This is a genomic window from Bacillus aerolatus (genome assembly GCF_009183655.1).
Taxonomy (GTDB): domain Bacteria; phylum Bacillota; class Bacilli; order Bacillales; family Domibacillaceae; genus Pseudobacillus; species Pseudobacillus aerolatus.
The window spans coordinates 1-115343 of the sequence record NZ_WEIO01000002.1; the positions used below are offsets into that span (position 1 = coordinate 1).

Consider the following 115343-nt stretch of genomic DNA (forward strand, 5'->3'; position numbering starts at 1 on the left):
GTGAAAGAACTTGTGAACGCACTGCATACAGAAGCGAAAGTGATTTAACAAACAAGACAGGAGGGGACGAACATGGCAAAAAAAGTATTGGTGTTAGGGGAAGTACGTGACGGGGCGCTTAGAAACGTGTCCTTTGAAGCAATCGCGGCCGGGAAAAAAGTGGCAGAAGGCGGCGAAGTGATCGGGGTGCTGATCGGTGATTCGGTGAGTGGACTGGCCGATCAGCTGATTCATTACGGTGCGGACCGCGTCGTGACAGTGGAAGATGAAAAATTAGCGCAGTATACATCGGACGGCTATTCGCAGGCACTGCTTGCGGTCGTCGATCAAGAAAAACCGGAAGGCATTGTCTTCGGGCACACGGCATTAGGAAAAGACTTATCGCCGAAAATTGCTTCCCGTCTTGGCGCCGGTCTCATTTCCGATGTGACAACGGTGGAAGAAGAAGGCGGCGAAGTCGTATTCACACGCCCGATTTATTCCGGAAAAGCGTTTGAAAAGAAGAAAGTAAGTGACGGTCTTGTGCTTGCGACAGTCCGTCCGAATAATATCGCGCCGCTTGCAAAAGACCAATCCCGTTCAGGCGGCGTGTCTTCTATACAAGTGGACATTAAAGACATCCGCACGATCATCCAGGAAGTCGTCCGCAAAACAGCGGAAGGCGTAGATTTATCCGAAGCGAAAGTCATTATCGCCGGCGGCCGCGGCGTGAAAAGCGAAGAAGGCTTTAAGCCGCTGCAAGAGCTGGCTAGTGTGCTTGGCGGTGCGGTCGGTGCGTCCCGCGGGGCGTGTGATGCCGACTACTGCGATTACTCGCTGCAAATTGGGCAGACAGGAAAAGTGGTGACGCCAGATCTTTATATCGCTTGTGGCATTTCCGGTGCGATCCAGCATTTAGCGGGCATGTCGAACTCAAAAGTGATTGTCGCGATCAATAAAGATCCAGAAGCGAGCATTTTCAGCATGGCGGACTACGGCATCGTCGGCGACTTGTTTGAAGTCGTGCCGCTGCTTGCGGAGGAATTTGAAAAACTGAAAGCAACAGTTTAATCGAGAAAGCAGATAAAATTCCGGTCCGTCTTGAAAAGCAAAGGACCGGAAAAACATAAAACAGCTGGAGGGGGCTCCGTCATGAATTTTGAATTGGACGAAGATATTCAGTTTTTAAAGCGCAACGTACGGGATTTTATTCAAAATGAAGTGGAAAAAGTGGCCATGCAAATAGAAGAGGAAAACGAAATCCCAGGCCGCATCGTGGAAATGTCTAAAGAGCTCGGCTTGTTTGGATTGAGCATTCCAGAAGAATATGGCGGGCTCGGCATCGGCATGGTTGGAAAATGCGCCTTGTATGAAGAAATCGGTGCGACACATAACGGATACACGACGTTAATTGGGGCTCACACCGGTATTGGAACAATTGGCATTGTTGACATGGGAAATGAACAACAAAAGAAAAAATATTTACCGGATATGGCGGCGGGCCATCGCATTGGCGCATTCGCCTTAACGGAACCGGCCGCCGGTTCAAATGCAACGAATTTAAAAACGACGGCTGTCAAAAAAGGCAACAAATATATTTTAAACGGAACGAAGCATTATATAACAAACGCAACTGAAGCAGATATTTTTACCGTAATGGCTGTCACTGACCCGTCTAAAGGAGCAAAAGGAATTACATCATTTATTGTAGAAAAAGACTTTCCCGGCTTTCACGTCGGAGCATTTGAACCGAAAATGGGGCTGCGCGGTTCCCACTCGGCGGAAATTATTCTTGAAGACTGCGAAGTACCAACGGAAAACGTGCTGAGCGAAGAAGGACAAGGCTACGTGAATGCGCTGAAGATATTGGCGAACGGCCGTGCCGGTCTTGCAGCGAGAAATCTTGGTTCCAGCCAAAAGCTGCTTGATTTGTCCGTCAATTACGCAAAGGAACGCATTCAATTTAATGTGCCGATCATTGAACATCAGGCAGTTGCACATATGCTGTCCGAAATGGCGGTGGATATCGAAGCACTGCGCTCATTTACATATCGTGTTGCCTGGATGGTCGATGAACGGAAAAAAATCATTAAAGAAGCAGCCATGCTGAAATTATTCGGTTCAGAAGTGTATAACCGGGTCGCGGATAAAGCGGTGCAAGTTCATGGCGGCATCGGTTATATTTCTGATTACCCGATTGAACGTTTTTACCGGGATGCCCGCATTACGCGTATTTATGAAGGAACGTCGGAAATCCAAAAAAATATTATTGCTGGGCAGTTGAACAAAGAATATAGCTGATTGGGGGATGAACATGGGGAATGAAAGAGTAGTCATTGTAGAAGGTGTCCGCACACCGATCGGCCGTTACGGCGGCGCATTGAAAGACGTTAATTCAGGGTTTTTGGGCGCTCATGTTATTCAGAAAGTGCTTGAGAAAGCAGGGGTTTCTGCAAATCAAGTAAATGAAGTCATTATGGGTGAGGTAAGGCAGTCCACTGAATCATCCAATGTGGCACGTGTCGCCGCACTGCGGGCAGGTGTTCCAGCAGAAGCTCCTGCTTTTACGATCAACCGTTTATGCGCATCTGGCATGCAGGCAATTGCTTCCGGAGTGCAGCAAATCCAATCAGGGCAAGCGGAAATCGTTGTCGCCGGCGGAACAGAAAGCATGAGCTGCTCACCTGTATACTTGCGTGGATCGAGATTTGGCGGGGACAAAGCTCATCTCGTTGACTCTAACCTTGAAGCCGGGCAGCAGCCGAAAGAAATATATGGAGATCGAATGGGAATGGGCAACACGGCCGAAAACGTCGCTGAGAAATACAGGATTTCCAGAGACGACCAGGATCAGTTTGCGATCGAAAGCCAGCAGAAAGCAGCAGCGGCAATTGAAAAAGGAGTATTTAAAGAAGAAATTGTCCCATATGAAGTTTCAGCAAAAAAGAAGACTTTACTCGTAGATACAGACGAACATCCGCGGCCGGAAACGACGATTGAAAAGCTGGCAGCATTGAAGCCTGCATTCAAAAAAGACGGGTCCGTAACGGCTGGAAATGCGTGCGGAAGAAATGACGGAGCGGCGGCAGTTCTTTTGATGACAGAGGAAGAAGCGAATAGCCGGCAGCTGCAGACGAAAGCTGTGATTGTCGACTGGGCTGCTGTCGGAGTTTCTCCGGAAATTATGGGGATCGGTCCTGTTCCGGCGATTAACAAATTGTTGGAGCGCACCGGCATAGCGATGGATGAAATTGATTTATTTGAAGTCAATGAAGCATTTGCTTCACAGGCACTCGCTGTTCAGCGGGAGCTTGGTATTGATTCAAATAAATTAAATGTAAATGGAGGAGCCATCGCGCTTGGTCATCCTGTCGGCGCGACCGGCACACGAATCGTTGTGTCCCTGATGTATGAACTGGTTAGACGCGGAGGACGTTACGGCATTGCTTCTTTATGTGTCGGCGGCGGTCAAGGCATGGCAATCATGATTGAAAATACAAGCTGGTCAGGGAACTAACATGAAAGCAACAGGAAAGGTCGGTCAATCTTACTTTTTTGATTATTTAGGTTTGGAGCGGCAAGAAAATGATGGGGAAGCAGTTGTTCTAAGTGTCGGGCTCGCTGATAGCCACCTATCGGAAACAGACAAAGTTGCCAGCGGTCTCTTTTATACGATGCTTGATGCTGTAATTGGAACGGCTGTGTCAGAAGCAGGCGGAGGATTTGTCGTCACGACAGATTTGCATGTGCAGATTTTGTGCAATGATGTGAGCCGCCTGTTTATTTGCAAAGGCTATTCATCACAGGCAGAAGGAAAAAGCGGAAGCGGCCGAGGTGAGGTTTTTAATAGTGAAGGCCGCCTCGTCGCTGCCGGTATGGCTGCATTTAAACTATTAAAGTGAAAGCACGAGAATAATAACGTACAATGGGGTGAAGAAATGATGAACTTTCATACGATTTTAGTAGAAAGAGAAGGAAGCGCCGCTTTTATAGTTATTAACCGTCCAGAGCAAAGAAACGCATTAAGCAAAGACGTGCTGGATGAAATAACGGCCGCTCTGGAAGAATTAAAGCACGATGAATCGATCGGTTGTGTCATCTTTACGGGTCAAGGAGAAAAGTCATTTGCGGCTGGTGCGGATATCGGCCAGCTAAAGTCACGTACCGCACTCGATGTGTTCAAGCCGGGAGGTATGCAGGAAGTGTATGACTGTATCGAAGCGTATGACAAGCCGACGATTGCAATGGTCAATGGTTACGCACTCGGCGGCGGATGTGAACTCGCCATGGCATGTGATATCCGGATCGCTTCAGAAAACGCCAAATTTGGTTTGCCTGAATTGAACCTCGCTATCATTCCGAGCGCCGGAGGGACGCAACGTCTTGCCCGTCTCGTCGGAAAAGGGAAAGCGATCGAAATGATTTTAACGGGAAAAATGATCAGCGCGGCGGAAGCGCAACAAATCGGTTTAATTTCTGAAGCGGTTCCAGCAAGTGAACTAAAGGAAAAGGTAATTGAAACAGCCGGCCAGATTTTATCAAAAGGCCCGCTTGCTGTAAAAATGGCGAAACTTGCAATCCACCTAGGCTTTGATGCGGACATGAAGACCGGATTAATGATCGAGAGACTAGCCCAGGCGGTTCTGTTTGCGACGGAAGATAAAAATGAAGGCACGAGCGCTTTCCTTGAAAAAAGAAAACCACAATTTACATCGAACTAAGGAGGGATGCGGCTTGCTGCTAGAAGACATTGTAAAAGAATTTGAGGAATGCCCTTTTCTTCAGCACCTCGGACTGGAGATTCTCCAGTTTGAAGAAGGAGACGTCAAAATTAAATTGGCGATGAAGGATTATTTATTGAACACGAACAACACGCTGCACGGCGGAGTGTATGCGTCAGTCCTCGATTTTATTCAAAGCATGCATTTAAGGTCAGTGACGAAAACTAGATGCGTGACGACAAATTTAACGGTTCATTATACTGCACCAGTAACTGGCGGTGAAATTTTTGCAGAAGCTGAGATTATTTCTAAAGGGTATAAGACGGCTTTTGTAGAAGGAACGATTAAAGATGAAACGGGAAAACTATTATCAAAAGGAACCGGTACATTTAAGTTAATCCGTCCGGACCAATAATAGGATTCATTAATAAATAATAAATCAGGGGATTCATAGGCTTCAAAAAAACGTAATAAATTTACCTCTGTTCTTCCGGCAAGAGTGTTGCAATACGGAAAGGTACAGAGGTTTTTGGTTGTTTCTAAAACAGGAGAAAAAACAATGTTTGTCGAAGAAGCAGGGGACTGGAGCTGTTCATTAAAGGCTCGTAAATCATGAAAGGCTATTCGAATATGTCTGAAGAAGCAAACGATACGGAATAGCTGACTGCAAGGTATGTATAAAATAATTTTTTCTTAGGCTTTTCACATAGTATGGGAACTAGGAGGAATCAATTATGGCAGGTAATTTTGAGGGGCGAACTGCTTTTGTAACGGGAGGAAGCCGGGGAATCGGAAAAGAAATTGTTCGGCGATTTGCGGAAGAAGGCGCCAAATTGGCCATTATCGATGTGAATCAAGAAGCGCTCAGTGAAACAGCGGCCGAATTAAAAGAAAAAGGTGTTTCCGTTTATGCCAAATTGGCCAGTGTTACAGAACGTGATCAAGTAGAGCAGGCGATGAAAGAGGTGTACGAAGAGTTCGGTTCCATTGATATTCTTGTCAATAATGCCGGTGTCATTAGAGATAATCTTTTATTTAAAATGACGGATGACGATTGGCTGACAGTGATGGATGTTCATTTAAAAGGAGCTTTTCATGCTTCGCGCGCTGTTCAGCAATATATGGTGAACAATCAATACGGACGAATCATTAATCTTTCCTCTACTTCTGCACTCGGCAATCGGGGACAAGCGAATTACGCAACAGCAAAAGCCGGTTTGCAGGGGCTGACAAAAACGCTGGCGATTGAACTGGGGAAATTCGGCATTACAGCAAATGCTGTGGCGCCAGGCTTCATCGAAACAGATATGACGAAAGCGACAGCCGAAAGAATCGGTATCCCGTTTGAAGACTTAATTAAAACAAGCGTCAGCAACATACCAGTCGGCAGAAGCGGAAAGCCGGAAGACATTGCGAATGCGGTTGCTTTTTTTGCAGATGAACGATCTTCATTTGTCAGCGGTCAAATACTTTATGTAGCAGGTGGTCCAAAAAATTAACGGGGGTGAAGAGTGTGCTGCATCACAGCATTGGAAAGCGCTCAGAGAAAGTAAAAAATATAGTGGAAAGAGGAGCTGTTAAAAAATTCGCTGAAGCAATTGGCGACTTTCATCCGATTTATACGGATGAAGAAACCGGAAAACAGTCGAGACATAAAGAAAACCTGGCTCCTCCCACTTTTCCTATTACGTTCGACTATGGAATAATTGCAGATTTGCATTTGCCGAATAAAGGACTGATCCACGGTGAACAAACATTTCATTATGAGCGGCCGCTGCTCGCCGGGGAGGAAGTATATTGTTGGACAGAAGTAAAAAACTACGTTGAAAAAAGCGGAAGCCATGGAGAAATGGGCTTCTTAATGTTAACGAAATACGGTGAAGATTCTAAAGGACAGCTTGTTTTTTCGGCTAAACAGACCGTAATCATTAACGAAGTGGTCAGGAAGGTGATGTTAGCTTGACTAGTATAGCAGACTATTCAATCGGCTCGTCGCTTACTGACGTGCAGCTCGACCCGGTTAACAGGCTGGATCTCATTAAATACGCAGGAGCTTCAGGTGATTTCAATCCGATCCATACGATTGATGAAGAAGCGGAAAAAACGGGTTTGCCCGGTATCATTGCCCATGGCATGTGGACGATGGGGAATGTATCGAAGCTATTCACTCCTTATTATGGAGAAGGGTTCATTCAAGATTACTCGATCCGGTTCAAAGGCATGGTGTTATTAAATGATGTCCTTACGTTAAAAGCGAAATTAACAAAAATTGATTGTAATAAAATACATTTTAATGTAGCGGCTGTTAATCAAGAACAAAAAGAAGTCATTAAAGGCCAGGTTGTATTTTGCCTATATGAGTAAAGTTGTCAAGCTTCCAAGTGGAAGAGAAGGAGAGGGTGGAAAAGTGAAGAGAGATGCTGTTATTGTATCTGCTGTGCGGACAGCGATTGGAAAGCAGGGAGGGGCGCTTGCGACAGTGCCCGCCCACGTATTTGGAGCAGAGGTCATTAAAGAAGCATTAAAGCGGGCAAATGTCGGTCCTGAGATGGTTGAAGACGTAATTTTCGGAAATGTGTTAAGCGGAGGCGGCAATATAGCAAGGCTCACTGCCTTACAGACAGGATTATCCCTCGAGCTTCCGGGACTGACGATAGACCGACAATGCGGATCTGGCATAAATGCAGTGAATCTAGCTGCGCAGGCCATCCGTGCGGGAGATGGCGATGTGTATGTGGCTGGCGGAGTGGAATGCATGAGTCGTGCTCCTTACTTGATGGACCGGCCGGAAAAACCGTACAGCCCAGTGCCGCCAAAATTTAGAAAGTCGCAGCTGTCCCCGAAAGAAATAGGCGATCTGCCAATGGGCATCACCGCTGAAAACTTAGTTGAAAAATATGAGATCAGCAGAGAGGAACAAGATGAATTCGCTTATCTTAGCCAGCAAAAAATGGCGAGAGCAATGGAGGAAGGCCGATTTGATGAACAAATCGTTCCAATTCACATTCCTGTTCGAAAAGGAAAACCAATCGAATTCAAAAAAGATGAACATCCCCGTCCACAAACGACGAAAGAAGCACTTGCGAAGCTCGCTCCTGCATTTCTCGAAGGCGGCAGTGTCACCGCTGGCAGCAGTTCCGGCTTAAACGATGCAGCCGCTGCTCTTGTGATTATGTCGAGAGAAAAAGCAGAAGAACTCGGCATCACACCGCTCGCGGTGATTCGCTCTCATGCGGTAGCGGGCGTCGATCCAAATATTATGGGAATCGGACCGGTTCCAGCCGTGAAAAAGGTAATGGAGAAATCGGGTCTTTCCTTAAAAGACATGGACATCATTGAAATTAATGAAGCATTTGCGGCACAAGTCATTGCTTGTGACCGAGAACTTGAAATGGATTTGGAGAAAGTAAATGTCAATGGCGGAGCGATTGCTCATGGACATCCGCTTGGGGCGACAGGAGCCATTCTCGTCACGAAAGCCGCTTATGAATTGAAGCGGTCCGGAGGCAAGTACGCTCTTATCACTGCTTGTATTGGCGGAGGGCAGGGGATTGCCACGATCATTGAATGCGAGGGGTGATTTTGCCGCCCCTTCTTTAGAAAAGGAGTGAAAACAAAGATGCACACTCTGCATGAAATCGATGTGTACGTCCGCTTCTGTGAGCAGCACTTAAAAATTAAGCCGCTGTTTCTTTTTAGAAGCAGCGGCTTAATTTAATAGTTAAAATACTTTTCTTTAGACTCCTGAATATTTTGCCCGTAAAAGATTTCATCCATTTCGATTTTCAGTTTTTCTGTTATTTCTTTAATTTCACTCGGATGGAGTTCGTCTGTTGTATGTCCGAATAAGTAGTTGTTCAAGTCAAATTCCCGCAATTTACATTTTGTATGAAAAATGTTTTGCTGGTAGACATTGACATCGATCATGTCATAATCTTTTTTTACTTCATCCGGTATATAGTTTTGAATCGAGTTAATGTCGTGGTCAATAAACAGTTTATGGCCGCTCTTGTCTCTCGTAAAGCCTCGCACCCGGTAATCAATCGTCATAATGTCTGTATCAAACGAATGAATTAAATAATTTAATGCTTTGAGTGGAGAGATTTCTCCGCAAGTAGATACGTCAATATCGGCTCTAAATGTACTAATGCCTTCATGCGGATGGTATTCAGGGTACGTATGAACGGTAATATGACTTTTATCGAGATGCATCACGACAGAGTCGGGCAGCGGCCCTGGAGACTCATCCAGTGATTCTGCAGGTACTTCTACGATTGGACCTTCTGACACGAGCAGCGTGACGCTCGCTCCTTGCGGGATATAATCCTGCTTCGCGACGTTTAATACGTGCGCGCCAATCATATCGGACACCGTTTTTAAAATGTTTGTCAGCCGCTCTGCATTATATTGTTCATCGATGTATTCGATATAGGCATCGCGTTCTTCCGGTGTGGTTGTATAGCATATATCGTACATATTAAAGCTCACTGTTTTCGTTAAGTTATTAAATCCGTGAAGTTCAATTCGCTGCTCAGGTGTGAGTGACATAAGTTCAAACTCCTTACTCGTTAATAGTTGCCGATCATTTTTAAATTTTTTTATAAAAAATACGATAGACACTCTTAATTTACCCATATTCCCCAAAAGAAAACGGAAGCACGGCAGCGGAATGGTCCCGGATGAATATGAAGAACAATGTCCTGCTTTGTTTGCATATTTTACCTCCTCATTTCCTATGCTTATAATTAGGATGATAGCCCATATTTCTCTTTTGGTAAACGAATACAGAAAATTTAGAAAAAACTTTCGACAGAAAAAACTTGCTATATATTTGAGGCGGCGCTTCAAATTGCAGATTTTCGTCATTTTTTGTAGAACGAATTTTGTTTAATTTTTGCCGGAAAACGGTAATGATAGAGTAAGAGGATGAACAGCCAGAAGCAGACAATCATTTATGGACGGATAAAATATTAACATTTCATATAAAGGTGGGGTTCATCATGAAAATCAAAGTGAAAAGCTGGAGAATGTTAACGGTACAAGATAAAATGTCGATATTAAGAGCGATCAGTCAGCGTCCGAAAATAAAAAAAGGGGCGTAAGCCAGAAAAGAAGAACTGAGAGGCAGGGAGCCTCATTTTTTTTGTCTTTTTTTACGAAAAAGCAATTAAGGGTTGTTTTTTTCTGATATTTCTCGTATATTTTGATTAACGATTCGTTAATCATTAATAAAATAACGGCCGTATTTGAGGTGAAAATGGGTGTTGGATAAATTTATTACCCACAAAGAAGCATTAAAGGAGTATGATAATAAACAGTATCGTACTCCTGATGGTTACACAAGTGATATTGTTATTTTTACGATCAGGAAAGAAGAAGAGGCGGAGTTTCAGCGTTCCTTACATATTCTTCTTATTAAAAGAGCTTTAATAAACAGTGAAGGCCAGCCGAATATCGAAGGCGGCAAGTGGGCGCTGCCTGGAGGTTTTGTAGCGCCGGATGAAACAGCATTTGAAGCCGCAGCGAGAGAACTGAAAGAAGAAACGGGCCTTTGTGGCATACATTTAAAGCATTACGCTGTTTATGATCAAGAAGGCCGGGATCCGAGAGGCTGGATTATTTCGAATGCCCATTACGCAGCGGTTCCGGAGCATCTTTTAACCGGGAGAAAAGCAGGTGATGATGCGATGGATGTACGGTTGGTTAACATCCACGAAGCGCTCGAACGGCCGCTTGCATTTGACCATGAAACGATTATTAAAGATGCGCTCAGGAAAATCCAATTGGAAATGCTGCAAACGACACTTGCCAAAGAGTTTCTTCCTCAGGAGTTTACATTATCGGAACTTCGCCACATTGTTTTATGTGTAGCAGGTGATCTCGTTGAAGAAGTAGTAAAATCTGAACCGTTTTTTTGGCGGAAAGCACCGAAGTTGCCCTTTATAGAAAAAGTGCTGAATGAAGATGGCAGCCAAAAAACGACCCAAAGACATTCCAAATTTAAAACGAAGCTTTATCGTTTTAATGAATATAGTCCAATCAAGAGCATTTATAAGTGAAGAAAATCACATAAAAGGAGTGGGAGGAAATGAGCAAAAAAGCGTTAATTAACGTGGATTATACGATTGATTTCGTTAACGGGGCTCTTCCAGTCGGTCAGCCTGCTGTGGAAATTGAAGATAACATTACTTCGCTGACTGAAGAATTTTTAAATGAAGGAGAGTTCGTTGTACTGGCCATTGATATACATAAAGAAAATGATCCGTATCATCCCGAAACGAAGCTGTTCCCGCCTCATAATATTGCAGGAACGGAAGGGAGAAGACTTTACGGACGGCTGGAGACGGTTTATCAGGAAAACAAACATTCCGAACAGCTTTATTATATGGACAAAACCCGTTATTCCGCTTTTGCGGGAACAGACTTGGACAGCAGACTGCGGGAGCGGGGTATTACTGAACTTCATTTAGTTGGTGTATGTACAGATATTTGCGTGCTGCATACAGCGGTCGATGCGTACAACAAAGGGTACTCGATTGTCATTCACCGAGATGCGACCGCGAGCTTCAATCAGACCGGCCATGAATGGGCATTGCGTCATTTTCAAGATTGTTTAGCAGCGAAAGTTATTTAATTGTGGAGGGAAAGAACATGAACAAGCATTTTGAAGATGACGGGCTGGCTTTGCATACAGATTTATATCAAATCAATATGGCTGAAACGTATTGGAACGATGGCATTCATGAGAAAAAAGCTGTGTTTGAACTTTATTTCCGAAAACTCCCTTTTGGCAACGGCTATGCCATTTTTGCCGGATTGGAAAGAATCATAGAGTACTTGCAAAACTTTAAATTTTCGGCAAGTGATATGGAGTATTTGCGCGATGATTTAGGCTATGAGGAAGACTTTCTCGCTTATTTGGAAGGACTGACTTTTACCGGCACGATCAAGTCCATGCGCGAAGGCGAAATGGTTTTCGGCAATGAGCCGATTATGAGAATAGAAGCACCGCTTGCAGAAGCGCAAATTATTGAAACGGCCTTATTGAACATTGTGAATTACCAGACGTTGATCGCCACGAAAGCTTCCCGGATCAAACAAGTCGTTGGAGAAGAAGCGGCGATGGAGTTTGGCAGCCGCCGTGCTCACGAACTGGATGCCGCTATCTGGGGAACGAGAGCCGCTTACATCGGCGGGTTTGAGGGCACGAGCAATGTCAGAGCGGGCAAGCTGTTCGGCATTCCGGTTTCGGGCACTCATGCTCATTCGCTGGTTCAAACTTATAAAGATGAATACACCGCTTTCCATAAATATGCTGAGCGCCACAAAGACTGTGTCTTTTTAGTCGATACGTATGATACATTAAAGTCAGGCGTGCCTACAGCCATTAAAGTAGCGAAAGAGCTTGGAAATCGCATTAATTTTGCGGGTATCCGTCTAGATAGCGGCGACTTAGCTTATTTATCAAAAGAAGCGAGAAGAATGCTCGATGACGCCGGTTTTTACGATACAAAAATTATTGCGTCCAATGACTTGGATGAATATACGATTATGAGCTTAAAAGCAGAAGGCGCCAAAATTGACAGCTGGGGAATCGGTACGAAGCTGATTACCGCTTTTGACCAAGCCGCTCTCGGTGCCGTGTATAAGCTCGTTTCTATTGAAAATGAAGAAGGTTTGATGGAAGACACGATTAAAATATCCGGCAATCCTGAAAAAGTGACAACTCCTGGCCTAAAAAGGTTATACCGGATTATTAATAAAGAAAACGGTAAAGCGGAAGGCGATTATTTAGCGATGGAACACGAAAACCCGGCCGAAGAAAAACGGTTGAAAATGTTCCACCCCGTGCATACATTTATCAGCAAATTTATCACTAATTTTGAAGCGAGAGAATTGCATGAAATGATTTTTCAAGAAGGGCATTTAGTGTATGTGCAGCCCGGAATTAAAGAGGTTCAAGCATTCGCTAAGGAAAATCTTGAGCTATTGTGGAAAGAAAATAAACGCTCGCTTAATCCAGAAGAATACCCGGTTGATTTAAGCCAAGCTTGCTGGGACAACAAAATGAGAAATATAGAAGAAGTGCGGGAAAAAGTGAAGATCATGAATGCAATGAATAATTAAAAAGAAGAATGAGAAGCTTCCCGTAAAAATTAAACACTGCTGGGTCGTGCCGGATACTGTAAAAAAGTATCCGGTTTTTATGGTGAATAAGACTTTTCCTATTTTATTCGGGCTTCCTTCATTCAATAAATTGAAAGCGCTGTCAAAACCTTGATTTTAGATATAATATAAAGAAGAGAAAGACGGATATATATGATTAAGGTAAGGGAGTGGAAGAAAATGAAAGAAAAGTTTAAAAGTATGGAAACAGCGGTGGTTCATGCAGGCTATGACGCAAAAGACCATTTAGGCAGTCTCACTACTCCTATTTTTCAAACATCAACATTTACATTTGACAGCGCTGAACAAGGGGAAAAGCGTTTCGCAGGTGAGGAAGAAGGCTATATATATTCCCGGCTCGGCAATCCGACGGTGCGGGCGTTAGAAGAAAGAATCGCCGAGCTTGAAGAAGCGGAAGCAGGGCTCGCTTTCGGTTCGGGGATGGCTGCTGTTTCAGCTATATTGATGTCAATTACAAAGAGCGGCGATCATATTTTATGTTCACAAGGCATTTATGGATGTACGTTTGGACTATTGCAATTAATGAAAGAAAAATATTACATCACCCACGATTTTAATGCTCTAGAAACAGAGGAAGAGATTGAAAAGCAGATTCGGCCAGAAACGGCTTGTATTTATGTGGAAACACCCATTAATCCTACAATGAAGCTGATTGACTTGGAGTTAGTGGCGAAAGTGGCAAAGAAGCACGGGATACTAGTGGTGGTGGATAATACGTTTTCTTCTCCATACTTGCAGCAGCCTTTAAAAGCAGGCTGCGACATCGTGCTGCACAGCGCAACAAAATACATTGGCGGCCATGGAGATGTAATTGCCGGTCTTGCGGCAGGAAAAAAGGAACGAATCCATTCGATCGCTATGACGACGTTAAAAGACGTAGGAGGAGTGATTTCGCCGTTTGATGCGTGGCTGTTGCTGAGAGGAATGAAAACATTGCCCGTCCGCATGGATCGTCATTGCGAGAATGCGGTTTATATTGTGGAACAGTTGGAGAAACATCCCGCTGTGAAAAGTGTGTTTTATCCCGGTGACGAAGCAGGCGGCGATTATGCCATCATGCAAAAACAAATGAGAAAAGGCGGCGGATTGATTTCCTTTGAAATCAACGGCAGCAAACAGCAGGCGCAAAAGCTGCTGAACGACTTGTCACTAATCAAAATTGCCGTCAGTCTCGGCGATGCAGAAACCCTCATTCAACATCCGGCTACAATGACACACTCAGGAATCCCCGAACAAACAAGAAACAAAATGGGCATCTCCGACAAGCTCATCCGTCTTTCCGTCGGTCTTGAAGCCAAAGAAGACATCTGGGAAGACCTTAAGCAAGCCTTGGATCAAGTTTGACTGTAAGAAACGAATGGGGTCTGATCCCCAAGCGATGGAGGTCAGCCTCCTCTTTTTTTAGTTCAATTTGTGCTGTAGCTAAGCCTTCACGCTTTTCTTTGTCTCACTTGTCCGTTATGATAGACACTGAAAACTTTTATATAAAAAGGAGAGATTTGTATGGCAAAAAAAGGACAGATTTTAATGGGAAATGGAGAAACAATTGAATTTGAATTATATCCTGATGCTGCGCCGAACACAGTGGCTAACTTTGAAAAATTAGCTAACGAAGGATTTTATAATGGCGTCACTTTTCATCGTGTCATTCCAGGTTTTGTGAGCCAAGGCGGGGACCCGACTGGAACAGGAGCAGGTGGGAGTGGCACGACAATCAAATGTGAAACAGAAGGCAATCCGTATAAGCATGAAGCAGGCAGCTTATCAATGGCACATGCCGGCAAAGATACAGGAAGCAGCCAGTTCTTTATCGTTCATGAGCCGCAGCCGCATTTGAACGGCGTCCACACAGTATTCGGAAAAGTAACATCCGGCCTTGAAACAGCGCGTGCGATGAAAAATGGCGATGTAATGGAGAGAGTTACTGTAGTAGATGAATAAACTTAAACTAGGGGGAGGCAGTATGCTTCTCCCTTTTTTCTGAAAAAGAGGTGTAAACGTGAAAATTAATGTATGGTCTGATTTTGTGTGTCCGTTTTGTTATATCGGGAAACGCCGATTAGAAGCGGCATTAGATAAGTTTCCGCATAAAGATCAAGTGACGATTCAATTTAAAAGCTTTGAGCTTGACCCGAACGCTGCAAAAGAGGCAGGAAAAAACATTCATGAAGTACTTGCGGCAAAATACGGAATGAGTATCGAGCAGGCAAAGGCAGCTAATGCGAATGTCGGCGAACAGGCGGCATCAGCCGGCCTGACATTTAACTTTGATAAAATGAAGCCAACGAATACGCTCGATGCCCATCGCCTCGCAAAATTCGCAGGGGAAAAAGGGAAAGAAGCGGAATTAACCGAGCGGCTGTTAAAAGCATATTTTACTGACTCGCTATTTATAAGTGATCACAATGTGCTGGCTGAGATCGCCGGGGAAGTGGGATTAAACAAGGAAGAAGTGCTCGCGTTTTTAGCTTCTGACCGTTTTACCGAAGAAGTGCGGACCGACGAAGAGGAAGCCCGCCAGCTTGGTGTGCAAGGCGTTCCGTTTTTTGTCTTTAATGACAAATATGCCGTCTCCGGGGCACAGCCCGTTGAAGCTTTTACTTCTGCTTTGCAAAAAGTATGGGAAGAAGAAACCGGGAAGCCGGTTCTGCAAAACTTATCCGTTGATTCTGTATCTGGAGCGTTTTGTACAGATGAAGGCTGCGACGTGCCGGACGAACGTTTTCATAAGAAATAAGCATGGAGAGCCACTCATGTCATGCAGTCACCGAAAAGCACGATTACTTCTTGGCAGTATTGCTCAGGCTGACGCCTGCCGAACATTCATCCCTCCACCTACTCATCGGGCTAAGCCCTGCATATTCCTTGAGGTGGGGGACTTCTGTTCGGAAAATCTGTTAAAAGAATAGCTAACTTAGCATATGAAATAGCATTGCAAATGAAGTTTAAATAGTACGCAAACACGCTTGGATAAACATACTTTCCAAGCGTTTTTTATTGTTATCTTACACAACGAACGCCACCCGTCAGTTCCAGAATGGGTGAAATCAAATAGACAAGAGAAGAAATATAAAAATAGAACGTCCTCTTAAAATATGAATAAAACTAGTCAGTTGTCAGGCTGCAGCCACTGATGGAGCTGGCTTCTTTGCCTATTTAAAGCGTTAGATTAACTAAACTTAAGTGCAATACTCCAAATTGTGAAAAATTACAAAATATTATAAAATTTTATAATTTTTAGAGGGGATGCATGAAAAAGCACGTATACTATATTAAATGACCGGGAAAATGGCTCTTGGCAAACAAGGAGGAGAAACATGGAAAACAGCATCGTTTCATTAGTGCCGCCGATCTTAGTGATGGTAATGGTAGCAGCTACGCGAAGGGTGTTGCTGTCGTTAGGGGCAGGGATTGTCTCAACTGCAATCATCTTAGAGGGATTTAAGCCAAGAGAGACGGGGATTCATTTATGGAATGCTGTGAAAGGAGTCGTGTAGACGGAGGAGAATTAAATACATGGAACGTGTACATTGTTTTATTCTTGCTTATTTCAGGAATTGTAATCGCTTTCACAAACTTGATTGGCGGTGGATTGGGCGATGAAACGGGTGAAAACTCGAGCCGGCGCTCAAATAATGACCGCCATGTTCGGAATTGCCATCTTTATTGATGATTATTTTAACAGTTTGGCCGATATTTGCTCTTGCTGCTGCGACTGTTATTGCGATGCTGTGGACCGGCTATCAGTCAACTGAAGGAAAAATTACACTATTTTGAAAAAGAGAAGAGCGAACACGATTGAGGCAGACGGTGGATTAGTGAATTCGGATATGGCCGAATGATTACACTTTTAAATACGATGTGAATCAAGAAAATTAATTTAACATCATATACTGTTATGTACAAAGAAATTCAAATAAACAGGGGAGGAAGAGAACATGCGCGTATTAATATTAGGATCAGGGTTAATGGGAAAAGAAGCAGCGAGAGACCTAGTGCAATGTGAAGGGGTGGCGAAAGTCACGCTCGCCGATTACGATATTGAAAAAGCAAAACAAACTTGCCAAGTGCTTCGCTCTCCAAAACTTAACGCGGCTTTCGTTGATGCGTCTAAATCGGATCAGTTAGTACATTTAATGGGCGCACACGATGTTGTGATCAATGCATTATTCTACTCGTTTAATATAGCGGTTGCGAAAGCAGCGATTACAGCAGGTGTACACTCAGTCGATCTTGGAGGGCACATCGGCCATGCAACGGACCAGGTATTGGAAATGATGAAAGAAGCGAAATCGGCCAATGTGACACTTATTCCTGATCTCGGCGTGGCGCCGGGCATGATTAATATTTTAGCTGGCTACGGTGCCAGCAAGCTTGATAAAGTAGAATCGATTAAATTGTACGTAGGGGGTATCCCTCTCCGTCCAGAACCGCCGTTTGAATACAACCATGTGTTTTCAATGGAAGGTGTGTTTGACCATTATACGGATCCTTCTTTCATCATTAGAGAAGGGGAAAAACAAGAAATTCCATCTTTGTCGGAAGTAGAACCGATTCATTTTGAAAAATTCGGCCCGCTGGAAGCATTCCATACGGCAGGCGGAACTTCAACGCTCTCGTATTCTTATCCGGAGCTTGACTGTCTGGAATATAAAACGATCCGCTATCCGGGGCACGCCAAAAAGTTTGAATTACTCGTTGATTTAAATTTAACCCGCTCCGACTATTTTGTAGAAGTAAGCGGTATACAAGTGAGACCGCGCGATGTTTTGTTAAAAGTACTTGATCCGATTGTCGATTTGAAAGATAAAGAAGATGTCGTGCTTTTAAGAGTAGAAACGAAAGGGATAAAAGGCGGGCAGCAGGCCGGCTTCACATATGAAATGACAACGTATAAAGACACAGTTAATAACGTGACCGCTATGGCCAGAGCAACTGCGAACACTATTTCCGTTGTCGCCCAAATGATTGCCGGCGGAACAATTAACAAAGCAGGGGTTTATCCGCCGGAGCAAATCGTTCCAGGTGGTAAATACATTGAAGAAATGGCGAAACGCGGAGTGATTATTAAAGAAAAGGTCCAAGAGAAAAATTCACACGCTCAAGCATAACTAAGAAAGGCCTCCCGAATTTTCTTCGGGCGGCCTTTTAAACGAAGACGGGTAGCGTGGTGAGAGCGAATAGTGGCGCTTATTGATTAATTCTCTAAATGGAATCGGACTTTTGGATGTGAACCATCTACAGCGTCTTTTTAGATGTAAGTATTGCCATGCACGTTTTTTAAAACGTAAAAACGCTCTGCACAGTTCTAAAACAGAACAAAGTGCAGAGCGTTTGAGTTTAGTGCGATTTATTATAATGTTTATCAATCAATATGAGAAACGGAATCTTTTTTCGGAAACACATTTTTAGCAAGGTACATATGGAAAAACCATTCACCAATTGCAATGCCGATCGAAGAAAGTACAATGGCGGTAGCCAGTGGAATGCTGTGCTCTGTCAAAATAGCCCCCATTACATACACCATGATAGCAGCCAAGACAAAATCACAAGTTGTGGCAAGAGCATTGGATGTACTTCGGAAAATCAGCAAGTCTCCAATTAAATAAGTGGTTCCGGTGACGACTAAGCTTGTCAGCAAAACTTCAGTCATCGACATATTAAAAATTAGGCCAAGGACGATAAACAAAATTGCCGTAACCATAACGATTTTAATTAGTAGTGCTTTGACATGCCCCATACTTATCCCTCCTTGCTTTTTAATTAACAGTCTTTTACCTCTGTTATTAAAAAATATGCTTAACTTGGATTTTCATTCCTTTAAATCCGCCGCCTGGATGTTGAATTTTTTACACAATCGAACTAGCAAATCCGTTTAGAGAACAAATTATAACGATGTGCATATGTTACGAATATATGATGAAAGGGTGAGACGGATGGAGAAGTACCAGCAATACTTACAAGAAGCGAAAAAATGGTGCGATGACATGTTAATTTTGCAGGAAGAAGCAAATGATTTTTTACTTATAGAAGAATGGAAAAGAAAAGTAGAAGAGTTAGAAGAGAGGCTATTAAACACACAGAATGCGGAAGAAGCTGTTTTAGTTGACGGAGAAATCCACACTTTGCATAAAGAGTGGCGCCAATTTTACGATAGATTCTATGCGGAAGAAGTGAATCTATTTTCTGCGGAAGAACAGCAGGAAGAAAAGGAAAGAGAAGACCGGGTTCCTATTGGCGGCCACAAGCTTCCCCCCTTGCCATATCCTTGCAACGCACTTGAACCTTATATTGATGAAGAAACCATGAGGCTTCATCATGATAAGCATCATCAAAGTTATGTTGATGGATTAAATAAAGCTGAAAAAGAGCTGGCGAAAGCCCGCCGGTCTAATGACTTTAGCCTCGTCAAGCATTGGGAGAGAGAGCTGGCTTTTAACGGAGCAGGGCATTATTTGCATTCGATTTTTTGGAAAGTGATGTGCCCGCGCGGAGGAGGAAAACCATCCGGAAATTTAGAACGGGAAATCATTCAGTCATTTGGCAGCTTTGCTGCATTTAAAAACCAGTTTTCAAAAGCGGCCGAGCATGTAGAAGGCGGAGGCTGGGCGATTCTCGTATGGGTCCCGCCAACGCAGCGTCTGGAAATACTGCAAGCGGAAAAACACCAAAATTTAAGTCAATGGGATGTCGTTCCTTTGCTTGTACTTGATGTGTGGGAGCATGCCTATTACTTAAAGTACAAAAACAAACGCGCAGATTATATCGAGAATTGGTGGAAGATTGTTTGCTGGGAAGAAGTAAGCAGACGGCTGAAAGAAGCGAGAAGAAAATAAAAATCCAATTGCTTATTCAAGGGCGCTGTATTAAACTTGTAACCAATGAAAACTTTATACGAAAAACCGGGTGCCTTTGCATGAGCAAAGGGTAACAGGGAATCGGGTGCAAGTCCCGAGCGGTCCCGCCACTGTAATCGGAAAGTTCTTTTTTCACATATGTCACTTGAGAAATCAGGGAAGGCGAAAAAAGCGCGCTGATCCGTAAGCCAGGAGACCTACCCGGGTTTTATTCACCAACTATGCCTTCGCGGAAAGGACAGGTGTCTGAGGATTGAACAGCCTTATATAGTTTTTTGCTGTTATTTTTTCAATACGCCCGAGCTCTATTCTTAGCGATAAGAATAGGGCTTTTTTTCCGTCGATTATTACTATTTAACGGCTGAGAGAGTTAATTTACAAGTTGTTTTGAACCGTATAATTTTTTATTTTAGTTAAAAATACTTGTAAATAGTAATCATTACGATTTATGATAGTTACGTACTTTTAAGAACTGAAACAAAAGAATGAGGAAGAAACTGGGAATAGAGGCAAACCTATAACTTTTTTTATATTCAACATTTTTGAATAGGTAAAATTCTATATTGAAGGTGAGAAAACATGGTTTTAAAACGGTCTAAATTAGTCACTTCTCTTGTCGGGCTGCTAGTGCTTCTAACAATATTTGTTACTGGTTGCAGCAACACAACAAAAGATCAAGAAAACGCATCAGCTAAAGATCAAACAAAAGTTCTTACTTTTTCCTGGGCTGGGGATATTGGTGACTTAAATCCACATACGTACTTTCCGAATCAATGGTTTTCGCAGGCTATGGTATATGAACCTCTTGTTTACTACGGTGAGGGCGGAGAACTGAAGCCTTGGCTGGCCGAGAGCTGGGATGTATCGAAAGATGGAAAAGAATATGTATTCCATCTGAGGGAAGACGTTACATTTTCTGATGGTTCTCCATTTAATGCTGCCATTGTTAAGAAAAACTTTGATACCGTTTTAGCCAATGCTCCGCAACATGAATGGATGGAATTAATTAACCAAATTAAAAGCACAGAAGTAGTGGATGAATCGACGTTTAAACTGACTTTGCACAAGCCGTATTATCCAACTCTTCAAGAACTCACTTACATCAGACCATTAAGATTTATAGGAGAAGCGGCTTTTCCTGACAGTCAAAACACATTTAAGGAAGGACTCAAGTCCCCAATTGGCACAGGTCCGTGGATATTGAGCAAATATAAGAAAAATGAAGAGGCTGTATTTATAAGAAACGAAAAGTATTGGGGAACGAAACCGGAAATAGATAAGGTGGTTGTGAAAGTTATTCCTGATGGAGAATCTAGAGTTTTAGCTTTTGAAAAAAAGGAAATCGATCTTATTTTTGGCAACGGAGTCATTAGCCAAGATTCATTCCAGTTTTTGAAGGATTCAGGAATATATGAAACTAAGTTATCAGAGCCTACAGCTACAAGGGCGCTGCTTTTTAACACGAACAGAGAAACGATGAAAGACCTTAAATTACGCGCAGCTCTCCAGCATGCTTTTAATAAACAGGCAGTGATCGATAATATCTTTTACGGGACGGAAAAAAAGGCTGACACTTTGTTTGCGCCTAACATTCCTTACACGAAGATTAATGTAAAGCCTTATGAATACGATGCAGAAAAAGCAAAACAATTATTGGATGAAGCTGGATGGAAAAGAGTAAAAGGAAAACCATTTCGAGAAAAGGATGGAGAAATATTACAACTGGAATTATTGTTTATTAGCACAGACAACATCCAAAAGGCGATCGCAGAATTTATCCAAGGTGATTTTAGAAAAATGGGGATAGATATTAAGTTGATTAGTCAGGAAGAAGAGACTTTTTGGGCAACCGCATATGAAGGTGGTTTTGATTTATTATTTACAGCAAGCTGGGGTGTCCCGTTTGATCCACATGCCTATTTGTCTGCTATGACGAAAACCTCAGAAAACGGAAGTCCGGATTACAAGGCTCAATTAGGGCTGCCGGTAAAGAAAGAAATAGATAGGAAAATTAAGGAAACGTTATTAAGTACGGACGAAGCAAAGAGAAAAATGTTATATAAAGATATTTTAACTGCATTGCACGAACAAGCTGTATACTTACCAATATCTTATCAGTCTAATGCAGCTGTTTATCATAAAAATATTAGCGGAGTCCATTTCTTGCCGCAAGAATACGAAGTACCCTTCACTTCCATTGATATTAATAAGTGAAGCAAGGATATTAAAAAATGGCTTAAGGAGCACTAAATGGGTTGGTTCATTGTTAAACGCCTCACGAGTTTAATTCCAATATTATTTGGCATTTCTCTCATTACTTTTATCTTGCTCCACTTAACTCCTGGAGACCCGGCCGTAGCTTACTTAAGGGCGTCACATATTCCTCCTGCGGATGAGACAGTGGCTGCCCTTCGAGTGGAGCTGGGACTGGACAAGCCCCTTTATGTTCAGTATGTAGAGTGGCTGGGAAAAGTGGTGCAATTAGATTTAGGGATGTCTTATGTGTCGAAGAAATCTGTATGGGACGAGATTATGTTACATTTCTTCCCAACGGTACAGCTAACGTTGGCTTCGTGCATCCTTATTGTTGTTGTTAGTTTACCGATAGGAATAATGTCTGCTATTTACAAGGGGAAATTGATTGATCAGTTTAGTAGAATAATAGCCTTTGTTAGTGTTTCTATGCCTGCTTTTTGGTTCGGATTTCTCTTGATCTATTTTCTATCCGTAAAGTTAGATTTATTTCCTGTGTTAGGAAGGGGAACTTTTGCTCATTTGGTGCTTCCTTCCTTGACGCTGTCTTTTGCTTATATAGGTACGTACATGCGATTGCTCCGAGCTAGTGTACTGGAAAATTTAAATGAGCCATTTGTCATGTATGCCAGAGCGAGAGGGTTGCGCGAAAGATTAATCGTTAGCAGGCACCTCTTAAAAAAATCTTTATTGCCATTAGTAACTGGACTTGGCATGAGCCTTGGGAACATGTTAAGTGGAGCTGTTATCGTTGAAACAGTTTTTGCTTGGCCCGGCATGGGACAGTTATTTGTCACGTCTATTTTGACTCGAGATTACCCGATGATTCAAGGTTGTTTATTGTTTATGGGTGTGATCTTTGTGGTCTGTAATCTCCTAGTGGATCTTGCCTATTCTTTCCTTGATCCCCGTATACGATGGGAAGGAGAGAAATAAAAGTGTTGAAAAACGTGAAACGACAGTTGTTGTCACATAAGCTCATGATGATCAGCAGCATGATTGTTTTCTTTATGACCTTATTGGCTCTTCTTGCTCCTTTTTTTGCTCCTAATGATCCCAATTTAGTTGATATTACTCATAAACTGCAAGGGCCTTCCTCTAAGTTTCCGCTGGGAACCGATCATTTAGGGAGAGATATATTGTCTCGATTAATCTATGGAACACGGACTTCGTTAGGAACAGCTTTCCTTGTCATGGGGCTGACGATGATGATTAGTATTCCGCTTGGTATTTATGCAGGTTTTAGAGGTGGCTGGGGTGATTATCTCTTCATGCGAATATGTGATATTCTCATGGCATTTCCAAGCTTTCTTCTATCCTTAGCTTTGATCGGAATATTGGGACCGGGTCTTGTCAACCTGATTTTGGCGATGGTGCTTGTCCAATGGGTTTTTTATGCTCGCGTCATTCGAGGAATGGTTCTTAGTGTAAAGGAGCAAAATTTTGTCTTAGCGGCCAAAGTCTGCGGAACATCGAGGTTAGTCATTGTCATCAAACATATTTTACCTGCCATTATCTCTCAAGTGGCTGTATTAGTCTTTATGGACATCGGAGGAGTGGTATTAGCTATTTCTGGTCTCTCCTTTTTAGGTCTTGGCATACAGCCGCCAGGAGCAGAGTGGGGAATGATGATCAATGACAGCAAGCAATTTTTTAGAAACGCTCCTTCATTGATGCTGTACCCGGGGATGATGATCTTAATCGTTGTGGTCGCTTTCAACTTGTTCGGCGAAGCCTTGAGGGATGCTCTCGACCTAAGAAGGGAATAGAAGGGAAGATGGAAGATGGAGCAACAACCCATTCTAACTGTAAACAAATTGAACATAGATGTATCAACACCGCATGGGGTGACTCAGGTTGTCCGTGATGTCAGTTTTAAGATCGAGGCTGGAAAAGTGTTTGGCTTCGTCGGAGAGAGTGGATCAGGGAAAACGATGACATGCATGTCCCTATTAAATCTTTTACCCGGTGAGGCAAAGGTGGTAAAAGGGAGTATCAAGTTTAGAAATAAAGACATTCTAAATTGTTCAGCAAAAGATATGAGAAAGGCACGGGGCAGTGAGATTGCTATGATTATGCAAAATCCTATGACCGCCTTTAATCCTGTGAGGACGATCGGACGGCATTTCATTGAAACGCTTAAAACTCATTTACCTATCACTAAGCAACAAGCGCGGACAATGGCTATAGCGTATTTAGAAAAAGCGGACTTGCCTAATCCAGAGAATCTATTGAAACAATATCCGTTTCAGCTGAGCGGCGGAATGCTGCAGCGTGTGATGATTGCGATCACGATGTCTTTGAATCCATCTATCCTCATTGCTGATGAGCCGACGACTGCACTCGATGCGACAAATCAACTCCAGATTTTGCAACAGTTGAATTGGTTAAGGAAAGAATACGATACAGGAATTTTATTAGTTTCGCACGATCTAGGTGTGATTGCTCAGTTGGCTGACGAAGTGGCTGTGATGTATGGTGGTTATATCGTTGAGAAAGCACCGGTATTTAAGTTATTCAATCGTCCGATGCACCCATATACTCGAGTTTTGTTAGAGTCCAGACTTGGGTTAACGAGAAGAAAGATAAAGAGTGTACAACGTGTCAGTGTTTCGTCTCCCAATCTAATAAATAAAGAAAATACATGTCCATTCTTCGAACGATGCGAGGATGCAGATCACACTTGTGTAAATGACAATCTTGAATTGAAAGAGTGTGAAAAAGATCATCTAGTACGATGTGTGAAATCAGGATAAAGAGTTGGGGGAATGAAGAGTGGGATTGCTTGAGTTGAAAAGTATAAAGAAAACATACTTCCTCGGGAGTTCTGTTTGGGGGAAGCGTAAAATTGTTGAAGCCGTTAAAAACGTCTCTCTCACTTTGGAAGAAGGAGTATGCTTAGGGCTTGTTGGAGAAAGTGGGTCGGGCAAGAGTACCCTTGGTAAAATTCTTCTAGGACTGGAAAAGCCGGATCAGGGAGAGGTATGGTTTCAGGGGAGGAATCTTTATAATCTAAAAGCAAAAGAATTAAAGGAGCTGCGGCGAAATTTGCAAGTTGTCTTTCAGGATTGTTATAGCGCTGTTAACCCAAGATTAACTGTAGGAGAGATTATTGCTGAGCCATTAAGAAATTACGAAAGGCTTACGTCCGCTCAAGAGAAAAAGAAAGTACAGGAGTTTTTGGAGATTGTTGGGTTATGTCTAGAAGATATTCATAAATACCCGCATCATTTCAGTGGAGGGCAGCTGCAAAGAATCAATATCGCAAGGGCGATTGCATTAAAGCCAAAGTTAATTATACTCGATGAGGCTGTAAGTGCTTTAGATGTTCTTGTCCAAGTACAAATATTGAATCTTTTGGCACAATTAAAAGAAGAGTTTCAACTATCCTATCTCTTTATTTCTCATGATTTACAGGCGGTCAATTACATCGCAGACCGTCTAGCGGTAATGTACAAAGGGGAGGTTGTTGAACGACTGGATGATATGGAACAGCTTGAACGATTAGAGCATCCTGTTTCTAAAAAGCTATTGTCGTCCGTGTTACCTCCATATCCGAGTGGGGAAAGGCTTGGCATCATTAACAATATGACAAAGATCTCACTTTGATTAATACCGAAGGAATAAGAAGAAAACAAATATTTCGCATTTTGACTAGGGCTGAAGGAATTCACGCTCCGCTGACAGAAGGGGTTTATCCCGAGGAGTTTTCCAAATAGAGTGAAAGTTTTATAAAAAAACCTTCCAAACTAGCTTTATTCATCCTATAATAGAATCTGAACTTAATAGCAAAACTGCTAGAGGTGCCTGTTAATGGCTGAGAGAAAAACAGAGGTGTTTTTCAACTCTTTGAACCTGATCTGGATGATGCCAGCGTAGGGAAGTAGAGCAATCATGACTATTTCACTTGCAATGGCCGGATCCAGATCAGGATCCGGCTTTTTATATTGGAGGAATGTTTTATGAATCAAGTTCAAAAGATCACGTATATGGCTTTGTTTACGGCCATTGCGACATTCGGCTCTTCGCTCGTCTGGTTTCCCGCCGGTGTGGCTAAAGCGTATCCTGTCCAGCATGCGGTCAATGTGATGGCCGGTGTTTTACTCGGACCGGGACCGGCAGTTATTATCGCTTTTGTGACCGGGCTGTTAAGAAACTTTATGGGAACGGGATCACTTTTAGCTTTCCCGGGCGGCATGATTGGTGCTTTCCTGGCTGGCTATATTTACCAAAAAACGAGCCGCAAGTGGGGAGCGGCTATTGGAGAAGTGACCGGTTCTGGAATCATTGCCTCTTTGTTTGCCGTGCCTTATGCAAAAATTTTGATGGGAACTGCTGCCGGAGCCTTTTTCTTCCTACCGGCTTTTCTCGTCAGCAGCTTGTCGGGATCATTGATTGGCTTCATATTAGTTAGGCGGATTATCAAAATGAAGGTGTGGAAGTACCGCTTGAATAATTAGTTCCAGCGGAGAGAAATGGCCAGCTTACAGCAGTCTGAGCTTTCTATATCCGGTCCTAGTTCCATCCGGATACTGTCTGGATTAAATGAAATTTTAGATTTTGTCATAACGCCAGCCGATTTAATAAGTTTCTCGACTTCTTTTCGGTCCGATGCCTGGGCAGCGGTCATTAACTTAAAAGCAAAATCGTTATTGGCTGTTAATTTAGTTAAAAGCAAATCTGTTTCTTTTAAAAGCGCTCTCATTGATTGAGCAGACTGCTTAAATATTTTAACATTTACTTGTGGAAAAGATCTTTTTCCAGCAGAAGTGCAATAAATTTGATGAGACTTCGGAGTGGCTGAATAATAAGGGCATCGATATAGGCTGGTCACACTACAGAGACAGCAATTGCAGCAATAATAGTATATAACTGCACACCTCCCCCATTTTTATTTAATATATGGGCAGGATGAAAATAAGTGAATGGAGTAAATTTGTTATAAAATTCTGAATAGTATTGAATAAATGACGTTAATATGATAAAACTAAGGAAAGCTTAATTGAATAGTTATGCCATGGGGGTGCTTTGATAAGCTGAGAAAGGCAGATGGCCTTAACCCTTACAACCTGAACTGGATAATGCCAGCGTAGGGAAGTGGTTGTCTCTTTTTTGGAATATTGTTGAATATTTATTCATCGCAGTTAATGAGACTATGTAATTTACAGCCGCTTCTCTATCGTGAGGAGCGGCTTTTTTGATGTGTCCAGCTGCAGCGCCTAACCGCTCGAGGTCATATGCCAAATAACTGTGGCGGCTGAGAAACTGCCTCCTCGCTATCCGTCATATGCTTGTCGCGGCTAGACAGGCGCCTTCGCATTTCTATAGAGAGGGGTGATTCAATTGGGGAAGTCATTGGATTTGTTGTTTAAGGAAATAGAGAGCCGTGAAGAGGAGCTTGTTGATTTGTTAAAAGAATTGATTTCTTTTAAAACACCGGCACCCCCGGCTAGAAATACGAGTGAAGCTCAAGGTTTTATCGCTTCATTTTTACAGAAGCATGGCTTTTCAATTGATAGATGGGATGTATATCCGGATGATCCGAATGTCGTTGGCTTATTAAAAGGTTCGGACAGCGAAAACTATCACAGTTTAATATTGAACGGCCACATTGATGTGGCTGAAGTGAATGAAAATGAAATATGGGAAGGGGATCCTTTTCAAGCAGTTGTGAAAGGTGGAGCAGTTATTGGACGTGGTGCAGCAGACATGAAAGGCGGTCTTGCCGGAGCTTTATTTGCTGTTAAGCTGCTGCGTGAATCGGGGATTGCTCTTCCTGGTAATTTTATTTTTCAATCTGTTATCGGTGAAGAAGTAGGGGAAGCAGGTACGCTGGAATGCTGTAAGCGTGGATACAAAGCTGATTTTGCAGTAGTTGTGGATACGAGTGACTTACATATACAAGGACAAGGCGGAGCGATCACCGGCTGGGTTACGCTGAAGAGTGATCAAACGTACCATGATGCGACGAGAAGAAATATGATTCACGCCGGCGGAAAACTGTTTGCGGCAAGTGCGATCGAAAAAATGGTGAAGATAATCGAAGGGCTTCAGGAACTCGAGCGCCATTGGGCAGTCACGAAAAGCTATCCTGGATTTCTACCAGGTACAAACACGATTAATCCGGCTGTAATCGAAGGAGGCCGTCATGCTGCTTTTATTGCAGATGAGTGCCGGCTCTGGATTACGGTGCATTACTATCCAAATGAAACATATGAACAAGTAGCAAAAGAGGTGGAAGAGCATATACGGAATGTGGCAAAAGGTGATCCGTGGCTGAGAGAACACCCTCCACAATTTAAGTGGGGAGGAGCTTCGATGATTGAAGAGAGAGGAGAAATTTTCCCTTCTTTTGAAATCGATCCGAGCCATGCAGCTGTCCAGACACTCGTTCGATCTCATGAAGCAGTTTTAAAAAAGCCGCCGTTTATAGATGTCTCGCCAACTGTTACGGACGGCGGCTGGCTCGCTGATGCCGGTATCCCAACGGCTATTTACGGACCAGGTGATTTAAACAATGCCCATTCAGTTAACGAACAGCTGTCGATTGAACAGCTCGTGGATTATACGAAAGTTATTCTGTCTTTTATTTATGAATGGTGCCATACAAAACGGTCTGAAAAATCATTCGAAATCGTGAACAACGCGCCCGAAATGACAAACAACACTCTGAAATCGTGAACAACACGCCTAAAATGACGAACAACGCACCAAAATTGATAAACAAACGTCCGCAAACAGCCATAGGCGCCCGGACGTAGTACTTAACATAGCCAAGGAGTGAAAGTTAAATGAAATTCAGTGAAAGGTTACATAAAAAATTACAGCCGATCTGGCGGCAAAACCACAACCATCCTTTTGTGAAGGGAATAGGAGACGGTACACTTGATCAGCGGAAATTTCGCTTTTATATGATTCAAGATTATTTATATTTAATCGATTATTCAAAAGTGTTCGCCCTTGGAGCAGTTAAGGCGAATGATGTGGAGACGATGGGGAAATTTGCGTCTTTACTTAATTCCACACTTAATTTTGAAATGTCGCTTCACCGCCAGTATGCAGCCCGGTTTGGTATTTCCGAGGAAGAACTGGAGCAGGCGAAACCTTCTCCAATCACACTAGCTTACACTCATTACATGCTTCATGCCAGTCAAAATGGAACGCTTGCAGAGCTGATTTCTGCGCTGCTTCCTTGTGCGTGGAGTTATTGGGAGATTGGAAAGGAATTAAACGAAATTCCGGGAGCAAGTGAACATGAGTTGTACGGCGATTGGGTGAAAATGTACTCTTCCAAGGAATTTGGTGAGCTCGCCACATGGTGCATCGAGTTATTAGATGAGCATACGACCGGAAAAAGTGAAAAAGAGCTCGCCAGATTAGAAGAAATTTTTCTGAACACGACCCGCTATGAATATATGTTTTGGGATATGGCTTACAATGAGCAAATGTGGCCTGGAGATGAATAAAAGGGTTTTAGAGTTTCAGGAAGTGACTTTTTCTTATAAAGAAAAGAAACAGGGGCATTCTGTCCCTGTTCTTGATTCTTTAAATATACATATTTACGACCGGGAATTTATTACGATTGTTGGAGCAAGCGGGTCAGGAAAAAGTACACTTTTCCGGTTAATTACCGGCCTTGAAGAACCGGCCAAAGGACAAATTTTTATTAATGGACAAGTCCACGAAAGCCGTCTCGGGCAAACAGGCTACATGCCCCAGCACGACCTGCTCATGCCTTGGCGGACGATCAGTGAAAATGCCGCTCTTCCGCTCGAGGTAAAAGGCGGGCATAAAGAAGAAGCCCGTAAAAAGATTCTTCCTCTTCTTAAAGAATTCGGATTAGAGGGGATGGAAAATCGCTTTCCTCATGAATTGTCAGGCGGTATGAGACAGCGTGTTTCTTTTTTACGCACCGTATTGAGCGGGTCGAATGTGCTCTTGCTCGATGAACCTTTCAGTGCGCTTGATGCGATTACAAGGCTTTCTATGCAGGAATGGCTGATGACTCAGTGGGAAAAACGGAAAACAACGATCGTGTTTATTACGCATGATGTCAATGAAGCCCTTTTTCTGTCTGACCGCATTTTCATTTTCTCTGAAAAGCCTGTCTGCTCGCTGCAAGAAGTAAAAGTGCCGCTCCCAAGGCCAAGAAAGTTAACAGACTTGAATCGGCCCGCCATTCTTGAATTAAAGGAGGATTTGCTTGAGAAGCTGAGGGGGAAGGTGAAGACATGACGAGTGGCAAAGGGATTTTGCCGGCTGCCCTGCTGATTGCCGCCTTTCTTATTATCTGGGAAGCGGCGGCGAGAGGAGTTAACATGATGTTTATCCTTCCGCCGCCGACCGGTATTTTAAGCAAGCTTTGGCAATTAAAAGAGCCGCTTTTCTTCGAACATTTGCCTGCCACGCTATCTATTATCGTCATCGGCCTGGCTATTTCGGTTATTTTAGGTGTTGGTATTGCAGTTTGGATGAGCATCAGTCCGTCAGTAGAAAAAGCGATTTATCCCATCATTATTTCGTCGCAAATGATTCCTATTATTGCCTTGGCGCCGATCTTTGTTCTTTGGTTCGGTTATTCCATTTGGAGTAAAGTAGTCGTAACCGTTTTGATTACGTTCTTTCCCATTACTGTTAACACATTTGATGGATTAAAATCTGGCAGTAAAGAGCTGAAAGAACTGTTGCTGACGATGGGGGCAGGAAAAAAGGAAATATTTTTTAAACTGCTCATTCCTTCTGCTTTGCCTCACTTTTATTCAGGGTTGAAAGTAGCTGTCACACTAAGTGTGATTGGTGCAGCCATTGGCGAGTGGCTCGGTGCCCAGGCAGGACTAGGTTATTTCAGCCGGCGGATGATGACTCAGTTTGATGGCGCCGCCGTTTTTGCGCCGATTGTGTTATTGTCAGCCATTGGCATTGTGTTGTTTATACTCGTGAAATGTATTGAAAATAGATCGCTAAAATGGAGGAAAATAGAATGAAAAAGTGGTTATTCATCATACTAGCTGTGCTGCTTGCCGGCTGCAGTTCCAGTGGAGAAAAACAAGAAGCTGCTCCTGCGGGCGGAGAAAAGAAAAAAGAGGAAAAGGTCACGATTATGCTCGATTGGTATCCGAACGCTGTGCATAGTTTTTTATACGCTGCTGAAGAAAAAGGGTACTTTCAAGAAGAAGGAATCGATTTGGATATTCAATTCCCGGCTAATCCAACCGATCCAATTAATTTGGCAGCTGCCGGAAAAGTGACGCTCGGCATCTCGTATCAGCCCGATGTCATTATGGCACGGACAGATCAGGGAGTAGACGTCAAGGCTGTCGGAGCGATTGTCCGTTCACCGCTCAACCATGTCATGTTTTTAAAAGACAGTCCGATCGAGTCTCCGAAAGATCTGGAAGGAAAAACAGTCGGCTTTACGGGCATTCCATTAAATGAAGCGATTATTGATACAATGGTGGAACAAGACAAGGGAAATCCGGAAAAAGTAAAAATGACTGATGTCGGGTTTGAGTTAAATTCGGCAATTGTCAGCAAAAAAGCAGATGCGGTCGTCGGTGCTTATATTAACCATGAAGTCCCGCTGTTAAAATATGAAGGCTATGAAACTCGCAATTTAGATCCAACAAAGTACGGCGTGCCTAACTTTTATGAACTCGTCGCTGTCACGAGCGATCAAACGTGGGAAGCCGAGCAAGAAAAAATAAAAGCTTTTTGGCGTGCAGCTGAAAAAGGCTTTGAGTTCACCGAAAAGAATCCTGATGAAGCGCTGCAAATTTTATTAAGCAAACAAGATGAAGCGAATTTCCCGCTTGTAGAAGAAGTGGAAAAACAAAGCCTTGATATTCTGTTGCCAAAAATGAAGTCAGAGGAAGGGTTTGGCAGCCAAACGAAACAACCATGGGAGGAAACAGCTGACTGGATGAAAGAAGCCGGCCTGATTAAAAATGAGCCAAACTTAGAGGAAATGTTTGTGAATATAGCAAACTAATAAAAAACCCACTAAATCTCTATAAACATAGCGATTTAGTGGGTTTTTGTGATACGATACGAAGATAGATGGTGTGAAAGGGGAAAGAGGCATGGGAAAAGGACTTGAAGGAAAACGGATTGTGATTGCCGGCTCCAGAAAAACAGAAGAAATGAGTGCTATTATTGAAAAACAAGGAGGTACAGCACTCGTCAGGCCATTGCAGGGGACCGTGTTTTTGGCAGAAGAAGAGGTCGGCTCCGAGATTAAAGAGTTGATCAGCACTCAAGTCGACTGGGTGATTTTTACGACAGGGATCGGCACAGAAGCGTTAGTAGAGACTGCCGGCAAGCTTGGGATAAAGGAAGATTTTTTACAAGTGATTCAACACGCGAAAGTGGCAGTCAGAGGTTATAAAACATTCGCAGCTTTAAAAAAGTTAGGGGTGACGCCAGCCGCGACTGATGACGATGGCACAACAGCCGGGCTGATCAGGGCGCTGGACAAGGAAGACCTAGTAAACAAACGTGTGGCTGTTCAGCTTCATGGAGAAAAGGCGCCAGCATTAATGGCATTTTTGGATAAAAAAGGAGCAGAAGTGCAGTGCTTGCTTCCTTACCGCCACCATGCACCGGAAGAAGAAACAGTAGGGAAATTGTTAAATGAAGTGTTGAACAAAGAAGTGGATGTTGTTTGCTTTACGACAGCGATTCAAGTACGTTCGTTATTTGATTACGCGAAACAGACTGGGCGCACAGAAGAGCTGCTTTCTGCATTTACTGCCAGCACGCTGGCCGGGGCAGTAGGAAAAGTAACAGCTGAAGCACTGACAGAAGAAGGTGTTACCCGCATGGTCGTACCGGAGCTCGAGCGGATGGGCGCGATGATCATGGAGCTGTCGAGATTTTATAAAGAGTTAAACTAGCAGCCAAGCGCTGGACTGACTTTAACAAAGAATACACTCAATCAAAACATTGAAATTTTCAGAAATAAAAGGTACACTTTATACACAACTAAATCGTGAACCGGGAGCTGGCGGATGCCGGCTGAGAGTGCAGCTATACCGCTGTAGACTGTGTGAACCTGTTGGATAATGCCAGCGCAGGGAATGTGACGACCAAAAAGAGTACGTGCGCTGGCATCGTGCTCTTTTTGTTTGTTAATTAACATCAAGTGGAAAGGATTGGGGATATGGATAGTAAGGTGGTCGTTCAAACACTGACAAAAGTAAGAGAGCAAAGTCCTCTCGTACATAACATCACAAATGTCGTCGTAACAAACTTTACAGCCAATGGACTGCTTGCCCTCGGAGCATCACCGGTGATGGCTTATGCGAAAGAAGAAGTGGCAGATATGGCAAAAATTGCAGGAGCGCTCGTGTTAAATATAGGCACGCTTGATGAAGAAAAGGTAGAGTCGATGATTATAGCGGGCAAAGCCGCCAATGAAACCGGTGTACCGGTTGTGTTCGATCCGGTGGGAGCTGGGGCAACCGCTTACCGGACAGAAGCTGCCCGCCGAATCATGAGGGAAGTGAAAGTAGCCGTTTTACGAGGAAATGCGGCCGAAGTCGCTCACGTGACGGGAAGGAAATGGGAAATCAAAGGTGTAGACGCAGGAAAAAGCAACGGAAATACAGTAGAGCTGGCGAAAGAAGCAGCTGCGAAATGGCAAACGATAGCAGTAATTACAGGAAAAGCAGATGTCATTGCGGACAGAGAATCAGCGTTCCTTATTCATAATGGGGATCCGATGCTGACGAAAGTGACCGGAGCCGGCTGTTTATTGAGTGCTGTTATTGGAGCATTTACTGCCGTGGAAAAAGATGCGGCTGCGGCTGCGATTGCTGCTGTTGTCACTTATGGGGTAGCAGCAGAAGCAGCGATGAAAATTCGGGGAGAAGAAGGGCCGGGCAGCTTTCAGATTGAATTTTTAAATCAGCTGGCTAAGGTGGGAGAAGAAAATATTGCCGCGTTTGCCGAAATAGAAAAACTTTTTTAATGACTAGCGGAGGTGGAGAAAATGAAAGTGAGTAAAGCATTGACGATTGCGGGTTCGGATAGCGGGGGAGGGGCCGGCATTCAAGCAGATTTAAAAACATTTCAAGAGCTTGGTGTGTTTGGCATGTCCGCATTAACAGCGGTTACGGCGCAAAACACGTTAGGGGTACACGGGGTCTATCCATTGACTGTAGAAGCAGTGGAAGCACAAATAGAGGCAATTGGACAGGATATGGGAACAGACGCACTGAAAACCGGCATGCTGTTCAGTGGAGAAATTATTCAAGCTGTTGCCCGGAAAATCGAACAGTTTGGTTGGAAGAAAGTAGTTGTCGATCCGGTCATGATTGCTAAAGGAGGCGCTTCTTTGCTGAAGGAAGAAGCAGTCAAGGCAATGACGGAATATTTGATGCCGCTAGCTGCGGTGATTACACCGAATATACCAGAAGCGGAAGTGCTCACGGACATACGCATCCAGTCGCTCGATGACCGGAAGCGTGCGGCAGAAAAGCTGTTCCGCTCAGGTGTGAAAAATATCGTAATAAAAGGCGGACATGCGGATGACGGAGACGAGCTCATCGACTTGCTGTATGATGGCAAAGAATTTACCAGTTTCACAAGCAGCCGCATACCGACCAAGAATACACATGGGACAGGCTGTACATTTGCTGCGGCAATAACGGCTGAACTAGCTAAAGGACAAACGGTAAAGAAGGCTGTAGAAACAGCCGTGCATTATGTCCATGCAGCGATCGAAATGGATTTACAAATCGGGAAAGGACACGGACCAACGAACCATTGGGCGTTTAAAAGAAAAGAGGCAGCTATTCATGCGGAATATAAGTGAAGAGAAAATGAAAGAATTGCTCCCGGTATATTTTATCATGGGCAGCCCAAACTGCTTAAAAACTCCTGAAGAGACGTTGGAAGAAGCCATTGCGGGGGGCATCACGCTATTTCAGTTTCGTGAAAAAGGCCCTGGTGCTTTAACTGGAGCAGAAAAATTCCAGCTGGCTTCTGAACTGCAAGCGATTTGCCGCAAACACTCTATCCCGTTTCTCGTCAATGATGATGTGGAACTGGCTATTAACCTAGAGGCAGACGGTGTGCATGTAGGCCAGGATGATGAAACGCTATCAGCCGTCCGTGAAAAACTGCCAGGGAAAATCGTTGGCGTCTCTGCTCATACGATGGAAGAAGCGAAAAGAGCGATCGCAGGAGGAGCCGATTATTTAGGCATCGGACCGGTGTTTCCTACTGCTACAAAAACGGATACGAAGGCAGTGCAAGGCACAAAGTTAATCGAAGAAATACGGGATGCATCCATGTCAGTGCCAATTGTTGGAATCGGCGGCATTGATGCCGACAATGCATCCAGTGTAGTGAACAACGGTGCAGACGGTGTGTCAGTTATCACTGCTATCAGTCATGCGCCCTCACCGATAAAGGCCGCTGCTGAACTAAAGCAGGCAATTGCTAGTGCCATAAAATAATATGCATAAAGAAGAGGAGAGCGATTTGCTCTCCTCTTTGTATTTAATGAACTTTTTGTAAAGGCCAAAAAAAAGCCTTCTTCACCTTTGAAAAATGAAGAACAGGTTCTTGCTGAAAATATTTACGTGAAAGAAAAGGAGCCACTGTATTGTCATTAATGGATGCTTCTGCTTTTTGAAGCGCCCATTTCGTGTGATGAATATCTCCCCGGTACAGCTTATTCATTCTTTCGGTAAAAAGGCAATAGCGTTCCGCTGCCCAGTGACCGAACGTTCCGGGCTGTCCGAAATACGGTTGTGACGCAGGCCGGTACAAAACATCAAGCTCTTCCAGCCGTTCATCAGAAGAATACGTACTGTGAAAATGGAAACTTTTATTCACATGGAAGTCCGATTTTGCTTTGCGAAAAGGCACGGCATAAAGAACTTTGGCGCCGAAAACAGAGGGAAGATGATTTATATCAAGATTGAAAAAATAAACACCCGGCACTCCTTCGTGTAAAACATATGTCCGGACATTTAGTTGAAGAAACGAATGAAGAAAAGGAAGGAGCGGCAAGCCGCGGGCACGCATGCCGTCCACTTTAAATGTAACGATTCCAAGCCAGGCCGCTCCCCCGTACAAGTCAAGAGTCAACGAAGCAGGAAGAAAGCATCTTAAAGCTTCTGGATGAACAGGCCAGTGCATAAATAACACATTGGACCATGTTTGTGTCATGATCCAGGAAGAGTGGGGCAGCGGAATGGGTCTATGTTTTAAGTGAAAGAATGCCTCGTGCAAAGTAATGTCCCCTTTCCAAAAAGGTTTATTTCATTATTACCTTTAGGTGTATCATTGAAACCATCACTCCTTAGTTTGTTTACTGTTTATCTGTTTGATTTATTGAGTCGATTGATTGAAGAATATTCTTAAGAAGTTCTTCGGGAGAATTGCCGGTAATATTTTGGCCGTTCACTAAAGCGTAAGGCTGGATGAGGCATTGTCCGCAATAATTTAAACAGCGATCTTCTAGCACGATGATACCCATTTCCTCCAACTGATCCTTCACATCGTCTAACTCATATTCAAAATTGCACGGACAAAATTTAGCGGTAATTTCCATAGTGTCTCTCCCCTGCTTTTCGTTTTTTATCATTTTACTGCCGTCACTTTCTAATAAAATAAAAAGATTTCGCGAGAGTGGAAGAAAAACGCGTTAACGCGGTAAATGACTTATTGATTACAGAATAACCGCGTCAATGTAAGCGCTTGCGTGATTTTAAATGTTGTTCTAATATTTTAAATATTAACAATAATATATTAAGTGCATGAATTATTAAATTTAGGGGGCCTATATATGTCAAAAAACGTTCCCAGATCAAAAAGAGAAAAGAAAAAAGAGTTATTTCCGGTACAGAACATTCATCATTTAGAAATTTATGCGGGAAATGCGAAGCAGTCAGCTTACTTTTTTTCAAAAGCATTTGGTTTCAAAGTTGTTGCTTACCGCGGGCTGGAAACGGGTTGTCGTGACCGGGTTTCCTATGTTTTAGAACAAGGAGCGATTCGTTTAGTCATCACAGGCTCACTTGAAGCGCAGACAGATGTAGCGGAATTTATTAAACTGCATGGAGAAGGAGCAAAAGATATTGCACTAAAAGTTTCTGACATTGAAGAAACGTATAAAGGAGCGATTGAAAGAGGCGGAATCGGCATTCGTGAGACATGGGTGGAACAAGATGAGAATGGACAAGTGAAAAAAGCGATTCTCGGGACGTACGGCGACACACTTCATACATTGGTGGAAACCGTGGATTATAAAGGCTGTTTCCTGCCAGGCTATGAGCCGCATGACCATGTCATTGCAGCGGAGCCAACTGGCTTGATCGGCATTGACCATATTGTCGGTAATGTAGAAAGAATGGATGAGTGGACTTCTTATTATGAAAAAGTATTCGGGTTTAAGGTATTAAAGCACTTTGATGACGATGATATTTCTACCGAATATTCTGCCCTGATGTCAAAAGTAATGATGAACGGAACAGGCCGCATCAAGTTTCCAATTAACGAACCGGCGGAAGGAAAGCGAAAGTCTCAAATACAAGAATACTTGGACTTCTATAACGGACCAGGCGTCCAGCATATCGCCTTATTAACAAACGATATCATTTCGACTATTACTGCTTTAAAGGCAAACGGAGTGGAATTTCTTCAAACACCCGGTACTTATTACGAAGAGCTCGCTGACCGTGTCGGCAAAATCGATGAAGATGTGAAGAAGCTTCAAGAGTTAAATATTTTAGTCGACAGGGACGATGAAGGCTACTTGCTCCAAATTTTTACGAAACCAATTGTCGACCGCCCAACGCTGTTTATTGAAATTATTCAGCGAAAAGGCGCACTTGGCTTTGGGGATGGAAATTTTAAAGCATTGTTTGAGTCGATTGAACGAGAACAGGAGCGCCGCGGGAATATTTAAAAGGTTGTAAAGAATAAAGTCACGGCTGTTGAAAAGGAGGAGGATGTGGGTGCCGCATTACGTAAAGATGGGAAAAGTCCCTAAAAAACGCCATACGCAATTTCGCCAAAAAAATGGAGAATTGTATTACGAACAAGTGATGGGAACGAAAGGATTCTCGGGGATTCAATCCATTATTTATCATGTTCACCCGCCGACACAGGTGAGAGAAGCGATAAAGTTGAAAGATATTCACTACGAATACGAAACAAAAGGCGCGTTGAAACATCGTCATTTCAGGACATGGAACACAGAAGCAGGCGGCGATTTCCTTGAAGCCCGTAAAATATTCATGGCGAATAACGATGTAGCGATCGGCGTTGCCCGACCGATGAAGCAAATGCCGTACTTTTACCGGAACGGAGAAGGCGATGAAATGATTTTCGTGCACGAAGGAAAAGGTAAAATCGAAAGTATTTTCGGTGAGCTTTCTTTTCAGCCAGGTGATTATTTAGTAATTCCGATTGGGACGACGTATAGAGTCGTATTAGAATCTGATGAATCCCGCTTTTTAATCGTCGAGTCAAATTCAGCGATCGTGCCGCCAAAAAGGTATCGCAACGAATACGGGCAGCTGCTGGAGCATTCTCCTTACTGTGAGCGAGACTTGCGCACACCGGAAAAGCTGGAAACGAAGGACGAACAAGGAGAGTTTGAAGTAAGGGTACGGGCTCAAAGTATGCTCACTTCATATAAATACGACTTCCACCCGCTCGACGCCGTTGGCTGGGATGGGTATTTGTTCCCGTATGCATTCAGCATTCACGACTTTGAGCCAATCACCGGCCGGATTCATCAGCCGCCTCCGGTTCATCAAACGTTTGAAGCCCATAACTATGTTGTGTGTTCATTTGTACCGAGACTTTATGATTATCATCCGGATGCGATCCCAGCGCCATATGTGCACAGCAATGTCGAAAGTGACGAAGTGCTGTATTACACGGATGGCGACTTTATGAGCCGCAGAGGAATTGAAAAAGGGTCCATTACTTTGCATCCGAGCGGACTGCCGCATGGACCGCATCCGGGCAAAGCAGAAGAAAGCATCGGCAAAAAAGAAACGAGAGAGCTTGCCGTCATGATTGATACGTTCCGGCCGCTTTATATTGTAAAAGATGCCCATGATTATGAAGATGCTGACTATATGTACAGCTGGCTTCCAAGGAAGTAAAATGTTAAATAATTGAGCAGCTGCCGCTTTTAGGCGGCTTCTCTTTTCTTATAAAAGACTGAAAGCGGCTAATTTGATTAAGTTAGCTGTTTTTACTCATACTACATAATGTTTCAGCAATTTTAAAAGGGGGTGCACTATGCTGACGGCAGAACAATTATCTAGGCTGCGATTACAGCTGGAAAAGGATAAGAAAGCGCTGGAAGAGCGGCTGGAAGACAATCATCATTTTGATTTGGAAAGAGGCCATTACCACGAATCGATGGGCGAGCTGTCCAGCTACGATAATCATCCGGCTGATGAAGGAACAGCTTTATACGAAAGAGAGAAAGATATAGCTTTAAATGAACATGAAGAGTCCGAACTAGAAAGAGTTCATAAAGCACTTGCGGCCATTGAAAAAGGACAATACGGCAAATGCGAAACTTGCGGCAGGGAAATTCCGTTTGAACGGCTTGAAGCTCTTCCCGCCACGACTTTTTGTATTGATCATACACCGAATAAAATAGTATCTCGTGACAGGCCGATCGAAGAAGAAGTGCTCATGCCGCCTTTTGGAAAATTTGACTTCGACGACAGTCCTGATGAATCAGTCGTTTATGATGCAGAAGACGCCTGGCAGGAAGTAGCCAATTGGGGAACGTCGGAATCACCATCTGACTTTGTCGATCCTCCTGCACATTACAATGATATGTACGTGGAATCAGAAGAAAAAATTGGTTACGTAGAGGATTTCGAAAACTTTGTCGGAGTCGATATCGACGGAAGAAATGTCACTATCTACCCAAATGAACAACATGAACAATATGAAAATGAATTGGATGAAGAAGGAATAATGACATCTTTCGGTGATTTACCGGCATTTGAGCATGATCCTTATGTAGATGAAGAGGAGGAGGAAAGGTGAAAAATGGTTAATTTGGACTTTGAATCATTTAGAAAACAGCAGGCAAATCATAAAGCGGTGTACGCGGGCAGCACGAAAGAAAGGCCGGTTGTCGATGATAAAAGCGTGAACGGGCCGGAAGATGCTGATTCAGCGCCGGGAGCAACAGGGAGAAATATTCAAAAATAATGAATAGGGAGTCAGAGGAATCTCACCCTTCCAGTCAGTTCGCATATTCCACGTTTATACAAAGTAGAAATGGGTAAAATGTAAATACGTTAAGATGAACCATTGGTTGGAAGCCATCCGCTCAAAAAAGGGTGGCTTTTTTGGTGTTCGCAGATTCTAATTTTCCTCCAATCGTATATAATGAAAGAATCATAACTTGGACCGTTTTTTATGGTCGAGAAGGGGGAGTCTGATGGACATCGAATCTATTTCCGTCGAAGACTTATACGAAACATTTGGCTATGCCGGTTTGCTGGTTTACGGCTGGATTGGTTTTGCCGGTTTGCCGCTGCCAAATGAATTGATTGTTATGACAAATGGATATATGGCGAGCAGAGGCTTGTTTCAGCCTAGCTTGGCATTTTTGTGTACGTACATTAGTATTGTTACAGTTCTCTACGTCAGCTTTACAGTGGGCCGCCTGATGTCTAACATTTATAGTCGTCCGCTGAAAAACAAGCAATTTCAGCAAAGCCAGGAAAAGTTATTAAAATATGGAAAAAAAGCGCTCGCTCTCAGTGTGTTTATTCCAGGATTCCGTTTATTAATCCCCTGTGCAGCGGGATACAGCCAGTTTAACTATTCTGATCTCGTTAAATATTCGCTGATCCCCAATTTCATCTGGACGTCTTTTTATTTTACGGCAGGGTTTTTCTTTTTTGAACGGCTGCAGCCGGAAGAATGGCAGGCCAGCTTCTTCATGATCGGTGCCGCTATTGTACTTTGTTTTCTTCTTTTTCGTCTTCTGTTTAAAAAAGTAAAAATGAGGCAATACGAATAAATGAAAGTAAGTTGTTTCATTTTTCAAAAAAAGATTGACGACTATGTTTTTTTCATATACTATTACGGTATCAATTTAATAATGTATTCTCTTATTTAGAGTGGTGGAGGGACTGGCCCGTTGAAACCCGGCAACCGTTTTTGCATTCGGCGAAAAAAGGTGCTAAATCCTGCAAACGAACGTTTGAGAAATAAGAGAGGTGCAGCTTTTATTTAGTATATAAAAGAGCCTCTCGATATTTCGAGGGGCTCTTGTTCTTATTTTACGATAAGAAAATGCTGGAACGGAGGGAAAAAACGCAAGAAAAAAATGTACAGTAAAACCAACTTTATCTATTAGGTTAATTAAAATTAAGGAGAGGTGTTTCCCATGAAGAAATGGATTTTATCAATCGCTTTACTTGTCGTTATTAGTGCGCTTGCCGCCTGTGGGGGAAATGAAGAAAGCAAAGAAGAGAAATCAGACGGTAATAAAGACAAAGTTATTGTAGGTGTAACGGCTGGTCCTCATGAGCAAGTCATGGAAAAAGTAAAAGAACTGGCAGCAAAAGACGGTTTTGAAATTGAGCTGAAAATATTTAATGAGTATGTTATGCCAAATGTGGCACTTGATGAAGGGCAGCTCGATTTGAACAGCTTCCAGACAGAACCTTATCTCGAAGAATTCAAGAAAGATAGAAATCTAGATATCACGAAAGTAGCGGACACGATTACTTTTCCGATGGGGATTTATTCAAACAAAGTAAAAGACATTAAGGAACTGAAAAAAGGCGCTAAACTCGGCTTGCCGAATGACCCTGTAAATGGGGGACGTGCTTTAATGCTATTTGAAGCAGCAGGTTTAATTAAGCTGCCTGAAGGCTTGAATGAAAAAGCGACCGTAAAAGATATCGAAGAAAATAAATTAAATATTGAATTTATTGAACTGGAAGCATCTCAAATTGCTCGTCAGCTTGATGAGCTTGATGCAGCGGCCATCAATACGAATTTTGCCATTGAACACGGATTCGTTCCTGCAAAAGATTCTATTTATATTGAACCGAAAGACAGCCCGTGGGCGAACTTAATCGCTGTGCGTACAGAAGATAAAGATGCTGAGTTTGTGAAAAAATTTGTTGGGTACTATCATTCAGATGAAGTAAAAAAGTTTATTGAAGAAGAATTTTCAGGTTCAGTAGTTCCATCCTGGTAAAGACAGTTAAAGGGGAGGGTCACCATTGATTCAACTAGAGAATGTGACAAAGGTGTTCAGCGGAAAAAAAGGAAGCATTCAGGCGCTTGATGACGTATCACTGCACGTAAAAAAAGGCGAAATTTTCGGTGTAATCGGCTACAGCGGAGCGGGGAAGAGTACGCTCATCCGCTGTGCCAACTTACTCGAACGCCCGACAACAGGAACAGTAAAAGTAAATGGAGTAGACTTGACCGCTTTGTCTCCCGGCAAGCTTAGAGAAGCACGTCAGAAAATTGGAATGATTTTTCAAGGATTTAATTTACTTAAAACGGCTACCGTTTATGATAATGTTGCTATTCCGTTAAAGCTGTCTGGTCTGAATAAACAGGAAGTGAAAGAACGAGTAGAGAAATATTTGGAGATTGTCGGTCTTGAGCAGAAACACCAGGCTTATCCGGGTGAACTTTCAGGAGGGCAAAAACAGCGGGTGGCGATTGCCCGGGCTCTTGCCCATGAACCGGAAGTACTGCTTTGTGATGAGGCGACGAGTGCGCTCGATCCTGATACGACGGAAGCAATTTTAGAGCTGTTATTAAAAATCAACCGCGATCTTGGTATTACTATTTTATTAATTACACATGAAATGAATGTTATCCAGCGTATTTGTGACCGCGTCGCTGTTATGGAACAAGGACAGGTCATTGAACAGGGAACGGTCATGGAGCTGTTTACTACCCCTCAAAAAGCGACAACGAAGAAGTTCATTGGCAGTGTTTTTTCCCATAACATTCCGGAAAGCACGCTTACCCATCTCCAGGGGAACGGCCGGATTGCACTCTTATCCTTTTTCGGCATTTCGTCGGGAGAACCTGCGCTGGCGCTTGTCAGCAAACATTTTAACGTCTTTCCAAATATTCTTTCCGGCTCGATCATTCAAATGAAGCAAGAGCCATACGGACAATTGCTCGTTCATTTGCGGGGGGATAAAGAAGAAGTGGAAAAAGCGATTGAATTTTTGATCGAAAAAGGCGTTCAGGTGGAAGGAGAGGATCATTATGCCGTCAACATTCAGCGAGTTTCTTAATAATTGGGGCGAAGATATTTGGGCAGCGACGATCGAAACATTTCAAATGGTCTCTATTGCTCTTCTCGTCTCTATTATTATTGGGCTGCCGCTCGGTATTCTCCTCGTCATGACAAGACCGGGTAAAGGAATGGAAAATAAGTTTGTCTACCAGCTGTTAAACATTTTTATTAACATTATCCGCTCGATTCCATTTATTATTTTATTGTTCTTTATTCTTCCTTTTACAAAATGGGTCGTCGGTACATCCATTGGTGTGAAAGGTGTGATCGTTCCACTCGTCGTTTATACGGCGCCTTACATTGCCCGGTTGATGGAATCGGCTATTTTAGAAGTGGATCGTGGCGTTGTGGAGGCATATGAAGCGATGGGAATTAAAACGAGGAATATCATTTGGCACGTTCTCCTTCGCGAATCCCGAAGCTCGATTATTCTTGGTCTAACTATTGCAACGATCGGACTGATCGGGGCAACAGCGATGGCTGGACTTGTGGGCGGCGGCGGTTTGGGCGACCTTGCCTATCGCTTCGGTCACTTGAGATATGAAGCAGACGTCATGTATGTGACAGTCGCATTGTTGATCATACTTGTTCAAGGCTTGCAGTCACTTGGCAACGCAGCTGCTGCTAGGTTGAAGAAAGACTAAAACTCCGGCTCAGTCCGGAGTTTTTTCATGGTCCTGATGGAGAGTTACTGCAGCTTGTTGAGCGGCTGAGGGAAAAATAAAAAATTAACAAATACCATTTTAAAAAGATTAGTTGAAATTTTCAGATTTCTATGCTAATCTTTTTTTATGATATTTAAGAAACGCTGTTGCGTAATAAGAAACAAAAGGGGGATTTTTTAATGAATAATTATGTGAAAGTTGGATCGTTGCAAGTGGATCAGCAGCTGCTCCATTTCGTTAACAACGATGTATTGCCCGGTACAGGGGTGAAGGCTGAAGCATTTTGGGAAGGATTCAGTGATATCATCGCTGCCTTGACACCGAAAAATCGTGAACTTCTAAAAAATCGTGATGATCTTCAAGAGAAGATAAATGAGTGGCACAAAGAGAATGAGTTTGATTTTAAAAAGTATAAATCTTTCCTGGAAGAGATCGGCTATATCGAGCCGGCAGGTGAAGATTTTAACATTACAACAAAAAATGTCGATGAAGAAATCGCTTTGCAGGCAGGTCCGCAGCTCGTTGTCCCAGTGAACAATGCCCGTTACGCCATCAATGCGGCCAATTCGCGCTGGGGCAGTTTGTATGATGCACTGTACGGCACGGATGCAATCCCGGAAACAGATGGTGCCGGAAAAAAAGGCAGCTATAACCCAGTAAGGGGAGAGAAAGTTATTGCATTTGCACGCGATTTCCTTGATCAAGCAGCTCCGCTTGAAAGCGGTTCCCATAAAGCGGCCGCCAAGTATTCTGTGGCTAGCGGAAAGCTTGTTGTCACATTAAAAGATGGCAGGGAAACAGAACTTCAAAATAAAGAGCAGTTGCAAGGGTTTCGAGGAGAAGCTGATTCTCCGTCTGCTCTATTGCTTCAAAATAACGGCCTTCACTTCGAAATTCAAATCGATAAAAACCATCCGATCGGCCAAATGGATGAGGCATCTGTAAAAGACATTTTAATGGAAGCAGCCTTGACGACTATTATGGACTGTGAAGATTCAGTGGCCGCAGTAGACGCAGCAGACAAAGTGCTTGTGTATCGCAACTGGCTCGGATTAATGAAAGGTGATTTAAGTGCTGCTTTCCAAAAAGGCGGCAAACAACTGACGCGCAAGCTGAACGAAAACCGCAATTATACATCTTTAGATGGCGGTTCATTCCAGCTGCCCGGACGTTCGCTAATGTTTGTCCGAAATGTCGGCCACTTGATGACGACAAATGCAGTATTGGATGCAAATGGAGATGAAGTGTTTGAAGGCATCTTGGATGGGGTTGTAACAAGTGCAGTAGCAAAACACTCAATTTCGGAAACAGCAAAGCTTGCTAACTCCCGTAAAGGATCCGTTTATATTGTTAAGCCGAAAATGCACGGGTCGGAAGAAGTCGCTTTCGCTAATGAATTATTTGACAGAGTGGAAGATTTGCTTAGACTGGATAGAAACACACTAAAAATTGGTGTAATGGATGAAGAACGCCGTACATCCCTTAACTTGAAAAATTGCATTCGCGCAGTAAAAGACCGGATCGTCTTTATTAATACCGGGTTCCTCGATAGAACAGGTGACGAGATGCATACGTCCATGGAAGCGGGACCGATGATTCGAAAAGGTGACATGAAGTCCTCAGTCTGGCTGGCGAGTTACGAAAAATCAAATGTCGCAGCAGGCTTAGCGGCAGGTTTCCAAAACCACGCTCAAATCGGCAAAGGCATGTGGGCAATGCCGGATCTCATGGCAGATATGCTTGAGCAAAAAATTGGCCATTTAAAAGCTGGGGCGAACACAGCATGGGTACCGTCACCAACCGCAGCTGTTCTGCATGCGCTTCATTATCATGAAGTGAATGTTAAGCAAGTCCAAAATGAATTAAAGCAAGGAAATAAAAATTATCAAGAGGATATTTTACAAATCCCGATTGAAAAGAATCCAAGCTGGAATGATGAAGAGATCCAGCAGGAACTCGATAATAATGCACAAGGAATTCTCGGTTATGTTGTCCGCTGGGTGGAGCAAGGTGTCGGCTGTTCAAAAGTGCCGGATATTAGCGATGTCGGTTTAATGGAAGACCGGGCGACACTTCGCATTTCCAGCCAGCACGTCGCCAACTGGCTGCACCACGGTATTTGTACAGAAGAGCAAGTGATGGAAACGATGAAGCGGATGGCAAAAGTAGTCGATGAACAAAATACAGGTGACGCCGGCTACCGGCCGATGGCACCTAAGTATGATGATTCCGTGGCTTTCCAGGCCGCGTGTGATCTCGTATTTAAAGGATACGAACAGCCGAATGGATACACAGAGCCCATTTTGCACAAGCGCCGGCTCGAGGCAAAAGAAAAATACAGCGTAACTCAATAAAACAACTTTTATCGACAAGGTTTATTCTTCCGTATAAATAAGAGATAATTAGAAAAGGCTGGCCAGTTGGAGGCCAGCCTTTTTGATGAAGAAATCACCTGTACAGTAACTGAATTACTTTTTGCAGAAAGGAGCCTGTCTATTGGAAAGAGACAACGTAGTGAAGTCGGTTGCACGGGCACTTGATGTAATCCGAATTGTCAGTGCTTCCAAGAAAGGGCTTGGTGTAACCGAAATTGCCAAACAGATGGATATAAATAAAAGCTCTGTGTTTCGTATATTGGCCACGCTCAGCCAGTATGGTTATATCGAACAGCATGAAGAAACAGGGAGATACCGGCTCGGCTATATGTTTCTCGATATTAGTTCAAAGCTGCTCGATTCGCTTGATGTCCGGACAGAAGCACGGCCTATACTGAAAGAACTTGAAAACGAAACGAATGAAGTCGTGCATCTTGTCGTTTACGACGAGGGAGAAGTTGTCTATATTGAAAAACTTGACGGCAATGAAGCACTGCGCATGCATTCAAAAGTCGGCAAGCGGGCACCGGTGCACTGTACTTCAGTCGGTAAAGCCATTACCTCTCATTTGCCGGCGACAGACGTGCTGGATATTATTGAACGAAAAGGGCTGCCGGCGCATACTTCTCACACGATTACGGAAAAAGACGCATTTTTAAAAGAACTGGCAGAAGTGAAGAGAAAGGGTTATGCGTTAGATTTAGAAGAAAATGAAAATGGCATTCGCTGTATTGCCGCCCCCGTTTTTGACCATGCCGGCAATGTTGCTGCGGCAGTCAGTATATCTGGGCCGACGCTGCGAATGTCAGATGAAAGATTGGAAGTTTTAAGTGAGCGAATGATTCAAGCAGGCCAGATGATTTCCAAACGGATTGGTTTCAATGGCTGATTAACTAGTTAGAAGAAGAGACATGTCGATAAAAGAGGAGCAAAAAGATGAAGTATACAGGAGAGCGAGTGCTGCCGGATACAATGAATCCGATGAACGGCATGTTGCTTGAACATATTGCCCGCTACCAGTTTGCTATTTACTATTCAAAAGGCCGCGTGCTCGATATTGCCAGCGGAAGCGGCTTCGGCACTCAGCTGATTGCCAAAGCAGCAAAAAGCAGGCTTCAGGAAGTAGTCGGTGTTGACATTGACCAGGAAGCAACAGATTACGCGAACGGCCGTTATTATCACCCGCTCGTAACATATAAAACGGCTGACGCAGCTGACCCGTTTCTTCCCGAAACACTTGGCAAGTTTGATGCGATTTTCAGCTTTGAAACGATTGAGCACATCTCCGGTGAAATTTCTTTTCTCCGCAATTTATTTGCGATGCTAAAACCAGGGGGTACACTCGTTATTTCCACTCCGTTCGGCCTTGGCCGCGGGCAGCCGACAACAGAACCTTTTCATGTTCATCAGCTGACGGAAAAAGAATTTTTTAGCTTATTCGACGGCTATAATCATATAGAGCGCTATTATCAGCGCGGCGTTCTCATTGAACCTGGGCGTCCGGGAAGACATTACCCGATCGGCATCGCCGTCTGTATCAAATGAAATGTCCTGCCTGAAAGGGAAAAACCTTTCAGGCAGGGCATTTTTTCAAGTTAAAAGACGACTTCGGCAGGCTTTACTTGGATAGCCGAGAGCTGATACGTTTTGTTGCGCAAGGAGTCAATGTCGATGTGTTGGCGGGCAACTCCTGACTCGATGGCGGCACGGGCGACAGCGGCGGCAACTTCAGGAGCGACTCGGGCATCAAAAGAAGAAGGGATAATGTAGTCTTCTGACAATTCAAAATCAGAAACGAGAGAAGCGATCGCATAGGCAGCAGCTACTTTCATTTCTTCATTAATATCTGAGGCGCGTGTATCGAGTGCTCCTCTAAAAATGCCAGGAAAAGCAAGAACATTATTTACCTGGTTAGGAAAATCTGATCGGCCAGTGCCAATCACTTTTACACCGGATGCTTTCGCTTCATCAGGAGTGATTTCTGGATCGGGGTTAGCCATGGCGAACACGATTGGGTCCCTTTTCATCGTGTGAATCATTTCTGGTGTAAGTACTCCCGGAGCGGAAACACCGATAAAGACATCGCTGTTTTTCACCACTTCTTCAAGGTTTCCTTCTGTCCGGTTGGCGTTGGTGAATGAAGCGACTTCATCCTTTATAGAATTCATTCCGAACGGACGCCCTTCATAGATGGCACCTCTCGTATCGCACATAATGATTTCTTTCGCACCGAAATTGTTCAACAGTTTGGCAATGGCAATGCCGGCCGCACCTGCTCCATTGATCACAATTTTAATCCCGGCAAATGTCTTGTTCACGAGTTTAAGGGAGTTAATCAAACCGGCAAGCGTTACGATAGCTGTACCGTGCTGGTCATCATGAAAAACAGGAATATCTAGTTCTTCTTTTAAGCGCTGTTCAATTAAAAAGCAATTAGGAGCTTTTATATCTTCAAGGTTTATTCCTCCAAAAGAGGATGTTAACAATTTGACGGTTTTAATTACTTCTTCTGGATCCTTCGTATCAAGACAGATAGGAAAAGCATCTACGCCGGCAAAATTTTTCAAAAGGATCGCTTTGCCTTCCATTACCGGTAAAGAAGCGTCGGCTCCGATGTCTCCGAGACCTAATACGGAAGTACCGTCAGAGACTACGGCAACAGTGTTGGCTTTCATCGTATATTCGTAAAGTTTTTCGCGGTTCGCTTGAATTTCCAGGCAAGGCTCAGCAACTCCCGGCGAATAAACCAAACTTAAATCTTTTAAGTTTTTTACGCTTAATTTAGCTGTTGTTTCTAACTTTCCTTGATGGCTCCGATGAATTTCTAATGCTTCTTCTTTTAAATTTTTCATGTTTTTCCTCTTCTCCTCTTATTAAGCTAGTGATCGTTTTTTTTATGTTTGTTCAAAGAAGTAATGTTTTCTATTCTATAATACGAAGAAAAGATAATCAACTTAGTTTTCAGAACATTAACATAATTTTAAACTTTTTGTTAAAAATTTTCGTAAACAATTGACTTTAAAAACATACAGTATATAATACTAATAAATCCGATTAATTAAATGCGATTAATTAAAGAAGCAGGTGATAAAATGTTTTTACACATTGACCATATAAATAAACAATTTACAAACAACAAAGTAGTCAACGATGTATTGGTTGACATAAATTTAACGATTCGAGAAGGAGAATTTGTCTCTATCTTAGGTCCTTCCGGCTGCGGAAAATCAACATTGCTATCTATGGTGGCAGGTTTGAGTGAAGCTTCTTCCGGTGAAATCAAACTGGAAGGCAAAACGATTAAAAAGCCGGGCAAAGACCGGGGAATGGTTTTTCAGCAAGCCGCCTTGTTTCCATGGCTGAATGTGGAGGAAAATGTCATGTTTCCTTTAAGGAAAGAAATGAAAAAGAAAGAAGCAAAACAAACGGCGCGTAAATTTTTACAAATGGTCCAGCTTTCCAACTATGCCGCCCATTACCCGCATGAATTATCAGGCGGCATGCAGCAACGTGTAGCCATTGCGAGGGCGCTCGCGATGAATCCGAAAATGCTGCTCATGGATGAGCCGTTTGGCGCGCTGGATGAGCAGACACGGGCCAGAATGCACGCAGAACTTGAAAAAATTTGGATCGAGACGAAAAAAACGATTTTATTTGTGACTCACAGCATCTCAGAATCCATTAAGCTGTCTGACCGGATCATCGTGATGGGAACGCAGCCGGGGACAATTATCGCTGATATTAAGGTTGACCTTCCGAGACCGCGAAGGTTTGATCAAAAAGAAGCGATTCATCTTGAGAAAAAAATAAACTTACTTTTGAAAAATGAAATTGACAAAGTCGTAAAAGAGGAATTGTCTTATGCAGCGAATCATTAAACAATTGGTATTCTTTATTATCTTGTTAGTTGCTTGGGAAGGGCTCGTCCGGGCAGGCGGGTGGACACCTGATGTTATGCCGAAGCCGACAGATGTATGGCAGGCTCTCGTTCGCGGCTTTGGAGACAAAACACTAATTTACGATTTAGTGGCCAGCTTCCAGCGTTTATTTATTGGCCTTTTGATTTCTTTAATGTTGGGAATAGGGCTTGGCATTTTGCTTGCCAAGTCAAAAACGGCAGACGAAACGCTCGGTTCACTCATCCTAGCTCTGCAAAGCGTGCCAAGTATTGTCTGGCTGCCGCTGGCAATTATGTGGTTTGGACTAAATGAAAAAGCGGTCATTTTTATCGTTGTTTTAGGTGGCACGCTCGTCATGACGATCAATATGCGAATGGGCATAAAAAACGTTTCTCCGCTGTATATTCGGGCTGCACAAACAATGGGGTCGCGGGGACTGGATTTATTTTTGAAAGTCATCTTTCCGGCAGCTGTTCCTTACGCAGTTACAGGAGTCAGGCTTGCTTGGGCATTTGCCTGGCGGGCATTAATGGCGGGAGAAATTTTAAGCACGGGACCGGGTCTTGGCTACACGTTAAAATACGCATCAGATTTTGGCGACATGAGCCTCGTTATCGCAGTGATGATTTTAATTGGAGTGATTGGAACGGCCGTAGACTATGCGTTCTTTCAACGAGTAGAAAAAAATGTGATGCGGCGCTGGGGTCTTGAATCGAGTTAAACACATAGTTAAATGGGGGAGAGAACATGAAAAAGAAATTAGGGTATTTTAGTTTTATTCTACTTTTGCTGGCTGGTGTACTTGCTGGGTGCAGCTCATCGGAAGAAGGAAAAGGAGAAGGCAAAAAGAAAGTCGTCATCGGCTACTTCCCGAATCTTGACCATGTTCCTGCGATGGTTGCGAAAGAAAAAGGCTATTACGAAGAAGCATTGGGTGAAGATGTAGATGTGGAATATAAATCATTCCCGGATGGCGGGGCATTCATGGTCGCGTTGAAAACAGGAGACGTCCATGCGGGTCTTGTTGGACCGGGTCCGGTGATGAATAACTTTACGAACGGGGCCGATGTGAAAATTGTCGCCGGCGGTTCTTCCGGTGGGACAGTGATCGTAGCGCGTAACGGAAGCGGCATTGAGTCAGTTGCAGATTTTGCAGGCAAAACATTTATTACTCCGGGCGTTGGGTGCACACATGACGTTCAAATGGAAACATTCATAAAAGACTTCGGAATCGAATCCAACCGTATTGGCGGCAACTTAAAGCATACAACTGGAAAGCCAGCTCAATATGCAGGATTGTTTGAATCAGGCAAAGTAGATCTTGCAGCTGTTCCTGAGCCTTGGGGATCTCTGCTTGTGAAAGAAGAAGGGGCAAAAATCATTGTCGACAGCGATGAAATTTCATTCGGCACGTCATTGCCAAACTCTGTGCTGGCGACGAGTGGCAAATTAGTGAAAGAGGATCCGGAGCTTGTTCAAAAAATAGTGGATGCTCATCAAAAAGCGATCGACTTTATTAATGAAAACCCCGAAGAAGCGAAAGAATTAACAATTGCTTCTATTAAGAAAGATACGAAACAAGAATTGGCAAAAGACGTGGTAGACAGCGCGTGGAAACGAATTACGTATACGTCAGAAGTAAATGAAGAAGTCATGCAGGAATTCGCCAATTCTTCTTATGATTTAAAATTTTTAAAGACACAGCCGGATTTTACAGCGTTAATTGATAAACAATTCACAAAAAAGTAAAGTATTTAAAAAACTCTTGTCATTTCGATCTTTTTACTGTACAGTTAAAAAAAGTCACAATTTTATAGGTTCTTATCAAGAGAAGCGGAGGGACTGGCCCGAAGATGCTTCAGCAACCGGCTGTGTAAAGTCAAGGTGCTAATTCCAGCGGGTCAAACCCGAAAGATGAGGAGAAGATCATTTAAAAAAGCCTTCTTCCGAGAAGGCTTTTATTTATTTTAAAAATAGGAAAGTGTACATAGAAGGAGAGAGAAAATTGACAAAGAATCATATTGACACGCTGTTAGCACAAATTGGAAACCGCAGTGAAGAAGCAACGGGTACGGTGAATGCACCTGTTTATTTCTCCACAGCCTACCGCCATGAAGGCATTGGCCGATCTACTGGGTATGATTATACGCGGACAGGAAACCCGACACGTCAAATCGTGGAACAGGCGATTGCCGACTTAGAAGGCGGAGACGCCGGTTTTGCTTTTTCTTCAGGCATGGCAGCGATCCAAACCATTCTTGCGCTGGCACAACCGGGTGATGAGTGGATCGCCTCTACCGATTTATATGGGGGTACATACCGGCTGTTTGAAAAAGGGTGGAAAAAATTTGGCTTGTCGTTTGTATACGACAGCTTCCAAGATATAAACGAAACGAAAAAGAAAGTGACAGAAAAAACGAAAGTGATCTTTTTGGAAACGCCGACAAACCCGCTCATGCAGGAAGTGGATATAGAAGCCGTGGCTGCTTTTGCGAAAGAACACGACTTGCTTTTAATCGTTGATAATACATTTTACACACCGCTTTTGCAGCGGCCGCTCACACAAGGTGCTGATCTCGTCATCCACAGCGCTACAAAATATCTTGGCGGTCACAACGATGTGCTGGCTGGCCTTATAGCTGTGAAAGGAGAACAGCTTGCCCGCGAGGTAGGCGAAATGCAAAATGCGGCCGGAGCTGTGCTGTCACCGCTTGACTCCTGGCTGTTGATGCGCGGCATGAAGACGTTGAGCCTGCGCATGAAACAGCACGAACAAAATGCAAAACAAATTTCTGAATTTCTCCGATGTTGTCCGGAAATTACTGATGTCCTTTATCCGGGCCGGGGCGGTATGCTTTCTTTCCGTCTAGAGTCAGAAAATTGGGTCGATGTTTTTTTACAAAATTTAAAACTGATCACATTTGCTGAAAGCCTTGGAGGCGTTGAAAGTTTCATTACTTATCCGGCGACCCAAACACATATGGACGTACCTGAAGAAATCCGGATTCAGAACGGCGTCTGCAACCGTCTGCTTCGTTTTTCAGTAGGAATTGAACATGCAGAAGATTTAATAGCTGATTTATCTCAGGCATTTAAAAAAATGAAGGAGTGAAAATATATGAGTGGAAATTATTCTTTTCAAACAAAACTATTGCATAACCGCCACAAATTTGATGAAGGAACCGGTGCGGTAAGTGTGCCGATCCAGCATGCTTCTACGTTCCATCAAAAAGAATTTGACAAGTTTGGCAGCTACGATTACAGCCGTTCAGGGAACCCAACGAGAGAAGCACTAGAAGAGGCCATTGCTGAACTGGAAGGAGGCACTAGAGGGTTCGCTTTTTCATCCGGTATGGCCGCGATCTCTACAGCCTTTCTTCTTTTGTCCAAAGGAGACCATGTGTTAATTACAGAAGATGTGTACGGGGGAACGTACCGGATGGTTACTTCTGTATTGAACCGTTTTGGCATTGACCACACGTTTGTGGACATGACTAATTTGCATGAAGTCGCTTTAAATATTAAAGACAATACGAAGTTGATTTATATGGAAACACCATCTAATCCTTTATTGAAAGTGACAGATATTCAAGGGGTTGTCAAACTGGCAAAAGCGAACAACTGTCTTACTTTTGTCGACAACACGTTTTTAACGCCTGCTCTTCAGCGTCCACTTGAACTTGGCGTGGATGTTGTTCTTCACAGCGCGACTAAATTCTTATCCGGGCACAGCGACGTGCTGGCTGGACTGGCGGTTACAAAAGATGAGGAATTGGGCAATCGTTTATATGCTTTGCAAAATTCATTTGGGGCAGTTCTCGGAGTCCAAGATGCATGGCTCGTCTTGCGAGGGCTGAAAACTCTCCATGTTCGTCTTGAGCAATCTTCAAAATCAGCGAAAACGTTAGCTGATTTTTTACAAAAACATGATCTTGTCGAAAAAGTATATTATCCGGGATTAACCGACCACCCGGGCTATGCAGTTCATTCTTATCAGACAGATGGCCCCGGAGCTGTTCTTTCCTTTGAACTGAAAAATGAAGAAGCTGTCCGGCAATTCGTCAACCGGGTGAAAATTCCAGTGTTTGCTGTTAGTCTTGGAGCGGTAGAATCGATCTTGTCGTATCCGGCTAAGATGTCCCATGCCGCCATGCCGCGAGAAGAAAGGTACAAAAGAGGAATTACAGACGGCTTATTAAGGTTATCTGTCGGTCTTGAATCAGTTGATGATTTGATCGCAGATTTTACCGAAGCTCTGCAAGCAGTAGAACAATCTGTTTTCATTTAAACAGCAAAAACCGGAAAGATGAATCTTTCCGGTTTTTCGATTACTATGGACTTAGTGGGCACGGTCGCGGTTCATACTCTTCATAATAAAGCTGACGATAAAGACAAGAATAAGCGCTCCGATTAAAGCAGGGATAATGGCTATGCCGCCAAGGTCAGGACCCCAGTCTCCAAAAAGTGCGCCGCCGACCCAAGCACCAATAATACCAGCAATAATGTTTCCGATGACGCCGCCTGGGATGTCTTTACCTAAAATTAGTCCGGCTAACCAGCCGATGATTCCTCCGACAATTAAAAACATAATAAATCCCATGTTTTGTTTCCTCCTTACTTTTTTTTGTTCTTCCGTGCTTGGTTTATTTATTCCCGAATCAGCTCATATAAAACACAAAAAGTCAATTAAATTAAAAATTAACTTTTCTGATAAAGGTTTAAAATTGAACAACATGGAGAGCGGTTCAGCTCTCCATGTTTATTACTATTTCCTTATTAAAAATTCATATTCCTCTTCAAATGCTTTAATTACCGGGCACAATTCGCTTACTTCATTTATTTGCCGCTAATTTCAGCAGACTATTGCCTGTAGTCAAATAAAGGCGGCGAAAATTGTTTTTGGCGGAAAGTTGAATGTGCCTGCAGCTCTTCTACTAATTCAAAAATAGCGAGCACTTCGTACAAAAGGGATATTTCAATGGTAAAAAGCCTGTTCATTTCGCCGTATTCTTCTTCTTCATTAGCTTTGGCATACCAAAATTGTTCCATAATCGGCTGCATAGTGGCGTGCAGTGTACGGTCAAACTTGCCATCAGGATCTTCAATATAAGCAGCAAGGGAGAGAGAAGATTGTAAAATCAGTTTTTTTTGCTGCTCCTTCCAAGTGAGTGGTCCAGACGGAATGGCAATTAAGTTGCCGAGATGAAAATGTATGTGTCTTAACGTTTCCAGTTTTTTAAGATCGAAATGAACTTTTCGCATCTCTTCACGGGTAAAACGGCGGTAGCGCCATTCTCCGCGCTGGAAGTGGCAAAGCGTCTCTGTTTTTTCGAATGTGCGCTGGTCTTCCTGATAAGCGGACTCCAATGGCTTGACATCTTTTTCCTCCAAAAGACCACCGACCACGTCAGTTAATAGACGGGCAGTTCTTGTCTGAAGGAGGACAACTTTTTTTGAAATCTCCACTGAATAATCAGGAGGCATAATAAATAAATTAACGAGTGTGGAAACGACGAGTCCGATGCTTGTCGTTCCGAGCCGCGTGAAAAAAGTGCGGATGAAGTGGTCATCAACGACATCGATCATAGCTACCGCTGATAAAGTAGCGACGAGTAACCCGGCATCGAGTTTTAGTTTTGAGCAGGTAAGGATTGTCAACATGGCTGCTAATGTAAAAGTGATAGCTCCCTGGCCGAATAAATATGTAAACAGCACAGCATAAGCGGCACCGATCGCGGAAGCGGGAAAGCGGATCAGTCCTTTTTTTATGGATGCGGCTGCTGTTGGTTCAATCGTAACAATAGCAGTAATGACGGCGAAAACGGGTGACCAGCCGAATGCCTCACAAATAAGAGCTGTAATTAAGACAGCGGCGCCTGTTTTAAGAATGCGGCCGCCGAGAAATTGAAAAAGATGCATAAAGACCACCTGTATTTGTTCATTCATATAGTACAATCAAGTATAGCATACAAACAATGCAGTTTTGCCGGAAATACAGCCATCACATAAGGAGTAGCAATGAAAAAAGAACTGTCCAGTCTGGACAGTTCTTTTTTCATATTAAATTAACATGCCGGCAATGGCAGCGCTTAACAAGGAAGCAAGTGCGCCTGCAATCACCGATCTAATGCCTAGACGGGCAATGTCAGCCCTGCGGTCAGGGGCAAGGCTGCCGAGACCTCCTAAAAGAATGCCGAGGGAAGAAATATTGGCAAAACCGCATAAAGCAAAGCTTAAAATGGCTACTGTTTTTTCTGACAGGTTTGGAATTTCCGGAGCAAAATTAGAGTATGCTACAAATTCGTTAATAACGAGTTTTTGCCCGATATAATTACCAGCTTGAATCGCTTCTTCCCATGGAGTGCCGATGGCGAATGCAAGTGGGGCAAACACATAGCCTAAAATCAGTTCGAGTGATAAATTCTCTGCACCGAACCAGCTGCCGACGAGTCCGAGTATGCCGTTTAGCATCGCTATAAGTGCAATGAAGGCAAGAAGCATCGCTCCAATATTTAATGCTAGCTGTAAGCCGACACCTGCGCCTCTGGCTGCTGCATCAATGACGTTCGCTGATTCGTCATCCGCTTCCATTTTAAATTCTTCGGGTTCAGAAGCAGTGTCTGTTTCCGGAACGAACAGCTTTGCCATCACGAGTCCCGCGGGTGCGGCCATGAAGCTGGCAGCAAGCAAATATTCAAGCGGTACGCCAAGCAGCGAGTAGCCGACTAATACAGCCCCGGCCACGGAAGCGAGACCCCCAGTCATGACTGCAAACAGCTCCGATTCGCTCATCTTATTAAGATAAGGGCGGATAACGAGCGGTGCTTCTGTCTGACCTACGAAAATATTGGCAGCTGCCGACATAGACTCCGCTTTTCTCGTACCGAGCAGCTTAGATAGAGCGCCACCGATAATTTTGATGAAAAATTGCATCACATTTAAATAATAAAGAACGGAAATTAAAGAAGAAAAGAAAATAACGACTAGCAAGACATTGAAAGCGAACACAAATGTAACGTTCGATTCTTTCGTGTAAAGTCCGCCAAATAAAAAGTCAATCCCAGTTCTGGAATAATCAATAATGGCATTGACAACCATTGTGAGATTCTGTAGTTGTTCTTTGCCCCAGTCCCACTTCAGAACGATAAAAGCAAACAATAACTGAATAGCTAAACCGCCAAGAACGGTGCGCCAGTTGATTTTCTTTCTGTTCGCAGAAAAAATGTATCCTATCCCGAGGACAACCAGTATACCGCCTAAACCCCAAAGATAATTCATACGATTCACCTCTCCATATTTCTTTTCCATGCTCACAAGTGTATAGTTTATAATGAAATAATTAGATAAACAAGAAAACAGTTTATTCAATCAAATGACGTTCTGCAACAGGACGTCCTATGTAAGTTATAGTCTTAATTAAGGGTGGTTAAACGTGAAAATTAGAAAAACATATTTACAGGATGAAGAAGTAAAAGTATTTATATACGAAAATAAAAAGGAAGAAACGTTCGTTATTGCGGTTCCATTTGTGGAATGGTCGATTTCATTTACGTATGACGAAGCAGGAGAGACATTGATCGAACGTCTCATATCCTCATTGAGCCATTCTCGTCTTAATAGTGAGACGGCAGCTGAAATGGCACAAAGGATTTATCAATGGACGCGTGAAATGTAATAGACGCTGGCTGCTTTTTCCGTTATATTAATTTATTGTAGAAAAAGATAACAGATGAACGGATTTTAATTTTGAAAGGATTGGCTGCCTTATGGCTTCATTAAAAGAAGAGGTTCTTTCTAGAAGAACATTTGCAATTATCTCTCACCCGGATGCGGGAAAAACGACTATGACTGAAAAATTGCTTTTATTCGGCGGAGCGATCCGCGATGCAGGAACGGTAAAAGGGAAGAAAACAGGAAAATTTGCTACGTCTGACTGGATGGAAATTGAAAAACAAAGGGGCATTTCCGTCACATCTTCTGTTATGCAATTCCACTACGACGGGTACCACGTTAATATTCTTGATACACCGGGCCATGAAGACTTCAGTGAAGATACGTACCGGACGTTAATGGCCGTTGACAGCGCCGTGATGATCGTTGATGCAGCAAAAGGGATTGAAGCGCAGACGAAGAAGTTATTTCAAGTGTGCAAAATGAGAGGAATTCCTATTTTTACTTTTATTAATAAATTGGACCGCCAAGCAAAGCCGCCGCTCGAGTTGCTGGCCGAGCTTGAAGAGGTTCTCGGCATCGAGTCATATCCGATGAACTGGCCGATTGGGATGGGTAAAGAGTTTTTTGGCATTTATGACCGCTTTAATAAGCGGGTGGAACAGTTCCGGGCGGACAAGGAAGAAGACCGCTTTCTTCCATTAAACGAAAAAGGGGAACTGGCTGTCGATCATGAGATTAAGAAATCATCTTTATATGATCAAACACTGGAAGAAACTATGCTGCTTGAAGAAGCGGGCAATGAGTTTTCCGAAGAAAGGATTGCCGCTGGAGAGTTGACGCCTGTGTTTTTCGGGAGTGCGCTGACAAATTTCGGCGTGCAGACATTTTTAGAAACATACTTGCAATTTGCTCCTTCACCTCAAGCGAGGCAGTCTGACCAAGGGGAAGTAGATCCTGCCAGTGAACAGTTTTCAGGGTTCATTTTCAAAATACAGGCGAATATGAATCCTGCTCACCGCGACCGCATCGCCTTTTTCCGGATTTGTTCAGGGAGGTTTGAAAGAGGGATGAGTGTGACGCTGACAAGAACAGGAAAGTCATCAAAATTGTCGCAATCTACTCAGTTTTTAGCTGACGACCGCAGCACAGTCAATGAAGCCATTAGCGGTGACATTATCGGTCTATATGATACAGGAAATTATCAAATTGGAGATACGCTCGTTGGCGGAAAACCTTCATTTCAATATGAAAAACTGCCGCAATTTGCTCCGGAACTGTTTGTCAAAGTGTCTGCTAAAAACGTTATGAAACAAAAAAGCTTTCATAAAGGCATTGAACAGCTCGTGCAAGAAGGCGCAATCCAGCTGTACAAAACATTGCATACGGAGAATTATATTCTCGGTGCCGTCGGTCAGCTGCAATTTGAAGTGTTTGTCCACCGGATGAAAGGTGAATACAATTCTGAAGTCGTTATGGAGCCAATGGGGTCCAAAGTTGCCCGCTGGATTGAAAATGAAGAGGCCGTGAAAGAAAGCTTGTCTAACTCCAGAAGCCTGCTCGTGAAAGACCGGCACGGAAAGCTTGTCTTTTTATTTGAAAATGAATTTGCGCTTCGTTGGTTCCAGGATAAAAATGAACAAATTAAGCTCTATCATCCGATGGAACAGGAAGAAGCCCGCTAATTGATCCACTAACTTCCAAAAACCAGCTTGCTATTTGCACAAGCTGGTTTTTTCAATAGGCTGTTTTCTACAAGAGTGTTGTTTTTGTAGTATATTCTTATGATAAAAAGTGTAGCAAAAGGGTTGATTGGAGCGGAAGGTGCGAGACTCCTGCGGGATTAGCGGGACAGGTGAGACCCCGCAGGAGCAAAGCGACGAGGATGCTCACCGCCCGCCCCGCGGAAAGCGAGCATCCTGGAGCGGAAATCAACCAACCCTTTTCTAATAGCAACAAATTTTACGAAAACAGCCTTTCAATAAAATACTTTCTAAAAAGTGATTGACAGTCAAAAGTGAATCGTTAATAATTGATTGTGTTACTTCAACGCACAAAAGCGTTCAAGTGAAAAAGTAACCAACAACATTTGGGGTGGACTTCTATGTTTAAGATTGAATCGAAATTAAAACTATCTTTGCCAACAGCGCTGCTCATAACAGTAATGATTATGGCATTGATCAGCTTTTCTATTATAAAACTGAAATCGGTGCCGCATATTCCGATTCTGCTTTCCATTCTTTTGCTGCTCGCATTCGGAGCGTTTAAAAAGCTTTCATTTAAAACAATGGAAGAAGGGATGCTTGAAGGAGCCAAAAGCGGTATGGGAGCTGTTTTTATTTTCTTTCTTATTGGCGTGCTTATTAGCAGCTGGATTATATCAGGCACGATTCCGACCATGATTTATACAGCGTTTGGACTCGTGACACCTTATTTTTTTTACAGCATTGTGTTTATCGTTACAGCGATTGTTGGTCTCGGTATTGGCAGTTCCTTAACGACTGTCGCCACATTGGGCGTGGCGTTTATCGGCGTGAGCCAGGCGGTGGATGCTTCAGCTGCCATTACAGCCGGAGCGATCGTATCTGGCGCTTTTTTTGGAGATAAGATGTCTCCGTTATCTGATACGACCAACTTGGCGGCATCGATTGTCGGTGTTGATTTATTCACCCATATCCGCAACATGGGCTGGACAACGTTGCCAGCGTTTTTTATTGCACTTGTTTTATTTGCAATGGTCTCACCGGAAGTGGAACAAGCACAATTTCCGAAAGTGGAGACAATTAAAGCCACTCTTCATAACATGAATTTGATTCACTGGTATGCTTGGCTGCCATTGCTGTTGCTCTTTATTTTGTCAGTGAAAAAAGTTTCGCCTATCATCACACTCGCACTCAGTTCAATATTTGGTGTCCTTCTCTCATTTTTTCATTCGGACAGAACGCTGGCAGAAGTATGGGAAATACTATTTTCTGGCTTCACATCAAAGACAGGCAATTCAGAGGTGGATGCTTTGCTGACGAGAGGCGGTATGGACAATATGATGTTTACCATCTCGCTCGTCCTGCTTTCATTAAGTCTCGGCGGCCTGTTATTTTCGCTGGGCGTAGTGCCCCGGCTGTTTGCAGCGATCGAGCAGCATTTAAAAAAAGCCGGCAGTACAGTAGCCGCTGCAGCCGGTTCCGCGATCGGTGTCAACTTTATTATTGGCGAGCAGTATTTATCTATTTTACTTACAGGAGAGGCGTTCCAGCGGCAATTTGAAAAAGTGGGGCTGGCGAGAAAAAATTTATCCAGAACGCTTGAAGATGCAGGGACGGTCATTAACCCACTTGTCCCATGGGGCGTGTGCGGTGTGTTTATTACGAACATGCTCGGTGTATCCACAGTAGAGTATTTGCCGTTTGCATTCTTTTGTCTTTTAAGCCCGGTGCTCACTGTTTTATATGGCATGACAGGCTGGACGTTAACGAAAAAAGAATAGTTGCAAAAAGAGGGGAACGGACGTTTAGTTCTCCTCTTTTTTTATCGTCTAGGAAATGATAGACTTGCGGGCTGTGGATAACTCTGAGAGCTTTGAGTCGGCGCCCAGCAATTCAAAGTTGAACAGCGAATAGTGGTACATTATAGTTAAAAGGGTGAGTTTATACAAAAAGTGAACGAAAACATCTGAAAGGAGACTTATTTTTGAGAATTAGCAATTTTTCCATTAAGAGGCCTGTCTTTACGATTGTTGTTATGTTTTTAGTCATTATTTTAGGCGTGGTCTCTCTGTTAAAAATACCGCTCAAATTAATCCCTGATATAAATCCGCCGATTGCAGTCGTGGTTACGTCCTATGAAGGGGCAAGTCCAATAGAAATTGTCGAAAAGGTAACAAAGCCCTTGGAAGAAAGTTTGTCTACTCTTCCCGGGATAAAAAACATTACTTCAACGACACGAGAAGGCTCTAATTTGATTTTTATGGAGTTTTCCTGGAGTACAAAAATCGATGATATTCAAGCGGATGTACTCCAGCGTATTGATCAGACACCTATTCCGGATGAGGCAAATAAACCGCAGTTTTTGAAATTTGATCCTTCTCAATTTCCGATTATTCAATTGTCCTTGCAGTCGACTAGTAATGAAAAAGAATTACAAAAATTGGCCAGCAAACTGGAAAAAGATTTAACAACAGTGGAAGGAGTGGCCAATGTAAATGTATCCGGCACACTTGACGAAGAAGTCGTCATTGAACTCGATGAGAAGAAACTGGAACAATACAACTTGGCGCAGTCTGATGTTGTGCAGCTTATTCAGGCAAATAACATCTCCCTTCCCGGAAATACAGTTGAATCAGATGGTCTGTCTTTAACGACGAGGATCGTCAGCCAGCTGACAAGTGTGGAGGAAATTAAAAATTTAGTGCTGACGGTTAACCCACTTAACGGAAAGGAAATCACCATTGGCGATATTGCCTCTGTTGAATCAAAAGGAAAAGAAACAGGTCATTTGACGAGAGCTAATGAGAACCCGGCGGTCCTTTTAAGTGTATTGCAGCAGGCTGATGCCAACACGGCAGAAGTGTCCAAGCAATTTCAACAGCAGCTTGACGAGCTGTTGCAGGAAGAGCAGTATAAGAATATCAAGGCTGATATTTTATTTGACCAAGGGGATTATATTCGCCTCGCCATCGGGAATATCGGCAGTTCTTTAATTCTCGGCGGAGCATTTGCCATGCTCGTTTTATTTGCTTTTTTAAGAAATGTAAGAAGTCCGCTCATTATCGGTGTGGCTATTCCTTACTCGGTCATTGTTACGTTTGTGTTAATGTATTTCGCAGACTTTAATTTAAATATTATGACGCTCGGCGCGCTCGCTTTAGGGATCGGTATGCTTGTCGATAATGCCATTGTTGTCATTGAAAACATTTACCGTCACTTATCGATGGGGAAAGATTCCCGGCAGGCGGCCCGCGATGGCGCAAAAGAAGTAGGAGCAGCCATTACAGCCTCCACTTTAACAACTGTTGCTGTCTTTTTACCGGTTGTCTTTATTTCCGGTATTCTTGGACAAATATTTAAAGAATTCGCTTTGACGATTTCTTTTAGTCTCGCTGCTTCGCTCGTCGTCGCCTTAACAGTCATTCCGATGATGGCGAGCCGCTGGTTGAAGCATTCTACGGATTCAGAAGAAAGTAGAAAAGAATCGAATATAATGAAACAATATGAGCGGGCTGTCCGCTGGGCGCTCCGGCACCGTCTGCTCGTGCTTGCGGCTTCTCTTTTACTCCTTATAGGCGGAGGACTTGGTTTAACAACTGTCGGGTCGCAATTTTTGCCGGCAACGGACGAAGGCTTTTTTAACATCCGGCTCGAAGTGGAAAATGGTACGTCTTTAAAAGAAACGGATAAAGTAGTGAAAGCGATCGAAAAAGAACTGGGTAAGGAAAAAGACGTGGATGTTTACGTCAGTCTCGTCGGATCGACTCAGGAAGACTCTTTTAGAGGAACTGGTACCTCCAATATTGCTGAGCTTTATGTCAAGTTGAAGCCGCTGGAAAAAAGAGAGCGTTCTGTTTTTGCTTTCGTTGACGATGTGAAACGAGATGTGGAAAAGGCGGCGCGAACAGTGAACAGCACAGCCGAGGTAACGTTTAATATGCAAACAGCTTCGGGTTCCAGTCCGCAAACCCTTACTTTTAACGTGCGCGATGTGGATACTGAGCGGCTCGATCAGGCAGTAAAAGATGTGGAAGAAGCTGTTTCTGGCATCAACGAGATCACAGAAATATCAACCAACAGAGAGGAAACCGTAAAGGAAGTTCAAATAACTGTCAAACGGGATAAGGCGCTCGAGGCGGGGCTTGCCCCGGCGCAAATTGCTTCTATTGTCAATGATGCGACGAGAGGCGTTCCTGCTACCCAAATTATTAATCGAAATTCAGACGTGCAGACAGTAAATGTGCGCTATGATGAACAAGTGACGAAAAATGTTGAACAGCTGAAAAAACTGCTCGTGAAAACACCAGCAGGCAACTTTCATCAGCTGGATGACTTGGCGGATATTCAAGTTAAAGAAGGACCTGTCGTCATTCAGCGCATCAACCAGCAGGAAGCGGTACAGTTTACAACGAAATACACATCTAATACGAACTTAGGGGATATTTCTGAAAAAGCAGATGAAAAAATCGCTGCCTTACATTTGGCTGATGAAACAACGATTACATTTGGCGGTGACCGTGATTTGCTGGAAAGCTCGATTGACGACATGGTTCTGGCTCTTGTCTTAGCCATCGTCCTAATTTACATTGTTATGGCAGCCCAGTACGAATCATTCAAATATCCGTTTGTTATTATGTTCACCGTTCCGTTAATGGTCGTTGGTGTGGCTTTTGCATTGATGATAACAAGAACACCGATTAGCATACCAGCCGTTATCGGCGTTCTCATACTTGCGGGAATTGTCGTTAATAATGCGATCGTCATTGTGGATTATATTATTCAAAGAAAACGGAGTGGTCTCAACGGTTATGAAGCGATTATTGAATCGGCGAAAGACCGGGCCCGTCCGATTTTAATGACGGCTTTAACGACCATTCTCGGACTTGTACCGTTGGCAATTGGCCTTGGCGGCGGTACGGAAATCAATCAGCCAATGGGAATTACCGTCATCGGCGGCTTGCTGTCGAGTACATTGTTAACTTTATTTGTTATTCCTGTTGTTTACAGCTTTTTTGATAAAGACACGAGAAGAATAAATAAAAAAAGTAAATAGATGAAAAAAATGTTTACAAGCTTCAATAGACACTTTATAATGAATGTATAAACAATTGAATCTTCAATGACGCAAGTCAAAGGGGAGTAGCGTTAGGTATTTTACCTAAAACAAAGTCGTCAATTCATGGGTTATTATAATCCATCGGCTTTGTTGACATGAGTAGAAGCATGTCCAGCAAGACCTTTGCCTATTTTATAGGCAGGGGTCTTTTTTGTTGTTTAAATTTGCTTAGTTTGGTGAAAAATACTAACAGAATTACAGGAGGAGATTTCATTTATGGATTCAATCTGGTTAGAGTATGCTTGGGCATTATTAATCCTAATTGGGTTAGAAGGATTGTTATCGGCTGATAATGCCTTGGTACTAGCAGTTATAGCTAAGCATTTACCCGAAGATCAGAAAAGAAAAGCGATAAATTACGGAATCATTATGGCTTTCTTTTTCCGGTTTGCTGCACTTTTTGCCATTTCTTTTATTGCAAACGTTTGGCAGGTACAAGCGATAGGAGCAGCGTATCTTCTTTACCTAGGCTTAAAGCATGTTATTCAGGCCCGGTTCGGGAAAAAAAATGAGAATATTCGTGAGGAGGTTGAAGAGGAAGCGGAGGTAGCCGCAGGGAAAGGTTTCTGGCCCACAGTAGGGAAAATTGGTTTAGCTGACCTCGCTTTTGCCATTGATTCGATTCTAGCTGCGGTTGCTCTAGCCCTCGGTCTTCCGGATTCACCGCTCGGTGACTTTGGCGGCATGGATGGCGGAAAGTTTATTGTCGTTGTTCTTGGAGGGATTGCTGGCCTTATCTTGATTAAGTATGCGGCAACCTGGTTTGTGCAACTTCTTGATCAACGTCCAGCATTGGAAACAACGGCCTATGCAATTGTTGCCTGGGTCGGTGTCAAACTTACTGTAATTACTCTTGCGCACGAGGATATTGGTGTCTTAGGTCATGATTTTCCACACAGTACCGTTTGGACTCTGATCTTCTATGGGGTATTGGTGGGCATTGCCCTAATCGGCTGGTTTGCACCTGTCAATAAGTCATTAGAGAAAGAGAAACTATAAAAGGCAACAAAGAAAAGAGGAAGGCGATTATAAACAGTGCATACAGCAATAGTAGATTAATCTATCGACCTTCCTCTTCCTTTCACAGCAAATGAATCTTTTTTTGTGTATTTATAAAGCCAGCTTTATTACAACGTGGAAACTCACATTTTGGATTGTACTTGTTGGCATTGCAGTAGGCGGATATTTAGTAGCCAAGAAGAAAGGACCGGTCAGCAATCCGGCAAAATAATTTTAAAGATGCAGCGTGTTGCTGCATCTTTTTGTATGGAATTTTATAAAAGTGAACAACAGCGTTAAAGAGATAAATAAATGAGTAAAAGTAGGTAAAATTTTTTATTTTAAAAAATCAAAATATTCAAACCGTTCTGCTCTTTTTCTCGTTACCTATTATAGATGCACGGAATATTTGAAAGGAGGGGACAAAAATTGAAGAAAAATATATTTATTACTGTGCTGCTTGTTTTAATGCTGTCTTTGTTTGGGCTTGCATCTGCAACAAAATCAACATCCGGCAGCGCGAGTCAAAAGGACAATGATGCAGTAAAAGTATACGGCCCGGGTGGACCTCTCGGACCGATGAAAGAACTGGCGGAACAGTTTACGAAAGAAACGGGGATAAAAGTTGAGGTAACAGCCGGTCCAGAAGAAAAGTGGATCGGACAGGCAAAAAAGGATGCCGATATCATTTACGGTGGTTCAGAGTATATGCTCACTAACTTTACGCTCAATCATCCGGGAATGATTGATAAAAAAACACGGACAGAATTGTATCCGCGTGCTGCAGGCATTTTGGTTAGAAAAGGGAACCCAAAAAATATTCAATCATTGGAGGACTTAACGAAAAAAGGTGTGAAGATTATCGACGTAAATGGTGCCGGCCAGCTTGGACTGTGGGAGGACTTAGCGGGAAGAAAAGGTCTCATTCCCGGTATTGAGCGCAATATCGCACTATCCGTTAAATCAAGTGCAGAGGCGATAGAGCTTTGGAAAGCGAATTCAAAATATGATGCCTGGATTACATATGAATCATGGCATTACAGATTAAAAGACGTGACTGAACTAGTCCAGCTTCCAGAAGAAGACAAGCTGTATAGAGGAACTCCCATCAGTATGACAAGCAAATCTGACAGCAAAAAAGAAGCGAGGAAGTTTATCCAATACTTAAAAACAGAAAAATCTCATCAAGTGTTTCAAAAATGGGGATGGAAATAAATATTAGAGGGAGTGGTTGAAAATGAATAAAAAATTATGGGTGATGTCAATATTAGCTGTTTTATTACTCTTAGCTGCTTGTGGAAAAGCTGAAAATATGTCAAAGGAATCATCGAGTGATGATAAGGAAGCTGTGGAAACCACAGCTAATGAAGAAAAAACGGCAAGCTTAAAATTGCTGAAGAATGAAGCGGCTGGCGAATATCTCGCTGATTCGAAAGGAATGACATTGTACTATTTTAAGAAAGACGAGTCCGAAAAAAGCAATTGCCAAGGGGATTGTTTAGAAAAATGGCCGCCGTATACGGAAAAGCAATTTGATGTTCCGGAAGGGTTTGCGAAAGAAGACTTTGGAACAATCACAAGAGAAGACACAGGAGAAGAGCAAGTTACTTACAAAGGATTCCCACTCTATTATTTTGCCAATGACAAAAAAGAAGGGGATGTAACCGGCCAAGGCGTGAAAGAAGTTTGGTATATTGTAAACAGTGACACAACTTTCCAATAAAGTTTGCCTTTCAGGGACCGGTCACTAAAGTGGCGGTCCCTGTGTTTGATTCATTCGGTAAAGGTTGTCAGCAAACATCAATAGTGAGGAGTGCGGGTATGATTGAAAGAAAAACGGGATGAGGAATTAATGAAGTTAGTGAATAAGAAAGACCGCCGGGCCTTGGAAGAACTTTATGACCGCTACATTAAATTGATTTATAGCTTTGTGTTTAAATTTACAAATGGCAATGCAGAAACAACGAAAGAAATTGTGCAATTAGTTTTTCTCAAGCTTTGGACGACAAAAAGCAGCTATCACTCTTCAAAAGGAAAATTTGTTAATTGGCTTTTGACTGTTACGCGGAATGTGTGTGTTGATTATATCCGAAAAGACAGCATTCATACACAAAATAATCAACAAATGAATCCGCATCTGCCTGTTGAAATCGCAGATCCGGTCGATGAGATTGAGAAGAAGTTGACTTTTAATGAAGTGGCTGCTGCCAAAAGCAAGCTGAGCACATCCCAGAAAAGATTGATCGACTTACTGTACTGGAAAGGCTTTTCTTTAACAGAAATCGCAAAGATGGAAAACGAACCGGTAGGAACGGTAAAAAGCAGACTTCATCAATCTCTTAAACAATTAAAGAAGCACTTAGAAGTGGAGGATTTATAAATGGGCAGAGAATGTGAGAACCTGCTTTCATTTATTGCGGACGAATTAAACGACAATAACAAAAGAAAGTTTGAGAAGCATTTACAGCACTGCACGGAATGTGCGAAGGAGTATGAAATAATGACCGACGCCTGGCATTCTTTATACTTAGATATTGAGGAACAAAAAGTACCTGAATCCTTAAAAGCAGAAGTGATGGACTTTGTCTTCATTGAGGATGAAAAAGATAGAAAGTTGAAATCATCTTTTAACATAAACGAATGGTTCAGCCAGCTTTACAGGCAGTTTTCCCCTATAGCAGCCGCGCTGATAGTTGCTTTAATGGTACTGACGATTGCACTTTCCTTTTCTAATATGCAATTGCGCAATGAGGTAAAAGAAAGCGGGCAAGAAAACATTGTGCCTATCGAGGTGTTGTCAACTTTATCGTTACAAGCAGCTGATCAAACGGAGGGGAACATAAACACAGGTGGCTCAGCCGTCATTTTACAGCAGGGTGAAGCGAAAAGCTTAGTCGTCCAAGTTCGCGATTTGCCGCGCTTGGAAGGATCGGAAGTATATCAAGTATGGCTGTTAAAAAACGGAAAGCGTAAGAATGCTGGTATATTCAAGCCGGATGAAAGCGGGGCAGGGATATTGACATATGAGCTTGCACAAAATCTTCAATTTGATCAAATTGGCATTACTGTAGAGCCCGACCAATATAGTACTGAGCCGAGAGGGAAAAAGATAGTGGGGTCGTCTTGATGATTGAACACGTAAACAAATCTTCAAAAATGAGGCTGATCAATAAGTCAGTAGTTACCGGATTTGCGGGACGGTTTTTATATATAAAACTCTCCTAACTGCTTTAAGAAAAAACAGGGACTACAGAAAAACCCCACAGAAATTAAACTTTTCTGTGGGGTTTCATTTTAGAAGATATCCTGGTGACTTCTCTTGTCAACTAGCACTCGTTGCTGCTTCGCTTTCCATAAAAAAGGCGGAAGGGCGACCGGTTGTTGGTTCAAAGTAAACGAATAAATAATTGTTTTGTTTTATCCACTTGCCATCAACTAATGACAAGGATAGTGGCTCGATCATCGTATGTTTGTACATTTCTTTTTCCGTTAAGCCGAGCTTTGCAAACTCTGTGCCGAGCAGGAGAGGCTGCTGTAAGATTTTCTGGTATAGCAGAGAGCGTTCCTGTTTGTCTAATGCTGGTTCCCACCATGGCTTTCGCGGCTTGTAACGCTGGTTCATTAAATAATCGTATTTCATAATGCTTTCAATCTCTTCGCTCTTATCCGGCTGTTCGGCATGTAAAAATTCTTGGAGACGTTTAAACAAATCTTCTAATTGATGGCCGATTCTTCCCCAGCCCCGCTCATCCCAATAGGTACCAAAAGATTGGAAAAAGTCAAATGGCGTGTTAAAACTGCGGGTAACAACATACTCGATTGTTTCATTCATGCGGTGGTCATTCCAATATTTTTCAAGTACGTCTTCCACTTGCTTAATTTTAACAATCTCGGCAAATGACAGAACGTTATTACTTAAAATTTCATAAGGAGAGTGATCCATATAGACGTAATCATGTTCATTTGCCCGGATACGGAGTCCGGTGCCGCGCAGCATTTTTAAAAAGCCAAGTTGCAATTCTTCCGGCCGCAGGGCAAACACATCATTAAATGTCTGGCGGAAAGAATCGTAATTTTCTTCTGGCAAACCGGCGATTAAATCGAGATGCTGCTCAATTTTGCCGCCATCTTTCACCATCGTGACCGTGCGGACAAGCTTCGGCCAGCTTTGTTTGCGCATGACGAGTTCATTTGTTGCGTCATTTGTTGACTGAACGCCAATTTCAAAGCGGAACAGCCCTTTCGGTGCATTTTTATTGAGAAAGTCAATGACTTCCGGCCGCATAATGTCAGCAGTAATTTCAAATTGGAACACCGTACCAGGTTTGTGTTCGTCTATTAAAAATTGAAACATTTCCATCGCATAGCTGCGGCTGATGTTAAATGTCCGATCCACAAATTTAATCGTTTTGGCACCATGGGCCATTAAATAGCGGATGTCTTCTTTAATAGCTTCGCGGTTAAAATAGCGGACGCCGACTTCAATAGAAGAAAGACAGAATTGGCAGCGGAACGGACAGCCCCGGCTCGTTTCGATATAGGTGACCCGCTTGGATAATTCAGATTTATCTTCTTCAAATCGAAACGGAGAAGGAAGCTCACGTAAATCCAGTTTATTTCGCTGCGGATTAATTTTCGGTTTGCCGTCTTCAAGGTAGCCGATCCCGCTCACTTCGCTCCAGTTCTTCCGGCCGCTGATTTCATCGAGCAGCTGTTTAAACGTTTCTTCTCCTTCGCCGAGCACGATAAAATCAGCTTGAGGAATACGCTCGAGCCAGTAAGGCACGTCATAAGAAACTTCCGGACCGCCAAGAATAATTACTGTTTCAGGTAAAACCTTCTTAATCATTTTTACGACTGCAATTGTTTCTTCGATATTCCAAATGTAGCAGCTGAACCCTAATACGTGAGGCTGCCGTTTATACAAGTCTGTTACGATATTGATCGCAGGGTCTTTTATTGTATATTCAGCAAGTTCCACATGATAGTCCGGTTCAGCAAAAGCTTTTAAATAACGGATGGCTAAGTTTGTATGAATATATTTAGCATTCAATGTGCTGACAACAACATTCATTGGTGACATTCTCCTTATAGCTTTTCTGATATATTTTCTGACTGCTGCCTATTCGAGAACAGCTCTTTCAACTTTGACCACCTTGTTTCAATAAATGGCTGAGCAACAGTTGTGATAACTGTTGAAGAGAGCAGCATCGTTAAAATTAAAGACACGGTCAGCAATAAAATAATTGATTCCACCGAATCTTTCACTTCACTTTCACGGAAGCTTTTAATGACAAATCCATGCAGTAAATAGACGTATAACGTATTTTTCCCCCAGTCGGTAAAGAAAAATTTCTTCTTCGGCACGAATGCGAAAAAGGCGGCAATCATAATAAAGCTTAACACATAAATGCCGACTCTGTAGATCATGCCTTCTAGATTCGAACTTCCGAGGCCCGCAAAAGAAGAAGAGCCGAGCAGCCATCTTTGATCAAGGTCTGAAAATGTAAATGCTCCGTAAAAGATAGCGAGTGAGCTGAAAAGTAAAATAGCCCGGACTGGTTTTTTTGCGAGAAACTCAAAATGTTCTTTCCGTAAGTAATAACCGATTAAAAAAAACGGGAAAAAGATAAACGTACGGGCAAAGCTTAACACGTCTGTGCGGCCATCGATGCAGCCGACGGCAATTCCAGCGGCAAAAGAAATGACTAATAATATAGCCGGCTTCAGCTTCAGCCACTTGATAGAGATAAGCAGAAGCAAGTTCCAAAAAAATAAACTGAGCAAAAACCATAAAGACCAATGCGGAACGAGCAAATTAAGATGAAACGCCTCGTCCTCGTATAGAAAGAAGTAAAAAAAGGAATACACGATTTGAAAAATAAAAAAAGGCAGCAAGATTTTTTGGGCAATTTTTTTTACGTAGCCTTTTTTATAGAAGCTTTTTGCAAAAAAACCTGACACTAAAATAAAGCCCGGCATATGAAACAAATAAATCGTAGCATACGAAGCGAAAATAACAGGGTTATCGCCAATGTACGAACGGATAAAATGGCCAAATACAACGAAGAAAATTAAAATAAACTTCGCGTTGTCGAAATAATAATCTCTTTTAGACATGAAGTATCACCTGGTTTAAAGTATTATTTAGCATCTGGCTGCAGTATGACTTTGAACACAACATAGCATTATACAGGAAATTCGCTTAAACTGCCATTATACAAAAAAAGGAAGGTGGAGTTTTATATCCAACTTCATTTTATTAAAAGACAGCCTGATTTAACAGGATACGCAGAAAAACCGATTGACAAAAAGAGATGCTTTTGAAGAGAGAAGGCCTGCTTTAAAAAAAACGCCGGTTGCTACGCCCGGCGTTTTAAACATTCTCTCATATTAAAGTATTCTTCTACTTTAATGGATAAATGGATGGCTTCATGATAAATATCTGTTTTAATGCCATTTACGGATTGCGATTGACGGCTAGTTTCCAAAAGACGATTCAACAGTTCACCTAAAAGAGGAGAGTGTTTGAGCAGCTTCTTTAACTGGCTGCATTCTCTCTCCAGTTTTAAAACGAAGGCATTAATTTCAGTCGTATAAGCTGCCCGGGCAGCTGCTAATGTAAAAGCATAGATAGCTGCTGCTATACAAATAAAAGGTTCTGATGACTGTTTAATTAGCTTTTTTGCTTCGTTAATGGTTTGAACTTTTCTATAAATACCAATAGAAGGGTCATATATTTTTAAATGGTCACTATGCCATTCGAGTGCTGTGTCACCTAATACTGCTTCAGTCATATTTCTTTCTCCTTTAGTTCTCTCTTGGTGTTTTCTGCAGCCAGTTTGCTACACATTTTATATAACCTGTTTAAACAGAGCTTAAACATGAAAAGTCGATTTTGCTGTATAAAAACAAAAAGTGCCGATCATCTCCTTTGTAAAAAAGGTGATCGGCACTTTTTAATGAGCGGCTTATTCAACTTGTTGGTGCTTTTGAAGAGGCAGAGTAATGTTCACGACAGCCCCAAATCCGAGTTCACTTTCTATTTCAATCATCCCACCAAATGATTCAATAATTCGTTTGCAAACAACGAGGCCAAGTCCGGTGCCATCTTCTTTTGAAGTAAAAAAAGGTTTGAAAATTAAGTCCAAGTCTTCTTTCTTAATACCAGATCCTGTATCTGCAATCGTGATATGACAGTCTTCTTCTCCTTTTAATATCATTACACTTAACTGGCCTTCTTTGGGCATTGCTTCAAAAGCATTTTTCGTTAAATTTAACAATACTTGCTTCATTTGATCAACATTTAACTGAACCCACACTTCCTGCTCAGGAAGCGTCAAGTTATATTCGATACCGTACAAATTAGCTTCAGAGCGGATCAGCGGATTTAAATCGAAGATGATTTCCCGTATATCGACTGTCTGTACTCTTTGGGCAGTCGGCTTGCCTAAAATTAAAAACTCACTGACGATTTGATTAATTCGTTCAATTTCTTTATTAATGACGGCAAAGTATAATTTGTCTTCCGTGTTGTCATATTTTTCATTTAACAGTTGAACAAGCCCTTTAATTCCAGTTAGCGGATTGCGTATTTCATGGGCTGTACTTGCGGCAAGTGTCCCGATTAATTCAAGCTTTTGGGCTTCTTGCTGCATTTTTTCAAGTTTCGTCTGCCTTTTCAACATGACGTATTTTACTAGTAAAAACACGATGTGAAGCAAGATAATGATGGCTGCGCCAAACATCAAAGTAAGAGGGAATAAGTTACTTTTGTTGGATTCATAAGTCGAGATGACTAAGTTCCAAGGAAGCTGAGCCAGCGGATATTTGACGATTTGTTCGGTTTTATCTGTTTCTAGTTTTTCATTTACAGAGAAAATAGGTATTTGCTTTGCATTTTCAATGGAAATCGAATGTTCAGGCGTCAGCATTCTCATAATATTTTTCATATAATCAAGCCGGATATGAGAAACGAGAATGGCTTCGACATGCTCATCATTCATTACTGGTGTGGCGATGGCGATGACAGGCTGATTGTTGGACAATGTTTCCGCTTCATCAGATACGGCTGTATCTTTCGTCAAGAGCGCTTCTGTAATGTAGGGCTTATCTCTGAGATTATATTGCTTTAACAAATCATTCGTCCCGACGAGCAGATTACCTTCAAAATCAAGTACGTAAATGCCTCCATAACGCGGGTCTTTCCCGGCCATTTTTTTCAGCATCGTTTGGATCTTCATCGTTCGGGCTTTATTTAAGTTTTGCAGCTCTTCTTCTGTGCTGACAGCCAGTATGTCCATGCTGACTTTCGTTTCGTTAATAAATTGATCCATCTGATTCCGGTGGATGGTGGCTACCCATTCCAGCTTTTCGTGCTGCTGCTCGCCGGCCCGGTCAGATAGAAATTGGTAGCATCCAATTATAGAGAGAATAGCTGGAAGCACCACAATGAAAAAGTATATCGATCGTTCGCGTTTATTCATTTAGTTTCGTCCTTTTAAAAAAGTCATAGCTATTTCATTATAGCAAACTATATTTATTTTCTCCCCTTAAATTACAACATGAGATAAATTCAATTCAAGAACTCTTTCAATCTGTAGGAAAAACGTGTAAGTTGAAGAAAAGAAATAGTCGAGAAGGGGAATGAGAATGAAAAAAATCCAGCTGAAAATCCTTGAAACAAGCGATGTGCACGGAGCTATTTTTCCCGTTCATTACGGAACGAACAAACCCGCTCCCCACGGTCTTGCCCGGCTGTCTACATTCATTAAAAGCATGCGGCGGGCAAATGAACAAATGCTGTTAATAGATAACGGGGACTTTCTTCAAGGCACGCCGTTAGCAAGTTATTATTTCCGCTCCTTGGGGGAAGATATCCACCCAATGATCAAAGCTATGTCGCACCTTCAATATGATGCCGCTGTAATCGGCAATCATGAATTTAATTATGGACTGGATATTTTGAATAAAGCGGCAAAAGATGCTGACTTTCCTTTTTTAAGCTGCAATATTTTACATAGTGAAACAGAAGTTCCTTATTTTGGCCAGCCTTATGTAATTAAACGTTTTAGTGAAGGCATAAAAGCGGCTGTCCTTGGCGTAACGACCCGTTATATTCCTAACTGGGAAAAGCCGGATCACATTCGCGGGCTAGCCTTTATTGATGCTGTTGCTGCAACAAAAAAGTGGGTCCAGCACATTAAAGAAGTTGAAAAGCCTCATCTCATGATTGTTTCTTATCACGGTGGATTTGAAGTAGAGCTATCGACTGGGGAGAGAATTGAAAGAAAAGAAAAAGGAGAAAACCAGGCCTACAGAATCTGTACGGAAGTAGAGGGAATAGATGTATTGCTCACCGGCCATCAGCATAGAATAGCAGCCGAATTTGTCAACGGTGTGGCTGTTGTTCAGCCCGGGTTTAGTGGAGCGGAAATTGGGCAGGTGACAGCCGAATTTAGTGTGTCAGCAGAAAAGATAGAGTTAAGCGACCTTTCGATTAACGTAATAGAAGCAAAGAACTTTAGTGCGGATGAAGAAATTATCGCCTTAGTGGAAAATGAAGAGCGGGCAACGCAGCAATGGCTCGATGAAGTCATCGGCAAAATAGATGGAGATATGCTCATTCATGATCCTTTTCAAGTGAGATTACAGGAGCATCCGCTCATTGAATTGATTAACCGGGTGCAAATGGAAGCAGCTCAAACAGACATTTCCTGCACTGCTCTTTTCCATAATGGCTCGCCGGGGCTGCCGGCTGAAGTAACGATGCGGGACATCGTTTCCAATTATATTTATCCGAATTCATTAATGGTCATTGAAATTACCGGGGAAGAAATGAAACAGGCGCTGGAGCGGACAGCTTCTTATTTTACATTGCTGCCGGATGGAAGGCCGGGGGTCAGCCCTGAATTTTCTTATCCGAAACCGCAGCACTACAATTATGATATGTGGGAAGGCATTGATTATACAATGGACATCAGGAAAGCCCCGGGAGAACGGATCGGACAATTGCTCTATCAAGGGGAGCCAGTGGAAGCGAATGGACTTTACCGTGTTGTGATGAACAATTATCGCGCAGGAGGGGGCGGTGATTACTTGATGTTCAAAGGTAAAAAGGTTATAAAAGAAATACAAACGGACATGGCTGAGCTGCTTGCCGACTATATAAAAAAATACGAAAATATAAAGGCAGAAGTGAATCATAACTGGCGAGTCATTTATTCATAATGAGACCTATAAGGAAAAGAGTGGCAATAAATGAGCAATCAAGAGGAAAGAAAGCAGTCTTTGAAGTTATTTATCGTTTTATCGAGAGCTTATAAAGTAATTAATGAGAAAGTGAATGAATATATTTACGAAACCGGTTTGCATCCGACTGAATTTGCGGTGCTGGAGCTGTTGTATCATAAAGGCCCGCAGCCATTGCAGCAAATCGGCAGTAAAATTTTGCTGGCGAGCGGAAGCATCACATATGTCGTCGATAAACTTGAGAAAAAGCAATTGCTGAAACGGGCAGCATGCCCGACAGACCGGCGGGTCATCCATGCGGAAATCACAGAGAAAGGCCGGGAATTTATCGACAATGTGTTTCCACAGCATGAAGAAAGCATTCATCAGCTTTTGTCGAGCCTGTCTGAAGAAGAGAAAGAAACGGCCATTGCGATCATGAGAAAGCTTGGATTGTCCATTAAAGATTTGTCATAGGAAAGAAGGGGCATAAATGAAGTTTAACGACTATAAATATGAGCGGCCGGATATAGAGCTGGCAGAAAAGGAAACAGAAGAGCTGCTGGGGAAATTTAAAGAAGCGGATGGTGCTGAAGCACAAGTGGATGTGCTGAATAAAATCAACCAGATCCGCAGCCGTGTCAGCACGATGATGGATCTTTGTTATATTAGGCATACCGTTAATACAAATGACCCATTTTACAAACAGGAGCAAGACTATATCGATGAAATTTCTCCAAAAATGGAAGGGATCGCTTCCAGAATCAACGAAGCTTTATTGTCTTCAGCTTTTCGCAAGGAGCTGGAAGCGATTTTTGGAAAGCAGCTGTTTCAGTTGGCGGAAGCACAAGTCAAAACTTTTTCTAATGAAGTCTTGCCGCTGCTTGAAAAGGAAAACAAATTGTCTTCGCAGTACACTCAGCTTGTTGCTTCTGCACAAATCGAATTTCAAGGAGACACATTGACACTGGCCCAGCTTGAACCGTTTACGGAATCAGCTGACCGATCCGTGCGCAGGCAGGCAACTAGAGCCCGTTTCGCCTTTTTTGCGGAACATGAAAAACAGTTTGATGCGATTTATGATGAACTAGTGAAGGTCCGGACAGGAATCGCCCGCAAGCTCGGCTTTAAAAATTTTGTTGAACTCGGCTATTACCGTTTAAACAGGGTCGATTATAACTCGGACATGGTGAAAGGATACAGGGAACAAATAAAGGAGTTTATCGTTCCGCTTGCAAATAAACTGAGAAAGGCTCAACAGAAGCAAACCGGATTAAAAGAACTAAAATTTCATGATGAAAGCTATCAGTTTACGACGGGCAATGCGAAGCCGAAAGGACCGGCTGAGTGGATTATTGAAAACGGCAAAAAAATGTATGAAGAATTGTCTCCTGAAACTGCGGAATTTTTCCAGTTTATGCTCGACCATGATCTGATGGATCTTGAGGCGAAAAAAGGAAAAGCAGGCGGAGGGTATTGTACGTATGTGTCTGATTACCGTTCTCCGTTTATTTTCTCTAACTTTAACGGTACATCCGGAGACATCGACGTATTGACCCATGAAGCGGGCCATGCGTTCCAAGTGTATTCCAGCCGGGATTTTACTGTGCCTGAGTTTTTATGGCCGACATATGAGGCTTGTGAAATTCATTCAATGAGCATGGAGTTTTTTACGTGGCCGTGGATGGAATTGTTTTTTAAAGAAGACACAGATAAATATAAGTACGCCCACTTAAGTGGCGCCATTTTATTTTTGCCATACGGTGCGGCCGTAGATGAGTTTCAGCACCGTGTATACGAACAGCCCGGTTTAACGCCCGAAGAAAGAAAAACAGTGTGGAAAGAAATAGAACAGGTTTATTTGCCTCATCGTGATTATGACGGTATTCCTTACTTGGAAGCGGGCGGCTTCTGGCAGCGTCAAGGTCATATATATGAAGTACCGTTTTATTATATTGACTATACTCTTGCTCAAGTGTGCGCTCTTCAGTTTTGGAAGCGCATGAATGAAGACAGGGAAGAAGCCTGGAAAGACTACGTGAAAATTTGTAAGATTGGCGGAAGTTTATCGTTTACTGAAATTGTCGAACAAGCAGGCCTTCATTCTCCATTTGAAGAAGGTTGTATCAAAAAAGTGATCGAACCGATTGAAAGATGGCTCGATCAGGCTGGGCAAGAGTTGATAGACTCCATTTGAACAAAAAAGGTGCCTGAGGCTGTCTCAGGCACCTTTTTAAAATTAAGGCTGTTTTCGCAAACATTGTTGCTATTTACCAAGTAGTGCGGATTGGTTGATTTCCGCTGCAGTTGCTCTATTGGAGCGGGGCGGGCGGTTGAGCCTCCTCGGCGTAAACGCCTGTGGGGTCTCACCTGTCCTGCTTCTCCCGCAGGAGTCTCGCACTTCCGCTCCAATCAACCTTCAACAGTTTTCGTTTTAAGAGCAACAATCTCTTAGAAAAGAGCCAAAATTAACCAGTAATGCGTATGCTGTGATCTTCAATGACGGCTTGCAGTTCTTTCGTTTCCGGGTGATCAAGAATAAAGTCGGCAATTCCATCTTCAAGTTGTTCCTGAATAACGCGGCGAAGAGGACGGGCACCAAAATCAGGGTGATAGCCAAGTTCGCTTAACCGCTCTTTTACTTCATCTGTTACGTGCAGGATAATGGATTGCTCCTGCAACGTTTTATTCAAGTCAGCCAGCATTAAGTTGACAATTTGCTGTAAATGATCTTTTTCGAGCGGTTTAAATTCGATAATGTTATCGAACCGATTCAAAAATTCCGGTTTAAAGAAGCTGCCGAGTGAATCAAGAATGGAGCTTTCTTTGACGGCATTATTTTTCTCGAAACCGACAGTGATTGGTTTCACCGCTGCTCCAGCATTGCTCGTCATAATGATGACAGTATCTTTAAAGCTGACAGTCCGGCCTTGGCTGTCTGTCAGACGGCCGTCTTCCAGAATTTGCAGGAACATATGCTGGACATCCGGGTGCGCTTTTTCAATTTCATCGAGCAAAATGATGCTGTACGGATTGCGGCGCACTTTTTCGGTCAGCTGGCCGGCCTCGTCATGGCCGACATAGCCTGGCGGGGAACCGATTAACTTGGATACGCTATGTTTCTCCATGTATTCACTCATATCAAGACGGACCATTGCTTCTTTCGAGCCAAATAATTCTTCAGCGAGTGATTTAGTCAGCTCTGTTTTTCCGACGCCTGTCGGACCGACAAACAAGAAAGACCCGATCGGCCGGTTTTTCGCTTTTAAGCCGGCGCGGCTGCGGCGGATCGCTTTTGCCACTTTTTGGACGGCTTCAGCCTGGCCAATGACTTTCTTCGCTAAATGCGCTTCTAAATGCTTCATTGTCTGTTGTTCATCTTCCTGCAATTTTCCGACAGGAATACCTGTTTTCTGTTCGATCAATTGTTGGATATCTTCAACCGTGACGGCCGGGCGTTCTTGTGTTTCTTCTGACCCAGTCAGTTTTTCCTCAAGCTTTGCTTCTTCATCGCGCAATCTCGCTGCCTGTTCATACTCTTCTTTTTGCAAAGCGGCCTCTTTCTCTTTAGAAAGCCGGGCAAGTTGTTCAGTGATGGATTCTTTATCTTGAGTATCAATCGTTAAGTTGAGTTTTGAACCGGCTTCATCCATTAAATCAATCGCTTTATCAGGCAGAAATCTGTCTTGAATGTAACGGTGTGATAATTTGGCACAAGCTTCAATTGCTTCTTGTGTAAAAGTTACTTCATGAAAGTCTTCGTAGCGCTTTTGCAGCCCCTTTAAAATTTGGATCGCCTGCTCCACTGTCGGCTCGCTCACTTGAACCGGCTGAAAGCGGCGCTCTAATGCAGCGTCTTTTTCAATTTGTCGATATTCTTTCAGTGTAGTAGCGCCGATTAGCTGCAATTCGCCGCGGGCAAGGGCTGGTTTTAAGATGTTGCCGGCGTCCATGGAGCCTTCTGCTGATCCGGCACCGACAAGAAGGTGGATTTCGTCCACGAATAAAAGAATATTTTTATGCTTTTGCAGCTCTGAGATCAACTGTTTCATTCTTTCTTCAAATTGGCCGCGGATCCCTGTATTGGCGACAAGAGAAGCGACATCGATTAAATATACTTCTTTTCCTTTCAATTTAGCGGGTACATCGCCTTCCGCGATTTTTACTGCCAAACCTTCGGCAATCGCTGTTTTTCCTGTTCCAGGTTCTCCAATTAAAACTGGATTGTTTTTGTTACGACGGTTTAACACTTCGATGACGCGGCTCACTTCTTTTTCACGGCCGATCACCGGGTCGATTAATCCTGCTTTTGCCATATTCGTTAAATTACGTCCGAATTGATCCAGGAAGCCGTTGCCACCGCTATTTCCTCCATCTTTTTGAGGCTGCATATGCGGCGGTACTGCATGATGTCCGCTCGTTCCGTGGCCAGAGTCCGGAAAGCCAAACCCTTTTATTAATTCATCAAAAGGAAATCCTCCGAACTGTTGAAAGTTCATTGAACCATCTCCAATCTTTTGTTTGCTCTTTTGATAGCATGCCGAACATAGATGAAGCTGTTTTGCTTTTCCGTTGATATTCACCCGGAATTGGATATTTGCTTGATGCTGTTGGCAGTTTTGACACAACATATACTTCATTCCTTTCCAATTTATATAGATGAAATTTATTGAATAAGTTATTAATTGACTTTGACTAACTTTGACCTTATGGCTTTATTATAGTTTGACCTTTTCTGACTTTCAAGTATTTTTTCTTGTTTTTTTTGAAAAACACATTTTTCTTCTTGAACGTGCAAGACAAGCATAAGGTGAAATAATACGTTTAAAGCGGGGGATGGCTTTGAAATCATGGCTCGGAGCCTGCCAAGTGGCAGCAGTTTATATAGGAACTATTATTGGGGCAGGGTTTGCGACCGGAAAAGAAATTGTTCAATTTTTTTCTCAGTTCGGTTTTTACGGGGTGCCGGCTATTGTAGTCAGCGGCTGTTTGTTTATTTTTCTCGGAGCAAAAATTATGCTGACAGCAGTTGATTTGCAGGCAAAGTCTTTCCAAGAGTTTAATTCTTATCTTTTCGGTATGAAGCTCGGGTTCGCAGCAACGGTCATTCAATTTCTTATGCTTGTTGGAGTGACGGGAGTGATGCTGTCAGGAACCGGGGCGTTATTCACAGAAAGATTTGATTTACCAGCAAATGCCGGTATCTTATTGACGATTGCCGCTGGATTTTTAGTGATGAGAAAAGGTGTAACAGGACTGCTTGCTGTCAACGTGTTTGTCGTTCCTCTTATGGTCATCTTTCATCTATATGCTGCCGGCGAAGCAGCAGGCAGTCCTGAATTTTTGAAGAATGTTGTGGCGGGAGAAGATTCCGAGTGGACGTGGAAAATATGGACAGCGCCTTTTAGCTATGCCGCTTTTAATTTAGCTTTGGCTCAGGCAGTTTTAGTCCCGCTCGCTTTTGAAATTAAAGATAAACGGATAATAAGGACGGGAGCTTTTCTTGGAGGCGCCGTACTGACTTGTTTAATGTTGGCCAGCCACGTCAGTTTAGTGCAACTAGTAGAAGTTGCCGAGTATGATATCCCAATGGCGCAAGTGGTCGAGCAGTTAATACCGGAATTTCATTTTGTTTATGCCTTTCTTATATATGGAGAGATTTTCACTTCCGTTATTGGAAATGCTTACGGGTTGAAACAACAGCTGCAAGCTCACGTGCAGTGGCCGCCGGCGGTTTTGTTTTTACTTATTTTTTCAGCGGGTTTTTTATTGAGTCAAGTTTCATATGGGACATTGCTTGGTTTGTTATACCCTCTTTTTGGTTTCATTAGTTTAGTCTTTCTTGTATTGCTGTGGAAAAAATAAAACGGGCCGCATGGGCCCGTTTTAGCTAAGGGGGAATAAAACAATTAAGAATAAATCAAACACAAGGTGTGAAATGATCAGCATAGGGATGCTTCGTTTCCATACATATAAAGATCCCCAAAATAAACCGGCGATAAAGGCAGCCAAAACCCATACGAATTTGTCTGAATAAATAAAGATCGAGGCATACAAAATGGAAGTCGCGAGTATAGCCGTTAAATCATTAAAATAGACGGATAGGCGTTTTTGGACAAATCCACGCCAAAACAGTTCTTCTCCCGGGATAAAAACTAATATTAATACAATGTAATGCCAGGAAAACTGCGGAGAATATCTCTTATAAATGGCCGCTGCCTGGCTGTCCCATGAGAAAGGGAGATGGGGAAGGAGCAAATGGCCCGCAAAAAATAAGGCGTATAAAAGCAGACCAGATAGAACGCCATATTTTAAATAGCTGCGTGTTCGTTGCTTATCATCTATTTTCTCACTTATAATAGCGAAACTAATAAAGAAAAGATTTGCAGCTGTGTATAAATACCAAAATATATCACGGTCTGAAAACGTAATATACAGCAGTACGTGAGCAATTATCACGCTGAGGATTAGCCGCCAATCTTTAAGTAGTGACATCTTTCTAAACTCCTTTCTTTAACTACAGCACTTATTTTAACAAAAGCCCAGCTAAAATAGAATGAAAATACATTGAAACTTAAGAAAAGCGTAAGCGCCTGTTCAGCCTCGACAAGCAAATGTTCTTTCAGCAAGGAAGTCTGCCTTTTGACTTCAATGGTGAAAGGTTATTTGACCTCGAGGGGCTGGGCGCTGAAGCCGGACAGTAAGAAAAGCGTAAGCGCCTGTTCAGCCCCGACAAGCAAATGTTCTTTCACCAAGGAAGTCTGCCTTTTGGCTTCAATGGTGAAAGGTTATTTGACCTCGAGGGGCTGGGCGCTGGAGCTGGACAGTAAGAAAAGCGTAAGCGCCTGTTCAGCCCCGACAAGCAAATGTTCTTTCACCAAGGAAGTCTGCCTTTTGGCTTCAATGGTGAAAGGTTATTTGACCTCGAGGGGCTGGGCGCTGGAGCTGGACAGTTATCTAACTCGAAAAAGTTTATATTTTCCTATTCATTAAAAAAAGCTGCCTTGAAATAGGCAGCTTTTCACGAAATCGCAGGCTATGCGTTCACAGAAGAATGGACAATCGTATAGTTTTTATGGTTCACGACTGTTTTTTCTTCCATTTCCAATTCCCTGAAGTTCTCCATAATCGTCAAATCAACAATGACCGAATTCTCATTTACTTTTTCTACAATTCCTTGCAGCCCGTCCTTAAACTCGATCACATTCCCCACTTCTGCTTTTGTCATTTCTAACTCTCCTTCACAGATTAATGTAAAAGTTTTGTTTGTTGTTTCTCCCCGGTTTTTATATTAAGCTTTTGAAAGCCGAGCTTAACATGGCTGGGATTGAAATGTTTTTTCATTATAATAAGTTATAGAATTGATTACTTTACAGTGTGCCTTATTTTTGGAAAAGAGTAAAGTGTTTTGCCTAATTTTATGAAAAATTCTGAAAGGAATGACAATATGACTTTATCAGAGGCTGAAAGCTTATTGAATCAATTGAAAACTGGTGAAATTGATACGTGCTATGTGAGCAAAGAACATTTTCTTGTCTTTCAAAACGTATTGGTCAACAGAGAAGATTTTAAGCACTTTAGAGGAGTCGCCCAGCGTGGGGGATCTGTTTTGTATAACTATATGAAAGAACCGAGAAGCTGATGTGTTTTTTTCACAAATTTAACGATTTTAAGCTCATCAATTGAGCGAGCGTCTAAGGCATGCTATTCTCTAGAAGGGTAAGGTGAAACATTAGCCAGGTGTATAAAAGTTTTTTGTCCAGGCGACCCTGTTCGTAATGGTTAATAGTGAAGGAGAAGATGAAAACATGATAGAAAAACAATTCACAGTCACAGCAGAGACGGGAATCCATGCCCGCCCCGCTACTTTATTAGTACAAACAGCGAGCCGCTTTTCCAGCGATATTCAATTAGGGTATAAAGAAAAAAAAGTAAACTTAAAATCAATTATGGGGGTTATGTCTCTTGGGATCGGCCAGCATGCAAAAATTAATATTAGTGCAGAAGGGCCAGACGAAGAAGAAGCCTTGAAAACACTCGATGAAATGTTGAAAAAAGAAGGTTTAGCAGAATAATATTTCTCAAATGAAAAGAAAATGAAAAAAGGTGTATTTAAATGACAAGGTGGGGTAATAATAAATAACAGCACATGATTAGACTTACTCAAGCCTTTTCATTCTCATTTTTCCCCACTTTGATCCGGGCGTTATCGCCTGGATTTTTTTATTTTCTAAAAAAACACGAAAAAAATGAAAGAAAATTCTAAATACATTATAATGAGATTGAGAAATTAGAGAAGGTGGTTATAAGATGAGTCGGTCTTTTCAAGGAAAAACAGCTTTAGTACTCGCTTCCAGCCAGGGGCTCGGAAAAGCGATTGCAGAAAAATTTGCTGAAGGAGGAGCAAATGTTATGCTTGCCAGCAGAAGCGGCAGCAAGCTTGAAGGTGTTCAGCAGCAGCTGAGTGGAAGCGCTGAAGGGCGAATCGCTTATACAGTTTGTGATATAACGAAGCCGGAAGAAATTAAATCATTAGTCGACAAAACAGCTGAAAAATTTGGAACAATTGATATTTTGATTAACAATGCGGGAGGCCCTCCGGCCGGATTGTTTGAAGACATGGATGATGAACAGTGGCAGCAGGCGTTCGAATTAAACTTGTTGTCTTATATCCGGACGATTAGAGCAGCGCTGCCTTATTTAAAAAAGCAAGGCGGCAAAATTATTAATATTGCTTCTTCCTCGATTAAAGAGCCGATACCAGGGCTGATTTTATCTAATACGTTTCGGACAGGCATTGTGGGCCTTTCTAAAACGCTCGCAGAAGAATTTGCTTCGCACAATATTTTAGTTAATACGGTGGCGCCGGGAAGAATAGCAACAGATCGAGTGCGGCACCTTGATGAAATTAATGCTGGGAAGCAGGGAATTTCAATTGAACAGCAAGAAGAGAAGATGAGAAAGAAAATCCCGCTCGGACGTTACGGACAACCGGAAGAGTTTGCTAATGTTGTTGCTTTTTTAGCTTCAGATGAAAATACATATGTAACAGGCAGCAGTTTTCTTGTTGACGGAGGCATGGTCCGCTCTATCTAAGTCAACGGGGGAAACATAGAAAAAATATTTCTTTTTTTAGTTTAATAAGGCAGGAGACTGGGAACTATATAATCAAGCATGATCAATTGGAGATTCTCACTCACAACCCCCCTTTTCTTGGGACCTGTCTAATGGCAGGTCTTTTTTTGTCATCTAGGAAGTTATAGATATGCAAGATGTAGGTAGGCGCTTGCGCATTGAGCGGGTCTGCGTCTAGCTCCAGCGCCTAGCCCCTCGAGGTCAAATAACCTTTCCTCAATGAAGTCAAAAAGCGACTTCTTTTATAGAAAAGCGGAGCCGACTGCTCTGGGGCGACAAGCATATGCCAGTCTGACGAAATGGCGTTTTTCAGCCATGCAGTCAGACTGGCATATGACCTCGAGCCCCAAGGAGGCACAGCTAGACATTGAGGAAAGAACATTTGCTTGTCGGGGCTGATCAAGGCGCTTGCGCATTTGTTCTGAAAATAGTGCAAAGGTGGAGAAGAAAGTGGAAAATATAAAAGTTGGCTTTATCGGTACAGGTGTGATGGGGAAAAGCATGGTTCGCCACTTGCAGAAGGCAGGGCATGAATTATTTGTTTATACGAGGACAAAAGCAAAAGCAGAGGAGCTGCTAAATGAAGGAGCTGTTTGGTGTCAAACACCTGCTGAAGCAGCTCGGCAGACAGATGTATTATTTACGATCGTCGGTGAACCGTCAGATGTAGAAGAAGTATATTTCGGAAGGGAGGGCGTCCTGGCAGGAGGCCGTCCGGGGCAGACGATCATCGATATGACGACTTCCAACCCCAGCCTTGCTGCCCAAGTTTACGAAAAAGCGAAAGAGAAAGGAATCGACGCGCTTGATGCCCCTGTATCCGGTGGAGATACTGGAGCAAAAAACGGAACGCTCGCCATTATGGTTGGAGGTAACAGAACCACTTTCGAAAAAGTGCTGCCGCTGTTTGAAACATTCGGCCAAAACATCGTTTACCAAGGAGAAGCAGGAGCGGGCCAGCATGCAAAGATGAGCAACCAAATTGCCATTGCCACGAATATGATCGGTGTTTGTGAAGCGTTGTTGTATGCTCAAAAAGCGGGTCTAAACTTAGATACAGTGTTAAAAAGCATTTCTACTGGAGCGGCCGGCAGCTGGTCTTTGTCCAACTTGGCGCCGAGAATGATTCAAGGAGATTTTGCTCCCGGTTTTTATGTGAAACATTTTATTAAAGATATGAGAATAGCAATGGAAGAATCAGAAAAGATGGAGCTGGATTTGCCGGGGCTGGCACTTGCCAAACGAATGTACGAAGAACTGGCTTCTAAAGGAGAAGCAGAAAGCGGCACGCAGGCGCTGCTGAAGTATTGGAACTAGCCTATCAAAGAAGAAAAGCATTCGGAGCCGGCAATTCAATGCCGGCTCCGAATGCTTATTTTAGTTTTTTGTCTGCTGTAAAAAAGCTTCGATTCGGTCAATTCCTTTTTCCAGCTCTTCCATTGAACAAGCAAAGGACAGCCGAAAATAACCTTCTCCAAATTCAGAAAAGGCACTGCCGGGTACAACAGCTACTTTTTGATCCATTGCGAGCTGATAACAAAAATCAAACGAAGATTTCTTTATCCATGTTGGAATGGCCACAAAAAAGTAAAAGGCGCCGTCCGGTTTGACGACATCGAGTCCTATGTTTACCAGTCTGTTAAACACATAATCGCGCCGTTTTTTATATTCTTCACGCATAAATAAGGCATCGTTCTTGCCTGTCGAAACAGCTTCGAGGGCTGCCATTTGCGCAACGGAAGAAGCGCAGGATACGTTGTATTGATGGACCTTCAAAATATGCTTAGCAAGGTTTTCAGGAGCGAATAAAAACCCGATCCGCCAGCCAGTCATCGCATGTGATTTAGATAATCCATTTAAAACGATTGTCTGTTCTCGTAAAAAAGAGGCGATAGAGACGTGCGGTGCATCGAAAGTAAGCTCGCTGTAAATTTCATCGGCTATAATGAAAACGTCCTTTCCCTTCACGAGTTCGGCGATCGCTTTTAATTCTGATTTTGTTAAGCTGATGCCTGTAGGGTTCGACGGATAAGGCAGGATAATGGCTTTTGTATTGTCTGTAAGAGCTCCACTGATCAAATCTGCTGTCAGTTTAAAACCATTTTGCCGTGTATCAACCATGCGTGTTTTTGCTTGGCACATATGAATAATCGGTTCATAACCGGGATAAACAGGGCCGGGCAGGATGACTTCATCTCCAGGAGACAGAAGTGTGCGAAGTGTGATGTCAATAGCCTGGCTGGCACCAACCGTAACAATAACCTCTGATTCAGGGGCATAGGTCAATCCGTATTTGCTATGTACGTATTTGGCTGCTGCTTTGCGGAGTTCAGGAAAACCAGCATTGTGAGTATATGTCGTATAATTGTTGGCAATCGCTTCTATTCCTGCCGCTTTTACATGTTCAGGCGTGAAAAAGTCAGGCTGGCCGATTGTAAGGGAAACTATATCTTCCATGCCGCTGACTAAATTAAAGAAGTTCCGAATCCCTGATATTTGGATGTTTTTTACTTGTTCGTTAATAAGATGTTCCAATGAGTTTGCCGCCTTTCTATGTGGATATGATATATTGTAGCATTCAAAACAGGCAGGAATAAAATTAAAGAGAACAATGGAGAAAAAATATGATTAAAACTTGCGTGTTAACAACGAATGGTGAATTAGTGTTCGACATTCAGCTTGAAGAGATAAAAGAAAAAGATATCGTGTGGCGCTGGGTCGATTTTTTTGATCCTAATGAAGAAGAGGCTTGGCAGTTAAAACACTTTTTTAACTTTCATCCGCTGGCAGTGGAAGATTGCCTGGATAACCAAAGCGGAAGGCCGAAACTGGACTTTTATGAAAACTATGCTTTTTTCCTCATTCATGCTTTGGATCAAGACAGGCTTGAAGGAAAAGAAGCCGGGGTCTTTATTAATAGTGAGATGATTGTCACTGTTCATAAACAACCAATACAGGAATTAAACGATGTATGGGAAAACGTAGTGGATGATACGTTTCTGCAAAAGGGACCGGTTTCGATATTACACAGATTGATTGACCGTTTCGTAGATGAATATTTTCCGGAGGTTTATCGTATTGAAGATTTGTTAAACAATGTAGATGAAGAGGTGGATACAAATCCGGGAAGCGATTTAATTGACCGCTTATTTAACATCCGGCATGACATCTCCAAACTGCGCCGTTCCATTTTTCCGATGAAGGACCTTGTGTATCGACTGTTGAATTCAACCCGGCTGGATTACATGAAAGACCAGCATATTTATTTTCGTGATGTTTATGATCATTTAATGAAACTCGCGGAAATGCTTGAATCATACCGGGAATTTTCTTCCGATATCCGGGACAGCTATTTGTCAGTGAATTCGGATAAAATGAACAACATTATGATGACGTTGACAATTATCACGACGATCTTTATGCCATTAACATTTATCGCAGGTGTGTATGGAATGAATTTCCGTTACATGCCTGAACTTGAAACACGATACGGCTACTTTATCGTGATTGCGGTCATGGCTGTCATTTCCATTCTCATGTTTTCGTTATTCGTGAGAGCGGGATGGCTGCAGCTGCGAAAAAAGAAAAAGCAGCCGCGCCCTTAAATTAACTGATATTTCAGCTTATCTCCTAACTTCATTTAGTCAGTTCACTTGACTATCTAAACAATACTTATTATAATATAAAATATATCAAATAATAATAATTATAAAAAGAAAAATATTATTATATGAGGTGGATACTATGAAATTAAGAGAAGAAATGCCGGAATTAATAGGAGCAAAAGCGTGGATCAATGGAGAAGTAACAAAAGAAGGGTTAGTTGGGGACAAACCGACTTTAATTCACTTCTGGTCGGTCAGCTGCCATCTTTGTAAAGAAGCGATGCCGGAAATAAACGATCTTCGCGATACGTATGATGATGAACTAAACGTGGTAGCTGTTCATATGCCGCGTTCAGAAGATGATTTGGATATGGGGGTCATTGAACAAATGGCTCTTGGCCATGACATCACTCAGCCTATTTATGTGGACAGTGAACATAAGTTAACAGACGCATTTGAAAATAAATATGTGCCCGCTTACTACGTATTTGATAAAGACGGAAAGCTGCGCCACTTTCAGGCAGGCGGCAGCGGCATGGAGATGTTGAAAAAACGCATCGACCGCGTACTTGAAAAGGAAAAAGTATAAAATAATCCGACTCATAAAAGCTGCTGATTTAATCAGCGGCTTTTTTTGTTTCGCCGTACAGCCAGAAAAAGAGACGCGGACGTAATTCTAAATAATTTTAAAAACAAACCGACATTAAAGATAGAGTAAATAAAAACACGAGGGGATAGTAAACCTATGAACAAAGACAACGGAGTTTTGCTTGAAAGCGGAACAAATGAATTGGAGATCGTTGAATTTGAAGTACGGGGCAATAAATATGGCATCAATGTCATGAAAGTGAAGGAAATTATTCAGCCGATGCCGGTCACGTTTATTCCTCACGCACATGAACATATTAAAGGGATTATTCAGTTGCGGGGAGAAGTGCTGCCGGTGGTGGATACGGCCAAAGTTCTTGGCTTGCCCGGAGAAGGAGCAGGACAAACAGATAAATATATTGTCACTGAATTTAATCAACAAAAAATCGTTTTTCATGTTCAAAATGTTACACGGATTCATCGTATATCGAGGGAAGATATTGAAAAGCCTTCCGATATGTATCAAGGGAATGACAGTCAAGTCATCGGTGTGATCAAACTAAATGGTGAAATGATTTTACTGCTCGACTTTGAGAAAATCACTGTGGATATTCATCCACAATCAGGTGTTCCTATAGGTTAAATTAAGCAGACTAAAAACTGCTAAACTTGTCAAACATATTGATCAGCTTGTACTATAATATCGGAATGCAAAAAAACACTGGCTCCATGAAGCCAGTGTTTTTTTGAAATTAATACGATTGGCCGAGCGGTTTAAAAACAGGTTTATGATATTGCTTTTTCCGGTGAGGAGTCCGTTCATTCTGTTCCATGAAGCCGGTGTATGACTGCAGTATTTTTTTTGCCTCCGCTAAGTTCATATGAGTCCTTGGATTCCGCTTCATTTCGTCTAAGTTGCCGAAATGAGGAAGGGTGTGAAAGTCTTCTTTGCAAGGCGGGATATGGAATGTATAGTCACCGCAAGTGACGAGAACATCTGATTGCTGCTGGCTGTTTCTTGGATTATTTGAAAAGTGCAGGCCGGCTTTTTTCGCCCGTCCTTCTTGAATCATTTTTAAAAGGGCTTTCTTTTTTAATAAATATAAATATTTAGGATTTGTAGCTGTCTTCGCGTGCCGGTTGACAGTAAAGATTGCTTTAGCGAGGTTCGAGGTAGATGAAGAATGAGCAGGAGGTTCTTTATGAATACTCAATGAAAAGACTCCTTTCAGACTAATTTTAACCTATTATAACCGGTTTTCAGTTGATTGAAAAGTATCTGAACCATTTTAATGTTTATAATGGCAAGAGAAAAGATCAAGCGGTTAAAAGCGAGCTGTCTAATAAGGAGGAATGTAAATTGAATGTATGGTATGTCGCTTTAGGGGGAGCTATTGGAGCCACCCTTCGCTATTTCTTCAGCATGTTGAATAACAGCCTGTTTCCGTTTGGAACGTTGGCGATAAATATAGCCGGCAGCTTTTTACTCGGGGGCATTACTGCTCTTTACATGACAAAAAAGTTTAAAAAAGAGCAGCTGCTCTTTTACGGGACGGGCTTTTGCGGAGGTTTTACGACATTATCTACTTTTTCAAAAGAGACAGTCGAGCTTATTCAAATAAATGCTGTTCATGGTGTTATTTATGTGATGGTCAGTGTAGCAGGCGGAATAGCTGCCGGAATGGCTGGTTTGTGGCTAGGCAGCGGAAAAAAGAAGGGAGCGGGAGTATGGACATCCTCTTTATAGCAGCAGGCGGGGCTGCTGGGGCTGTGCTGCGTTATGCAGCAGGTTTGTGGCTCGCAAGAAAAGAAGGGAGGTTTCCACTCGGAGCGCTGACTGTTAATTTATTGGGCAGTTTTTTCCTAGGGTTGCTCGCTGGCATTCTTCCGGCTTCCGGGCAAACATTTGCCGGAACAGGCCTTCTCGGGGGCTTCACTACTTTTTCAACTTTTAGTGTGGAAGCGGCCCTCTTATGGAATGAAAGCCGCTTATCATTTTTTAGTTATACAGGGATAACAGTCATTGGATCGACAGCTTTATTTTGGCTGGGGACCTTTTTGTGAAGGCGATCTTTTAGCGCAAAGACTTCAATGTAAATACAGTAATTTCAGGTATTGACAAAAAGCGGAAAGGCAGCCTTGTTGTTCCGAGTCCGCGGTTGACATAAAGCGTTAAGGCCGTGGTTCCGTTTACTTCATAACGCCCTTCTTTAAACACTTCTGCGTAAGGAGGAGTGATTAGCGCTCCATACCAAGGCAGTTGAACTTGTCCGCCATGGGAGTGCCCGCTCAGCTGAAAATGAATGCCGGCATTTGCTGCTTCTTCAGCTAAATCAGGGGCATGGGAAAGTAAAATCAGATAGCGGTCTTCCTTTACTTTTTTTTTGGCCGCGCTGAAGCTCGGCTGTCCGAGCATCGCATCGTCCAAGCCGAGTAAATAAATACTGTCGTTCATGCTTTTTAGCTCTGCAGATTCGTTTTTCAACAGCTGAAATCCCGATTTTTTCATGATTGATTCATAAAGGTTCGTACCGTAGCCGCCGTGGTCATGATTGCCGTAAACAGCAAATTTCCCGAAAGGGGCTTTTAATTTTTGTAAGATAGAAATGGTGGTGTTTGTTTTATCCCGCCCGTAGTCATCTGGTCTGTCCAGTAAATCGCCGGTAAAAAAAATCAAGTCCGGATGAAGAGAATTAATCGTCTGGACGTGTCCGTATAATTGCTCGAGCGTATATTGAAAGCCTACGTGTGTATCACTGAACTGGACGATCCGTTTATTATGAAAAGAAGCGGGGATTAATTCATGGCTAATGTCGATTTCATTTATTTGCAATCGTTTCGGCTCAATAAACCTGGCATATGAATAACCGCCGCCAGCCAGCCCGAAAAGAGAAAGGGAAAATATAAGAGACTGTTTTAAAAAGGAGCGGCGGGAATATTGTTTTGCCATAAAAATCACTCTTTCAAATGAAGTTCTTCACTTTATTATAGTAATGGAAAAAAAGGCAATGATAAACGATTTTGCTTTGTTCGGATTGAATAAAATCAATGACAACACACACACTATCTTCAAAGAAAGAAGAAGGAGTGGGTAATTTGGGTGATTATTTATCATTATTGATCTTAGCGGTCGTTGCAGTTGCCGTCGTTTTAATACTATATACAGTGAAAGTACTTAAGCAGCAATCGGTCGTAAAAGCAGGCATGGATGAGCCGATCCCTAAAAACGTTCAACAGCATCCTTATGTAAAAAACCCGGTATTTTGGGCTTATCTAATTGGTGCTGCACTTATTTTAGGTGTTATTTTTTATTTTGCTGCTCAATGGTAGCATAAGAAAAGGATGGCTCAGAGAACGATCTTCGCCATCCTTTTATGCCACCTGTTTACATTCCGTGTTTTTCCAACAGGCCAGTCAGTTTTTCAAGATCAAATCCAGTTACAGCTTCATTATGAATGATCACCGTAGGAGTAGATGAAGCATTCCAGGTCGTTTTCCATTCTTTTTTTGCTGATTCATCCTCTAAAATATTTTTTTCTTCAAAAATAATTCCACGGTCATTGAGAAATAATTTTATTATTTGGCATGGGGGGCAATCAGGCTGGGTATATAAAATAATGGACTTCATTACAGTTTCTCCTTTGTTTTTTTTGAATACAATATAAAAATAAAATAGTTGGATATGAAATCGATGTATGTTATATTTCTTTTGCCTATTTATTTTATATCAAACCGATATGAGACAGTCAAAATCAAAATAAATATTGGATAGCGAGATGAAAGGGGACGATCAGTTTTATGTCACAATTAGCAGGGATTATCCAGCGTCTAAAATCATTGCAAGAAGGTGGGGAAACCGGTGAAGTTCAGCAGCGTTTGTTTGAAGTGAATGGCAAGACGCTGTGCCAAGTGAAGTTTTTCCCGGGTAAAGATACGTTCGAGCTGGAAGTATACGATAAAGAAGGAAAAGGCAATAAATATCCTTTCGATGACGTCGATATGACGGCAATTGAAATTTTTGATCTTCTTCAAGAAGAAAAACAACAGCAATAATCACCTGGCCCTGCTTGAGAGGTAAAGCGGGGTTTTTTTTGGGTGATCGTGGAAATGGAAGAGGGAAGTTTGCTATAATTGAAGAAAGCACCTGAGGCAAATGGGGAGTGCGGGGAAATTGCATTCATAAAGAAAAAGCGCTTAGAAAAAGTGTAAAGGGGTAGTATTCAGATGATTTCTTTTGAAAGTAAAGACGTAATTCATACAAATATAATGGATTATATTATTCCTGCCGAGAAAGTCGCCCACGTACAGCCTGGAAACAATTTAGAGCATGCCTTATTAATTCTTACAAAAAGCGGATACACGGCGATTCCGGTACTGGATGCTAAATACAGGCTTCAAGGGTTAATTAGTTCACCGATGATTACAGAAGCAATTCTCGGACTTGAAAGGATCGAGTTTGAAAAACTGGAACATATGAAAGTGGAGGAAGTCATGTCGACCGACAAACCGTGGCTGACTATTGACGATCACTTTCGGAAAGCGCTTGGGCTGTTAATCAACCACCCTTTTCTATGCGTAACGGATGAAGAAGGAGAGTTTCAAGGGATACTAACGAGAAGAGTGATTCTTAAGCATTTGAATTACCATGTGGATCAGCTTAAATAAAGGAATGACCATTTTATTTTCAGTCGGACTCCCTGTACGTAAGAGAGACAATTGGGAAAGCGAAAGCTTCTCTGCTTTCTCTCGTAGGGAGTCCGTTTTTTTGTTGCGAAACGCTGTTTGCCTGCAAGGAGGATCGGGTCATTGGATGAAGCATTGATTAAGAAAAGCAAACTGACGAAGAGGCCATACGTATTGGCCGCTGTCATACTTGCCATGTTTATGGGAGCGATCGAAGCGACAATCGTTTCTACAGCCATGCCAGCTATTGTGGCAGATTTGGGAGGCTTTTCCCTTTACAGCTGGGTGTTTTCCTCTTATTTGCTGATGAATGCGGCTACAGTGCTTATTTACGGAAAGCTATCTGATATTTTCGGCCGCAAACCAGTTTTAATCATTGGTATTTTGATTTTTCTCGCCGGCTCTCTCTTGTGCGGTTTAGCAAATTCAATGGAACAGCTTATTTTTTTTCGCTTGCTTCAAGGCTTGGGAGCCGGTGCCGTGATGCCGATCGCTACTACGATTGTAGGTGACATTTATTCGAAAGAAGAACGAGCGAAGGTACAGGGGTATCTTTCCAGTGTATGGGGAATTTCAGCGGTAACTGGTCCCGCGCTTGGAGGAATGCTCGTAGAATTTGTCAGCTGGCGGTTCGTTTTTTGGATTAACCTGCCGTTGGGCGTGCTTGCGATTGGCGGGCTGCTGCTTTTTTTGCATGAAAACATTGAAGAGAAAAAGCCCGACATTGATTATGCGGGCACGGTCGTATTCTTACTGGCCATTTCATGTCTTATGTTTTTATTAGTGGAAGGCGGATTCCGTTTTCCGTGGGTGTCCGGGCAAAGCGCTTTGTTACTTGCGGCTGCGGCAGCTGCTTTTGCTGTTTTTATTTGGATTGAACAGCGGGCTGCTTCCCCAATGATGCCTTTTAACCTTTGGCAAATCCGCTCGATTTTAATTGCCAACATCGTTTCTTTCACTACCGGGATTATGCTTATAGGGATTTCTAGTTTTTTGCCGACTTATGTGCAAGGGGTTATGGGAGAAAGTGCCACTGTGGCCGGTTTTGCCTTGACAGCGATGTCGATCGGCTGGCCGATTGCTTCTACGCTTTCCGGAAAAATGCTTTTGTCCATCGGTTATCGGAAAACAACGATCATCGGCGGCTTAGCTTTGATCATAGGCAGTTTACTATTTGTTTTTATGAGTCCCGAAGAAGGCCCCTGGTGGGCGGCGGTCTCTTCATTTTTTGTCGGCATAGGCATGGGCCTTACCTCTACCGCCTTTATTGTCTCCATCCAAAATTCAGTGGAATGGGAACAGCGCGGGACAGCCACCGCCGCCAATATGTTCATGAGAAATTTAGGAAATACGGTCGGAGCTGCCTTACTTGGAGGTATTTTAAACAGCCGGCTGCAGGCTTTCTTACAAAATCAGCCTGCAGAAGAAGTGAAGTCTTTATCTATTGATTCCATTAATGAACTGTTAGGTAAGAACAATAGCGCTTATTCAGCAAGTGTATTTCAAGTATTAAAAGAGGGGCTGGCTAGTTCGCTTCATGCTGTTTATATAGTCGTGTTTATTTTTTCCTTATTTTCATTTTTCTTTTTATTGTTTTTAAAGAAAGGTGAGTGATTCACCTGTGATTTGGAGGAAAGCAGGATGTTGTTTTCGGAGTTCCAGTTATTAAAAGTTTTGGCGGAAGAAATGAATATGAGAAAGGCGGCGCAGCGCCTGTTCGTCTCACAGCCTGCTTTGTCGCAGCGTCTGCAAACGATAGAGAAAGATTGGGGAACGAAAATATTTAACCGTTCTACGAAAGGGCTGTCTTTAACGCCGTCGGGGGAAATGATCATTCAATTTGCTGCCGAAGTAGTCGAAAAAAGGGAGAAAGTATTCGAAAGTATCCATGCTCTCGAATCAGAGGTGCACGGCACATTAAAAATCGCCTGTGCATCGATTGTCGGTCAAAATTGGCTGCCGCAAGTGTTAAAAAAATTTGTTGAAAGATATCCACATGCTAAAATCTCGTTAATGACAGGCTGGAGCAGTGAGATTTCAAAAGCGCTTTACGAAGGAGAGGTGCATATCGGTATTATTCGTGGAACGCCAGAATGGAAAGGGCGGAAAATCCATCTGTTTGAAGACAGCTTATATTTAGTAGATAAGGAAATCCGTCATGTAGAGGAAGTTTTAACGGCGGATAAACCATTTATTCAGTTTAGGAGTGATTCTACCTATTTTCAAGAAATTCAAGAGTGGTGGCACCGTCAATTTCAAATGGCACCGAAGCAATCCATCATTGTCGACCAAATTGAAACGTGCAAACAGATGGCGTTTAACGGAATTGGATATGCTATATTGCCGGCTATTACACTTGATGGGGCAGAAGGGGATGTGTTTAAACTGCCTTTGCTTGATGAAGACCAGTCCCCGCTGCGCCGTGATACGTGGCTGCTCGGGTATGATGCCGCTTTTGAACTCAAACAAGTACAAGCTTTTATTGAAGTGGTGGAAGAATTTAAGCCTTAAAAAGGCCGTGTGTGAAAATATTCTTGTAAAATTCAGTTTGGTTTGATAAATTTTAAAAAAATGCGAAGACATTTTCGTTTTTTTTCGCAATACATCTGAACTTTGGGAGGAATACATAACATGAAAACAATGGGCGCGCATGAAATTATTTCTTTTATTAGCAACAGCACGAAATGTACGCCGGTAAAAGTGTATGTGAAAGGTGATTTGGCGGGGGTAGATTTTGGACCGTCTGCAAAAACATTTATCGAAGGACGTTCGGGAGTTGTTTTTGGCGAGTGGTCAGAAATTTCCGAAACGATTAAACAAAACGAGAATCTTATTGAAGACTTTGTCGTGGAAAATGACCGCCGCAATTCAGCTATCCCTTTACTTGACTTAAAAGGAATTAAAGCACGCATTGAACCAGGCGCAATCATTCGGGAGAAAGTAGAAATCGGTGATAATGTCGTAATTATGATGGGGGCTTCGATTAACATTGGGGCAGTTATTGGCGAAGGAACGATGATTGATATGAATGCTGTGCTCGGCGGACGCGCAACGGTCGGCAAAAACTGCCACGTCGGCGCAGGTGCTGTACTTGCCGGAGTCATCGAACCGCCTTCCGCACAGCCGGTCATTCTTGAAGATGATGTATTGATTGGTGCGAATGCTGTAGTATTAGAAGGAGTAAAGGTTGGCCAAGGGTCCGTTGTGGCAGCCGGTGCCATCGTTACGAAAGATGTTCCTCCATTTTCAGTGGCCGTGGGAGCGCCTGCGAAAGTGGTTAAACAAATCGATGACAAAACAAAATCGAAAACTGAAATCATACAGGAATTGCGTAAGTTATAAGCGGCAGGCGCTGAACTTATCCAAAAACTGTGAACTAGGCGTGGGCTGCAGCCCACGCCTAGTTTTTAACAGGAAGTGAGTGAAGTACATGGTTCACAGTTCATTTATTAATATCCGCCGGGATTTGCATAAAATACCGGAGCAAGGGTTTATGGAATTTAAAACACAAAGCTACCTTCTTGATTACTTTAGCTCTCTTCCTCAAGAACGGCTGGAAATAAAGACTTGGAAAACTGGTGTGTTTGTCAAAGTAAAAGGAAGCCAGGGTGATCGGATTGTCGGCTACCGGGCGGATATGGATGGGCTGCCAATAGAGGAACAGACGGGTTTGCCTTTTCGCTCTTCTCATAAAGGCATGATGCATGCCTGTGGACACGATATGCATATGAGCATTGCTTTAGGTGTGCTCACCCACTTTGTTCAATATGAAATAGACCCTGATTTACTGTTTATTTTCCAGCCGGCTGAAGAAGGACCGGGAGGAGCAGAGCTGATGATGAAAAGCGAACAAATGAAAGAGTGGAAGCCTGACGAAATATATGCGCTCCATATTGCTCCTGAATATCCGGTTGGAACGATTGCGACAAAGGAAGGCTTGCTGTTTGCCAACACATCAGAGCTGTTTATTGACTTAACAGGCAAGGGGGGGCATGCGGCTTTTCCACATGAAACAAAAGATATGGTCGTAGCAGCCGCCCATTTAATTACCCAGCTGCAAACTGTTATATCAAGAAACACGGATCCGCTTGACAGCGCAGTTGTCACGATTGGCAAACTGACCGGGGGAACGGTCCAAAACATTATTGCGGAAACAGCGAGGCTGGAAGGAACGATCCGTACGTTGTCTGCTGAAGCTATGGCTAAAGTAAAACACCGAATTGAGGCGCTTGTAAGAGGCATTGAAATTGGATTTGAATGCAGTACAGTGATCGACTACGGCAGCAATTATTATCAAGTGAATAACGATTCGGCCATCGCACGGCGTTTTATCGAATTTATGGAGCGTCAGGAAGGCGTTCAGCTGGTCGTGTGCAAAGAAGCGATGACAGGCGAAGATTTTGGCTATATATTGAAAGAAATTCCAGGATTAATGTTCTGGCTCGGAGTCGGATCCGATTACGGACTGCACCATGCAAAGCTCAATCCGGATGAAAGTGCTGTTCCATTTGGCATTGAAGCGATTACGCGCTTTTTTCATTCACTTTCATAACGGGAGGTGCGGGCAGCAATAGTTATCATTTTGCCGGGAGGCAAGATCATGATAAACTGAATATAAAAGAAAACGTTTAAAATGAAACTCGCGGGGCATAACAATAAAGGGCATTTTTCAACGCTGTTTCACCATTGTTTTATATTAATTACTTTTTTAAAATTATTATAATTAAATGTTGACGAAAATGTTTATGTCTATTATAATGATAATTGTGATAAAGAAAGTAATTGAGAAAAAATCTATTACTTTCTCATTTATAATGACTACATATTTGGAGGGATTTTAGCAATGGCAGAGCGCATGGTAGGTAAACAAGCTCCACGTTTTGAAATGGACGCAGTATTGGCTAACAAAGAATTTGGTAAAGTAAGCCTTGAAGAAAACATGAAAAATGGTAAATGGACAGTATTGTTCTTCTATCCAATGGACTTTACTTTCGTATGCCCGACAGAAATTACATCTTTATCTGACCGCTATGACGAGTTTGAAGATTTAGATGCTGAAGTGATCGGTGTTTCTACTGACACGATTCATACTCACTTAGCTTGGATCAATACAGATCGTAAAGACAACGGTCTTGGCGATCTTAAATACCCATTAGCTGCTGATACTAACCATACCGTTTCACGTGACTATGGCGTATTAATCGAAGAAGAAGGAATTGCACTTCGCGGATTATACATCATTAATCCAGAAGGCGAACTTCAATACCAAGTAGTAAACCACAACAACATTGGCCGCGACGTAGAGGAAACTCTTCGCGTACTTCAAGCGCTTCAAACTGGCGGACTTTGCCCTGCAAACTGGAAGCCAGGTCAAAAAACTCTGTAAGAACTTTGTTCAAAGATAATTGAAACGAGTACAAACAAACAGAAAGGCCTAACGGATTAGTTAGGTCTTTTTTTGAAAATAAGGAGGCTGTTTAAATGAAATTAAGAGAACCAATGCCTGAGTTAACTGGTGAAACTGCTTGGCTAAACGGACAAGTGACGAAAGAAGAGCTGATTGGAGAAAAACCGACACTTATTCATTTTTGGTCTGTCAGCTGTCACCTCTGCAAAGAAGCAATGCCGCAAGTAAATGGCTTCCGCGATCAATATCAAGATAAATTAAACGTCGTCGCTGTTCATATGCCTCGTTCTGAAGATGATCTCGATATGGCACAAATTGAAGCAACAGCAAAAGAACACGGCATTTCCCAGCCGATTTTTGTGGACAGTGAACATAAACTGACAGAAGCATTTGAAAATCAATACGTGCCCGCTTATTACGTCTTTGATAAAGATGGGAACCTTCGTCATTTCCAAGCGGGTGGAAGCGGCATGAAAATGCTTGAAAAGCGTGTTAATCGTGTATTGGACGAAATGGAGAAAAAAGAGCAATAAAAGAAGAAGCCAGCCGATGAGCTGGCTTTTGTTCACAAAAGTTTGTGAAAAACGTCACAAAATCTTCATGAAGGCCAGCCCTTTTTCTTGCATCTGGCGCTTAAAATAGGGGATGATGTGATATATATATTTCAATAAAAACAAGGAGGTCTCTTTATGGAACTAGATAGTGTCATGCTCAGCCGAATGCTGACCTCGATGACATTGGGATTTCACATTATTTTCGCTACAATCGGCGTAGGTGTCCCGATCATGATTTCCATCGCTGAATTTATCGGGATTAAAAGAAATGATCCTTATTATTTGCTCCTGGCACGGCGCTGGGCACGCGGATTTACGATTACAGTAGCTGTTGGTGTTGTAACGGGGACAGCGATCGGTTTGCAATTGTCACTGCTTTGGCCTAGTTTTATGGAGGTAGCCGGACAAGTAATCGCGCTGCCGTTATTCATGGAAACATTCGCCTTCTTCTTTGAAGCCATTTTCCTTGGTATTTATTTGTATACGTGGGACCGGTTTAAAAACAGAATGACGCACTGGCTGTTAACGATTCCTGTTATGATCGGATCATCCGCTTCTGCCTTATTTATTACGACAGTAAACTCATTTATGAATACACCGCAAGGGTTTGAACTGGAAAATGGAAAGGCGGTCAATATTGATCCGATAGCTGCTATGTTAAACCCGGCTACCCCTTCAAAAGTGTTTCACGTCCTGACGACTTCTTATATGACGGCAGCGGCGATTTTAGCGGCGATTGCGGCTTTTGCCATTTTAAAAGGCAAGCGTGGTACATACGAGAAAAAAGCGTTGCGTTTGACGATGGTTTGCACGTTTATTTTTGCCATATTAACGGCTGTGGCCGGTGATGTATCCGCGAAGTTTTTAGCTGCGGAACAACCTGAAAAACTAGCAGCCGCTGAATGGCATTTTGAAACAGAGAAAAATGCGGACTTAATCTTATTTGGTACGATCGATGAAAACAATGAAGTGAAAAATGAAATCCGGCTTCCAGGACTTTTAAGTTTCCTGGCTGGCAGCTCATTCGATACTGAAGTGATTGGGCTGTATGATATACCTGAAGATCTACGCCCGCCGCTTTGGATCCATTATATGTTTGATCTTATGGTTTCAATTGGCTTTTTCGTTCTCGGAGTTTCCGGTGTTTATATATTAATGGCTAAAATCAAGAGATTTAATGAATTAAATAAGCCGCTGCTTTGGATGGTCGTAGCTTCCGGGCCACTTTCCATGCTGGCGATTGAATTCGGCTGGATTTTCGCAGAAGTAGGACGTCAGCCATGGATATTAAGAGGATATATGAAAGTATCAGAAGCAGCCACGACGGGGAATGGAGTAGGATTAACCTTTATCCTGTTTGCTCTCCTTTATTTAGTGCTCGGTATTCTCTGCGCCGTCGTTCTGATTCGTATGTTTAAAAATGCGCCGGCAGAGGCTGAATTGGAACGACGTTTTCCAAACCGTTGATAAAGTAGAGGAGGAAGAGAGAAATGAATTTAGAACTTCTCGGGATTACGGTCCTATGGACATTTTTATACGGATACTTAATCGTTGCGTCCATCGACTTCGGTGCTGGCTTTTTCGCTTACTATGGCAAAATAACTAAAAGGGACCACTTGATTAATGACTTGATTTCCAGATACTTGTCACCGGTCTGGGAAGTAACGAATGTGTTTTTTGTCTTTTTCTTTGTCGGAATCGTTGGCTTTTTCCCAAGTACTGCTTATTACTTCGGGACAGCGCTGTTGATTCCGGGCAGTGTGGCGATCATTTTGCTCGCGATCCGTGGATCTTTTTACGCCTTTAATAACTACGGATCCCGAAGCAGCACCGCCTACTTATTTTTATACGGAGCGACAGGCTTGTTAATTCCAGCTTCGCTTTCTACCACTTTAACGATTTCTGAAGGCGGCTTTTTAAAAGTAGAAGGCAATAAAGTCATTTTTTTGGCGAAAGAACTGTTCACGAGTCCGTATTCATGGAGTGTGGTGGCTTTATCCATCGTATCTGTGTTGTTTATCAGCGCCTCGTTTTTAACATATTATGCAGATCGTGCAAATGATAAGGGGGCGCGCGAAATTTTGCGCAAATTCGCATTATTATGGAGTCCGCCGACGATAATTGCGAGCCTGTTTGTGTTTGTTTCGCTTCGCGAGCATAATCCTATTCATTTTCATAAAGCAGTTGGCGAATACTGGTGGATGTTTGCGCTGTCCCTTCTTTGCTTTATGGTTGCATCCTATTTAATTTATTTAAAGAAAAAATTCGGTATCGCTTTTATTATGGTAATGCTGCAATTTTTCTTCGCTTTTTTTGGGTACGGAGCCTCTCATTTACCTTATATTTTGTACCCGCACATTACATTGCATGAAAGTGTAACGAATGAAACGATGGCGCTTGCGCTAGTCATTGTCTTTGTACTGGGGCTGCTGCTGTTAATTCCCTCTCTTTACTTGCTGATGAAGCTGTTCTTGTTTGATGCGGACTATGTGAAGGGAAAAAAACAATAAGAACGTCGTACAGTTGCTGTGTTCTATGATAAAATGAACGGGTAATTAACTTCGTTGAACTAGTGGAGGAATTCATGTGAAAAAAGAATTCGTGGTAATTGGCCTTGGCCGTTTTGGCGGCAGTATTTGTCGGGCGCTTTCTGAGCAGGGAATGGAAGTGATGGCGATCGATGTTGATGAAGACCGCGTCAATGAATTTGCTGCCATTGCTTCACACGCTGTTGTAGCGGATACAACGGATGAATCCGTCCTAAAGAGTCTCGGCATCCGCAACTTTGATCATGTGATTGTAGCCATCGGTGATGATATTCAATCTAGTATTTTAACGACGCTGATGCTGAAAGAAATTGGTGTGCAGCGTATTACAGCGAAAGCACAAAATGATTATCATGAAAAAGTGCTTAGAAAAATTGGTGCTGACCACGTTGTTCATCCGGAGCGGGATATGGGGCGGAGAATTGCGCATAATATGATTTCAAACAACGTGCTGGATTATCTTGAGCTGTCCGATGAACATTCTATTATGGAGATTGTGGCCAATGATTTATTGGCAGGGAATTCCCTGATGGATCTTGATATTCGGGCGAGGTATGGAATTAACATTGTAGCTATTAAAAGAGGGAAAGAAATCCTCGTTTCTCCACAAGCGGATGAAGAGATTTTAAAAGAAGATATTTTGATTGTTATTGGAGCGGACTCAGACATTAACCGCTTTGAACAAAAAGTGATGAACGCTTAAATAAATGGACGAAAAGGTGCAGGTTGTTACTGCATCTTTTTTTCTTTTTTAAAATAAAAACCTCCGCACACAGGCGGAGGAGAAATCATCTGTCGGCTTACACTTCCATAATAATCGGAAGGATCATTGGCCGACGTTTTGTTTTTTCGTATAGGAAAGGGGAGAGCGTGTCAATAATTTCATTTTTAATTTCTGACCATTGTGTCGTCTTTTTATTCAGCACGCGGTGAATGTGTTTGTTCAGCATGCTTTGCGCTTCATAAATGAGATCGCCTGATTCACGCATATACACAAATCCGCGCGAAATAATGTCAGGGCCTGCTTCCACTTTATATGTTTCCATATTAATGCTGACAACGACAATCACAAGGCCTTCTTCGGAAAGAATGCGGCGGTCGCGCAGCACAATATTTCCGATATCGCCGATGCCGCTGCCGTCGATGTAAACAGATCCGGAAGGGACTTTACCGGCAAGCTGAGCCGAATCTTTGCCGAGAGCAAGGACTTCTCCGTTGTCCATGATAAAGCAATGATCTGCCGGGACATCACAGTCAACAGCAAGTTGTGCGTGCATTTTCTGCATTCGGTATTCACCGTGGATCGGCATGAAATATTTAGGCTTGATTAAGCGCAGCATTAATTTCTGTTCTTCCTGGCTGCCGTGTCCAGATGTATGGATGTTGCTTAACGAACCGTGAATTACTTCCGCTCCTGCACGGAAAAGCGCATTAATAGTGCGGTTTACGCTGATCGTGTTGCCGGGAATCGGCGAAGAGGAAAATACGACCGTGTCACCTGGCTGAATTTGGATTTGACGATGGGTGCCATTAGCAATTCTTGAAAGAGCGGCCATTGGTTCACCTTGGCTGCCTGTACAAAGAATGGTCACTTTGTCAGCCGGCAGCCGATTTAACTGCTGTGTATCGACAAATGTATCTTTCGGACAGCGAATATAGCCAAGGTCTTGTCCGATGTTAATAGCCGCTTCCATGCTCCGTCCGAACACCGCTACTTTGCGGCCGTCTTCCACGGCAGCTTCCACGACTTGCTGAAGGCGGTGGATATTGGAGGCGAATGTAGCGAAAATAATGCGGCCTTCGACTTTTCTAAAAATGTCTTGAATGCTTTCACCGACACGGCGTTCAGACATCGTGAAGTTCGGCACTTCGCTGTTCGTACTGTCGGATAGGAGGCAAAGCACGCCTTCTTTTCCAATTTCAGCCATTTTAGTCAGGTTAGCTGGCTCTCCAACCGGTGTAAAATCAAATTTGAAGTCTCCAGTATGCACAATATTTCCTGGCGGTGTTTTAACAACAATGCCGTAAGAATCCGGAATGCTATGTGTTGTGCGGAAGAAAGCGACTGACGTTTTTCTAAATTTAATAACGTCGTCTTCATGAATTTCATGCATTCTAGTCTGGCGCAGCAGCCCATGCTCTTCTAATTTATTTTTAATTAAACCGAGAGCGAGTTTTCCGCCGTAAATAGGTACGTTTACTTGACGGAGCAAGTAAGGGATGCCGCCGATATGGTCTTCGTGTCCATGAGTAACAAACAGCCCTTTAATTTTGTCGGCATTTTTTTCTAAATAAGTATAGTCTGGAATCACATAATCAATGCCAAGCAATTCGTCTTCCGGGAATTTAATTCCGGCATCAATTAAAATGATTTCATCCTGAAACTGTACTGCATACGTGTTTTTTCCGATTTCACCCAAACCGCCTAGGGCAAAAACAGCTGTTTGATCGTTTTTAACGGCTTTCATAAATTACAGCTGCTCCAATCGGTAATTTGGTGATTGCTGCTCGTAAGCTAAATAAGAGTTTTCGATCGCTTGAACGTATTCAATATTATAGGGGCGGTTTTTTAACGCGTGGCGCACTTCCCGTTCGGAAGACGCTTCTGTATAAAGGACTTTCGTATTTTCGCGTATAGCTACTTCATCTCTTTTTTCTTGATAATACACTTTAAAAATCATTAGTTTCTCTCCTTGTCCGATTGATATATCAAAACTGCACACCTGGATAAATTCCAGAAAACAGTCCAGCTAACTTCGTTTGTTATGCTTTTTTTATTGTCCAGCTCCAGTGCCACTCCCCTGAGGTCACAAGCCAATCCTCCCGGCAAGGCCAAGAACACCTTTTCGTGAGGGTCGTCTTATACTTGTCGGGGGTGGACAAGGCGCTTGCGCTTTTCTTATTATATAGAATGTCTAGTTTTTTTTCATGTTTTTAACATTCCGGCTTTTGTAGAGTATAAATTAATATGAACATTTTTTGTATTTATACACAAAGACAGCCCTTCATAAAGGAAGGGCTACACCATTCTTTATTATGCGATTGATTTTCTTCTGAGCATGTCTCTCCACTGTTTGGCAAGCTTCTTTTTTAGCCTTCTTAACATAGTGGATCACTCCTTACACGTATTTTAACACAAGTTTGTCTGCATTTAAAGAAGAACGGGAATATACTGTCCCACACCTGCTATTTAGTATGGTTAAAGCCGCGCAGATTATTTTCTTTACTGCGTGGTAATAAACGCCAGAAAGACCCGGATTCGTTGACTTTTATAAGGAGTTAAGATAGGTTGAAGGGGGAAAACATGGAGAAAAGGAGCCGTTCACATGACGAAAATTGTTTTTTTTGATATAGATGGAACACTGCTGGATCACGATAAACAGCTGCCGGAAAAAACGAAGGAAGCGGTCCGGTTGTTAAGAGATAAAGGCGTCTACACAGCTATCGCTACAGGAAGGGCACCGTTTATGTATGAAGATTTGCGAAAAGAATTGGATATTCATTCTTTTGTCAGCTTTAACGGCCAATACGTCGTGTTCGAAGATGAAGTGATTTACTTAAACCCGCTGGCTGTTGACGCACTTGAAAGGCTCAATGAGTGTGCAAATAAACTTGAACACCCGCTTGTTTACATGAATGAAAAGGTGATGAGAGCGAATCATCCGAAGCATACATACATCGAGGAAAGTCTCGGCAGCCTAAAGTTTCCGCACCCGGAATCCGCGCCAGATTTTTACAAAGAGAGTGAATTATATCAAACGCTTATCTTTTGTGAGGAAAGCGATGAATCTTATTACAGAGAGCAATTTCCAGAATTTACATTTATCCGTTGGCATCCATACTCGCTTGATATTTTGCCTGCCGGCGGATCGAAAGCGGAAGGTATTAAAAAAATGATGGAGCGGCTAAAGTTTAAAATGGAAGATGTCTATGCGTTTGGCGATGGGTTAAATGATATTGAAATGCTGAAGCTTGCAGGTACAGGAGTGGCAATGGGCAATGCGCTTCCACCTGTAAAGAAAGCAGCCGATATGGTTACAACAGATGTAGCGGAAGACGGTATTTATCTTGCTCTTGAAAAGCTGAATTTAATTTAATGAAAGCAAGAACAAAAGCGCAAGCGCCTTGACCAGCCTCAGGCAAAAATGTTCTTTTACCAATGTCTAGCTGCGCCTCCTTGGGGCTCGAGGTCATATATCAGTCTGACTGCATGGCTGAAAAACGCCATGCAGTCAGACTGTCATATGCTTGTCGCTCCAGAGCAGTCGGCTCCGCTCTTCTATAAAGAAGTCCGCTCTTTGACTTCATTGAGGAAAGGTTATTTAACCTCAAGGGGCTAGGCGCTGGAGCTAGACGTAGCCTTTCGCCATTAGCAAAGCGATCCACAATGCGATTATTTTATAGTACGCTAATGATGAAAACAAGCCGGAAAATCATTCCGGCTTGTTTTCATCATTTAGCGTTCAATGGGAGAAGCGCCTTCGGGCACTTTGAATGGATTTTTTGAGTCGATATGATCATAGAACATGATGCCGTTTAAATGGTCGATTTCATGTTGAATCACAATAGCCGGAACCCCTTTTAACCGAAGCTTTATTTCATTGCCGTCAAGGCCTATCGCTTTTACTGTTACTCGTGCATACCTGTGTACATAGCCGGGAACGTCCCGATCCACTGATAAGCAGCCTTCTCCCGAAGTTAAATAAGCTTTTTCCACTGAATGACTCACGATTTTAGGGTTAATCAAAGCATGGCTAATAAGGGTTCCGTTTTCATCGTGCACCTGAATAGCAGCGATTCGTTTTGACAAACCGATTTGCGGAGCGGCGAGTCCCACACCCGGACGCAAGCCGAATTTTTCAGCAATTTCAGGATTTTGGCTGTTTTGGACGTACTCCAGCAGGCTCTCTGCTATATTTTTATCTTCTTCGCTTGGAGGAAGAGCCGCTTCAGCCGCTTTTTCCCTTAATACAGGGTGGCCTTCCCGAACAATATCTTTCATCGTAATCATACAAGTACCTTCTTTCTTTGCGTCAACTACTACCGATAGTTTATCAAAAAAAAGGAACATTGTTAACGAAAGCAGCGGATGTTTTAACAGAATAAAAAAAGGATATGTAAAAAAATAAGTAAGTCGCACATATACATAGAACCATTTATAGTACATGTACGTTTATTGGGGGATGGAGAAGTGAAAAAAAGGTATATTGTTTCTTTTGTTTCAGCGGCTGCTATTTTAACGGGCTGCGGCGGTACAACGGAAGAAAAAGCTTCCGCAATTTTTGAAAAAACGGCGGAAGCGGAAGAAAGTTTTGTCAAGCAGCAAAGTTCATTGGCAAAACTTGAAAAAACTGAGCAGGAAATTTATCAAGAGATGATGACTGCAAATAAAGAGGATAAAGAAAAATGGCGGAAGTTGGGAAAAGAAGCAGATGAAAATTTAAAAGAGCGTGCAGAAAAACTCTCGGCTGAGCAGGAAGCGATGAAGAAAGCGGCCGAAGAATTTTCTAAAATGCACGCTTTGAGCGAACAAATGGAAGATAAAAAAGCAAAAAAGCAGCTCAGCGACTTAATTAAGACGATGGAAGCCAGATATAAAGAACACCAAACGATCGATAAGTTGTATAAGGAACTTCTTCAATTAAACAAAGAGTTGTACGGCTTGCTGGAGAAGGAAGAGACGACGTTAGCCCAGGTAGAAGAGCAACTGGCAAAAATTAATGAAAGAAACGAAAAGCTGACAATGGCTGTTAAACGATTTAACGAGTTAACGAATACGTTTAACAAGCAAAAAGCTTTATTTGATAAAAGTATGAAAAAGGAATAATAAGAATGAAGAAAAACGGGACGAGTAAAATTCTCGTTTTTTTTCTTTTGCGAAGGGAAAGGATATACATGTAAAAAGAAAGAGAAAAATGATGAAAGAGAAACTACTCTATAACAGCTAAAGAAAAAAGCTTTTTTTATAGTACAGATCTTTTCGTGGGGTAATACAGTTTTTTTAATTTTCATTCAGGAAAATTGACAACTTCCCTTTGTTAAAGGTAATTTTGTTTGACTTTCAGCTGATCATTAGTATAGACTTATGTCTGTAAACAAGTTATTGTACTAGTGTATATTTCGTTTTGACTAGTACAGCACTAACTATAAATGAATCCAATTGGAAAGATTGTGCGTAAGTGAAAGGTTTAAGGATAACTTAAAAACTAACAAGTTTATGCGCAACCAAAAAAAGAAAGGGTAGGTGGCTTTCATGAGTGCTAAAAAGAAGGCACAATTTGATGCAAAGAAAACACTTGAAATGATTGAAGATCAATTTGAGATGTTTCAAATTTTGAATGAAGAGGGCGAAATTGTTAATCAGGATGCAATGCCTGAGTTGACAGATGAGCAGCTTGAGGAATTAATGACTCGCATGGTCTATACGAGAATTTTAGATCAGCGCTCGATTTCATTAAACCGCCAAGGACGTCTTGGTTTCTATGCACCGACAGCAGGCCAGGAAGCTTCTCAAATCGCTTCTCATTTCGCACTTGAAAAAGAAGACTGGATTTTACCGGGCTACCGTGACGTTCCGCAAATCATTTGGCACGGCCTTCCATTATATCAAGCGTTTTTATTTTCACGCGGGCATTACCATGGCAACCAGGTGCCTGAAGGCTTAAACGTACTTGCACCTCAAATTATTATTGGTGCACAATACATTCAAAATGCCGGCGTTGCTCTCGGATTGAAAAAACGCGGCAAAAAAGCAGTGGCCGTTACATATACAGGAGATGGCGGTTCTTCACAAGGGGACTTCTACGAAGGTATTAACTTTGCCGGTGCGTTTAATGCTCCTGCCATTTTCATTGTGCAAAACAACCAGTTTGCCATTTCCACACCACGCGAAAAGCAAACAGCGGCAAAAACGATTGCTCAAAAAGGAATCGCAGCAGGTATGCCGAGCGTGCTCGTCGACGGAATGGATCCATTGGCAGTTTATGCTGTTACACGCGAAGCCCGCGAGCGTGCCTTGAATGGGGAAGGACCGACTTTAATCGAAACAATGTGTTACCGCTATGGTCCACATACGATGGCGGGAGATGATCCGACACGTTACCGTACGAATGACATGGATACAGAGTGGGAAAAGAAAGATCCGCTCGTCCGTTTCCGCAAGTATTTGGAAGGTAAAGGCCTCTGGAACGAGGAAAAAGAAACAGCCGTGATTGAACGCGCAAAAGAAGAAATTAAAGACGCCATTAAAAAAGCAGATGAAACGCCTAAGCAAAAAGTGACGGATTTAATGTCTAATATGTATGAAGAAATGCCAGCAAACTTAAAAGAACAATTTGAAATTTATAAAGAGAAGGAGTCGAAGTAAGCCATGGCGCAAATGACAATGATCCAAGCTATTACGGACGCTCTGCGCACCGAACTAAAGAACGATGAAAATGTATTGGTCTTTGGGGAAGACGTTGGAGTGAATGGAGGGGTTTTCCGGGCAACGGAAGGTCTCCAAAAAGAATTCGGTGAAGACCGTGTATTTGACACACCGCTTGCTGAATCCGGAATTGGCGGACTTGCCGTGGGGCTTGCTCTTGAAGGGTTCCGTCCTGTTCCTGAAATTCAATTTTTTGGTTTCGTTTACGAAGTAATGGATTCTATCAGCGGTCAATTAGCCCGTCTCCGCTACCGTTCAGGAGGCGCATATTCCGCTCCGGTAACGATTCGTTCTCCATTTGGGGGAGGCGTGTTCACACCTGAACTTCATGCAGACAGCTTAGAAGGACTCGTTGCTCAGCAGCCTGGATTGAAAGTTGTTATTCCATCTACACCATATGATGCGAAAGGGTTGTTAATTTCAGCGATCCGTGACAATGATCCCGTTATATTCCTTGAGCATATGAAACTGTACCGCTCTTTCCGTCAGGAAGTGCCGGAAGAAGAATACACGATTCCTCTTGGAAAAGCAGAAGTGAAACGTGAAGGAACAGATATATCCATCATTACTTATGGTGCGATGGTTCATGAATCGATCAAAGCAGCAGAAGAATTGGAAAAACAAGGGCATTCGGCAGAAGTCATCGATCTTCGTACCGTTCAGCCATTGGATGTCGATGCAATTGTGGCATCTGTAGAAAAAACAGGGCGCGCGATTGTCGTCCAAGAAGCTCAGAAACAAGCGGGTATCGCAGCGAACGTCGTAGCGGAAATTAACGACCGCGCCATTTTAAGCCTGGAAGCGCCGGTATTGCGTGTGACGGCTCCTGATACAGTCTATCCATTCTCTCAAGCTGAACCTGTTTGGCTTCCAAACTTTAAAGACATCATTGAAACAGCGAAAAAAGTACTCGATTTTTAATAGCAGACAATCAATGGCAGAAAATGTTCAAACTCGCTTAAAGGCGGGTTTGAGCCATTTGTCGGTATGCTCGGCTGTCAGCTTTATATGATCAATTTAAATTAGGAGGATGAAGACTTTGGCATTTGAATTTAGATTACCAGATATTGGTGAAGGTATCCACGAAGGCGAAATCGTGAAATGGTTTGTGAAACCCGGCGACAAAATCGAAGAAGATGATGTCCTGTGTGAAGTGCAAAACGATAAAGCAGTAGTAGAAATTCCTTCTCCTGTTACAGGAACAGTGGAAGAAATTCTAGTAAGTGAAGGAACAGTAGCGATCGTTGGTGACGTCCTCGTCAGATTCGACGCACCGGGCTATGAAGATTTACAGTTTAAAGGTCATGATGACGGCGAAGAAAAAACAGAAGCGCAAGTTCAATCGACAGCGGAAGCGGGGCAGGACTTGAAAAAAGAAGAAGCCCCAATGCAGGAAAAAACAGGTGCAACTGGAGCAGGGGCACAGCCGGCAGCTGAAGAAGTGAAAGCAGAAGCAGCCAAGGAAGAAACGAAAGTTGATCCGAACCGCCGTATTGTAGCGATGCCGTCTGTCCGCAAATATGCGCGTGAAAAAGAGGTGGATATCCGCCAAGTGGCTGGTTCAGGCAAAAACGGCCGCGTGCTAAAAGAAGACATCGACAGCTTCCTTGCCGGTGATCAGAAAGCACCGGAAGCACCAGTGGCAGCTAAACAAGAAGAGTCATCTGCAGTGCAGCAAACGGGTACACAGGAAAGCGTACCAGCTGCGGCAGCGATTATTCCTGAAGGGGAGTTCCCAGAAACGCGCGAAAAAATGAGCGGTATCCGCAAAGCGATTGCCAAAGCGATGGTAAATTCGAAACATACAGCACCGCACGTTACATTAATGGATGAAGTAGAAGTAACTAAACTCTGGGCTCACCGTAAAAAATTCAAAGCAGTAGCTGAAGAAAAAGGCATTAAGTTAACTTTCCTTCCTTATGTGGTAAAAGCATTAACAAGCGCGCTGCGGGAATACCCGGCATTGAATACATCACTCGATGATGAAGCAGGCGAAATTGTTCATAAGCATTATTACAATATCGGAATTGCTGCCGATACGGATAAAGGTCTTCTCGTTCCAGTCGTAAAAAATGCCGACCGCAAGTCTATGTTTACGATTTCAAACGAAATTAATGAATTGGCAGGCAAAGCTCGTGACGGGAAGCTTGCTCCGGCTGAAATGAAAGGCGCTTCTTGTACGATTACGAATATTGGTTCTGCTGGCGGGCAATGGTTTACACCGGTTATTAATCACCCAGAAGTGGCTATTCTTGGAATTGGCCGAATTGCTGAAAAACCGGTAGTAAAAAATGGTGAAATTGTAGCTGCACCTGTGTTAGCATTATCATTGAGCTTTGATCATCGCATGATCGACGGCGCGACGGCTCAAAACGCGCTTAATCACATTAAGCGTTTGTTAAATGATCCAGAACTTTTATTAATGGAGGCGTAATGCAATGGTAGTAGGAGATTTCCCAATCGAAACTGATACGATCGTCATCGGTGCAGGCCCCGGTGGATATGTGGCAGCTATTCGGGCTGCTCAGCTTGGACAAAAAGTAACTATCGTGGAAAAAGGAGAACTTGGCGGTGTTTGTTTAAATGTCGGCTGTATCCCTTCTAAAGCGTTACTTACAGCTGCACACCGCTTTGAACAAGCTAAACATTCGGATGATATCGGAATTGTAGCAGAAAATGTTACAGTTAACTTTGAAAAGGTTCAAGAATGGAAAGCTAGTGTAGTCAAGAAACTCACTGGTGGAGTAGAAGGACTTTTAAAAGGAAACAAAGTAGAAATTGTTCGCGGAGAGGCTTATTTCGTGGATGCAAACACGATCCGTGTGATGGATGAAAACTCTGCTCAAACATATAAGTTTAAGGATGCAATTGTAGCTACTGGCTCACATCCTATCGAAATTCCTAACTTTAAATTCTCTGAGCGCGTAATTAACTCAACAGGTGCTTTGGCGTTGAAAGAAGTTCCAGGCAAAATGGTCGTTGTCGGCGGTGGTTATATCGGCGCTGAACTTTCCACTGCTTATGCCAACCTTGGAACGGAAGTGACTATTCTTGAAGGAGCGAACGAGATTTTAAATGGCTTTGAAAAACAAATGTCTGCTCTCGTTAAGCGCAACTTGAAGAAAAAAGGTGTGAAAATAGTTACGAAAGCCATGGCTAAATCAGCCGAAGAAACAGATAATGGCGTAACAGTGACTTATGAAGTAAATGGAAAAGAAGAAAAAGTGGAAGCGGACTATGTACTCGTTACGGTTGGCCGCAAGCCAAACACGGAAGAACTTGGTCTTGAGCAAGCAGGCGTCAAACTAACAGACCGTGGTTTAATTGAAATCGACAAACAATGCCGTACAAGCGTATCGAATATTTATGCGATTGGTGACATTGTACAAGGACCTCCATTAGCACACAAAGCTTCTTACGAAGGTAAAGTAGCCGCTGAAGTCATTGCAGGAGAGCGTTCTGAAATCGACTATATGGCGATTCCAGCTGTATGCTTTACGGAGCCGGAATTGGCGACTGTCGGTTATACAGAAGCAGAGGCAAAAGAAGAAGGAATCGAAGTCACTGCGGCTAAATTCCCATTCGCAGCCAACGGCCGTGCGTTAGCGCTTAATAGCACAGATGGATTTGTTAAGCTCGTTACACGCAAAGAAGACGGATTAATTATCGGTGCCCAAATTGCGGGGTCCGGGGCTTCTGATATGATCGCTGAACTTGGTCTTGCCATTGAAGCAGGAATGACGGCGGAAGATATCGCTATGACAATCCATGCGCATCCAACATTAGGTGAAATTTCCATGGAAGCAGCAGAAGTCGTTCTTGGCACACCAATCCATATTGTAAAATAAGCTGAACTAGAACTGTCCTTTGGGCAGTTCTTTTTTTTACCTATTTAGTTAAAAATCCTTTGTTTCAGCCATAGGATATAACAGGTATTAAAAAGAAATGAGCTGAGAATCTGTGAGGTATTATCTCGTATTTATCTTTCATTTGATGATTTGGAGTTTTTATACATTAGCCGGATGGTTGTCAAAAGGAGATTCGAAAACTTTTCATGGGCTTTTGTTTGCCGTCTTTTTCTATTTATGCATGTCAGCTGCTCAAAAAATGCTGCAATCACAGAATAAAGGTTTACTCATCACTATTTCTTCGCTGCTCTTCTATTGGACAGGTAAGCTGGCTGTACACCAGCTGTTTCATTTCCTTTTCTCCTCTGCATGAATTTGTTACAAGTGAAAAGATATGAGTCAGTCGATCTAAAAAACGATTCAAACTCTATTGGAAGGGGCGAAAAGTGCCTCTTTTTTGTTTGAAAAAGACAATGTGACATACAATTTACCATTGAAATTTTCAATGTGTTATATTATTATAAATTTAACGAACATAAACCGCTTACAATCTAATAAAAGGGGATGTTAATTATGGGAACAATCGTTTGTCAATCTTGCATGAATACGATCGAACATTTTGAAGATGAAAAAGTATCTGTTTTGTATTCACACTGCGGCTGCGACGAAGAAACAGAATTAGACGATTAATCCATTCATATGCCGTTTGAATAAGGAATAAATAAAACCCGGAAGCAGCCGCTTCCGGGTTTTATATTGGATAACTATACGATGGCTTTTCGCTCTTGAATCACTCGCAGTGTGTTCAGTTCAAAGTCTTCCGGACCCTGAACAGGCAAGCCTGCATCTCTATTTTTAAGAATGTATGTGAGGTTTTCTTCTGTAATGATTTCTCCCGGGATAAAAATCGGGATACCCGGCGGATACACCATAATGAATTCAGCGCTAATCCGGCCGGCTGATTCTTCAAATGGCACAACTTCTGTTTCAGCGTAAAAAGCATCCCGCGGTGACAACGCCAAAAGAGGTATGTTAGGAAGAAGCACTTCTGCATGAACTTTCTCTTCTGTTCCTTCAAATACATCAGCCATATGTGAAAGAGCGCGTATTAAAAGGCTCGCTTCATTCTCTTTATCTCCCGGTGTTATAATGCAAAGGAGGTTGTATAAATCAGATAATTCCACTTCAATGTTATAATTTTCTCTCAACCACTTTTCTGCTTCATGGCCAGTAATGCCTAGTTCTTTCACGGAAATAATTAGTTTTGTCGGATCAAAATCATACGTGGCTTTCGAGCCGAGTATTTCTTCTCCTACACAATATAGATGGTTAATTTCGTTAATTTGTTTACGCATGGAGCGCGCCAGGCGAATCGTTTCGTCTATTAATTGTTTACCTTCTGTAGCGAGCCGTTTCCGGGCGGCATCGAGAGAAGCGAGCAATATATAGGAAGTGGACGTTGTCGTCAGCATGCTTAAAATCGTTTGCACGCGCTTCGTTGAAATAAGCCCTTCTTTCACATTTAAAATAGAGCTTTGTGTTAAAGAGCCTCCCAGCTTATGAACGCTCGTTGCTGCCATATCAGCCCCTGCTTGCATGGCGGACATCGGCAA

General features: G+C 42.7%; 116 protein-coding genes, 1 pseudogene and 5 riboswitches (1 of these 122 running past the window's edge). Of the genes and pseudogenes, 93 read left to right on the top strand and 24 right to left on the bottom strand.

The window, feature by feature from the left end:
- Nucleotides 1–72: 72 nt before the first annotated feature.
- From F9802_RS03600 to F9802_RS03645, 10 genes are all read left to right on the top strand, one after another.
- Nucleotides 73–1050 carry an electron transfer flavoprotein subunit alpha/FixB family protein gene (locus F9802_RS03600; protein ID WP_152149795.1) on the top strand — a complete coding sequence of 326 codons (978 nt, stop codon included), beginning with the start codon at nucleotides 73–75 and terminating at the stop codon, nucleotides 1048–1050.
- Between the two features lie 81 nt (nucleotides 1051–1131).
- Nucleotides 1132–2280, top strand: a complete 1149-nt coding sequence (locus tag F9802_RS03605; protein ID WP_152149796.1) for an acyl-CoA dehydrogenase family protein — start codon at nucleotides 1132–1134, stop codon at nucleotides 2278–2280.
- A gap of 13 nt (nucleotides 2281–2293) precedes the next feature.
- Nucleotides 2294–3496, top strand: a complete 1203-nt coding sequence (locus F9802_RS03610; protein ID WP_152149797.1) for a thiolase family protein — start codon at nucleotides 2294–2296, stop codon at nucleotides 3494–3496.
- A gap of 1 nt (nucleotide 3497) precedes the next feature.
- A complete protein-coding gene (locus F9802_RS03615) occupies nucleotides 3498–3881 on the top strand; it encodes a PaaI family thioesterase (protein WP_152149798.1) in 384 nt (127 codons plus the stop codon).
- Between the two features lie 36 nt (nucleotides 3882–3917).
- Entirely contained in the window at nucleotides 3918–4700 is a 783-nt protein-coding gene (locus F9802_RS03620; RefSeq protein ID WP_404799138.1) for an enoyl-CoA hydratase/isomerase family protein, read from the top strand.
- 13 nt (nucleotides 4701–4713) lie between these two features.
- Nucleotides 4714–5115 carry a PaaI family thioesterase gene (locus F9802_RS03625; RefSeq protein WP_152149799.1) on the top strand — a complete coding sequence of 134 codons (402 nt, stop codon included), beginning with the start codon at nucleotides 4714–4716 and terminating at the stop codon, nucleotides 5113–5115.
- A 319-nt stretch (nucleotides 5116–5434) separates the two neighbouring features.
- A complete protein-coding gene (gene fabG / locus F9802_RS03630; RefSeq protein ID WP_152149800.1) occupies nucleotides 5435–6199 on the top strand; it encodes a 3-oxoacyl-ACP reductase FabG in 765 nt (254 codons plus the stop codon).
- A gap of 14 nt (nucleotides 6200–6213) precedes the next feature.
- A complete protein-coding gene (locus F9802_RS03635; RefSeq protein ID WP_152149801.1) occupies nucleotides 6214–6663 on the top strand; it encodes a MaoC family dehydratase N-terminal domain-containing protein in 450 nt (149 codons plus the stop codon).
- Nucleotides 6660–7064, top strand: coding sequence for a MaoC/PaaZ C-terminal domain-containing protein (locus F9802_RS03640; RefSeq protein WP_152149802.1), 405 nt, complete (start codon nucleotides 6660–6662; stop codon nucleotides 7062–7064). The genes F9802_RS03635 and F9802_RS03640 overlap by 4 nt, the downstream gene beginning before the upstream one ends.
- Nucleotides 7065–7107: 43 nt before the next feature.
- Entirely contained in the window at nucleotides 7108–8280 is a 1173-nt protein-coding gene (locus tag F9802_RS03645; RefSeq protein ID WP_152150271.1) for a thiolase family protein, read from the top strand.
- A gap of 134 nt (nucleotides 8281–8414) precedes the next feature.
- Here F9802_RS03645 and speD read toward each other — a convergent pair whose 3' ends face one another.
- Nucleotides 8415–9248: an adenosylmethionine decarboxylase gene (gene speD / locus F9802_RS03650; protein WP_152149803.1), complete on the bottom strand. Its 834-nt coding sequence runs from the start codon at nucleotides 9246–9248 to the stop codon at nucleotides 8415–8417.
- Between the two features lie 716 nt (nucleotides 9249–9964).
- Between speD and F9802_RS03655 the strand changes: the two genes are divergently transcribed.
- From F9802_RS03655 to F9802_RS03695, 9 genes are all read left to right on the top strand, one after another.
- Nucleotides 9965–10759 carry an NUDIX domain-containing protein gene (locus F9802_RS03655; protein ID WP_191991773.1) on the top strand — a complete coding sequence of 265 codons (795 nt, stop codon included), beginning with the start codon at nucleotides 9965–9967 and terminating at the stop codon, nucleotides 10757–10759.
- Nucleotides 10760–10788: 29 nt separating this feature from the next.
- Nucleotides 10789–11334 carry a cysteine hydrolase family protein gene (locus F9802_RS03660; protein WP_152149804.1) on the top strand — a complete coding sequence of 182 codons (546 nt, stop codon included), beginning with the start codon at nucleotides 10789–10791 and terminating at the stop codon, nucleotides 11332–11334.
- Nucleotides 11335–11351: 17 nt separating this feature from the next.
- The gene (locus F9802_RS03665; protein WP_152149805.1) at nucleotides 11352–12827 is read left to right on the top strand and encodes a nicotinate phosphoribosyltransferase; all 1476 of its coding nucleotides are present in this window, start codon (nucleotides 11352–11354) and stop codon (nucleotides 12825–12827) included.
- Nucleotides 12828–13046: 219 nt separating this feature from the next.
- Complete coding sequence (gene megL, locus F9802_RS03670) at nucleotides 13047–14231, top strand: methionine gamma-lyase (protein WP_152149806.1); 1185 nt, start codon at nucleotides 13047–13049, stop codon at nucleotides 14229–14231.
- A gap of 159 nt (nucleotides 14232–14390) precedes the next feature.
- The gene (locus tag F9802_RS03675) at nucleotides 14391–14828 is read left to right on the top strand and encodes a peptidylprolyl isomerase (protein WP_152149807.1); all 438 of its coding nucleotides are present in this window, start codon (nucleotides 14391–14393) and stop codon (nucleotides 14826–14828) included.
- A 58-nt stretch (nucleotides 14829–14886) separates the two neighbouring features.
- The gene (locus F9802_RS03680; RefSeq protein WP_152149808.1) at nucleotides 14887–15624 is read left to right on the top strand and encodes a DsbA family oxidoreductase; all 738 of its coding nucleotides are present in this window, start codon (nucleotides 14887–14889) and stop codon (nucleotides 15622–15624) included.
- 580 nt (nucleotides 15625–16204) lie between these two features.
- Entirely contained in the window at nucleotides 16205–16384 is a 180-nt protein-coding gene (locus tag F9802_RS03685; RefSeq protein ID WP_152149809.1) for a hypothetical protein, read from the top strand.
- Nucleotides 16357–16557, top strand: a complete 201-nt coding sequence (locus F9802_RS03690) for a hypothetical protein (protein ID WP_152149810.1) — start codon at nucleotides 16357–16359, stop codon at nucleotides 16555–16557. The genes F9802_RS03685 and F9802_RS03690 overlap by 28 nt, the downstream gene beginning before the upstream one ends.
- 268 nt (nucleotides 16558–16825) lie before the next feature.
- A complete protein-coding gene (locus tag F9802_RS03695; RefSeq protein WP_152149811.1) occupies nucleotides 16826–17998 on the top strand; it encodes a saccharopine dehydrogenase family protein in 1173 nt (390 codons plus the stop codon).
- 254 nt (nucleotides 17999–18252) lie between these two features.
- Here F9802_RS03695 and F9802_RS03700 read toward each other — a convergent pair whose 3' ends face one another.
- A complete protein-coding gene (locus tag F9802_RS03700) occupies nucleotides 18253–18627 on the bottom strand; it encodes a DUF2512 family protein (RefSeq protein ID WP_152149812.1) in 375 nt (124 codons plus the stop codon).
- A 196-nt stretch (nucleotides 18628–18823) separates the two neighbouring features.
- Between F9802_RS03700 and F9802_RS03705 the strand changes: the two genes are divergently transcribed.
- The 7 genes from F9802_RS03705 (at nucleotide 18824) to thiW (ending at nucleotide 26457) form a co-directional block, all read left to right on the top strand.
- Entirely contained in the window at nucleotides 18824–19723 is a 900-nt protein-coding gene (locus F9802_RS03705; RefSeq protein WP_152149813.1) for a superoxide dismutase, read from the top strand.
- 51 nt (nucleotides 19724–19774) lie between these two features.
- Nucleotides 19775–19963: riboswitch (cobalamin riboswitch) on the top strand.
- A 360-nt stretch (nucleotides 19964–20323) separates the two neighbouring features.
- Nucleotides 20324–21958: a nickel ABC transporter substrate-binding protein gene (nikA, locus tag F9802_RS03710; RefSeq protein WP_152149814.1), complete on the top strand. Its 1635-nt coding sequence runs from the start codon at nucleotides 20324–20326 to the stop codon at nucleotides 21956–21958.
- A 36-nt stretch (nucleotides 21959–21994) separates the two neighbouring features.
- Complete coding sequence (nikB, locus tag F9802_RS03715) at nucleotides 21995–22933, top strand: nickel ABC transporter permease (RefSeq protein WP_152149815.1); 939 nt, start codon at nucleotides 21995–21997, stop codon at nucleotides 22931–22933.
- 2 nt (nucleotides 22934–22935) lie between these two features.
- On the top strand, nucleotides 22936–23766 hold the full coding sequence (nikC, locus tag F9802_RS03720; protein ID WP_152149816.1) for a nickel transporter permease: 831 nt from the start codon (nucleotides 22936–22938) through the stop codon (nucleotides 23764–23766).
- Between the two features lie 48 nt (nucleotides 23767–23814).
- Nucleotides 23815–24753, top strand: coding sequence for an ABC transporter ATP-binding protein (locus F9802_RS03725; RefSeq protein ID WP_225435190.1), 939 nt, complete (start codon nucleotides 23815–23817; stop codon nucleotides 24751–24753).
- A gap of 19 nt (nucleotides 24754–24772) precedes the next feature.
- A complete protein-coding gene (gene nikE, locus F9802_RS03730; protein ID WP_152149818.1) occupies nucleotides 24773–25606 on the top strand; it encodes a nickel import ATP-binding protein NikE in 834 nt (277 codons plus the stop codon).
- Nucleotides 25607–25786: 180 nt separating this feature from the next.
- A riboswitch (TPP riboswitch) is annotated at nucleotides 25787–25896 on the top strand.
- Nucleotides 25897–25959: 63 nt separating this feature from the next.
- Entirely contained in the window at nucleotides 25960–26457 is a 498-nt protein-coding gene (thiW, locus tag F9802_RS03735) for an energy coupling factor transporter S component ThiW (protein ID WP_152149819.1), read from the top strand.
- Here thiW and F9802_RS03740 read toward each other — a convergent pair.
- The gene (locus F9802_RS03740; protein WP_152149820.1) at nucleotides 26454–26702 is read right to left on the bottom strand and encodes a hypothetical protein; all 249 of its coding nucleotides are present in this window, start codon (nucleotides 26700–26702) and stop codon (nucleotides 26454–26456) included. The two genes, thiW and F9802_RS03740, sit on opposite strands and share 4 nt — an antisense overlap.
- Before the next feature lie 304 nt (nucleotides 26703–27006).
- Nucleotides 27007–27111, top strand: a riboswitch (TPP riboswitch).
- Between the two features lie 229 nt (nucleotides 27112–27340).
- Between F9802_RS03740 and F9802_RS03745 the strand changes: the two genes are divergently transcribed.
- The 9 genes from F9802_RS03745 (at nucleotide 27341) to thiE (ending at nucleotide 35457) form a co-directional block, all read left to right on the top strand.
- Nucleotides 27341–28678, top strand: a complete 1338-nt coding sequence (locus F9802_RS03745) for an acetylornithine deacetylase (RefSeq protein ID WP_152149821.1) — start codon at nucleotides 27341–27343, stop codon at nucleotides 28676–28678.
- A 110-nt stretch (nucleotides 28679–28788) separates the two neighbouring features.
- Nucleotides 28789–29463 carry a thiaminase II gene (gene tenA, locus F9802_RS03750; RefSeq protein ID WP_152149822.1) on the top strand — a complete coding sequence of 225 codons (675 nt, stop codon included), beginning with the start codon at nucleotides 28789–28791 and terminating at the stop codon, nucleotides 29461–29463.
- Nucleotides 29456–30232 (top strand): ABC transporter ATP-binding protein, encoded by a 777-nt coding sequence (locus F9802_RS03755; RefSeq protein WP_152149823.1) that lies wholly within the window; start codon nucleotides 29456–29458, stop codon nucleotides 30230–30232. Before tenA ends, F9802_RS03755 begins: the two co-directional genes overlap by 8 nt.
- Nucleotides 30229–30981 (top strand): ABC transporter permease, encoded by a 753-nt coding sequence (locus F9802_RS03760; protein WP_152149824.1) that lies wholly within the window; start codon nucleotides 30229–30231, stop codon nucleotides 30979–30981. Before F9802_RS03755 ends, F9802_RS03760 begins: the two co-directional genes overlap by 4 nt.
- Nucleotides 30978–31985 carry an ABC transporter substrate-binding protein gene (locus tag F9802_RS03765; RefSeq protein ID WP_152149825.1) on the top strand — a complete coding sequence of 336 codons (1008 nt, stop codon included), beginning with the start codon at nucleotides 30978–30980 and terminating at the stop codon, nucleotides 31983–31985. The genes F9802_RS03760 and F9802_RS03765 overlap by 4 nt, the downstream gene beginning before the upstream one ends.
- A 91-nt stretch (nucleotides 31986–32076) precedes the next feature.
- The gene (locus tag F9802_RS03770; protein WP_152149826.1) at nucleotides 32077–32889 is read left to right on the top strand and encodes a uroporphyrinogen-III synthase; all 813 of its coding nucleotides are present in this window, start codon (nucleotides 32077–32079) and stop codon (nucleotides 32887–32889) included.
- A 266-nt stretch (nucleotides 32890–33155) separates the two neighbouring features.
- A complete protein-coding gene (gene thiM, locus F9802_RS03775) occupies nucleotides 33156–33965 on the top strand; it encodes a hydroxyethylthiazole kinase (RefSeq protein ID WP_152149827.1) in 810 nt (269 codons plus the stop codon).
- A gap of 21 nt (nucleotides 33966–33986) precedes the next feature.
- On the top strand, nucleotides 33987–34811 hold the full coding sequence (gene thiD / locus F9802_RS03780) for a bifunctional hydroxymethylpyrimidine kinase/phosphomethylpyrimidine kinase (protein WP_152149828.1): 825 nt from the start codon (nucleotides 33987–33989) through the stop codon (nucleotides 34809–34811).
- Nucleotides 34795–35457, top strand: coding sequence for a thiamine phosphate synthase (thiE, locus tag F9802_RS03785; protein WP_152149829.1), 663 nt, complete (start codon nucleotides 34795–34797; stop codon nucleotides 35455–35457). Before thiD ends, thiE begins: the two co-directional genes overlap by 17 nt.
- 43 nt (nucleotides 35458–35500) lie before the next feature.
- Here the strand turns inward: thiE and F9802_RS03790 are convergent, their stop codons facing one another.
- Together F9802_RS03790 and F9802_RS03795 are read right to left on the bottom strand one after the other, a co-directional pair.
- Nucleotides 35501–36238 carry a YqjF family protein gene (locus F9802_RS03790; protein WP_152149830.1) on the bottom strand — a complete coding sequence of 246 codons (738 nt, stop codon included), beginning with the start codon at nucleotides 36236–36238 and terminating at the stop codon, nucleotides 35501–35503.
- Nucleotides 36239–36317: 79 nt separating this feature from the next.
- Entirely contained in the window at nucleotides 36318–36560 is a 243-nt protein-coding gene (locus F9802_RS03795; protein WP_152149831.1) for a DUF1450 domain-containing protein, read from the bottom strand.
- A 234-nt stretch (nucleotides 36561–36794) separates the two neighbouring features.
- Between F9802_RS03795 and hppD the strand changes: the two genes are divergently transcribed.
- The 11 genes from hppD to F9802_RS03845 all read left to right on the top strand — a co-directional run bounded on the left by hppD (nucleotide 36795) and on the right by F9802_RS03845 (nucleotide 47865).
- The gene (gene hppD, locus F9802_RS03800; protein ID WP_152149832.1) at nucleotides 36795–37916 is read left to right on the top strand and encodes a 4-hydroxyphenylpyruvate dioxygenase; all 1122 of its coding nucleotides are present in this window, start codon (nucleotides 36795–36797) and stop codon (nucleotides 37914–37916) included.
- Nucleotides 37917–37965: 49 nt separating this feature from the next.
- A complete protein-coding gene (locus tag F9802_RS03805) occupies nucleotides 37966–39126 on the top strand; it encodes a homogentisate 1,2-dioxygenase (protein WP_152149833.1) in 1161 nt (386 codons plus the stop codon).
- Between the two features lie 139 nt (nucleotides 39127–39265).
- Nucleotides 39266–40033 (top strand): TraR/DksA C4-type zinc finger protein, encoded by a 768-nt coding sequence (locus tag F9802_RS03810; RefSeq protein ID WP_152149834.1) that lies wholly within the window; start codon nucleotides 39266–39268, stop codon nucleotides 40031–40033.
- A gap of 3 nt (nucleotides 40034–40036) precedes the next feature.
- Nucleotides 40037–40201, top strand: coding sequence for a hypothetical protein (locus tag F9802_RS19535; RefSeq protein WP_191991755.1), 165 nt, complete (start codon nucleotides 40037–40039; stop codon nucleotides 40199–40201).
- A gap of 232 nt (nucleotides 40202–40433) precedes the next feature.
- On the top strand, nucleotides 40434–41021 hold the full coding sequence (locus tag F9802_RS03815) for a DedA family protein (protein ID WP_152149835.1): 588 nt from the start codon (nucleotides 40434–40436) through the stop codon (nucleotides 41019–41021).
- An 88-nt stretch (nucleotides 41022–41109) separates the two neighbouring features.
- Nucleotides 41110–41218: riboswitch (SAM riboswitch) on the top strand.
- Nucleotides 41219–41390: 172 nt separating this feature from the next.
- The gene (locus tag F9802_RS03820; RefSeq protein ID WP_152149836.1) at nucleotides 41391–42212 is read left to right on the top strand and encodes a MetQ/NlpA family ABC transporter substrate-binding protein; all 822 of its coding nucleotides are present in this window, start codon (nucleotides 41391–41393) and stop codon (nucleotides 42210–42212) included.
- A 25-nt stretch (nucleotides 42213–42237) separates the two neighbouring features.
- Nucleotides 42238–43278 carry a methionine ABC transporter ATP-binding protein gene (locus F9802_RS03825; protein ID WP_152149837.1) on the top strand — a complete coding sequence of 347 codons (1041 nt, stop codon included), beginning with the start codon at nucleotides 42238–42240 and terminating at the stop codon, nucleotides 43276–43278.
- Nucleotides 43250–43924 (top strand): methionine ABC transporter permease, encoded by a 675-nt coding sequence (locus F9802_RS03830; protein WP_152149838.1) that lies wholly within the window; start codon nucleotides 43250–43252, stop codon nucleotides 43922–43924. The genes F9802_RS03825 and F9802_RS03830 overlap by 29 nt, the downstream gene beginning before the upstream one ends.
- Before the next feature lie 200 nt (nucleotides 43925–44124).
- On the top strand, nucleotides 44125–46299 hold the full coding sequence (locus F9802_RS03835) for a malate synthase G (RefSeq protein WP_152149839.1): 2175 nt from the start codon (nucleotides 44125–44127) through the stop codon (nucleotides 46297–46299).
- 142 nt (nucleotides 46300–46441) lie between these two features.
- Nucleotides 46442–47209 carry an IclR family transcriptional regulator gene (locus tag F9802_RS03840; RefSeq protein ID WP_152149840.1) on the top strand — a complete coding sequence of 256 codons (768 nt, stop codon included), beginning with the start codon at nucleotides 46442–46444 and terminating at the stop codon, nucleotides 47207–47209.
- A 47-nt stretch (nucleotides 47210–47256) separates the two neighbouring features.
- Entirely contained in the window at nucleotides 47257–47865 is a 609-nt protein-coding gene (locus tag F9802_RS03845; protein WP_152149841.1) for a class I SAM-dependent methyltransferase, read from the top strand.
- A gap of 50 nt (nucleotides 47866–47915) precedes the next feature.
- On the opposite strand, the gene F9802_RS03850 is transcribed toward F9802_RS03845, so the two are convergent.
- Nucleotides 47916–49172 (bottom strand): NAD(P)-dependent malic enzyme, encoded by a 1257-nt coding sequence (locus F9802_RS03850; RefSeq protein WP_152149842.1) that lies wholly within the window; start codon nucleotides 49170–49172, stop codon nucleotides 47916–47918.
- A gap of 240 nt (nucleotides 49173–49412) precedes the next feature.
- On the opposite strand from F9802_RS03850, the gene F9802_RS03855 reads away from it, so the two are divergent.
- The 5 genes from F9802_RS03855 to metC all read left to right on the top strand — a co-directional run bounded on the left by F9802_RS03855 (nucleotide 49413) and on the right by metC (nucleotide 54507).
- Nucleotides 49413–50198 carry an ABC transporter ATP-binding protein gene (locus F9802_RS03855; RefSeq protein WP_152149843.1) on the top strand — a complete coding sequence of 262 codons (786 nt, stop codon included), beginning with the start codon at nucleotides 49413–49415 and terminating at the stop codon, nucleotides 50196–50198.
- Nucleotides 50182–50940, top strand: coding sequence for an ABC transporter permease (locus F9802_RS03860; RefSeq protein ID WP_152149844.1), 759 nt, complete (start codon nucleotides 50182–50184; stop codon nucleotides 50938–50940). The genes F9802_RS03855 and F9802_RS03860 overlap by 17 nt, the downstream gene beginning before the upstream one ends.
- 26 nt (nucleotides 50941–50966) lie before the next feature.
- The gene (locus tag F9802_RS03865) at nucleotides 50967–51968 is read left to right on the top strand and encodes an aliphatic sulfonate ABC transporter substrate-binding protein (protein WP_152149845.1); all 1002 of its coding nucleotides are present in this window, start codon (nucleotides 50967–50969) and stop codon (nucleotides 51966–51968) included.
- 69 nt (nucleotides 51969–52037) lie between these two features.
- Nucleotides 52038–52140, top strand: a riboswitch (SAM riboswitch).
- A gap of 84 nt (nucleotides 52141–52224) precedes the next feature.
- Nucleotides 52225–53331, top strand: a complete 1107-nt coding sequence (locus F9802_RS03870) for a methionine biosynthesis PLP-dependent protein (protein WP_152149846.1) — start codon at nucleotides 52225–52227, stop codon at nucleotides 53329–53331.
- A gap of 6 nt (nucleotides 53332–53337) precedes the next feature.
- Complete coding sequence (metC, locus tag F9802_RS03875) at nucleotides 53338–54507, top strand: cystathionine beta-lyase (protein WP_152149847.1); 1170 nt, start codon at nucleotides 53338–53340, stop codon at nucleotides 54505–54507.
- A 51-nt stretch (nucleotides 54508–54558) separates the two neighbouring features.
- Here metC and F9802_RS03880 read toward each other — a convergent pair whose 3' ends face one another.
- The 3 genes from F9802_RS03880 to F9802_RS03890 all read right to left on the bottom strand — a co-directional run bounded on the left by F9802_RS03880 (nucleotide 54559) and on the right by F9802_RS03890 (nucleotide 57497).
- Complete coding sequence (locus F9802_RS03880; protein ID WP_152149848.1) at nucleotides 54559–54819, bottom strand: GlsB/YeaQ/YmgE family stress response membrane protein; 261 nt, start codon at nucleotides 54817–54819, stop codon at nucleotides 54559–54561.
- Between the two features lie 260 nt (nucleotides 54820–55079).
- Nucleotides 55080–56138, bottom strand: coding sequence for an aromatic acid exporter family protein (locus F9802_RS03885; protein WP_191991756.1), 1059 nt, complete (start codon nucleotides 56136–56138; stop codon nucleotides 55080–55082).
- A gap of 141 nt (nucleotides 56139–56279) precedes the next feature.
- Nucleotides 56280–57497: a NupC/NupG family nucleoside CNT transporter gene (locus F9802_RS03890; RefSeq protein ID WP_152149850.1), complete on the bottom strand. Its 1218-nt coding sequence runs from the start codon at nucleotides 57495–57497 to the stop codon at nucleotides 56280–56282.
- A gap of 154 nt (nucleotides 57498–57651) precedes the next feature.
- On the opposite strand from F9802_RS03890, the gene F9802_RS03895 reads away from it, so the two are divergent.
- From F9802_RS03895 to F9802_RS03935, 9 genes are all read left to right on the top strand, one after another.
- Nucleotides 57652–57894 (top strand): YueH family protein, encoded by a 243-nt coding sequence (locus F9802_RS03895; protein WP_152149851.1) that lies wholly within the window; start codon nucleotides 57652–57654, stop codon nucleotides 57892–57894.
- A gap of 91 nt (nucleotides 57895–57985) precedes the next feature.
- Nucleotides 57986–59575, top strand: coding sequence for a peptide chain release factor 3 (locus tag F9802_RS03900; RefSeq protein ID WP_152149852.1), 1590 nt, complete (start codon nucleotides 57986–57988; stop codon nucleotides 59573–59575).
- A 419-nt stretch (nucleotides 59576–59994) separates the two neighbouring features.
- A complete protein-coding gene (gene nhaC / locus F9802_RS03905) occupies nucleotides 59995–61374 on the top strand; it encodes a Na+/H+ antiporter NhaC (RefSeq protein ID WP_152149853.1) in 1380 nt (459 codons plus the stop codon).
- 203 nt (nucleotides 61375–61577) lie between these two features.
- On the top strand, nucleotides 61578–64646 hold the full coding sequence (locus F9802_RS03910) for an efflux RND transporter permease subunit (protein WP_152149854.1): 3069 nt from the start codon (nucleotides 61578–61580) through the stop codon (nucleotides 64644–64646).
- Between the two features lie 279 nt (nucleotides 64647–64925).
- Nucleotides 64926–65708: a TerC family protein gene (locus F9802_RS03915; RefSeq protein WP_152149855.1), complete on the top strand. Its 783-nt coding sequence runs from the start codon at nucleotides 64926–64928 to the stop codon at nucleotides 65706–65708.
- A gap of 429 nt (nucleotides 65709–66137) precedes the next feature.
- Complete coding sequence (locus tag F9802_RS03920) at nucleotides 66138–66923, top strand: extracellular solute-binding protein (RefSeq protein ID WP_152149856.1); 786 nt, start codon at nucleotides 66138–66140, stop codon at nucleotides 66921–66923.
- A gap of 22 nt (nucleotides 66924–66945) precedes the next feature.
- Entirely contained in the window at nucleotides 66946–67431 is a 486-nt protein-coding gene (locus tag F9802_RS03925) for a COG4315 family predicted lipoprotein (protein ID WP_152149857.1), read from the top strand.
- A 102-nt stretch (nucleotides 67432–67533) separates the two neighbouring features.
- Nucleotides 67534–68088, top strand: coding sequence for an RNA polymerase sigma factor (locus F9802_RS03930; protein ID WP_152149858.1), 555 nt, complete (start codon nucleotides 67534–67536; stop codon nucleotides 68086–68088).
- A complete protein-coding gene (locus F9802_RS03935) occupies nucleotides 68089–68835 on the top strand; it encodes an anti-sigma factor (protein ID WP_152149859.1) in 747 nt (248 codons plus the stop codon). It begins immediately after the preceding gene.
- Between the two features lie 195 nt (nucleotides 68836–69030).
- Here F9802_RS03935 and F9802_RS03940 read toward each other — a convergent pair whose 3' ends face one another.
- The 4 genes from F9802_RS03940 to F9802_RS03955 form a co-directional block, all read right to left on the bottom strand.
- Nucleotides 69031–70782, bottom strand: coding sequence for a B12-binding domain-containing radical SAM protein (locus F9802_RS03940; protein WP_152149860.1), 1752 nt, complete (start codon nucleotides 70780–70782; stop codon nucleotides 69031–69033).
- 14 nt (nucleotides 70783–70796) lie between these two features.
- Nucleotides 70797–71828 (bottom strand): acyltransferase family protein, encoded by a 1032-nt coding sequence (locus F9802_RS03945; protein ID WP_152149861.1) that lies wholly within the window; start codon nucleotides 71826–71828, stop codon nucleotides 70797–70799.
- A 242-nt stretch (nucleotides 71829–72070) separates the two neighbouring features.
- Nucleotides 72071–72505, bottom strand: a complete 435-nt coding sequence (locus tag F9802_RS03950) for a hypothetical protein (protein ID WP_152149862.1) — start codon at nucleotides 72503–72505, stop codon at nucleotides 72071–72073.
- A gap of 174 nt (nucleotides 72506–72679) precedes the next feature.
- Nucleotides 72680–74194, bottom strand: coding sequence for an ATP-binding protein (locus F9802_RS03955; protein WP_152149863.1), 1515 nt, complete (start codon nucleotides 74192–74194; stop codon nucleotides 72680–72682).
- 166 nt (nucleotides 74195–74360) lie between these two features.
- Between F9802_RS03955 and F9802_RS03960 the strand changes: the two genes are divergently transcribed.
- From F9802_RS03960 to F9802_RS03970, 3 genes are read left to right on the top strand one after another with little or no spacing between them, the layout of a single operon-like run.
- Nucleotides 74361–75938 carry a bifunctional metallophosphatase/5'-nucleotidase gene (locus F9802_RS03960; RefSeq protein WP_152149864.1) on the top strand — a complete coding sequence of 526 codons (1578 nt, stop codon included), beginning with the start codon at nucleotides 74361–74363 and terminating at the stop codon, nucleotides 75936–75938.
- A 30-nt stretch (nucleotides 75939–75968) separates the two neighbouring features.
- Nucleotides 75969–76415, top strand: a complete 447-nt coding sequence (locus F9802_RS03965; protein ID WP_152149865.1) for a MarR family winged helix-turn-helix transcriptional regulator — start codon at nucleotides 75969–75971, stop codon at nucleotides 76413–76415.
- A 16-nt stretch (nucleotides 76416–76431) separates the two neighbouring features.
- Nucleotides 76432–78135 carry a M3 family oligoendopeptidase gene (locus F9802_RS03970; RefSeq protein WP_152149866.1) on the top strand — a complete coding sequence of 568 codons (1704 nt, stop codon included), beginning with the start codon at nucleotides 76432–76434 and terminating at the stop codon, nucleotides 78133–78135.
- A gap of 271 nt (nucleotides 78136–78406) precedes the next feature.
- Here the strand turns inward: F9802_RS03970 and F9802_RS03975 are convergent, their stop codons facing one another.
- Nucleotides 78407–80569 (bottom strand): ATP-dependent Clp protease ATP-binding subunit, encoded by a 2163-nt coding sequence (locus F9802_RS03975; protein WP_152149867.1) that lies wholly within the window; start codon nucleotides 80567–80569, stop codon nucleotides 78407–78409.
- A gap of 205 nt (nucleotides 80570–80774) precedes the next feature.
- Between F9802_RS03975 and F9802_RS03980 the strand changes: the two genes are divergently transcribed.
- On the top strand, nucleotides 80775–81803 hold the full coding sequence (locus F9802_RS03980; protein ID WP_152149868.1) for a YkvI family membrane protein: 1029 nt from the start codon (nucleotides 80775–80777) through the stop codon (nucleotides 81801–81803).
- A 21-nt stretch (nucleotides 81804–81824) separates the two neighbouring features.
- Here F9802_RS03980 and F9802_RS03985 read toward each other — a convergent pair whose 3' ends face one another.
- On the bottom strand, nucleotides 81825–82433 hold the full coding sequence (locus F9802_RS03985; protein WP_152149869.1) for a CPBP family intramembrane glutamic endopeptidase: 609 nt from the start codon (nucleotides 82431–82433) through the stop codon (nucleotides 81825–81827).
- A 147-nt stretch (nucleotides 82434–82580) separates the two neighbouring features.
- Here F9802_RS03985 and F9802_RS03990 point away from each other — a divergent pair, with 147 nt between their 5' ends.
- Nucleotides 82581–82931 carry a hypothetical protein gene (locus tag F9802_RS03990; protein ID WP_152149870.1) on the top strand — a complete coding sequence of 117 codons (351 nt, stop codon included), beginning with the start codon at nucleotides 82581–82583 and terminating at the stop codon, nucleotides 82929–82931.
- A 43-nt stretch (nucleotides 82932–82974) separates the two neighbouring features.
- Here F9802_RS03990 and F9802_RS03995 read toward each other — a convergent pair whose 3' ends face one another.
- Nucleotides 82975–83166 (bottom strand): YkvS family protein, encoded by a 192-nt coding sequence (locus F9802_RS03995; protein ID WP_152149871.1) that lies wholly within the window; start codon nucleotides 83164–83166, stop codon nucleotides 82975–82977.
- A gap of 219 nt (nucleotides 83167–83385) precedes the next feature.
- Here F9802_RS03995 and F9802_RS04000 point away from each other — a divergent pair, with 219 nt between their 5' ends.
- The 4 genes from F9802_RS04000 (at nucleotide 83386) to F9802_RS04015 (ending at nucleotide 86390) form a co-directional block, all read left to right on the top strand.
- Nucleotides 83386–83580, top strand: coding sequence for a hypothetical protein (locus F9802_RS04000; protein WP_152149872.1), 195 nt, complete (start codon nucleotides 83386–83388; stop codon nucleotides 83578–83580).
- Nucleotides 83581–83746: 166 nt separating this feature from the next.
- Nucleotides 83747–84013 carry a phosphocarrier protein HPr gene (locus F9802_RS04005; RefSeq protein ID WP_152149873.1) on the top strand — a complete coding sequence of 89 codons (267 nt, stop codon included), beginning with the start codon at nucleotides 83747–83749 and terminating at the stop codon, nucleotides 84011–84013.
- 235 nt (nucleotides 84014–84248) lie between these two features.
- Nucleotides 84249–85034: an SDR family oxidoreductase gene (locus F9802_RS04010; RefSeq protein WP_152149874.1), complete on the top strand. Its 786-nt coding sequence runs from the start codon at nucleotides 84249–84251 to the stop codon at nucleotides 85032–85034.
- Nucleotides 85035–85511: 477 nt separating this feature from the next.
- The gene (locus F9802_RS04015; protein ID WP_225435191.1) at nucleotides 85512–86390 is read left to right on the top strand and encodes an NAD(P)-dependent oxidoreductase; all 879 of its coding nucleotides are present in this window, start codon (nucleotides 85512–85514) and stop codon (nucleotides 86388–86390) included.
- A gap of 60 nt (nucleotides 86391–86450) precedes the next feature.
- Here F9802_RS04015 and F9802_RS04020 read toward each other — a convergent pair whose 3' ends face one another.
- Complete coding sequence (locus tag F9802_RS04020; RefSeq protein ID WP_152149876.1) at nucleotides 86451–87608, bottom strand: aminotransferase A; 1158 nt, start codon at nucleotides 87606–87608, stop codon at nucleotides 86451–86453.
- Between the two features lie 89 nt (nucleotides 87609–87697).
- Here F9802_RS04020 and corA point away from each other — a divergent pair, with 89 nt between their 5' ends.
- The 3 genes and pseudogenes from corA to F9802_RS04035 all read left to right on the top strand — a co-directional run.
- The gene (corA, locus tag F9802_RS04025; protein ID WP_152149877.1) at nucleotides 87698–88678 is read left to right on the top strand and encodes a magnesium/cobalt transporter CorA; all 981 of its coding nucleotides are present in this window, start codon (nucleotides 87698–87700) and stop codon (nucleotides 88676–88678) included.
- 139 nt (nucleotides 88679–88817) lie between these two features.
- A complete protein-coding gene (locus F9802_RS04030; protein ID WP_152149878.1) occupies nucleotides 88818–89267 on the top strand; it encodes a TlpA family protein disulfide reductase in 450 nt (149 codons plus the stop codon).
- Between the two features lie 156 nt (nucleotides 89268–89423).
- Nucleotides 89424–89903: pseudogene (locus F9802_RS04035) on the top strand (chemotaxis protein CheW); the annotation flags it as partial.
- A gap of 115 nt (nucleotides 89904–90018) precedes the next feature.
- On the opposite strand, the gene F9802_RS04040 reads toward F9802_RS04035, so the two are convergent.
- The gene (locus F9802_RS04040) at nucleotides 90019–90480 is read right to left on the bottom strand and encodes a YkyB family protein (protein WP_152149880.1); all 462 of its coding nucleotides are present in this window, start codon (nucleotides 90478–90480) and stop codon (nucleotides 90019–90021) included.
- A gap of 146 nt (nucleotides 90481–90626) precedes the next feature.
- On the opposite strand from F9802_RS04040, the gene crcB reads away from it, so the two are divergent.
- Nucleotides 90627–91013, top strand: a complete 387-nt coding sequence (gene crcB, locus F9802_RS04045; protein WP_191991758.1) for a fluoride efflux transporter CrcB — start codon at nucleotides 90627–90629, stop codon at nucleotides 91011–91013.
- On the top strand, nucleotides 90995–91330 hold the full coding sequence (locus F9802_RS04050; RefSeq protein WP_152149882.1) for a fluoride efflux transporter FluC: 336 nt from the start codon (nucleotides 90995–90997) through the stop codon (nucleotides 91328–91330). Before crcB ends, F9802_RS04050 begins: the two co-directional genes overlap by 19 nt.
- A gap of 10 nt (nucleotides 91331–91340) precedes the next feature.
- On the opposite strand, the gene F9802_RS04055 is transcribed toward F9802_RS04050, so the two are convergent.
- Nucleotides 91341–92216 carry a metallophosphoesterase gene (locus tag F9802_RS04055; protein ID WP_152149883.1) on the bottom strand — a complete coding sequence of 292 codons (876 nt, stop codon included), beginning with the start codon at nucleotides 92214–92216 and terminating at the stop codon, nucleotides 91341–91343.
- A gap of 146 nt (nucleotides 92217–92362) precedes the next feature.
- Between F9802_RS04055 and F9802_RS04060 the strand changes: the two genes are divergently transcribed.
- Nucleotides 92363–92596, top strand: coding sequence for a hypothetical protein (locus F9802_RS04060; RefSeq protein ID WP_152149884.1), 234 nt, complete (start codon nucleotides 92363–92365; stop codon nucleotides 92594–92596).
- A gap of 55 nt (nucleotides 92597–92651) precedes the next feature.
- Here the strand turns inward: F9802_RS04060 and F9802_RS04065 are convergent, their stop codons facing one another.
- A complete protein-coding gene (locus tag F9802_RS04065; RefSeq protein ID WP_152149885.1) occupies nucleotides 92652–92894 on the bottom strand; it encodes a glutaredoxin family protein in 243 nt (80 codons plus the stop codon).
- A 170-nt stretch (nucleotides 92895–93064) separates the two neighbouring features.
- Between F9802_RS04065 and F9802_RS04070 the strand changes: the two genes are divergently transcribed.
- The 11 genes from F9802_RS04070 (at nucleotide 93065) to F9802_RS04120 (ending at nucleotide 103159) form a co-directional block, all read left to right on the top strand.
- Nucleotides 93065–93319, top strand: coding sequence for a YkuJ family protein (locus F9802_RS04070; RefSeq protein ID WP_152149886.1), 255 nt, complete (start codon nucleotides 93065–93067; stop codon nucleotides 93317–93319).
- 171 nt (nucleotides 93320–93490) lie between these two features.
- Nucleotides 93491–93931, top strand: coding sequence for a cyclic-di-AMP-binding protein CbpB (cbpB, locus tag F9802_RS04075; protein ID WP_152149887.1), 441 nt, complete (start codon nucleotides 93491–93493; stop codon nucleotides 93929–93931).
- A 213-nt stretch (nucleotides 93932–94144) separates the two neighbouring features.
- Entirely contained in the window at nucleotides 94145–95563 is a 1419-nt protein-coding gene (locus tag F9802_RS04080) for an MDR family MFS transporter (RefSeq protein ID WP_152150273.1), read from the top strand.
- 27 nt (nucleotides 95564–95590) lie between these two features.
- On the top strand, nucleotides 95591–96460 hold the full coding sequence (locus F9802_RS04085) for a LysR family transcriptional regulator (protein WP_152149888.1): 870 nt from the start codon (nucleotides 95591–95593) through the stop codon (nucleotides 96458–96460).
- Between the two features lie 120 nt (nucleotides 96461–96580).
- A complete protein-coding gene (dapD, locus tag F9802_RS04090; protein ID WP_152149889.1) occupies nucleotides 96581–97291 on the top strand; it encodes a 2,3,4,5-tetrahydropyridine-2,6-dicarboxylate N-acetyltransferase in 711 nt (236 codons plus the stop codon).
- Nucleotides 97292–97379: 88 nt separating this feature from the next.
- Complete coding sequence (locus F9802_RS04095) at nucleotides 97380–98501, top strand: N-acetyldiaminopimelate deacetylase (RefSeq protein WP_152149890.1); 1122 nt, start codon at nucleotides 97380–97382, stop codon at nucleotides 98499–98501.
- 291 nt (nucleotides 98502–98792) lie between these two features.
- Nucleotides 98793–99335, top strand: coding sequence for a peroxiredoxin (locus tag F9802_RS04100; protein ID WP_152149891.1), 543 nt, complete (start codon nucleotides 98793–98795; stop codon nucleotides 99333–99335).
- Between the two features lie 95 nt (nucleotides 99336–99430).
- Nucleotides 99431–99889, top strand: a complete 459-nt coding sequence (locus tag F9802_RS04105) for a TlpA family protein disulfide reductase (RefSeq protein ID WP_152149892.1) — start codon at nucleotides 99431–99433, stop codon at nucleotides 99887–99889.
- A 156-nt stretch (nucleotides 99890–100045) separates the two neighbouring features.
- Nucleotides 100046–101377 (top strand): cytochrome ubiquinol oxidase subunit I, encoded by a 1332-nt coding sequence (locus F9802_RS04110; protein ID WP_152149893.1) that lies wholly within the window; start codon nucleotides 100046–100048, stop codon nucleotides 101375–101377.
- Between the two features lie 23 nt (nucleotides 101378–101400).
- The gene (locus F9802_RS04115) at nucleotides 101401–102420 is read left to right on the top strand and encodes a cytochrome d ubiquinol oxidase subunit II (protein WP_152149894.1); all 1020 of its coding nucleotides are present in this window, start codon (nucleotides 101401–101403) and stop codon (nucleotides 102418–102420) included.
- Between the two features lie 76 nt (nucleotides 102421–102496).
- Complete coding sequence (locus F9802_RS04120) at nucleotides 102497–103159, top strand: potassium channel family protein (RefSeq protein WP_152149895.1); 663 nt, start codon at nucleotides 102497–102499, stop codon at nucleotides 103157–103159.
- Nucleotides 103160–103256: 97 nt separating this feature from the next.
- On the opposite strand, the gene rnjA is transcribed toward F9802_RS04120, so the two are convergent.
- Both rnjA and F9802_RS04130 read right to left on the bottom strand, forming a co-directional pair.
- Complete coding sequence (gene rnjA / locus F9802_RS04125) at nucleotides 103257–104924, bottom strand: ribonuclease J1 (RefSeq protein ID WP_152149896.1); 1668 nt, start codon at nucleotides 104922–104924, stop codon at nucleotides 103257–103259.
- A 3-nt stretch (nucleotides 104925–104927) separates the two neighbouring features.
- Nucleotides 104928–105137, bottom strand: a complete 210-nt coding sequence (locus F9802_RS04130) for a DNA-dependent RNA polymerase subunit epsilon (RefSeq protein WP_152149897.1) — start codon at nucleotides 105135–105137, stop codon at nucleotides 104928–104930.
- Between the two features lie 645 nt (nucleotides 105138–105782).
- Between F9802_RS04130 and F9802_RS04135 the strand changes: the two genes are divergently transcribed.
- Entirely contained in the window at nucleotides 105783–106553 is a 771-nt protein-coding gene (locus F9802_RS04135; protein WP_152149898.1) for a Cof-type HAD-IIB family hydrolase, read from the top strand.
- A gap of 359 nt (nucleotides 106554–106912) precedes the next feature.
- Here F9802_RS04135 and def read toward each other — a convergent pair whose 3' ends face one another.
- Nucleotides 106913–107467 (bottom strand): peptide deformylase, encoded by a 555-nt coding sequence (gene def / locus F9802_RS04140; protein ID WP_152149899.1) that lies wholly within the window; start codon nucleotides 107465–107467, stop codon nucleotides 106913–106915.
- 180 nt (nucleotides 107468–107647) lie between these two features.
- On the opposite strand from def, the gene F9802_RS04145 reads away from it, so the two are divergent.
- The 6 genes from F9802_RS04145 (at nucleotide 107648) to F9802_RS04170 (ending at nucleotide 114420) form a co-directional block, all read left to right on the top strand.
- The gene (locus tag F9802_RS04145) at nucleotides 107648–108283 is read left to right on the top strand and encodes a YkyA family protein (protein ID WP_191991759.1); all 636 of its coding nucleotides are present in this window, start codon (nucleotides 107648–107650) and stop codon (nucleotides 108281–108283) included.
- A gap of 426 nt (nucleotides 108284–108709) precedes the next feature.
- Nucleotides 108710–109822, top strand: a complete 1113-nt coding sequence (gene pdhA, locus F9802_RS04150; protein ID WP_152149901.1) for a pyruvate dehydrogenase (acetyl-transferring) E1 component subunit alpha — start codon at nucleotides 108710–108712, stop codon at nucleotides 109820–109822.
- Nucleotides 109823–109825: 3 nt separating this feature from the next.
- Complete coding sequence (locus F9802_RS04155) at nucleotides 109826–110803, top strand: alpha-ketoacid dehydrogenase subunit beta (protein ID WP_152149902.1); 978 nt, start codon at nucleotides 109826–109828, stop codon at nucleotides 110801–110803.
- 118 nt (nucleotides 110804–110921) lie between these two features.
- Complete coding sequence (locus F9802_RS04160; protein ID WP_152149903.1) at nucleotides 110922–112316, top strand: dihydrolipoamide acetyltransferase family protein; 1395 nt, start codon at nucleotides 110922–110924, stop codon at nucleotides 112314–112316.
- A gap of 4 nt (nucleotides 112317–112320) precedes the next feature.
- A complete protein-coding gene (gene lpdA, locus F9802_RS04165) occupies nucleotides 112321–113730 on the top strand; it encodes a dihydrolipoyl dehydrogenase (RefSeq protein WP_152149904.1) in 1410 nt (469 codons plus the stop codon).
- A gap of 573 nt (nucleotides 113731–114303) precedes the next feature.
- A complete protein-coding gene (locus tag F9802_RS04170) occupies nucleotides 114304–114420 on the top strand; it encodes a GapA-binding peptide SR1P (protein WP_152149905.1) in 117 nt (38 codons plus the stop codon).
- Nucleotides 114421–114494: 74 nt separating this feature from the next.
- On the opposite strand, the gene F9802_RS04175 is transcribed toward F9802_RS04170, so the two are convergent.
- On the bottom strand, nucleotides 114495–115343 hold the 3' portion of the coding sequence (locus F9802_RS04175) for an aminotransferase class I/II-fold pyridoxal phosphate-dependent enzyme (protein ID WP_152149906.1). 621 nt of this gene lie beyond the right edge of the window; the window shows 849 of its 1470 coding nt (coding positions 622–1470); the start codon falls outside the window, past its right edge; its stop codon occupies nucleotides 114495–114497.

Bases quoted from the DNA above. Each gene is read 5' to 3' on its own strand.
- F9802_RS04100 (WP_152149891.1), top strand. From the start codon at position 98,793: ATGGCAGAGCGCATGGTAGGTAAACAAGCTCCACGTTTTGAAATGGAC.
- F9802_RS03915 (WP_152149855.1), top strand. From the start codon at position 64,926: ATGGATTCAATCTGGTTAGAGTATGCTTGGGCATTATTAATCCTAATT.
- F9802_RS03860 (WP_152149844.1), top strand. From the start codon at position 50,182: ATGCAGCGAATCATTAAACAATTGGTATTCTTTATTATCTTGTTAGTT.
- F9802_RS03820 (WP_152149836.1), top strand. From the start codon at position 41,391: ATGAAGAAATGGATTTTATCAATCGCTTTACTTGTCGTTATTAGTGCG.
- F9802_RS04130 (WP_152149897.1), bottom strand. From the start codon at position 105,137: ATGATTTTTAAAGTGTATTATCAAGAAAAAAGAGATGAAGTAGCTATA.
- F9802_RS03770 (WP_152149826.1), top strand. From the start codon at position 32,077: ATGGGAAAAGGACTTGAAGGAAAACGGATTGTGATTGCCGGCTCCAGA.
- F9802_RS04010 (WP_152149874.1), top strand. From the start codon at position 84,249: ATGAGTCGGTCTTTTCAAGGAAAAACAGCTTTAGTACTCGCTTCCAGC.
- F9802_RS03855 (WP_152149843.1), top strand. From the start codon at position 49,413: ATGTTTTTACACATTGACCATATAAATAAACAATTTACAAACAACAAA.
- megL (WP_152149806.1), top strand. From the start codon at position 13,047: ATGAAAGAAAAGTTTAAAAGTATGGAAACAGCGGTGGTTCATGCAGGC.
- hppD (WP_152149832.1), top strand. From the start codon at position 36,795: ATGTCAAAAAACGTTCCCAGATCAAAAAGAGAAAAGAAAAAAGAGTTA.
- F9802_RS03925 (WP_152149857.1), top strand. From the start codon at position 66,946: ATGAATAAAAAATTATGGGTGATGTCAATATTAGCTGTTTTATTACTC.
- thiW (WP_152149819.1), top strand. From the start codon at position 25,960: ATGAATCAAGTTCAAAAGATCACGTATATGGCTTTGTTTACGGCCATT.
- F9802_RS03945 (WP_152149861.1), bottom strand. From the start codon at position 71,828: ATGTCTAAAAGAGATTATTATTTCGACAACGCGAAGTTTATTTTAATT.
- F9802_RS03845 (WP_152149841.1), top strand. From the start codon at position 47,257: ATGAAGTATACAGGAGAGCGAGTGCTGCCGGATACAATGAATCCGATG.
- thiE (WP_152149829.1), top strand. From the start codon at position 34,795: ATGCGGAATATAAGTGAAGAGAAAATGAAAGAATTGCTCCCGGTATAT.
- F9802_RS04000 (WP_152149872.1), top strand. From the start codon at position 83,386: ATGACTTTATCAGAGGCTGAAAGCTTATTGAATCAATTGAAAACTGGT.
- F9802_RS04070 (WP_152149886.1), top strand. From the start codon at position 93,065: ATGTCACAATTAGCAGGGATTATCCAGCGTCTAAAATCATTGCAAGAA.
- fabG (WP_152149800.1), top strand. From the start codon at position 5,435: ATGGCAGGTAATTTTGAGGGGCGAACTGCTTTTGTAACGGGAGGAAGC.
- F9802_RS03605 (WP_152149796.1), top strand. From the start codon at position 1,132: ATGAATTTTGAATTGGACGAAGATATTCAGTTTTTAAAGCGCAACGTA.
- lpdA (WP_152149904.1), top strand. From the start codon at position 112,321: ATGGTAGTAGGAGATTTCCCAATCGAAACTGATACGATCGTCATCGGT.
- F9802_RS03890 (WP_152149850.1), bottom strand. From the start codon at position 57,497: ATGAATTATCTTTGGGGTTTAGGCGGTATACTGGTTGTCCTCGGGATA.
- F9802_RS03970 (WP_152149866.1), top strand. From the start codon at position 76,432: ATGAAGTTTAACGACTATAAATATGAGCGGCCGGATATAGAGCTGGCA.
- F9802_RS04065 (WP_152149885.1), bottom strand. From the start codon at position 92,894: ATGAAGTCCATTATTTTATATACCCAGCCTGATTGCCCCCCATGCCAA.
- F9802_RS03885 (WP_191991756.1), bottom strand. From the start codon at position 56,138: ATGCATCTTTTTCAATTTCTCGGCGGCCGCATTCTTAAAACAGGCGCC.
- thiM (WP_152149827.1), top strand. From the start codon at position 33,156: ATGGATAGTAAGGTGGTCGTTCAAACACTGACAAAAGTAAGAGAGCAA.
- speD (WP_152149803.1), bottom strand. From the start codon at position 9,248: ATGTCACTCACACCTGAGCAGCGAATTGAACTTCACGGATTTAATAAC.
- corA (WP_152149877.1), top strand. From the start codon at position 87,698: ATGATTAAAACTTGCGTGTTAACAACGAATGGTGAATTAGTGTTCGAC.
- nikA (WP_152149814.1), top strand. From the start codon at position 20,324: ATGGTTTTAAAACGGTCTAAATTAGTCACTTCTCTTGTCGGGCTGCTA.
- F9802_RS03740 (WP_152149820.1), bottom strand. From the start codon at position 26,702: ATGAGAGCGCTTTTAAAAGAAACAGATTTGCTTTTAACTAAATTAACA.
- F9802_RS03760 (WP_152149824.1), top strand. From the start codon at position 30,229: ATGACGAGTGGCAAAGGGATTTTGCCGGCTGCCCTGCTGATTGCCGCC.
- def (WP_152149899.1), bottom strand. From the start codon at position 107,467: ATGATTACGATGAAAGATATTGTTCGGGAAGGCCACCCTGTATTAAGG.
- F9802_RS03830 (WP_152149838.1), top strand. From the start codon at position 43,250: ATGCCGTCAACATTCAGCGAGTTTCTTAATAATTGGGGCGAAGATATT.
- F9802_RS04105 (WP_152149892.1), top strand. From the start codon at position 99,431: ATGAAATTAAGAGAACCAATGCCTGAGTTAACTGGTGAAACTGCTTGG.
- F9802_RS04155 (WP_152149902.1), top strand. From the start codon at position 109,826: ATGGCGCAAATGACAATGATCCAAGCTATTACGGACGCTCTGCGCACC.
- F9802_RS03610 (WP_152149797.1), top strand. From the start codon at position 2,294: ATGGGGAATGAAAGAGTAGTCATTGTAGAAGGTGTCCGCACACCGATC.
- F9802_RS03665 (WP_152149805.1), top strand. From the start codon at position 11,352: ATGAACAAGCATTTTGAAGATGACGGGCTGGCTTTGCATACAGATTTA.
- F9802_RS03960 (WP_152149864.1), top strand. From the start codon at position 74,361: ATGAAAAAAATCCAGCTGAAAATCCTTGAAACAAGCGATGTGCACGGA.
- F9802_RS03950 (WP_152149862.1), bottom strand. From the start codon at position 72,505: ATGACTGAAGCAGTATTAGGTGACACAGCACTCGAATGGCATAGTGAC.
- tenA (WP_152149822.1), top strand. From the start codon at position 28,789: ATGAAATTCAGTGAAAGGTTACATAAAAAATTACAGCCGATCTGGCGG.
- F9802_RS03815 (WP_152149835.1), top strand. From the start codon at position 40,434: ATGGACATCGAATCTATTTCCGTCGAAGACTTATACGAAACATTTGGC.
- nhaC (WP_152149853.1), top strand. From the start codon at position 59,995: ATGTTTAAGATTGAATCGAAATTAAAACTATCTTTGCCAACAGCGCTG.
- F9802_RS03675 (WP_152149807.1), top strand. From the start codon at position 14,391: ATGGCAAAAAAAGGACAGATTTTAATGGGAAATGGAGAAACAATTGAA.
- F9802_RS03620 (WP_404799138.1), top strand. From the start codon at position 3,918: ATGATGAACTTTCATACGATTTTAGTAGAAAGAGAAGGAAGCGCCGCT.
- F9802_RS03690 (WP_152149810.1), top strand. From the start codon at position 16,357: ATGGAATGCTGTGAAAGGAGTCGTGTAGACGGAGGAGAATTAAATACA.
- nikB (WP_152149815.1), top strand. From the start codon at position 21,995: ATGGGTTGGTTCATTGTTAAACGCCTCACGAGTTTAATTCCAATATTA.
- cbpB (WP_152149887.1), top strand. From the start codon at position 93,491: ATGATTTCTTTTGAAAGTAAAGACGTAATTCATACAAATATAATGGAT.
- F9802_RS03700 (WP_152149812.1), bottom strand. From the start codon at position 18,627: ATGGGGCATGTCAAAGCACTACTAATTAAAATCGTTATGGTTACGGCA.
- F9802_RS04005 (WP_152149873.1), top strand. From the start codon at position 83,747: ATGATAGAAAAACAATTCACAGTCACAGCAGAGACGGGAATCCATGCC.
- F9802_RS04115 (WP_152149894.1), top strand. From the start codon at position 101,401: ATGAATTTAGAACTTCTCGGGATTACGGTCCTATGGACATTTTTATAC.
- F9802_RS03935 (WP_152149859.1), top strand. From the start codon at position 68,089: ATGGGCAGAGAATGTGAGAACCTGCTTTCATTTATTGCGGACGAATTA.
- F9802_RS03995 (WP_152149871.1), bottom strand. From the start codon at position 83,166: ATGACAAAAGCAGAAGTGGGGAATGTGATCGAGTTTAAGGACGGGCTG.
- F9802_RS03765 (WP_152149825.1), top strand. From the start codon at position 30,978: ATGAAAAAGTGGTTATTCATCATACTAGCTGTGCTGCTTGCCGGCTGC.
- pdhA (WP_152149901.1), top strand. From the start codon at position 108,710: ATGAGTGCTAAAAAGAAGGCACAATTTGATGCAAAGAAAACACTTGAA.
- F9802_RS03600 (WP_152149795.1), top strand. From the start codon at position 73: ATGGCAAAAAAAGTATTGGTGTTAGGGGAAGTACGTGACGGGGCGCTT.
- F9802_RS04095 (WP_152149890.1), top strand. From the start codon at position 97,380: ATGGTTCACAGTTCATTTATTAATATCCGCCGGGATTTGCATAAAATA.
- F9802_RS03705 (WP_152149813.1), top strand. From the start codon at position 18,824: ATGGAGAAGTACCAGCAATACTTACAAGAAGCGAAAAAATGGTGCGAT.
- F9802_RS03985 (WP_152149869.1), bottom strand. From the start codon at position 82,433: ATGTCACTACTTAAAGATTGGCGGCTAATCCTCAGCGTGATAATTGCT.
- F9802_RS04085 (WP_152149888.1), top strand. From the start codon at position 95,591: ATGTTGTTTTCGGAGTTCCAGTTATTAAAAGTTTTGGCGGAAGAAATG.
- F9802_RS04050 (WP_152149882.1), top strand. From the start codon at position 90,995: ATGGACATCCTCTTTATAGCAGCAGGCGGGGCTGCTGGGGCTGTGCTG.
- F9802_RS04110 (WP_152149893.1), top strand. From the start codon at position 100,046: ATGGAACTAGATAGTGTCATGCTCAGCCGAATGCTGACCTCGATGACA.
- thiD (WP_152149828.1), top strand. From the start codon at position 33,987: ATGAAAGTGAGTAAAGCATTGACGATTGCGGGTTCGGATAGCGGGGGA.
- F9802_RS03795 (WP_152149831.1), bottom strand. From the start codon at position 36,560: ATGGAAATTACCGCTAAATTTTGTCCGTGCAATTTTGAATATGAGTTA.
- metC (WP_152149847.1), top strand. From the start codon at position 53,338: ATGAGTGGAAATTATTCTTTTCAAACAAAACTATTGCATAACCGCCAC.
- F9802_RS03940 (WP_152149860.1), bottom strand. From the start codon at position 70,782: ATGAATGTTGTTGTCAGCACATTGAATGCTAAATATATTCATACAAAC.
- F9802_RS03980 (WP_152149868.1), top strand. From the start codon at position 80,775: ATGGCTTTGAAATCATGGCTCGGAGCCTGCCAAGTGGCAGCAGTTTAT.
- dapD (WP_152149889.1), top strand. From the start codon at position 96,581: ATGAAAACAATGGGCGCGCATGAAATTATTTCTTTTATTAGCAACAGC.
- F9802_RS03685 (WP_152149809.1), top strand. From the start codon at position 16,205: ATGGAAAACAGCATCGTTTCATTAGTGCCGCCGATCTTAGTGATGGTA.
- F9802_RS19535 (WP_191991755.1), top strand. From the start codon at position 40,037: ATGGTTAATTTGGACTTTGAATCATTTAGAAAACAGCAGGCAAATCAT.
- F9802_RS03755 (WP_152149823.1), top strand. From the start codon at position 29,456: ATGAATAAAAGGGTTTTAGAGTTTCAGGAAGTGACTTTTTCTTATAAA.
- F9802_RS03975 (WP_152149867.1), bottom strand. From the start codon at position 80,569: ATGTTGTGTCAAAACTGCCAACAGCATCAAGCAAATATCCAATTCCGG.
- F9802_RS03965 (WP_152149865.1), top strand. From the start codon at position 75,969: ATGAGCAATCAAGAGGAAAGAAAGCAGTCTTTGAAGTTATTTATCGTT.
- F9802_RS03660 (WP_152149804.1), top strand. From the start codon at position 10,789: ATGAGCAAAAAAGCGTTAATTAACGTGGATTATACGATTGATTTCGTT.
- F9802_RS03850 (WP_152149842.1), bottom strand. From the start codon at position 49,172: ATGAAAAATTTAAAAGAAGAAGCATTAGAAATTCATCGGAGCCATCAA.
- F9802_RS04030 (WP_152149878.1), top strand. From the start codon at position 88,818: ATGAAATTAAGAGAAGAAATGCCGGAATTAATAGGAGCAAAAGCGTGG.
- F9802_RS03695 (WP_152149811.1), top strand. From the start codon at position 16,826: ATGCGCGTATTAATATTAGGATCAGGGTTAATGGGAAAAGAAGCAGCG.
- rnjA (WP_152149896.1), bottom strand. From the start codon at position 104,924: ATGAAAGCCGTTAAAAACGATCAAACAGCTGTTTTTGCCCTAGGCGGT.
- F9802_RS03880 (WP_152149848.1), bottom strand. From the start codon at position 54,819: ATGGGATTTATTATGTTTTTAATTGTCGGAGGAATCATCGGCTGGTTA.
- F9802_RS03810 (WP_152149834.1), top strand. From the start codon at position 39,266: ATGCTGACGGCAGAACAATTATCTAGGCTGCGATTACAGCTGGAAAAG.
- F9802_RS04055 (WP_152149883.1), bottom strand. From the start codon at position 92,216: ATGGCAAAACAATATTCCCGCCGCTCCTTTTTAAAACAGTCTCTTATA.
- F9802_RS03900 (WP_152149852.1), top strand. From the start codon at position 57,986: ATGGCTTCATTAAAAGAAGAGGTTCTTTCTAGAAGAACATTTGCAATT.
- F9802_RS03865 (WP_152149845.1), top strand. From the start codon at position 50,967: ATGAAAAAGAAATTAGGGTATTTTAGTTTTATTCTACTTTTGCTGGCT.
- F9802_RS04170 (WP_152149905.1), top strand. From the start codon at position 114,304: ATGGGAACAATCGTTTGTCAATCTTGCATGAATACGATCGAACATTTT.
- F9802_RS04080 (WP_152150273.1), top strand. From the start codon at position 94,145: ATGTTTATGGGAGCGATCGAAGCGACAATCGTTTCTACAGCCATGCCA.
- F9802_RS03615 (WP_152149798.1), top strand. From the start codon at position 3,498: ATGAAAGCAACAGGAAAGGTCGGTCAATCTTACTTTTTTGATTATTTA.
- F9802_RS04135 (WP_152149898.1), top strand. From the start codon at position 105,783: ATGACGAAAATTGTTTTTTTTGATATAGATGGAACACTGCTGGATCAC.
- F9802_RS03955 (WP_152149863.1), bottom strand. From the start codon at position 74,194: ATGAATAAACGCGAACGATCGATATACTTTTTCATTGTGGTGCTTCCA.
- F9802_RS03835 (WP_152149839.1), top strand. From the start codon at position 44,125: ATGAATAATTATGTGAAAGTTGGATCGTTGCAAGTGGATCAGCAGCTG.